Origin of the sequence: Metabacillus niabensis, assembly GCF_020524345.1 — a bacterium.
GTDB lineage: Bacteria > Bacillota > Bacilli > Bacillales > Bacillaceae > Metabacillus > Metabacillus niabensis_B.
This window is the reverse complement of sequence record NZ_JAIVLH010000023.1, coordinates 1-90,744: the sequence shown is the minus strand read 5'-3', so window position 1 is coordinate 90,744 and position 90,744 is coordinate 1. Positions and strand designations below refer to the sequence as shown.

Sequence of the window (90,744 nt, the reverse complement as noted above, 5' to 3'; positions counted from 1 at the left end):
TAGGTGTGTGAGAAGCTTTTTCTTTGGTTATCTTAGGAAATTTATTAATCTTTATAAGAACATTTTAAGAAAATAAAAAAGCTTGTAGAGAAAAACACCCACTTTCTCTACAAGCTGAGGACCTGATTTCTCAGGTCCTTTTTTGTGCTTTAATGTTTAAGATGTTTTTTTCTCGTCTTCTTGTATTGCGATTAGTGATTTTCGATTAATCCAGTAATGGAAACTGTCTTTTGGGAAAACACCTCTTCTTTTTGAGTTATTCATTTGGATAACAATACTTTTATCAGAGATTTCCACTATTTTCAGCTTATCGGAATTACTGATATTCGGTAGGAAGTTTCCGCTTAGTTTAAATTCCATATTATGATGTAAGTCCATGACAATATCTCCTTTTACATTAAATCAAAACTATTTATAATGTTTCCCTTAACTAGAAAAATTATCCGGTACAGTAATTTCATGTGGGAAAAGGGAAATCGCAAGAAGGAATATAATCATGACAATTGAATAATTTGTTTCTTTACCAATCTGCGTTACAATATAATTCAACATGATGAAAAAGGAGGAGATATGTTCATGAAAGAAACACTTCAATTAATAAAGAAATTAGTGGAAATTCCAAGTCCTTCAGGAAATACTGAAAAAGTAATTTCATTTGTGGAATCGTATCTTAGAGATTTACAGGTGAAAATGAAAAGAAATCATAAAGGTGGGCTAATTGTTACAATACCGGGAAAAATTGATAGTCAACACCGGATGCTCACTGCTCATGTCGATACATTAGGTGCAATCGTAAAAGATATTAAATCCAATGGACGATTAATGCTTGATCTTATCGGAGGTTTTAATTATAACTCAATTGAAGGTGAATATTGTCAGATAGAAACATCAAATGGTCAAGTTTATACTGGAACGATCTTAATGCATCAAACATCTGTCCATGTTTATAAGGAAGCAGGGAAGTTGGAGAGAAATCAGAAAAATATGGAAGTTAGGATTGATGAATGCGTACATAATGCTCAAGATGTCCGTGAACTAGGTATAGAAGTTGGAGACTTTATTTCATTTGACCCACGAGTCGAAATCACAACAAGTGGTTTTATTAAATCCCGTCACTTGGATGATAAAGCCAGTGTAGCTTTATTATTAGACTTAATTAAGAAAATATCGGTTGAATCGATCGAACTTCCATATACGACCCATTTTCTTATTTCAAATAATGAGGAAATTGGTTATGGAGGTAACTCAAACATACCGACTGAAACAATAGAATATTTAGCAGTAGATATGGGAGCGATAGGTGACGGGCAAGCAACAGATGAGTATACGGTATCGATTTGTGCAAAGGACTCAAGCGGGCCGTACCATTATGGGTTAAGAAAAAAATTAGTAGAACTTGCGAATCAGCATAATATTGAATACAAAGTTGATATCTACCCATACTATGGTTCAGATGCTTCAGCAGCTATCCGCTCAGGTCATGACCTTGTACACGGATTAATTGGACCAGGAATTGATGCTTCACATGCTTTTGAAAGAACTCACACTTCTTCATTAAAACATACAGCCAAACTACTTTACTGCTATGTTCTATCAGAAATGAATGATTAACACATTTATATCTTTGAGGTTAATTTATAGGTAAGAAATGTGGCTCCTATAAGTAAAGCTGATAGTAATATAACAAAGCCTATTCCGATTTCTTCTATTAAAGTAAAAAGATAGATTATTAAAACAATATCTGTAATTATTGAACCGATAAGAAGTCCTTTCGGGGATCTCATATATCATTAGCTCCTTTGATAAAAGTTAGACTATTACAGTATAGCAGATTTAACAGGAAAAAATAAAAACAGAGTCTGACTCTGTTTTTATTTTATATAGGCTATAATTCCTTCATTATCATCTAAAAGCAGTTCAATTGCAGCTGAAAATGGATCAATATTCAATTCATTTTCGAGCCAGAATCTTAAAGCTTCAATTAAATTTGCTGTAATCAATACCTGCTTGCGGTCATTCACATAAGCTTCAGCAGAAAAACCATAATCATCATCATACATTAATTCGATTTCAACCTCTTGTGGGCTAATTTGTCTTTTATGGGCAATGTGTAAACATAATGCATTTACAATATCTTGCTCCGAAACTTTTATTTGCCCCATGCTTCTTCTTCCTTAGCTTTTCGTTTTTTCATAAAATAAGTGAAGATCTTACGAATAATCATGATAACTGCTAAAATGGCTAACACATTGATAAATAGGCCAATGATGGAACCTAAAACTCCAAGATTCGATAATAATCCGCCAAGTAATAGACCTGCTAGTCCACCTAAAAATAAGCCTTTCATGATACCGCCAGTTTTAGGCTTTGTTGTTGTGCTTTTTGTTGTTGAAGATTTTTGTTGAGAATCTTCCTTTTTAAATAATGAAGGACTGTTTGAATTTGTGTTTGAATTAAAAGACTTTTTTCCTGATTTGTAGCCTTTTGCTTGGACAGTTGTCATTTGGTCTCCTAACATAAAGCCGCCAACAGGGGTAAGAAGTAAAGTAAGTGCTAACATTGCTGAAAATAATTTTTTAAACATGTTGTTGATTTCCTCCTAGTAGGTTATAGCATCACTATTGAATGTGATACATGTATGTAATACGATTATAATATAAGAAGGTTTCATTTTTGAAAATGTTTTTATAAGAAATAACGTAAAGATTCATTGAATTTAATTTTTATGTATACAAAAATAGATCATTTTAATTCAGGTGAAGACGTAAACTGATTCAAAATGATCCATTCCTATTATTATAGATTTGATATCCACATGATTTCGCCTGACTTGTCTTTGTCATTTACTTTTACGTAAAAATCATTTTTTTCATAAAAATGAACAAGTCGATCCACATGGTCCCAGTCTCTTTCAGCGATATCGCCGGTAATTTTTGGTATGTTTTGTTCAATTGCCAGCTCTTTTAAATACTCCATACAGATTGTACCGTAGCCTTTATTTGCAGGCCCTTTTATGTCACCGATATGAATTGTACTTTCATCAACATATGTTGCCTGAATTGAAAAATCCCAATTTCCTTTATAAGATGTTTCACAATCACATAACATAATTTTACATGATTGATCGTCTTCTGGTGTGTAAACAATCACAAGCTTTTCATCATTTGCTTGGTCAACACCTAAAACTTTACTTTTTTTCGCAATCTCTTTTAAATTATCTTGCATGCGAAATACCTGAAACTCCAGATCCTCTAATTCTTCCTTTAATACATCAGGATTTTTAGAATGATGATCGGCTTCAAGTAGTTTATACATCTCCTCCACTCCTCTCATTTATCTGATTTCACGATTTTATTAGACTAGATAATAAGTGCTAATAACAAACAGTGTAATATTATAAAATGAAAGTCTGGGAAAGTCAAGATGTATAGCGAAGAAAAGAGGCGGTATAACCGTCTCTTTATACTTCAATAATAATTGGAAGAATCATTGGCTTCCTTTTCGTATGTTTATAAAGATATTGTCCAAGTGTTTTCTTGATGTTTTGTTTCATGATATTCCATTGATGTACTCGTTCTTTTTGCAGATCTTTTACAATCCTTTCAACATGACGATTGACATCCTTTAATAGTGCTTCAGAATCTCTGGCGTATACAAATCCCCTTGATATTGTGTCTGGACCAGAAATGATACTACGATCTGTTTTACTTAGTGTAACAACGATGACAAGCATTCCATCCTCTGAAAGTTGTTTGCGATCCCGTAAAATAATGTCACCTACATCTCCGACACCTATACCGTCGACATATGTATTACCCGCTGGAACTTTTCTTGTCTGATAAGCCTGTTGACCGACAATGTCAACAACATCACCTAAGTTGACAATGAATGTATGATCTTTTTCTACTCCCACCGATTCAGCTAACAGTTGATGTTGATGAAGCATTCTGTACTCGCCGTGGATTGGAATGAAGTATTTCGGCATCATTAAGGTAAGCATTAGCTTTAGGTCCTCTTGATACCCATGACCTGACACATGCATACCTGTTGAGCTACCAGATCCATAGATAACTTTTGCCCCCAATGAAAATAAGTTGTCAATAATCCGTGATACATTTCGTTCGTTACCTGGAATAGGAGATGCTGCTAAAATAACCGTATCACCAGCAAGTATTTCTGCATCGCGGTAATTTGCGGTCGAAAGGCGGGCGAGTGCGGCCATCGGCTCCCCTTGGCTTCCTGTACAAAGAATGGCTACATTTTCAGGTTCAAGTTCATGAATTTGCTGTGGTTGTATCAACATTCCTTCAGGGATATTTACATACCCACGCTCCATAGCAACGTCGATGACATTTACCATACTTCTACCTAATAAGGCAAGTTTTCGGTTTGTTTTCCTTGCAGCATCGACCACTTGCTGAACTCTGTTTACATTGGAAGCAAATGTAGAAACGATTACCTTTCGGTTTGCCTTCATAAACGCTTCATCCATGTGCTCGCCAACCATTCTTTCAGAAGGAGTTAAGCCTGAACGCTCTGCATTAGTACTCTCAGATAAGAGTACTAAAACGCCTTGCCTCCCAATTTCAGCCATTTTGTGAATATCTGAATGTTGGTTATTCACAGGAGTTAAATCAAATTTAAAATCACCTGTGTGAACAACATTTCCTTCAGGTGTATGAAATACAATTCCTAAGCAATCTGGGATACTGTGATTTGTTTTAAAAAAACTCACATTTACTTTCTCAAATGGAATTTGGGATGTAGAGTCAATTTGTATCAGTTCAGTATCTCTTAAAAGGTTATGCTCTATCAATTTTAATTCAATCAAGCCTAATGTAAAACGAGTTCCATAAATAGGAACATTCAATTTTTTTAGGAAATAGGGGATACCACCAATATGATCTTCATGACCATGTGTAACAATAAGCGCTTTAATTTTATCTTGGTTTGCCTCTAAATAAGAGAGATCAGGAATAATTAAATCTATTCCTAATAAACTTTCATCAGGAAATTTTCCTCCACAATCAATGATGAAAATTTCGTTCGAGTATTGAACAACATACATGTTTTTTCCAATTTCGTTCACACCGCCTAATGCAAAAATAGATAGTTGTTCCTTTTGTGTCATTCTTTGTATCCTCCTAAGCTACTTTGATGTGTATGATAAATTTATAAATGTTCGATATGAAGTTTACTAAGAAAAAAGCTATTGTCAGTTCTTATCTACACTATTGTTCGATCTTTGGCTTTGTAAGTAGTTGTGCTTCAATAATATATCGTTGAGGTGCAGGGCCGATAAAAGTGAAAGGATAACAAGTTGTAAGTGTTAATGTGCTTCTTGGCTTTGGAACGATAACGGTTTGGTCATTCTTATCCACAATTCGTATTTTCTTAATTTTAAAAAGATATGTTTTATTATTACTTGTTACAAGGAGGGAATCTCCTGTTTTTAAACGATCAAGCCCACGAAAGAATGTATCTCGGTGACCAGATAATACTGCATTACTTTGTTGACCGGGTAGGGGTGTAGAAGGAATATGACCAATTCCTTTCTTTAGTATGTCTTCACCTACTCCTTCATAAATAGGTAGAGTCTTCTCAAGTTTTGGAATGGAGAGGATACCGATTTTTTCACCTTCTTCTACAGGAAGTGAAGTCACTGTCTGAAATGCTTTCCCTATACCAGGCTTTGAATAAGGTGCATGAACATCCTGTTCAACCGATAGAAACATATTTAATAGCCAATAGGATTGATAGATAATGAAACTGCATCCAACAATTATGAACCCAAAGGAAAGAAATGAAACAAAACGAGTGATCATTTTACCCCACCTGTCTTCCCCTTCTTATAAACAAGATACCGTTAACACCAACACCTACTAGAATGAAACCGATTATCAAACTTAACCATATAGTTGAGGCTGTATCAGGTAGACGATCATGGAGTATATTCGTTAATTCTCCTGCTAAATCTCCTAGCTTTGCAAATTCAATTCCTGATTCAATAAAAAATTCTGAGCTAAGCATATCTTCGGATAATCGCATATCTAAAATAAGTTCTCCTTGAAGACTATAGAGAGTAATAAGTAGGTCATTATTATACAATTCCTCCATATTCATTAATTGCTTGAATGTGACGTTGGTTTCGACATCATTGTTATCTACCAACGTAAATTGGGCTTTTAGATTTAATGCATTCATAATCTCTTGAAAGAGACCGATCATTTCATCCTGCTGTGCTTCTGATAATACAGTCATATCGTCCATCGTTAAGTAAGGATCTAATCGGGATATAATAGTTTCCATCTGTTGTTCAAGTCTTTTTTCATCTAACTCCATAAAGTGAGAAAAAAGGGCATCTACTTCTTCCTCAGTTAGCCCGATTAAAGATAAAAATTCTTCGATTTCAGCCATTTCACCATCATGATCTAAGTAAAAATTCAAGGCAACATCAAGATCCTCAATAAAATAATAATCCTCAATTCTTTCACCGAATTCAGCCAGAACAATATCTAATTCTTGTCTGTTCATTTTATATTGTTGTAAAAGTTCCGCTAAGTTTTCTGGTGTAATTGCTGTGCCTAAAATCATACGCAGGTCATCACCAGTTTCAAAATCTTCCAAGGTTAATTCATAATACTCGAGATAATTAGTTAATTGTTGTTGTGTCCAATTTACTTCTGAAAGGATTTTGTTTACTTCATCTTGCGGTGGTGCTGCTTGAGTTGTTTGACATAAGAAACAAAGGAAAAAAAGATTTACTACAAAAAACTTTTTCATTAGCCTTCCCTCCAGCATATATAGATGATGATAGTATGTGTTTTTAATGTTTCGATCTATTCATTTAAAAGGAAGGAATGTGAATAATTTGGTTTTAATGCATGATTTTCCATTTATAGCAAACGATAAATCTAAAGTAAGAGCAGGTGGGGAGCTTAAGCTATGTTCAAATCTAAGCAAGAAATGATAAATGAAATAAAAAAAGAATTAACAGGCTCTCCTGATTTGGTGAACCAAATATTTGAAACCGATGGGAAGGTATGTGAGTTATGGTATATAAGCAGCATTTGTGATGTAGAGAAAATTCACAAAGATCTTTATGTACCTTTTTATAAGGAAATAGAGAATGGGGGATATGCGGACTATTTATTATCATTATCGGGAATTCGAAAGATTGTGGAAAATGACAACCCCGTTGAGCTATTGCTAAAAGGTTCAGTGCTTATTTTTTTAAATCATCTTCATTTCATTCTTGATGTTAAAAAAATACTTAATAAGGCGATACCTGATACAACAATCGAAACGACTATTCAAGGTCCACAAACAGGATTAAGTGAAGACCTGGAAACAAATATGAATATTATTCGCCACAGGTATCATCAATCATCACTTGCATTTGATGATTATAGAGTTGGAAAGAAATCACAGATGGGGTTAAAGGTTCTCTATGATTCGAAAGAAGTAGATAAAGAAGTATTACAAGAGCTTTATCAAAGATTGAATGAAATTGATAAAGATGTTGTACAATCCGTTTCACAGTTATCAAGAATGATAACTAGGTATAAGTCGTTTCTGTTTCCGACAATTGTTATAACAGAACGACCCGACAGGATCGCTTATAATCTTTCAAAAGGTAAGGTTATTGTCATTATGGAAGGGACGAGATTTGCGTTAATTTTACCTTCAGTTTTCTATGATTTTATGAGTTCTATGGATGATCTTTATTTACCTTCCTGGGTTGCAAGATTTTTAGTCTTATTACGATATCTGGGGTTGGGGACAGCCCTTTTACTGCCGGCAATGTATGTTGGTATAACAGCTTATAATCCTGAGCTATTTCGTGTTCAGTTGGCATTGTCTATTGCTGGCAGCAGAATGTCTGTGCCATATCCTGCTTATATTGAAGTGTTTTTTATGCTTATTATGATGGAATTGTTAACAGAAGCCAGTATCAGATTACCTAAAGCGATTGGTCCAACGGCTACAACTGTTGGTGGGCTTATTTTAGGACAAGCTGCAACTGAGGCAGGTCTGGTAAGTAATATTATGATTATTATTGTTTCCGCAGTAGCCATTTCTAATTTTGTGATTCCGATTAATGAAATGGGATTCGCAATGCGGGTCACAAAGTATTTGCTGTTAATAGTTTCCACTTTTACTGGATTAATCGGAGTGATTGTTGGTTTAATCGGGATCATTTATTATTTGGTAAGTTTAAATAGCTTTGGCAAACCTTATTTGGCATTTTTTAATGGAGAACAATTCAGAAAATAAAAATGCATATGAAGTTTAAGAATAGATTAGGAAGTTGATGATGTCGAAACGATACTTTTATATTATGCTCATTTTAAATATGCTTACAAATATTGTTGCATATGTTCCAACTGTTTTAATTGAAAACAGGAGTAAGGGTGCTTTACTTGGCATGTTTATCAGTCTACCGATTGGAACGTTACTTATATTCTTTTTTGTAAAATATATAAGTGAATTTCCGGAACAGGGTATACCTGAGATTCTCGAAAAGTATACCCATAAATGGTTTCGTTTTTTTTATCTATTTTTTCAGGGGTTATTATGGTTTATTGCTGGCTTTGTAACGTTAACCATATTTACACATATTTCAAAACAATATATTAATCCGGAATTAGATGAACTGGTTATGATGATTTCCTTTTTGGTTATTATCTTCTTTGGAGCATTAATGCATTCTAAACACGTTCTTTATGCTATAGAAATCATTTTATTATTAAACCTCCCTTTTATTGCATTCATCATATTTAAGTCTTATACAAACGATGAAATTATTTGGGATTCAGCCCGTGTTGCACTGACATATTATCAGGAAATCCCGAATATTGAAACGATATCAACAGCATCGTTTGTTTATACTGGTTATGCAAATCTTGTTATTTTTAATCGATACTTTAAAAAGGTGAAAGTTGGTTTCTCAATTTTTATTTTAAGTTTTCTTGGTTTAATTACTTTAGTTACTACTTTTTTTATACCTATAGGTGTGCATGGATTTGACGGAGTAGGAATATACACGTTTCCTTGGATTGCCACAACTGAAGCTTTAAGAATAGAGCTTGGTTTTATTGAACGGGTAAGTTTTTTATTCTTAGGTTTGTATATTAATATTTCACTTGCGAGTGTAACATTGCATTGGCATGTGGGGATGGAGCAGTTAAAATCGATTTTTCCAAGTATTAAGAGAAAGAAAAAGGATTTTACACCAATGATTATATTGGTTGTTTTTTCTTTTTTGGGACTAATAAGCCAATACTTTCTTGATATTGAGATGGTTGGTAGGATAGCAAAGGTTTGGATGATGATTTTATTACCTGCACAAGTATTGGGCATCGTTTTATTAAAAGTCATTTTAAAAAGAAGGGACAAGCCGGCAAAATGAAAAAAGTACTAGTAATGTTTGTGTCATGTTCAATCTTCTTTTTATCGGGTTGCGGTTACAAAGATATCGACAAGAGATATTTTGTCGTTTCAATAGGTGTAGATAAAGGTCAAAACGATATGTATGAAATTTCCTTAAAACTAGCAGTTCCAAGCAGTGATGTGAAAACAGGAAGCAATGAAGCTGAGATTTTGACTGAATCAGCACAAACGGTATCCGAAGCTGTTAGAATGATAAAATCCAAAGTTGATAAGGAACTTGATTTTGGTCATGCCAAGATGATTATATTCGGAAGTTCGTTAGTGAAAGAAGATTTATCAAATATTGTAGATTGGTTTAGCCGAAGAAGAGATATACAAGAAATTGCATGGACGGCTATCGGGAGCCCCAGTGCAAAAAAAATCCTTGAAGCAAAACCTATGGGGGAAAGGCTTCCTTCAAATTCTTTGTTTTTAACATTTGGAAATGAAGGTACAGAAACACCATATATTAGTTCGGTTTATTTATATAAATTAATAAGACTTCGTAATGAACGGGGAATTGATCCGATATTACCAATTATTGATGCGGAAGACCAAAGTTTTTCAACAAACCGGTTAGCTGTATTTTCTGATGGAAAACAAGTTCTATTTTTGGAAGGGGAGCAAACAAAGTACTATAATATGATCACCAATAATACATCAAAAACAGAAATAAAAGTGGAAAAAGAAAATCAAGCACCGTATTTTGTTTTCTCAACAGATCAGGTTCGAACTACATATGAAATAAAATCTGAAAATAAGAAAACAAACATAGATCTCAATATTGAAATAAGTGGAGTCGTAGAAGAATCATTTGATGTATTAAATGATCAGAAAAAAATGGAGTATGAAAAAAATATCGAAAAAGAAGTGACAAGTCAAATGGAAGAGATAGTGCGTTTGTTTCAGAAGCAAAAAGTTGATCCGGTCGGGTTTGGTTTGAGGTACCGTGCTTCACATATAGGAAAGGAATCCGCAAAGATAGAGGAATGGGAACGTATTTATCCATTAGCCGATATTAATGTGGATACACAAGTGAAAATGAAAAATGTTGGAATCATTCAGGACCAAGAAGGATATCCGGAATAAAGTATAATTTATTTGAAATGAATAGTATGGACAACTTACTTATTTTGTTATTACTTCATATGAAGAAATGAACACAAAATAAGGAGTGGATTCATTTGTTGCAAATAGGTACAGTAAAGCCACATCACGCACATCGGTTTGAAACGAAAACTTCGGTATCGAAAGAGCATCATCATTTATTAAAGGGATTTACTTTAACTGTAAATGGAAATAGCTTTGACCGTCATCGGCATTACTTTAGAGGTGTGACGATGAGTACGAATAACCATTATCACCGTTTTTATGGAGAAACGGGTCCTGCAATACCTTTAGAAAATGGTGGCCACTATCATGTGTTTGAGAGCCGTACATATTATAACTATGATGAGGCTGTTTTATCACAGTATGGTGGTGTAATGTATGGGGATAGTGGACGTCCGAAACATGATCACATGTTTTCAGGTCGAACGCTTGATATAGTTGGAGTGGATCCATTTTTCAGGCGGTTCTTAGAAAACTGCTAAAAAGATGAAGAAGGACGGGATTTATCCAAGCGAATAAATCCCTAACATGTTATCTGTATATTTGTGAACCCCAGTCAGCAAATTCCTTTGCTTTTTCTTCCATACCCTTTTGACGTATTTCTTCATCTGAATCTAGATTATTGACTTTGTTTTTAATATCATGAGAAATTCTCATTGAACAAAACTTTGGTCCACACATTGAACAAAAGTGGGCTGTTTTTGCCCCCTCAGCTGGTAATGTTTCATCATGATATTCCATTGCTCTTTCAGGATCAAGAGAAAGATTGAATTGATCACGCCATCTAAATTCAAACCGTGCTTTCGAAAGCGCATCATCTCGTTGTTGCGCACCCGGATGCCCTTTGGCTAAATCGGCGGCATGTGCAGCGATTTTATAAGCAATAACTCCTTCCCGAACATCATCTTTATTTGGTAAACCGAGATGTTCCTTCGGTGTCACATAGCATAACATCGCAGTTCCAAACCAACCGATCATGGCTGCCCCTATCGCTGAAGTAATATGGTCATAGCCTGGGGCGATATCAGTTGTTAGCGGTCCTAAAGTATAAAAGGGAGCTTCTTGGCAAATAGTTTGTTGCTTCTCGACATTTTCTTTAATTAAGTGCATAGGAACATGTCCAGGTCCTTCAATCATGACTTGAACGTCATACTCCCAAGCAATTTTCGTTAGCTCTCCTAGTGTTTCGAGTTCTGCAAACTGTGCTTCATCATTTGCATCAGCAATTGAGCCAGGGCGTAACCCATCACCTAATGAAATAGCAATATCATATGCTGATAAAATTTCGCATATTTCACGAAAGTGAGTATATAAGAAATTTTCTTTATGATGAGCTAAACACCATTGGGCCAAAATGGAACCTCCTCGAGACACGATTCCTGTTGTCCGGGTGGCAGTAAGAGGGATATAGTGCAAAAGCACACCTGCATGAATAGTGAAATAGTCGACACCTTGCTCTGCTTGTTCAATAAGTGTGTCACGATATACTTCCCATGTTAAATCCTCGGCAATTCCATTTACCTTTTCTAATGCCTGGTAAATTGGTACGGTACCAACTGGAACAGGAGAATTACGTATGATCCATTCTCTTGTTGTGTGAATGTTTTTTCCAGTTGATAAATCCATAATCGTATCTGCACCCCAGCGAATTGCCCATGTCATTTTTTCAACTTCCTCATCAATTGAAGAGGAAACTGCAGAATTTCCGATATTTGCATTAATTTTGACATGAAAGTTTTTTCCGATAATCATCGGTTCACTTTCAGGATGATTAATATTTGATGGTATAATTGCACGGCCACAAGCAACCTCATTCCGAACAAATTCAGGATCCATTTGTTCACGAATCGCGATAAACTCCATTTCTGGTGTAATAATTCCTTGTCGTGCATAATGAAGCTGGGTAACTCTTTTGCCTTTTTTAGCTACAAGTGGTGTTATAGCTTCTGATGGGAATACATCGATTGTTTCGGGAAGTGCCGATTTATACCCGTTATCTTCTGGTTTTGTTTTCCGACCTACATAATGTTCAACATCTTGTCGACTTTTAATCCAATTTTGTCTTATTCTACGTAGCCCCTCCGTAATATTAATTTCAGCATTTTCATCTGTATAGGGTCCACTAGTATCATATACCTGTATAGGTAGATTCTCTTTTTTCTCAAAAGTATTAAGCGTTTCTCCTTGTGAAATTTCCCTCATAGGTACTTGAATGTCAGAATGACTACCTTGTACATAAATTTTCTTACTGCCCGGAAAAGGTTGCTTTACCGTAATCTTCATCTAAATCTCCTCCTAGAAATTCATCTACTTGATTGAAACGGAAGAATAGAAAAACGGGTTCTGAAATTCAGAACCCGTTCGGTAGATGTAGGAAAAATAATAAAAAAGGGGTGCATGCAAAAACCCTTTTTATAGTCTCTTCCCACTTCCCTACGCTGGTATCATCCAGATCAGGTTCAAAGGGTCAAAGAACTTCAAGCGCGTTCTTCTCTCAGTCCAGGCTAATGGACTCCCCTAGTAGATAATGGTAATTTAATTTTAAACAAGGATAATCATATCACAGTAAAGAGATAAGTCAACAGAATCTTTTGTACTATCTGAATGTTTTAAAATACGTGAAGGTGTTCTCTCGTAAATAAGTGAAAGCCAGATATTTTTTGAAAATTAGTTAGTAAGTTTGAACGATAATCAGCATGTTGATTCTACTTTATAAGTTAAAGGGACTTTCTACTAACGATTTATGTAATTTCTTCATTCTAACCATCCATTCTTCAGAAAGAACATCTAATGATAAGATTGATTCAATTTTTTTAATATTATTTTTTTCATGAAAATAAGTATGATGGATGGTGCTAATGGATATTTCCTCTGAATGTTTTTCCAGTAATTTAATAGAGGAGTTAGAATAAATGACTCCTTCTTCCAACACACGAAAAAAATAACCAGTGTAACCGTGTTCAATAATTTTATTTAAAAGGGTATGAATGTTTGTGTATTTATTTATAGTAGAGCATGGGAATCTCCCCTGAGAAACCTGAACAATTGCATCACCGATTTGAAAAATATCACCAACACATACATCTTTTTCTGTCATTCCAGTTAATGTTAGATTTTCACCAAATGCTGCTTTGGGAAGTACAGTTTGATAAAGCTTTTCCCAAAATCCATAATGTTCATATGCATATACGCAAATTACCCGTTCAGAACCGCCATGAAAATCATGATTTTCAACATCATCACCGATAATTCCATTTGACATGACCTTTAGTTCAGTTACTTGCTTTTTTGCGATACCTGACTTGAATTCCTTTCCTTTATAAGTGAGAGTAGAGGGTGTTCCCATACTTAACCAAACAATTTCACGATCCAATGATATCACTTCCTTTATTCAATTCTAAAATTAGTGTGTAAAGATAGGGGGCATTTACTCCTGATTTCTAATAGGATAAAAAATACATCAAGGTTTCCCATTGATGTATTTCTGCTTAATTCATCTGATTTCTAATGTTTTTCTATTTGCTTACTTGTAGTTTTGCATTCAGTCATTTTTATATTCAATAATTCATCTAGGTATTGACTTACTATTAATGTTCGATGTGAATTTAAACCATTTTCTCTGGCAATCAAAAACATTTTGTTTCGATATTCTTCTATTAGGGTATCTAGTGTTTTCACAATGAACACCTCACAGTAAACATCTAGGTAAAATGATCCTAGTACCTTTATTATCTGATAATATTTAAAAAAGTAAATAGATTACTGTGTTTTTTTTCCTATTTACGCAAAAAAAAGTCGAAATACTATATGTAGTAACCTAAAAGTAAGTGGGATACAGATCTTGTGTTGGGGAGTAGAAGATGGGGGGGTGTAATGTGTATATGAGAAATGTTCTGAAAAGAGGGGGTGAATATGTAAAAACGCTACAGGAGGTATGATGATTTACTGTAGCGTCTATTTTACTATTCCTAATTAATTTCATCACCTTTTTAAGGATGTTCATATAAGAAAAATCAGGGATTTCACCTGCATATCTATGTGGGAAGCCTAATGTAATCAATGTCCTCCACGTCCATATCTGAATTGTGCATTTAACTGACCTTGAAGCATCTTTTTCCGAACATCTGCTTCACTTTCCCTTTTCCTTTCTTTTAAACGCATTTCTTTTAAGATCTCTGTTGTTTGTACACCATCCTCTCGTTTATCAGCAATGTCCATTAATGTTTCAATATCGGAAAACGAATATTTACGCGTACCACGATCATTTCGATACGGAGCAATTAGTTTTCTTTCTTCATAATAACGAATTTGTCTCAAAGTTAATCCGGTTAGTTCGCTTACTGTTCCTATTGAAATCACCTTTTTATCCTTATAAGAGCGGTCTTGATGATTCAATATCTCCACCCCTTAAACATTTCTTTTTACAAGTATATCCTGTTTTTTCATTAATGACTTCTCTTATGTAAGAAATTCTAACATGGAAATATATTTTTGTAAAAGATGTGAGGTTTTTTTACAACGGAAGTAAATGGGACATAGTGAGAGGTGAAAGGGCATATATTTAGTTGAGGATTATAACATTAGAGGATAGATTTTCTATGTGGGTCTTCTTTATCATTATAGGACTTACTATTTATTTGAAAATTGATATGTTCTGAAAGGTTTTGAAGGAAGGATTTCGGGAATAAAGAAGTAACCTCTTCGTATTGATCTTTCCGTGTATTGTAGGAGGTTAAAGTCAATAATTCTCCTTTTTCAAAAATCATCATATACAGTTGTTGGTTTTTTGGTTCTGCTAAATTAAGATAATAAACCTTTGTTTGAGAAAGATGTTGTTTCAAAGCAATCACTTTAATTGTCATACGTTTCAACTCCATGTGGTATTGAAACTATTCTCGACAAAGTTTTGAAAATTTAATCATATTAATACAATCTTAATAACTTTAAAGAAAATCTTAACATTGCGTTAACTGTCACATAACAATTTTGAGGTAAATTTAAATATGTAAAAAATAAAATGGAGTTGAGTGCTATGAGCAAAATGTTACAAACTGCACTTGAGGAGCAAAGAAACTATTACTCACAAAAACTACTGGCTATTGGCGTTTATAATAGCCAGGTAATGAATAAAATGACATTAACTGAATTAAAAAATGAGTATAATTATTTTTATCACAATATCCCAAAAGTAAAGAGAAAAGCTTCTACAACTTGAGGACTCCTTATTTGGGTGGAGTCCTTTCCTTAATTGATCATCTTAATAAAAAAATCAGTTAATTCCTTTGATATATTTGAATCATTTTTTCGACTTTCTTTTGCAAATTCTCCTAGTGTCTTTATGCTTGATTCTATATAATGCAGCAGGGTTTTTGAGGAGAAGTTTTGTCCCGATTGTTTCTGAAGAATAACTTCTTTTATTTCCTCTTCAATGTCTTGGGTGACGTGACTTGTATAAAAAATGTGTAAGCCGATAGGTGGAAAATCATCTTTTTCAATAATCCAATAACAAATTTGCAAAGGTTTTATGATGGACAAATACATTTTAGCTGTACAATTGTCAGCTTGTTTTAAACGTATGTAATTTTTTTTAGCCATACCAAGATAATGATGAAGTACAGAATAAGGTGAAAACGATTGACTGGCTAAGCTTTTTAATTCTTCGGTAAACATTAAATTATTTCGATAAATGATAGGTGAATAAAGCCATTCCATAAGAGTAGGGTTTGACTTATTCAGTAATCGCAAGGCCTTCTTGAGATCCCATCCAACAACCTCAAAACATTTAAACGAACTTTCTATAACATCTCGACCTTCATATAATTGCAAATACCACTCTTTTTCATGCTTATAAATGCATCTAATATCATAATCGCTTTTCTTTTCATGTAAATTCCATGCTCGACTTCCAGATTCACAGGCGAATAAAATGTGTATTTTTTCTTGTTTCTCTATTTCATATAAGATATTTTGTATCTCCTTGTACATGCTTTAACCTCATTTCTGTCTGACTATTATTATAATTACATACTTTTCTTATTTAAAACCTTCAAATTTAGGTTAAATAATAGTAAAATGAAAAGGGAGTGCTATTTTTTTATACTATTAGGCTTTTTTATTAGGACTTGGCTCCACCCAAAATTCCTAATAATCATGTTACTTTGGCTAATTTTAAACAAGAGGGCGATGGGATGAGATCATTTACTGAAGAAGAATTACAGAATGCATTAGATTTGTTTCGAGTTTTTGCAAGGGCTTTCAAAAGTGTATCTGAGCATTCTATCCGTGATAGTAAGGAACATGGGTTTAATCCAACCGAATTTGCTGTTTTGGAATTATTGTTCACGAGAGGCCCGCAAAAGCTTCAACAAATTGGTTCAAGACTGCTGTTAGTTAGTGGAAATGTTACGTATGTGATTGATAAGCTTGAAAAAAACGGCTACATTTATCGTGAACAGGATCCAAAGGATAAACGTTCGATCTATGCAAAATTAACGGATAAAGGTCAATCATACTTAGATGAAATCTATCCAATTCATGCAATTCGGATGGCTCGTGCATTTTCTGGTTTAAGTGCTGAAGAACAGGCAGAATTGAAAGCGTTATTAAAGAAAGCTGGAGTACATAGCCAGCATTTACTATTTAGGTAGATTGCTATATAGCTTGATTGTAAACGTTTACCTATAAAAGAGTGATCATTTAATGGTCACTCTTTTTTGTGTGTCCTTAATACAAAGATAGGCGTCGAAATTAAACTCCATTCATGTCTGCTTAATGCTTGGATGTTAATAGAAGAATGGATTGATTTAATTTTGTTAAAACTAGAAATTATTACCTAAATGCTGAATAGACCATAGGGTTGTACATAAAGCAGTTGGAATGTGAGGGAACGGGATGAAGATTAGCCATTTTTCAATTAATAGACCTGTGTTTACCATTGTTACAATGCTTTTAGTAATAATATTAGGTACTGTATCAGTGATAAATATACCGTTAAAGTTGATACCGGAAATAAACCCGCCGATCGGAGTGGTTGTTACCAACTATGAGGGTGCTGATCCAAAAGAAGTGGTAGAAAAAGTTTCTAAACCGTTAGAAGAGGTACTATCAACTGTTCAAGGTATTGACACAATAACTTCCACATCACAGGAAAGTGCAAGTCTTGTTATCATGAAATTCACTTGGACAACTCATATTGATGATATTCAAGATGAAATTCTTACAAGAATGGAGGATGCACCATTACCGGATGATGCAGGGGAGCCGAGATTTTTAAAATTTGATCCTTCTCAATTTCCGATCATACAACTTTCTCTATCGTCTTCACAAGATACAGAGCAACTTCAGAATTTAGCGGGGGAGTTAGAACAAGAATTAAGTAAAACGGAAGGTATAGCAAGTGTTAACCTTTCAGGGTTACAAACGGATGAAATAAGTGTAAATCTTGATCAACATAAGCTGGAACAATACTCACTTAGTCAATCAGAAATTGTTAATACTATTAGAGCTAACTCTGTCACAACACCTGGAGATCCAGTCGTGTCGGATGGAAAACAGTTAACAACAAGAGTTATCAGTACGATCGATTCTATTGACGTATTAAAAAGTTTAATTGTGAAGAAAGATCCTGCAACTGGTGACAATGTTACGGTTGGAGATATAGCGGATGTTGTAATGGCTAAAGAGGAGTCTAATACCATAACACGTGCCAATCAAAATCCCTCTTTGCTAGTTAGTATCTTACAACAATCTGATGCAAATACAGCTTCAGTTTCTGACGCCTTTCAGGAGAAATTGACAACTATCCTTTCTGAGGAGAAATATGAATCCATAAATGCGGATATCATTTTTGATCAAGGAAACTATGTTGATCAAGCGATTGGAAATATGCTCAATACTCTAATAATAGGTGGAATTTTGGCCATGCTTATTCTTTTTGTTTTTTTGAAAAGCATGAAAAGTCCTCTTATTATTGGAGTGGCAATTCCATATTCTGTTATTGTGACATTTGTTCTCATGTATTTTGCGAATTTTACGTTAAACATAATGACTCTAGGTGGATTAGCTCTTGGGATCGGGATGCTTGTCGACAATGCCATCGTGGTTATCGAAAATATTTATCGTCATCTCTTAATGGGGAAAAAACCAAAAGAGGCAGCGTTTCAAGGAGCAAAAGAAATTGGTCCTGCTATTATTGCTTCTACCTTAACAACTGTTGCGGTATTTATACCTGTCGTCTTTATTACAGGTATTATCGGTGATCTTTTTGCAGAGTTTGCCTTGACAATTGCTTTTAGTTTGTTTGCATCTTTATTTGTTGCCTTGACAATCGTGCCTATGCTTGCAAGTCAACTATTAAAAAACCCTGCCAAAAACATAGAAAAGGTCCGTAGAGAGTCTACATTTATGTATTCTCTAGACAATGCTATTAAATGGTCTTTGCGTAATCGTACAGTTGTGTTAAGTATAACGTTGTTCGTTTTTGCAGGAAGTGTATATGGGTTAACTAGAGTTGGCTCAGTATTTTTACCAAATACTGATGAAGGGTTTTTTACAATTGATGTTGAACTAGAAAATGGATCATCCTTATCAGAAACGTCTAAAGTAGTAACAGCGATTGAAGAAGAGCTAGAGGAAGAGGACGGTGTTGATTTATATGTTAGTCTAATTGGCACAACACAGGAGGAATCCTTTAGAGGAACCGGACGAACAAATATTGCTGAAATTTACGTGAAACTAAAAGATCTGGAGTCTCGCAATGTCACGACATTTGAGTTGATCGATAATGTTCAAAAAACATTGGGAAATGTAGCAAGAGGAGAAAATAAAACCGCTAAGCTCTCATTTCATACTCAATCTTCAACAGGATCTACCCCTAACACGTTAACATTTTATGTAAAAGATACGAATGAAACTCGATTAAGAGAATCTATTGCACAAATTGATAAAGCGCTTGTTAAGTTGACAGATTCTGAAGAAATATCAAATGATCTTACAGAAACTGTTGAAGAAATTCAGATTACAGTTAAACGAGATAAAGCACTCGATAACGGCTTAACACCTGTCCAAATCGGGATGGTCGTAAATGATGTAACAAGAGGGACAGATGCCATACAGATAACAAATGAACGTGATCAAGAAATTTATATGGTAAATGTCCGGTATGATGAGACTGTCCGTGAGGATGTTGATGCTCTAAAAGGTTTACTAATTAAAAAACCAGATAATAGCTTTGTAGAGCTTGGGGATGTATCCACAATTCAAGTTGGCGAAGGACCGGTATCCATTCAAAGAATAGATAAGCAGCCTGCCGTACAATACACAGTAAGATATAGTAACTCAACAAACTTAGGTGATTTTTCAGAATTAGTTGATAAAGAAATTAAAGAGCTGGATTTACCTGAAGAAACGGACATTAGTTTTAGTGGTGATCGAGAGTTGCTCGAGTCAACAAAGGATGATATGTTACTTGCCTTTATCCTGGCAATTATTTTTATTTACATTGTAATGGCGGCACAGTTCGAGTCCTTTAAATATCCATTTGTCATTATGTTTACTGTCCCATTAATGCTAATTGGAGTAGCTGTAGCTTTAACTGTCACAAAATCTCCAATCAGTTTAACAGTCGTTATAGGTCTTATTGTGTTAGCTGGCATCGTTGTAAATAATGCAATAGTGATTGTTGACTTCATTAATCAGAAAAAGGCACAAGGTTTTAAAACATATGATGCACTAGTTGAATCAGTAAGAGTAAGGCTTCGTCCAATTCTAATGACTGCATTGACGACTATATTGGGGTTGGTACCTTTAGCACTTGGCTTAGGTGAGGGAACAGAAATCAATCGACCCATGGGGATCACGGTCATTGGAGGTTTAATCTCAAGCACATTTCTTTCACTATTCATCATCCCGATTGTCTATAGCTTTGTTGATCGTGAAACAAGAAGAATGAATAAAAAATACGTTACACCAGAGGGCCGTCTTGTATCAGCCGATCGAATAGAAAATCCAATCTTTCATCAAAATGTCCAACAGGATTCAATGAAAGAAGACTTGCCTGGATCCTCTAAATTTGACAAGGATGATATGGTCAACATGCTTGAACAAATGATAGATATTATGAAAGATAAAAAGAAGTAAAACAAAGTGGGGAGTCAATGTAGACTGTCCACTTTGCTTTACTTTTTTTAATCTTATTATGTGAATTGTTGAAGGACAAAATGTAAAAGAATTTGAGTCCATTCTGTCTTTCATAGACCGGTTGAAAGACAGAATGGAAAAGAAACTAACTCAGAATGTCTCTTATAGAGCGAATGAAAGACAAAATGGAAATGATACCGAAACAGAATGTCTTTCATCATAAAGCAAATGAAGATTTAGGACATAAAACGACCTCCAACTAAGATAAGAGCAAACGAATAATAGCTCTCCTTATTGTACATTGTTGATTTGGTCAATTAATGTCCGTAGCGTTTTATCCTGAGGTGTTTCAAAATAATGTTGAAAAGGACAACCAATTGTTTTTGATCGACGAAGCACCTCATCAATTGTAAATTGTTCTACTGACAAATGTTCATTTATTTCATCCCAAAAAAGGGGAGATGCGATAAATGCTCCTTCTTTTTTCCCTCTGAGAGAGTAGGGGGCGATAATGGTCTTGCCTTCAGCATGTTGAATATAGTCTAAATAAAGTCGGTTACCACGATTTTTTTTCATCCGTTCAACTGTAAAATCGTCAGGAAAACTTGTAACGAGAAAATGAGCGATAAATTCTGTGAATACACGAGTTTCATCATAAGTAAGTGAATTTTTGGTAAGAGGTATATGAATTTGCAAACCTTTATTTCCAGACAATTTAGGAAATGTTTTAAGTTGAAATTGGTCAAAAATTTTTTTCATTTCTAATGCAGCTTTTATCGCTAAAGAGAAATATTCTCTGGAAGGTGGGTCCAAGTCAAAAACAATTTCGGTAGGTTGTGTTGTATCAATTGTTTGGAAAGGAATATGGAACTCAAATGCTAGTTGATTTCCTAACCACATCAATGTTGAAAGATCTTCACAAATAATATATTCAATTCCTTCGTGGTTACTCGTTTTTATAAATGAAGGAGCGTAATCAGGACAGTGTTTTTGATAAAAAGCTTCACCAAACATTCCATGAGGAAAACGGATAACTGTAAGTAAGCGCTTTTGTAAAAAAGGCAGCATCAATGGTGAAATTTGATAAAGGTAACTTAAAAAATTCTCTTTCTTAACATCAACCGTTTCCCACAATGGTTTATCGGGATGTGTAATGGAAATCTCGTCACGAATAGGCGCAGTTTTAATCAATAATTGATCCCATGTGCAATCACTAATATGGACATCAAATCGAAACGATGAAAAAGAAGGTTCACGCAATTGATTTTTATACAGAGATAAAAATTGAATTTCTACAACAATAGCTGGTTCTATCTCAATAAAAGAAGTTGTTTCAGCTGTTTTATTTTCACGTATTATTGTAAGAAGTGCTTCGCGTTCGGTACTTGATATTCCATGTGAGAACACCCCTAATGGAACAATTTTTTCATTTTGAAAAACACCAACATGAAAATATCCATTCTCTTTGTCATAACCCGTAATAAAAAACGCTGCATACTTATAGTTTTTAATTTTTAACCATTGTTGTGTACGTACCCCGGCATCCCATTTACTATTTAATTGCTTGGCAATAATTCCTTCTCCATTTTCAAGACGTATTTCTTCCCACAACTTGGAATAGTTCGTTGTATAAGGAACATACTGTAAAAGATTGGATGAAGTTTGATCTACATACTCAGATTTAATCGTTTTGAATAATTTAAAAAGCAGTTCTTTTCGTTCATTAAGTGACTTTGCGAATAGAGATTCTCCACTTATCTCCAAAAGGTCAAAGGCTAGAAACCGGCAAGGGTGTTTTTTGGCTTCATTTTCAATTTTGTCTTGATTTTTTAATCTTCCTCTAATTTGGAGTTGTTCAAAATCCGAGAAATGTTTTGAGGTAAGGTAGACAATTTCTCCATCCAAAATAATGGGCAAATGTGGTTTGAAAATGTCTTTAATTCTCTCAAGTTCAGAAATGATTTCCGGGAATTGGCTATTTAATGACTTTTCATTTCGGCTCATAAATTCAATTGTTGAATCTGTTACATATAAGATTGAACGAAATCCATCATACTTTGTTTCATAAATCCAATCTGAACCTTTAGGAATATCAGTATGTAATGTTGGTAGCATCGGTTTCAAAGAGCATCATCCTTCAAAATTTATACTATTTTCTATATCATTAATATGATCAAATTCTTGACGATTCATGAAAGGAGAATTCTAATTGTGAAAAAAGCTGTGTTCCTTGATCGAGACGGTGTCATTAATGAGGTGTTAAGTCACCGTGTAAAATTCGTTAACAAGCCGGAGCAAATGCATTTATTAGAAGGAGTTGCTGAAGGAATAAAACTCTTAAACAACGCAGATTATCTTGTCTTTGTGGTGACAAATCAAGGTGGTGTTGGTTTAGGGTATATGAAGGAAGGTATGCTAAGAAAGGTTCATGAAAAAATGAAGCAGGATATTGCAAAAAATGGTGGAAAAATTGATGATATTATCTATTGTCCCCACAAACCGAACTCTGGTTGTGCATGTCGAAAGCCAGAGCCAGAAATGCTTTATTCATTAGCAGAAAAACATGAGGTGAATTTGAAGGAAAGTTATATGGTAGGAGATCGAGATGTTGATATATTGGCTGGCAAACAGGCGGGCACTAAAACTATTCTAATTGGTGATAAAGAAGGATTAGCAGATGCTCAATTTCCTTCATTATTAATGGCAGCTCAATGGATTTTAACTCAATGAGAGCAATCTACACCAATTTGATAGCTTTAATTAGGTGATAAAATGAGGATGATTCATAATTTGTATTGCAACAATATTCTGAAGATGATATTCTAAATTGTGTAGAAAGCGTTTGCATAAGGGGTTATATAGAGAGAATATGTTTTGTATTTCTTTTTTTATATTGCGCAAACGTTTCCGCTAAAACCGATTGATTTAAAGGGGAGGCAAAGGAACTTGAAGAGGTCAAAATTGAGAGCGTTATCTTTGTTGGTTGTATTTTCTTTCGTTTTACAACTTTTTTCGGGATTTCTTTCATATGAAAGCGTTAGCGCAGAAGTGACGAGTCCACTAATCAATGATGATGGGACTGTTACGTTTTTATATGAGGGGGAAGCAACATCTGTTAAGATTGCAGGCAGCTTTACAGATTGGCAAAATGAGGCTATTGATATGACGGAAGAGTCAGATGGAATATGGACTCTAACGAAAGAGCTAACAAAGGGAACATATGAGTATAAGTTTATTGTTGATGAAGAATGGATAATGGACCCGTCTAATTCTAAACAAGCAAACGGGAATTCTATATTTACGATTGGTGATCCGCCCGGATTACCAGCTATGAATAGCCCTGTTCTAAATGAGGATGGCACGGTTACATTCAATTACGAAAGTAATGGGGAAACCGCAGTATACGTAATTGGAAGCTTTAATAACTGGGATTTAACAACTGCTGTCCAATTGACAGAGAAAGATGGTATATTCTCTACCACTATTTTAGATCTTGAACCAGGTGAGCATCAGTATAAATTTATTTTTAACAATCGTAATTGGAATGAAAACAGTACAGATCCGTTGAATCCAAATACAATCGATGGAAATTCAACTTTCACAATCGAATCATTGGAGCCGGTTAAGGTGCAATCTGCATTAATGGATTCACTAAATGAAATTTTGGTTACAACAAATAAAGAAATTGGGAAACAAGAATTTGTGTTAACGGACAAGAAAACTAACAAGGTCATTGATACGACAACAACAACTATAGGAAATAAAAAAGCAAAAATTATGATTGCCGATGGTGAAAGTATCGATGTAAGGAACGTGTATGAAGTTTCATTGGGGCAATCAGAAGGCAAAAAAGTAACGATGCGTAATGTCTTGAATGATGATCGTTTCTATTATGATGGAGATGATTTGGGTTACACCTACTCCTCCAGTCAAACAACCTTCAAGTTATGGGCACCTACAGCAACTAAGGTGAATCTGGCAATCTATGAAGATGAAGGTACATATGAAGGTGCTTTTGTTAAAGACCACTCAGGTGGTTCTGAAACAGACATGAAAAGAGCAAATAATGGTGTATGGTCTATTACAGTCAATGGTAATTTGAAAAATAAATATTATATGTACAAGCTTGAATTCGCTGATGGAACGTCTCATTATGCGGTTGATCCATATGCGCGTGCAACGTCCGCAAACGGCCAAAGAGCAGCTGTTGTTGATTTGAATAGCACTAACCCTAATGGATTTGACCCGGCAGACAAACCGGCTATTGTATCACCAGCTGATGCAATCATCTATGAACTCCATGTAAGAGATTTTTCAATTGATAAGCAATCTGGAATGGACAATAAAGGAAAATATTTAGCATTTACAGAAACGGGAACAACAGGACCAAATGGTGTGAAAACAGGCATAGATTCCTTAAATGAATTAGGTGTGAACTATGTGCACTTATTACCAACCTATGACTTCGGTTCTGTAAACGAACTAACGGTTAATGACCCTAACTCCACAGATGCAAAGTTTAACTGGGGCTATGATCCAATACATTTTAATGTGCCGGAAGGATCTTATTCTACTGACCCTGCTGATCCGACTAGTAGAATAATAGAATACAAGCAAATGGTTCAATCTTTACATGATCATGGAATACGTGTCATTTCAGACGTTGTGTATAATCACACGTATATGAACGAATCAACACAATTAGAAGGCACTTCTCCATTTGATTTGGTTGTTCCAGGTTATTATTATCGTACAGATGATACAGGGGAAATTACAAACGGCTCAGGTACAGGAAATGAAGTAGCTTCAGAACGACCGATGGTTCGTAAATATATTAAAGATTCTGTTCATTATTGGGCTACAGAATTTGGTATTGATGGCTTCCGTTTTGACTTAATGGGCTTAATTGATCAAAAAACAATGCAGGAATTAACAAAAGAATTGAAGAACAATGTAGATCCGAATATGTTGATTTATGGTGAACCTTGGACTGGTGGTACAACTAGCCTGCCAAATTCAATGCAGCATGTAAAAGGATCGCAAAAAGATCAAGGCTATGCTGTTTTTAACGATAATATCAGAGGTGCTATCAAAGGAGATAGTGATGGAGCTGGGACTGGTTTTGCAACAGGTGCTTCGGGTAAAGAAGGAGATATCGTTGCCGGCTTAAAAGGTGCTATCGATCAATTTACAAGTAAGCCTCAAGAAAGTATTACGTATGTTACAGCACATGATAATTTAAACCTTTGGGACAAATTAATGAGAGCTGCCGGAACTGATGGTAATCATGAGTCAGAGCAGTATGATCCCCATGCAGTCATCACAGAAGAAAATGCATTGAACAATGAATGGGTTAAACGCAGTTTATTGGCCAATGGAATTGTCTTAACTTCACAAGGAATCCCGTTTCTTCATGCGGGTGAAGAAATGTTAAGAAGTAAATATGGTGTACACAATAGCTATAAGAGTCCTGATACAATTAACCAAATCCGTTGGGAACTAAAAGATGAATATCACTCAGTTTTTAACTACTACAAAGGCTTAATAGAATTACGAAAAAAACATGCCGCTTTTAAAATGGAATCAAAGGAAAAAATTGAAGAACATCTTCAAGTTTTTAATCAGAATGATAACATTGTCGCATACCAATTAAAAGACAATGCAAACAATGATACATGGAAAAATATTGTTGTGATTTATAATGCAAATAAAACAACAAAAGAAGTAGCTCTACCAACAGTCGGAAACTGGAATGTTGTCGTTGATCATACTTCAGCTGGAACAGAAACAATACGTACAGTCAACTCAGACAAAGTATCTGTTGAGGGTCTTTCAATGATGGTACTATATGATCAATCTGAAGCAGAATATACACCTGTACCAACCAGCATTGAGATAAATCCTGATACATTTGCTATTAACCCTGGCGACACAAAAGGTGTAACTGCATATGTAAAGGATCAAAGCGGTCGTGTGATGCTCGGAGAAGAGCTTGTCTGGTCAACTTCTGATAACGAAGTAGCAAATGTAAACAATGGACGTGTTGTCGGAGTAGCTGAAGGTATTGCTATAATAAAGGTTAAAGCTGGTGACATTGAGGCTTCAATTGAAGTAACGGTTGAAAAACTAGTTGCTGATACAATTTCTATTGTAGGCAATAATTCTGTTTTTGAGACATACTCTACTCAGCTTTCAGCTCATGTAAAAGACCAATTTAACCAAGATATGCTTCATGCAAAAGTAGTATGGTCATCGTCTGATACATCTATTGCAACCGTTGATAATACGGGGAAAGTTACTGGAATTAAACCAGGTAACGTTGCAATCACTGCCACCTCAGGTGATGCAGATGCAACATTTGATATTGAAGTAAAGAAAAATGTAAAGCGTTATGTTCGCATTAAATATGTTCGTCCTGATGGAGAGTTTACAGGTGACTTTGGTGCTTGGAACCTCTGGGTATGGAACACAGGTGTGAAAAACGATCAAATCGATTTTGAAACAATTGATGGTGATACAGCAGTAGCAAACGTTGAAATTGCTCCTGAAACAGAAGCAATTGGTTTCTTAATACGAAAGGGTACTGATTGGAATACAGCAAAAATTTCTCCAGACAGTGATGACCATAACGTTCAAATTAACCGGGATGATATCCTTACAAAAGTGACCGTTGTCACTGGTGTCCCAGGACAAACAGTTGTACCATCTGTCAACGGACCTGTTTTAGAAGATGGGAATGTTACGTTCTATTATCGAGACGAAGAATTGTTTCAAAGTGATGAAATGCATTCAATCGAAGAAGTAAAAGTGAAAATCGATGGAAAAGAATATCCATTAGAATACAATAAGCAAAATGAGTATTTTTCATACAAACTTGAAGGCCTAGAGGAAGGAACCCATGAGTATACATTCCTAGTTACAAAAGAAGGTGAAACGGTCGAAGTAAATGATCCAAAAAATATAAAAAATGGCAAGTCAACGATTACGTATACACGTCCAAATCTTACTATTAAGACAAACGTTTCTCCTTCTGAAATTTCTTTTGATGAAAATGCTGTTTTAAAAGTAGATGTAACCTCTGAAGATAAGGTAAACATTAGAGAAATATATGCCGACTTTAGAGCACTTGGCGGCAAGGAAAAGGTTGATATTGATCCAAATGTAGGCGCTGTTTCAATAGCTGCTAATCAATCTGTTACGGCTGGTGAAAAAGAGATTAAAATCGTCGTTATCGATGAATTTGGTAACACGCATAAGCAATCAGTAAAAGTAACCGTTAAACCAGAGCAATCTGTTGGTGGAAAACTAAGCTTTGATTGGGATGAAGCACGTATTTACTTTATGCTAACAGACCGTTTTAAAGATGGTGATCCATCTAATAATGGTAAGGGAGAATATGATCCAGCTCACTCAGAAGCATATCATGGTGGAGATATCCAAGGGATTATTGATGAATTAGATTATATTGATGACTTAGGAATCAATACTATCTGGATTTCGCCAATTGTCGATAATATTGAATTCAACAAAGGTTCAGATTTTAAAACCGCTGCAGGTCTTGAACCAAAGCAGTATGGTTATCATGGTTACTGGGCAAAGGATTTTACTAGTTTAGATGAACATTTAGGTGATATGGAAACATTCCAGGAGCTTATTGAAAAAGCTCATGATCGTGGAATTAAAATCATGCTTGATGTAGTAGTAAATCATGCTGGATATGGAATGGATGGAGACATTTGGGATACATGGAAAGCTGATGCAGAAAATCTTCCTACAGAGGATGAATTAGCAACGTTTAAAGGAATGTTAAGAACTGTGGATGAGGACACAACGGTAAGGGGTGAACTTGATAATCTTCCAGACTTTAAAACAGAAGATCCAGCAGTACGACAAAAAATCATTAATTGGCAAACAGAATGGCTTGAAAAGGCAAGAACAGATCGGGGAGATACAATCGACTATTTCCGTATTGATACAGTAAAACATGTTGAAGATGCAACATGGCAAGCACTAAAAAATGAGCTAACAGCCATTGATCCGTCTTTCAAAATGATCGGAGAATATTGGGGTGCAAGTATTGCAAATGACGGAGGCTACTTAGGTACAGGTCAAATGGATTCTCTGTTAGATTTTGATTTTAAAGAAAAAGCAAAATCATTTGTAGACGGAAATATTGATAGTGTGGAATCTTATTTACAAGATCGAAACAATAGACTAACAAATTCAGCAACACTTGGCCAATTCCTAAGCAGTCACGATCAAAACGGCTTCTTAACAGAATATGTCCATGGTGATGTAGGGAAATTGAAAGTTGCATCTGCACTACAAATCACATCAAAAGGTCAGCCAGTTATTTACTATGGTGAAGAATTAGGTAGATCTGGTAAGTCTGATTGGGAAAAAGATGCTGATGGAAATGTATTGGCATTTGGTCAAAATCGTGATGATATGCCTTGGGACCTTTATGAAAATGAGGATCCGGAAGCTATGGCTCTCCACAAACACTATTCTACTCTCTTAAATATCAGAGAAGATTACTCAAAAGTCTTTTCAAAAGGAACTAGGGAAAAGATAGCAGGTGGAGATGCAGAGAAATACATTGTTTTTAAGCGACAATATGATGATGAAAATATTTTGGTAGGTCTAAATACAGCAACCGAAGAAAAACAAGCAACCTTTCCGGTTGATTATGCTGCGAATACAATACTCACAGACCTATATAACAACAAAGAATACGTTGTAAACGACAAGCAAGAAGTAACGATTATACTTCCCTCGAAAGATAACGGCGGATCAGCAGTATTAACGTATGTTACCGAAAAACCAGGAGAAAATCCGGGAGATAATCAGGATGAAGAATCGGAAGGAGATACTGGAGATAAAAATTCAGAAAATCCAGGTAATAAACCAGAGGATAAATCTGATGAAAAGTCTGGTAACAATACTAGCGATAAATCGAATGACAGCAACAATGGTAACAAACCAGATTCTTCGTCAAAAGAAAGAAACTATTTACCATTAACTGCATCAACTCATTACAATTGGTTAATAGTTGGAGGAATTATGATAGTAATTGGATGTGCATATGTATATGTTCAAAGAAGAAGAGTCGAAAGGTAATTGAAAAGGCGAAATAAAACTTGGTGATGAGCACAATCACCAAGTTTTTACGTTTTTGATATAGGGTGAGGTCCAAGTGAAACCTGATAAAGTTTAATAACTAGGCTTTTTTTCGAACGGTTTTTGTTTTCTTTTCTGTAGTCCCACCAGTATGAGCTGTTTTTGTTTGTGGGTTATCATCACCAACTGCTTTTGCGGACTTTGCCTTTGGTTTTGCTGGTTTTGCTTTTGTTTGCGGTTTTTTTGTTTTTTCAATACTTGCTTGAAGAGCACTCATTAAATCAACTACATTTTGACGAGGCGCTGCTTCTGTTGGTGTTTTTCCTTCATCCTGGTTTACTTTTCTCTCAATCAATTCTTGTAAAGCTAAACGATAATCATCCTTATATTTTTCAGGTTCAAAGGTGGTGGTTAACTGATCAATAAGCATGATAGCTGTATCCAGTTCTTTTTCACCGACTTCTACATTTTCAGGAACACTAGGCACTTCTTTTACGTTTCTGACTTCGTCCGGATAATGAACAGTTTCCATGACAATGCAATTCTGATAAACACGTACCATTGCGAGCTGTTGCTTAGAACGGATCGTAATTTCTGCAATTCCAATTTTCTCTGATTTCGTTAGCGCTTCTCTAAGTAAACCATACGCTTTTCCACCATTCTCTCCCGGACCAATAAAATAAGAACGGTTAAAATAGATAGGATCAATATCATCCATTTTGACAAAATCAATTATTTCTACAGTTTTATCTTCGTGTTCATCCTTTAGTTCCTTAAGTTCATCATCTGTTAGTACAACATATTTTCCTTTTACATACTCATAGCCCTTCACAATTTCATCTTGCTTTACTTCTTCATCACAATTCGGACATGTTTTATCATATTGAATGGGACTATGACATTTCTTATGAAGGGTTCTCAGTTTTATATCCTTATCTTCTGTTGCTGCATAAAGTTTAATCGGAATGTTAACTAAACCGAAACTAATGGAGCCTTTCCACATTGTATGCATATAATCCCCTGCCTTATGTTGTAAGTTTCCTGCTTTTATTTTTTACTTAAAACAAGGGTTTCATTAGTAGCAATAGCTGCCAATTATGTTTAAAAAATAGATAATTGCTGAAGAACAATAATGATAATACCTAAAATCCACACATAAACTGCAAAGATTTTTAAAGATCTGTACTTAACAAATGCAATCATAAATCTAACTGCAATATAGCCGAAAATCGCAGAAGATAATGTGGCTATAAACATAGATGAAAGGCTGATTTGAGGTACTGATCCTGAAATCATATCTTTTAATTGATAGATAATTCCTCCGCATATAGCTGGGATAGATAGGAGAAACGAGAAATAGGCTGCAGCTTCTTTATCCATTTTTCTTAAGAGAGCACCTACAATCGTCATACCGGATCTAGAAATTGCAGGGAAAATAGCAAGTGCTTGAAAGCTGCCAATAAAAAATGAATCAAATAAAGAAAGGTTTTCAACTTTTTTTGATCCGTTTTTAATTGAATCTGCAAACCACAGGAAAAGCCCTGTAATTAAAAATTCCCATCCAATGGAAACACCGGATTTTGATAGTTCATCAAAATAATCGCTAAAAAGTACACCAGTCATAACAGCTGGAATGGTTCCAACAACTAATAGTGCTGTTATCCGGCTAAATGGTCTTTTTATTAATTTGATTAGTATTTCTTTATAAAAGACAATAAGAGCAATAAGTGTACCTAAATGAAGCATTGTATCTAAAAATAAACCTGCTTCTTCTAATCCAAAAAAGTTACGGCCTAAGTAAAGATGCCCTGTACTACTAATCGGAATAAACTCTGTTAAACCTTGAATAATTCCCAAAATAACTGCCTGTATCCAGTCCATGTTCATCCCCCTCAAAACAAAGCTTGTCTGTATTTATGAATATGTAGGATAGTTCCTTGTGTAGAACAATTTATTAAAGAATGTAATAAGGGAACAAAGAAAAAACATTTGACAAGAAAACATGCTAGCACGTATGATAAAGGTAACATAATAATCTTCTTTCAAAGGGGAGTAGCGTTCAGGGAAACCTGAAAACAAAGTCGTCATTTCATGGATATTTTCCATCGGCTTTGTTGGCATGATCGGATCGGTTTAACATGCTCAGCAAGACCTTTGCCTTTAGCGGCAAAGGTCTTTTTTTGTTGTCCTATGCTAATAAAGGGTTTAAGAAGATAAATACCTTAAGCATAGGAGGAGAAATAATGGATGTAACTTTATTATTAGAGTACGGTTGGGTACTATTAGTGTTAGTGGCCTTGGAAGGGATCTTAGCAGCTGATAATGCGTTAGTAATGGCTGTTATGGTTAAGCATCTTCCAGAGGATCAAAGAAAAAAAGCTTTATTTTACGGGTTGGCAGGTGCATTTGTTTTACGATTTGGTGCACTATTCCTCATCTCATTTCTTGTCAATGTCTGGCAAGTTCAGGCAATAGGTGCCATTTACCTTCTTTATATTTCAATTAACCATATCGTGAAGAAGTTTATTTTAAAGAAAAGTGAGCAGCACAGGGTTGTAAAGAAGGAATCTGGTTTTTGGGGCACAGTCCTAAAGGTAGAACTTGCAGACTTGGCTTTTGCAGTAGATTCCATTTTGGCTGCAGTAGCACTTGCCGTTACACTACCAGCAACAAATTTACCTACTATAGGTGGACTTGATGGCGGCCAATTCCTTGTTATCTTAGCAGGTGGTATTATTGGAATTGTGATCATGAGATTTGCCGCAACGTATTTTGTGAAATTGTTAAAGAAAAAACCGAATTTAGAAACGGCTGCGTTTTTAATTGTTGGTTGGGTAGGTGTGAAGCTTTCCTTATATACACTTGCACATCCACAAATTGATGTCATTTCAAAACATTTTATAGAATCTGCCACTTGGAAAATCATTTTCTGGATTATCCTTGCTGCTATTGCGGTAGGTGGATGGTTCTTATCTAAAGATGTCAATGAAGAAGAGGTCATTGAAGAGAAGACCATTGATAAAGCAAAAGCAAGTAACGATTATTAAATACAAAATATAATAAAATAATAAAAAGGAATCCGATTCGGATTCCTTTTTATACTATTAGAAAGCACAAATTTTTAAGGATGATAGTTAAGAAAACTAAGGCTTTCGCCATTAGGAATTGGCAATAAGCCAGGTTTTTCTAATAGAAATAAAGAAAATATACACATAAATATATCAAATGTGTAACATTTTGTAGGTCTAAAAGCATATTTAAGCTTTTTTTTTACAAAATAGTCTTTTAACACCCTTAAGATAAATTAAAGTGACGTAACTATGTAGAGAATTAATTAAATCATGAGAGGGGGTATGTGACAATAGTGAACTTTTCTAATATTTTTCTGTTTTTTCATTGTTTTGCTAATGTGATGTATTGTTTGATAAGACCTGTCATTTGATTAGTCTTTGCTTTTTTGTTAGTTTAAAATAGGTTGAAATCAATAGGTCTAAAGTTGTTTGTTTTGTAATAATTGACTTTCTTTTGTTTAAAATTAGAAAGATAGTTTCATATATCTTCCTTTGCGATCCCCTATTAAATTAGCTATGATATACAAAGTAATATAGGGGAAACAGAGGTGAACATCCAAATGCTTAGCCTTTTGTTTAAATTAGGTAAAAAGAAGCGAACATTAGAAGAAACAGTTCTCCAAATACAAAAGGGAGATCTACATTTACAAAATGAACTAATCGAACAATATAAACCATTTGTTGCTAAAACAGTCTCATCTGTTTGTAAACGATATATTAGCGAAACTGATGATGAGTTTAGTATAGGTCTTATCGCATTTAATGATGCCATTGAGAAATATTCAACCGATAAGGGGAGCTCATTATTAGCTTTTGCTGAGCTTGTCATTAAAAGAAAAGTGATTGACTATATTCGAAAGGAAGCACGTCATCCTTATACGGTCCACCTTGAGCTGCAAGAGCATGAAGAGGGAGAATTTTCCCAGAGCAAGATTGAATCAGACCTATCAATTGAAGAATATACAAAAGCAATTGAACAAGAACACCGTAGAGAAGAAATTATTTATTTTCAGCACTGTCTAAGCGATTTTCAATTAACTTTTGCTGAAATCGTGGAACAATCTCCAAAACACTTTGATGCCAGACAAAATGCGATGTTAGTGGCAACTGAGTTGGTAAATGATGAGAAGCTGCGAACTATTCTTTTTACTAAACGACAGCTGCCAGTAAAACAGCTTGAGGCAAAAGTTTCAGTAAGTCGTAAAACCATAGAGAGAAATAGAAAATACATCATAGCTATGGCTATCATTCTTTCGGGAAACTTCGTCTATTTAAAAGATTATATAAAAGGGGTGCTAGATTCATGAAAAAAGGGGTCGTCGTAGAGCTCGATGATGACTTTGTTACATTGCTTACCCCAGATGGGCAATTTCTAAAGGCTTCAAATAAAGAGGGTAATTATGAACTAGGTGAAGAGATTTCTTTTTTTCCTTTAGCGGATAAACGTGAAGAAGTTGCAACAAGAACAAAAAGGGCAAGCGATCATACCTTTCTTAAATCTATACGTACTCGTACAGCTAGGGTAGGTGCTTTATCAGCAGTAGCCATCATATTTTTTATGATTAGTTTTCTACCTTTATTTAACAATGATAAAGTTTATGCATACATGTCAATTGACATAAACCCTAGCTTTGAAGTAAGTCTTGATGATCATTTAAAGGTAATTTCATTAGTACCGCTTAATGACGAGGCTAATAACATTATGAAAAGCCTTAATGATTGGGAGAAAAAGCCACTAAATGAAATCGTGCAAATAATTATTAGTGAATGTAAGTCAGATGGATACGTTTATCCTGGTAAAGAAATTGTCATCACTACGGTAATGAATGATACTGACAAGAAAATTGAAAAAAAGCTGCATGAAGGCTTGACAGAAATAAGCTCAGTGATTGAAGAAGAGGAAATGGTCGTAAAAACGATTAATTCAGATATAGATACAAGAGATAAAGCACAAAAACAAGGGGTTTCGACCGGTAAATATATTGAACTTGTTGAGCAAAAAGAAGAATCTAAAGAAACAGAAGCGCCTGAAGAAGCAGATGAATCAACACAGAGTGAAGTTACACCAGCTCCAATTGTTCCGGAAAAAAAGGGCCCGAGCATAACGAGCCAAGTAAAAGAACAGCAGAACACGAAACCTGCTGATACTGCCACTTCTGTGCAAAAAGATAACTCTGAAGCAAAAGAAAAGTTAACTAATGCTAAGGAAAAGCTACAAGAGAATGCTCATCAAATTCAACAAAAGAGAAATGAGAATAAACAACAGAATAAACAACAGAATAAACAACAGAATAATAAACGTGCTAAGTTTAACCAAGAGGAACAGAATAAAGAGCATACCGAAAGTAATAGAAGATGGCCAGAGAAAAAAGACAGGTATGATGACAACGACGATTACGATGATGATCGAAAGGTTGATCGCAAAGAAAACAATAGAGGTAAAAATAACAACGGTCGCCAAGATAGAGATGATAACAAACGAGGAAAGAAAGACCGTGACGACGATTAAATAATGTACAGTTATATATACCTAAAGGCTGATCAAATCGGATCAGCCTTTTTACCATGCATTATTCAGTTTTTTGTCCGTTTAACTGGGATTGCGCTTGTGCCACAAGACGTTTGGTGATTTCTCCACCTACTGACCCATTGGATCGAGATACAGTATCTGATCCTAAATGTACGCCGAATTCTTGAGCGATTTCATATTTAATTTGATCCAGAGCTTGTTCAATCCCCGGTACAAGTAATTTATTACTGCTTCTTGCCATTTGTTAGCACCCCTTTTATATTAATTGCTTTAGTCTATAAAGAGTTTACTTTATAGCCTTACTTATAAGATTTCATTGCGCATATATTTCTATACTGGAAATGTTTAGAGGTGTTTGAAAATTATATATCATTTAAATAAGTTTGTGCCCTTGTTTGGATATGTGAGGCTAATACTGCCAAAACTGTTGTCACCAAGATTCTACGAATTTTATAACATTGATCATTTGTCAAGTTTGAAATAATTTGTGAGGGGAACTTTATTTTGCTATTAATACGTTTTTCCAATGTTAAATCATTCCCCGAGCTCGTATCTATGCTTTCCAACACAGATCCGTATATTTCATAAAAAGTAATCGGGCTCATTAAATCATCACTTCGGTCTGAAAGTGTGTTAAATACCTCTGTCAAGATATTTCGGATTCGCTCAAAATCGAAAATTGCTTTTAAATCTCTCACAATTAATAGCATAGCTGCTTGTTCGATTGAATATTTTTTGCCAAGCTCCGGTTGCCCAATTAATTCCTTTACATCACGTTTTATCCAATTTTGAATGGAGGTAGATTTTAAAGACGTTAGTTCGCATAGATTGGCTAATGATACAATTTCATTTGTTGATAAGCCATATTCAAGTTGGGTTTTTCGGTTGCTAGCCTTTATTAAGAAGTTTGGAATCACTTCTTCAGTGAAGGTCGATGTTTTTAAGGCTTCCTGTATAATATGTAAAGGAGTCTCTACTGACTCACCTTTTAACGCATATAAAAGTTTTGTCATTTGTACTCGAGTTAGTTGAAAAGACATCTTAACACCTCATTTTATGAATCTAAAAGACGGTTTAATCTTTATTGTAAAGGATTTAACAAAATCGTGAACGATTTATTAAATGTAAGTATTCTATCTTGCTTTTTATGAAAAATGTTTCTATAATTTTTATTATAATATAAGTTCATGTGAACTTGAAAGATGGAGGTCTGTATGGCAAAAAGAATTTTTCTTTTTCTACTATCAAATATTTTAGTTATCACCACAATTGGCATTGTTTTATCCCTATTGAATATATCACCTTATCAAACAGCAGGTGGTGGTCTCGATTTAGTTAGTCTCCTCATCTTTAGTGCAGTTGTAGGATTTACAGGGTCATTTGTATCATTGGCTATGTCTCGTTGGATGGCCAAAATGATGATGGGTGTGAAGGTATTAAATCCTGATAGCTCGCTCTCTCCGGCAGAAAGAGAATTAGTAGAACGAGTTCATCGCCTATCAAGAGCAGCAGGACTTATGAAAATGCCTCAGGTAGGAATATATCAGTCTCCTGAAGTGAATGCTTTTGCTACAGGTCCTTCCAAACGTCGTTCTTTAGTAGCTGTATCAACAGGACTGTTACATGAAATGGACGATGATGCTATTGAAGGTGTTGTTGCACATGAAGTAGCTCATATCGCAAACGGTGATATGGTGACGATGACATTATTACAAGGAATTGTTAATACATTTGTTGTCTTCCTAGCGCGAATAGCAGCATGGCTTGTTTCACGATTTGTTCGGGAGGACTTGGCTCCGATTGTTCATTTTGTGGCTGTGATTATTTTCCAGTTAGTCTTTTCAATACTCGGAAGCTTAGTTGTATTTGCGTTTTCTAGATACCGTGAATTTCACGCAGACAGAGGTGGAGCCGATTTAGCCGGTAAAGATAAGATGGTTCATGCGCTGCGTTCACTTAAACAATATACTCAACGAGTAAGAGATGATCAAGCGTCTTTATCCACATTAAAAATTAATAGCAAAAAAGGGATTTCATTATTTTCAACACACCCTGACTTAGATGATCGTATTAATAGATTGGAAGCGAAATAAAAGAAAAGGATGGCATAATTGTCATCCTTTTCACTTTTTTACCGTGTATCTAAAGTAAAGTATTAAGAAAAGACATTGACTTTCGCCATTCTTGGTAGTAAGTCGTGTTTTCAAATATTTGAAAATACATAGTTGTTACTTGATTGATACAAATTAGAAGGGAATTAACCTTTTCATTTCCATGAATAATCGTTATGATAGAAAACATGAGTGCATCAAAGCACCTTATTTCATAGTATTTGAACTGTAAGATAGGAATGAATGGATATGAAACAATTTAAGCTTAGATTACAATCATTAACACCGGTACAACTAATCGTTGCCTATTATTTTTTAGCTGTAAGTGTTTCTGTTTTATTGTTAAGTTTACCTGTGGCCCATAAGCCAGGTGTTGAATTTGCCTTTATCGACAGACTTTTTACTGCAGTAAGTGCTGTTAGTGTTACAGGTTTAACAACTGTGTCTACTGCTGAAACATTTAGTGTTCCAGGTATATTTATCTTGGCCTTTGTATTGCAATTCGGTGGAATTGGAATAATGACACTCGGAACATTTGTATGGCTTATTATGGGGAAAAAGATTGGCTTAAAAGAACGGCAACTTATTATGGCAGATCAAAATCAAGTTAACTTATCAGGAATAGTGAATCTGATTCGTCAAATTATTGTGCTCATTCTTTTAATCGAATTTCTTGGTGGGTTAATACTAGGGACCTATTTCCTTAAATATTACCCAACTTGGCAAGAAGCCTATTTACATGGTTTCTTCACCTCAATCAGTGCAACAACCAATGGTGGTTTTGATATAACAGGTCAATCAATGATCCCGTTTGCCCATGATTATTTTATTCAGTTTATCACCATGATTCTTATCGTATTGGGAGCTATTGGTTTTCCTGTTTTGATTGAAGTAAAGGATTTTTTATTCAACAAAAATAAAAGACATCGGTTTACCTTATTTACTAAGCTGACAACTATTACGTTCTTTGCGCTTATTTTGTTCGGAACAATTGCAATTGCTATTTTAGAATATTCACACTTCTTTAAGGGGAAAGAATGGCATGAAACCTTCTTTTATTCATTGTTTCAATCAACTGCTACTAGAAGTGGTGGGTTAGCAACAATGGATGTAAGCTTATTCACTGAGACAACCATTTTAATATTATGTGCTTTAATGTTCATTGGAGCTTCTCCCAGTTCAGTTGGAGGAGGAATTCGTACTACAACATTTGCGCTAAATTTATTATTCCTATTTCATTTCGCAAGAGGACATAAATCGATCAAAATATTTAAACGGGAGCTACATGAAGCAGACCTTAATAAATCTGTTGTCGTCACAATGATGGCCTTCCTAATATGTTTTACCTCAGTCGTCATTTTATCAATAACAGAACCTTTCCCGTTTGTTTCTATTTTATTTGAAGTATGCTCTGCATTTGGAACAACCGGACTATCAATAGGAATTACAGCAGAACTTAGTATATTAGGCAAAATCATCATTATGATCTTAATGTTTATCGGTCGTATTGGGATATTAACATTCTTATATCTGTTAGGAACAAAAGAGAAAAAAGATAATTTTCATTATCCAAAGGAAAGAGTCATTATTGGATAGGAAAGGAAAAGAGTTGGAGTTAATCCAGCTCTTTTTTCATTTAACAAAAAATCAGTCGATATTAATTGATGGCATCTTAATCTTTGGTACAATATGTAAGGAGGAGGGAGCGATATGAGAAAAAGTTTAATGGCATTTGTTTTTTTTGTATTATTAATCGTATTAAGTGCATGCTCAGAAGCACCAACTGCTGCAGACCGTTTTTCTGAATACATAAAATTATGGAATGATCAAAAGTTTTCAGAAATGTACGATAAACTATCGTCAAATGCAAAAGAGGAGATTACAAAAGAAGATTTTGTTAGTCGCTATAAAGGTATATACGAGGGTGTGTCAGTTAATGAGTTGAAGGTTGAGTTTGATAAACCGGAAGAAGAAAAGATAGATGATAAGGCAACAGAGGTTAGCTATCCTTTTTCATTAACAATGGACACCCTGGCTGGCCCAATATCATTTGATCAAGATGTGAAGATTATCCAGGAAGAAACAGAAGATGGAGAGGATTGGTTTATTTCCTGGTCACCTTCTATGATCTTTCCGCAATTAGAAGCCAATGAAGAAGTAAGAGTGAGTAGTACATCACCTGAGCGTGGACAAATTTTTGATGAAAAAAATAAAGGGCTTGCAGTGAATGGTTTAGCCTATGAAATTGGAATTGTACCAGGCAATCTTCCGGAAAATCGAGATGAAACGATCGAAAAGATTGCTAAAATACTTTCAATGGATGTGAAAGAAATAGAAGATAAGCTTTCACAAAGCTGGGTTCAACCTGAATTATTTGTTCCTATTAAAAAAATTGATCCACAACAACAGGAATTACTTGCTGAATTAATTTCAATTCCATCTATTCAAAAGAAAGATGTTCCAGCAAGGTTTTATCCTTACGGAGAAGCTGCCGCCCATCTAACAGGATATATTGGAAGTATTACAGCAGAACAGCTTGAGGAATTAAATGATGAAGGATATTCCAGTCAATCCTTAGTTGGAAAAGCTGGATTGGAACAAGTATTTGAATCAAGATTAAAAGGAGAAACAGGTTATACCATTTACGTCGAAGGTACAGATAAAATTATTGCTGAAAAGCCTCCTGAAAATGGTGAGGATATACAAGTAACTATTGATGGTGAGCTGCAAAAACAACTGTTTAATCAGCTCAAGGGTGAAGCAGGTACAGCTGTTGCAATGGATCCTTTAACAGGAGAAACATTAGCTTTAGTGAGCAGTCCTTCTTATAATCCTAATGAATTTATATATGGACTATCTTCATCACAATATGCAACCTTATCCGATAATCCACAAAAGCCCTTAATGGCTCGATTTAATAAAACCTTTTCTCCAGGATCTTCTTTGAAACCGATTATTGCATCGATTGGATTGAATGCAGGAAAGTTAGATCCTGATGCTGAAAAACAAATAACAGGACTAACGTGGAAAAAAGATGCTAGTTGGGGAAATTATAGCATAACAAGAGTTTCAGATTCAGATTCAAATGTTAACTTAAAGGATGCCCTTATCTATTCTGACAATATCTATTTTGCTCAATTAGCATTGGATATAGGGGCAGAGGAAATGGTAAACGGTTTAAAACAGTTTGGATTTGAAGAAGACATTGATTTTCCTTTTCCAATCACAACATCTTCTATTTCGAATCAAAATCTATCAAATGAACAGCTTCTGGCCGATTCTGGTTATGGACAAGGAGAAATATTGATGAGTCCTTTTCATTTGACAGCAGCATATACCACCTATGTAAATAATGGCAGTATGATAAAACCGTATCTCGAGGTCACAGAAGAAGCAAAAACAAGTTTTTGGAAAGAAAATATTACAAAGAAGGAAAATAACGATATTCTACTATCAAACTTAAAAGAAGTTGTAAATAATCCAAATGGTACTGCTTATGAGCCTAAAGTAGATAGCCTACAGATAGCAGGAAAAACTGGAACAGCTGAATTAAAACAGTCAAAAGAAGATAAGACAGGTAAAGAAAATGGATGGTTTGTAGCTGTTAATACAGATAATCCTGAACTCTTGGTTACAATGATGATTGAAGATGTAAAAGACAAGGGAGGGAGCCATTACGTAGTTCCTAAGGTAAAAGAGGTCATGAAGCAATATCTCTCGAATGAATAAAAAATGGATGACTCAAATGGATTTTATTTTGAGTCATCTATTTTATTCGTTTTGGAAATTATAAAATTCTTGAACTGTGGATAAGCGCTTCGACATCCAGCACCGAACAGGACGTCGCGTTATTGACTGTCTCTAGGGTCTAGTCACAAATGAATTGAAGACAAAGAACCATCTTCTGTTCATTTGCGTCTTTTTTGTCCAAGCCTAGGCTGACCAAGATGCTTGCGCTTTTCTTACTAATTTAGTCACTGTTATAACTTACATCTTTATCAGGATGTGTAAAGGGAACACCATTTGGTTTTCTCTTTTCTTCAAGTAATTCTCTATTTTCAGGAGTATTCCAGCCAATATCATTTGTCTGGTGAACCCACTGTTCACCAGACATAATTGCCGGATCAATCTCATCACTCCAATTGTTTAGTGGAGAATGCTCGGAGTTATAGTTGCTATCGCCAATTACAACCCCATAGTCATTTAAAAACGGTTCCTTCATTTTCACTCCTGTTCCTTTCCAAGAGGGAGCATGTGTTTGATGTGGTAATGATTCATCAAGTGAAAACTTGTCTTCCTTTTCCTTTTTCACATTTTTCACCTCAACTTTATTTATGTTTAGAATGTCCAATTAGTAACTGATCTTTTTTCCGATTTCTACCTATGATAGAAAACAGTAAAATGGAGAAAGTAAAGAAGTAACATCTTGAATAAGTCGAAACTTATCATTGAGGTGAGAAGATTGAAGAGAAAAGCATTTCGAAATCAAGCTGTAAAACATAATAATACACCAACAGAAAGTCTGCCGGATGTAGAATTTGCTGAAATTAATGATGATGAAAACCCGATGAAGGGTGCAAATCGAAACTCTAAACATGGAAAGCAAGGGAAATCATCATGACACGTAAAAAAATGAAAAGTAAAGATATGCAAAACCATAAAATTCCTACTGAAAAGGATTTACTACAAGAAGAATTTGGTCATGAAATGGGAGATGTTAATGCATCTCAACTATATAGCGCACTAGCAGGTAATAAAAAGGAAAAAAAGAAAAGTGAGAGATAATCCTCTCACTTTTTCCTTCAGCCTACTTTAGATTCGAATTCACGTGATAAAGCTGTATATACTGTTGTTTTTGAATGGATGGCATCATAGTGAACAAGAATGAAAGAGCCTTCTTCTACCATTATTCCTGTTTTAAGGTAGTGATTTAAATTAAATGGTAAGGTTTCAAGCACTGTATGTTTGAATAGATCCTTCTCTGTTAGTTGTTTTCTTGCAAATTCCTCACCCAAAAGAAGAGGGTTTTCTAAGATGGAGTGGTAAATTTTGCTGCGTTCCTGTTTTGATAGTGCATCATCCCACCAAGGTTTACGTGGTTTAAATTTTTGATTACGTAAATAATCATATTTCATAAATCCACTAACAATGTCTACAACGTCATGATTGTAGCTAGCAAGGAATTCAAATAGATGTTTATAAAGGTCTTCTAACTGATGGCCAATTCGACTCCAGCCTTTTTCATCCCAAAAGGTTCCAAAATCCTGAAAAAAGTCAAAAGGAGTGGCAAAAACGTTTGAAACTAAGTATTCAATAGTTTCATCCATGCGATGATCATTCCAATATTTTTCTAATACATCTTCCACATGTTTAATTTTTGTAATATCTTCAAATGATAGGATGTTGTTTTTCAGAATTTCATAAGGGGAATGATCCATATATACATAACCATGATCTTCGGCCCGAAGTCTAAGACCAGTTCCTCGTAACATTTTCAAAAATCCTAGCTGAAGCTCTTCTGGACGTAGCTCAAAAACATCATTAAAGGTTTTCTTAAATGAATAATAATCTTCTTCAGGTAAACCGGCAATTAAATCAAGATGCTGATCAATTTTCTGTCCATCTTTTACCATTGTGACAGTACGTGTTAACTTACTAAAGTTTTGTTTCCTCATCACAAGTTCATTTGTTGCATCGTTTGTTGATTGAACACCAATTTCGAATCTGAACAAACCTTTAGGGGCACTGTCGTTTAAAAATTGAATTACTTCAGGTCTCATAATGTCTGCTGTTATTTCAAATTGAAATACAGTACCAGGCTTGTGCTCATCAATGAGAAATTGAAACATTTCCATGGCATAGCTACGGCTAATATTAAATGTACGATCAACAAATTTAATTGTCTTTGCACCATTTTCCATTAGAAAGCGAATATCTTCTTTAACTTTTTCACGATCAAAGTAACGTACACCTACTTCTATCGATGATAGGCAAAATTGGCAGCTAAAAGGGCAACCGCGACTTGTTTCAATATACGTAACACGCTTTGAAAGCTGTGACAAATCTTCTTTAAAACGAAATGGAGAAGGTAATGTTTTTAAATCAATTTTGTTCCGCTGCGGCTTAATTTGTAATGTTTCGTCTTTGCGGTAAGCCATTCCACTAACATTTTCAAAGTTATGTTCACCATGTAATTCATCTAATAATTGCTTAAATGAATGTTCTCCTTCTCCAATAATAATAAAGTCAACTTCCGGAATCTTCTCCATCCATTCCCTAGTGTCATATGTTACCTCTGGTCCTCCTAATACAATCAGTAAAGAGGGGTTAATCTTCTTCAACATTTTTATTACTTTTATGGTTTCTTCAATATTCCAAATATAGCAGCTAAATCCGATAATCTCAGGTTTTTTTGCATGAAGGTCTGTAACGATATTCATTGCAGGATCTTTAATTGTATATTCTGCTAACTCTATATCATAATCAGGTTCTGCGTATGCTTTTAAATAACGAATTGATAAACTTGTATGAATATATTTTGCATTTAATGTTGATAAAACAGTTTTCATTTCTACACCACTTTTATTTGATTTTATAAAAACAAATTGCGTAAGCTTTTAATCAATTATTTATTTTAACATAATGCTTCGATTGGGTATATAACCACAGTATGGAAGGAATACCAGGCATTTAAACAAAAATGAGACATTATCCTTTAAAGGAAAATGTCTCATGTCATTACTTATTCAATGAAAAAGGCTTAAGATATAAATGAGATGGCTTTAACTCAATAAAAGGGCTCGCAATTTCTTTTACTGTTTTTGTTGATAATACCGTTGTTAGTAAAATTGCTAACAACGTAAGAGTAGCAATACTTTGATAATCGCCCAACCACTCAATCGTATCGCCTTTTCTCATATATTGTATGATGAACCCATGCAGAAGATATACATAGAACGTCCTAGTTCCCCACTCGGTGAAGAATGCATGTCTTGTAGGAATGAGAGCCAAAAAACTAAGAGACGTGATCAATGTTAAAGTGTAAAAGCCCATTCTAATAATTGCATTAAAAATAGATACATCACCAAACTGTGAATAAGGCTTTGAACCAAATAGCCATTCATAATCAAAGTCAATATAGAAATACGATACAAATGTTATGGTTAACAATAACACGGCAATAACTCTGATATTTGGTTTAGTAATGAACGTAAAATGCTCTTTCTTTAAATAAAAACCGATTAAAAATAATGGAAAAAACACAAATGTTCTTGATAAGCTTAAATAATTACTTACTATGTCAAAATATCCAACTGCAATTCCGAGCGCAAAAGCCCAAGTTAATGACCATTTTGGAGAAAGCTTTGTTGCTCCAAATAAGAAAACATTCCAGAAGAATAAACTGACTAGAAACCATAATGACCAGTGGGGATCTAATGGATCCAGAACACTTGCACCTTGTTTTTCAATCGCAAAATAATAGACAGAGTAAATTCCTTGGAAAATTAAATAAGGCAAAATAAGCTTTTTGGCGATTTTACTTACATAGCCCTTCTTATTAAATCCCTTGGCAAAATAACCGGATACTAAAATGAATGCTGGCATATGAAACGTATAAACAAATTTATAAATGGTCAACATAACATCACTTTCATCGATAAATGGCCTAATAATATGACCAAAAACAACTAAAAAAATTAAAAAGAATTTTGCATTATCAAAATAACTCAAACGATTAGTCATTATTTTATCATTCCCTTTGAAGTAATAAATCGTAAAATTATCTTTTTTATTCCCGAATAGAGGTGGAAATAAACGTTGTATGAACTTAAATCAAGATGAGCTTATTACATTACTTTCGATAGAAATTGATTATTTATTAGGGACGTAACAAAGCTGTCATCTATTTGTAAAACGATGACAGCTTTTATGTGGTAATTTCAACAATTCGCTTTTTCTTAAACAAAATACTTTAATATATTACACCGTTCACAGTAAAAAAGAAACATTTTCTATCATTTTGTAGATAGGTGAAGGACAATGAAAGAACTTGTAGAATAGAACTTATAGAAGAAAGTGAGTCAGGTAGGGGTGAATGAATTGAAACAAACGATGGAGGATTTCGAAATCGTTACCTTAAAAACACAATTAGCTAAACTAGAAAAAGAAAATGAGATGTTAAAATTTAAGTTACTGCAGCACGAAAATATATTGGAAGGTGCATTAGATGCGGTAGCTATTTTTGATGAAAATATGAAATTTATTGATGTAAACTCGGCTGCATGTCATATGTTTCAACTACAAAAAAAGGAATTATGTCAAAAAAGCCTTTATGATTTTCTGTCACTAATTCCGAAAAATCAATTGAGTGAAGTCATGGAAGCTATCTATCAAGATGACCCTGGCAGAAATGAATTAATCGTAAAATTAGAAAATGGACAAGTGAAGTTTTTAGAAATTTCTGTACGTAAGCAGGCAATAAATGGGTATGATCTAGCGATGATCAAAGATGTCTCATTTAAGAAAATGCTTGAACGGGAAAGAACAATTAATGAACAACTTTTTAAAGACCTATTTCACCGGGCTGTTGATGGAATTGTTATATTTGATCAAGAGGGAGCATTTATAGATGCAAATGGCTCCTTTTGTTCAAGTTTTGAAATTAACAAAAATCAGTTAAACTCATTTGTTTTAGGCGATTTTATTGATGAGCCGGATCTTTATAAATTAGATCGTTTATGGAAGATGCTGAAAGAAAATGGAAGTGCAAAAGGTGAACTTCCCGTGCTGCTTAGAAATGGCAGTAAAAAGGTGTTTGAGTTTACAACCACTTCAAATATTATAAATGGTTTTTATATGGCGATTATGCGGGATATAACTGAAAAACGATCGATGGAAATGAAGCTATACAAAAGTGAGGAGCGCTTTAGAGAGATATTTGAAAATGCCATTGATGCCATCATGATCTGGGGGAAAAATGGGCAAATTCAAAAGGTGAATCAAGCTGCAAGCAGAACATTTGAATTAAGTGAGACAGAGCTTGTACAAAGAAATATTTTAGACTTTATGGATCAGAATTCCGTAAGCTTTCAACGTGTGAAAAAAGAATATTTTCAAACAGGTGCCATAAGAGAAGAATTGCTTTTTCACATGCCGAACGGTCAAAATAAAGAACTTGAGTTCACCTCAAAAATGGACATATTAGATGGTCATCATTTAACAATCTTTAGGAATGTTAGTGAAAGAAAAAGAATGGAAAAAGTCTTAAGAGAAAGTGAGCATAAATTCAGGAATATATTTAATGCATCTATGGACGGTATCATTCTTTTTAATAATAATTATGAAATCATTGAAGCAAATCCTGCTGCAAGGAAAATTTTGAATCTATCATCAAGTGATATAAAATCGTATAAAATATGTGATATTCTTTTTTCAAAGATGGATGATCTTTATCAGGAGGAAGAATTAGATTTTTACGAGGCCAAAACACAGGAGACCATTTACACTCTTTCTAATGGTGCAGAGAAAATTTTAGAGATTTCTTTAAAACATCATATAAATGAAGATATGAATCTGGCGGTTTTTCGAGATGTAACAGAAAAGAGAGAATTAGAAGAACAATTGCGGAAGTCGGATACACTAAATGTTGTTGGAGAACTTGCAGCTGGAATAGCCCATGAGATCCGAAATCCGATGACAGCATTAAAAGGTTTTATTCAGCTCTTAGAGGGAAGTGTGAAAGATGATTTTTCTATGTATTTTAATGTCATCACATCAGAGTTGAGTAGAATTGAATCGATTATTACTGAGTTTCTTATTTTAGCTAGGCCGCAAGCAATTAAATTCTCTGAGAAAGATCTCAGTATTATCATGAAAGAAACGACTGAATTATTGAACGCTCAAGCCATTTTAGTCAATGTTCAGATGATTCTTGATATCGAAGACAATCTTCCGTTAATTTATTGTGAACCGAATCAATTAAAACAAGTTTTTATCAATGTGTTGAAAAATGCAATTGAAGTTATGCCGAATGGTGGTCAAATTGACGTGAAAATAAAACAAAAAGATGAAGATAATCTTCTAGTATCTATTACAGACAGAGGTTCAGGTATTTCAGAAGATAAAATCAAACGGTTAGGGCAGCCTTTTTATACAACGAAGGAGAGAGGCACAGGACTTGGTCTAATGGTTAGTTATAAAATTATTGAAGAGCATCAGGGACAAGTGGTCGTAGAAAGTGAAGAAGGAAAAGGCACAACTTTTCATATTATGTTACCTATTAGACAATAGAATAATAGGTTATTTTTTGGTAATTGAAAAAGCTTGAGAAAATGAGGGTTTTTATTTATGTATTATTATCAATTATATGAATCACCATTAGGAACATTAAGGCTTGTCTCACAAAAAGACAAGCTAACAAACTTGTTTTTAACAATAGAACTATTTGATTCGTTTCGAGTGGGAAAAGAGATAGTTCATGATCAGGAACAAAAATCTGATGTTCTGCGGAGCGCCATTCAACAATTACATGAGTATTTTCACGGAGATAGAAAAGAATTTGACATACCTATGGAACTAAATGGAACAGACTTTCAAAAAAAGATTTGGGCAAAATTAAGAGACATCCCTTTTGGCAAGGTATACAGCTATCAGGATATAGCAGTAGCTATTGGACAAAAAAATGCTGTGAGAGCGATTGGTCAGGCTAATAAAGCAAATAAACTTCCCATCTTTATTCCATGTCACAGAGTAATTGGTAAGAACAAAAAACTTACTGGTTATGCGGGAACAAAAATTGAGTTAAAAGCAACCCTTTTAACTCATGAAAAAATCACATTTAAAGAGTAATTCATAACTTGTCACACTTTTGACTTTGCAACATATTATTTCATTAAGAGAAAAAAGTTGCGTAAGGTAAAGAAAGGGGCAAAGTATATGTGGGTACAAAAGAAACGCTCTAAAAAGGTGTATTTTTATTCTGTTTTGTTATCGAAATTACACATATTATCAGAACAGGAAAAAAACACACTTCTGCAAAAAAAGAAGAATTAGTTACTAAAAAGAACAAAGTGATCACGGGGAGTGAAAACTTTGTTCTTTTGTTTACTTACTAAATAAAGATGAAATAACTTCCTTTAAATCACCAGATAAAATACCTTTTTCCGTAATAATCCCTGCGATTAATTCATTCGGTGTTACGTCAAATGCAGGATTAAACACTTTTACACCTTCAGGGGCTACTTGAACGCCATGAATATGTGTAATTTCTTCTGCATGACGTTCTTCGATCGGTATTTGATTTCCATCTGTAATGGCAGGATCAAATGTAGATAATGGTGCTGCAACATAAAATGGAATGTTGAAGGCACTAGCTAAAAGCGCTAAATTGAAAGTTCCAATCTTATTTGCAGTATCACCATTTGCTGCGATTCGATCAGCACCAACAATAATTGCGGTAATGTTTTTTGACTTAATGGTATGTGCTGCCATATTATCCGTAATTAATGTTACATCAACATCTGCTTGCATCAGTTCCCATGTTGTAAGACGTGCTCCTTGTAGAACTGGTCTTGTTTCACAGGCATAGACACTTAAGTTGATGTTTTTTTCTTTGGCAAGATAGAAGGGTGCAAGTGCTGTTCCATATTTAGCTGTAGCAATAGATCCGGCATTGCAGATTGTCATAATCCGGTCACCGTCTTTAAAAACAGAAAGAGCATGTTCTCCAATTGATTGGCACACTTTTTCATCTTCCGCTTCAATAGCTTTTGCTTCATTTAAGATTGTCGTCTTTGCTTCATCTATGTTTGTCACTTCTTTTATACTGTTCATTAATCGATCTAATGCCCAGAATAAGTTAACAGCTGTTGGTCTTGAACTTGCCAGATAATCACGATGTTTTTTCAGATTGTTTAGAAAGGTTTCATAAGCATGTGAAGGTTCCTGGTTAGCCGCTAACGCTAAACCGTAAGCGGCAGTTATACCAATTGCAGGAGCTCCTCTCACTTTTAATGACTGAATAGCTTCCCAAACATCTTCCACTGTTCTCAGTTCGAGATACTCAGTGACTTGAGGGATCTTTTGTTGATTTAATAAAGAAATATACTCTTCCTTCCAGATGACAGAACGAGGTATAACGAAATTTTGTGTTGTCATTTTGTATAACTCCTTTTGCAATTCTTTAGTTGACTGATACAGCAGTTTGCTTTACATATTCTTTGAATTGTTGTGGTGATGTAATTGATTTTCTGTTTTTGATTAACTCGCTTCCTAATGATAATGCAATTTGCTTTGTTGCAATTTTTCTTTCAAAGGGTTCAATTGTATCTAAGTCTGCAACATGCGCCAATCCGATTGTGCGACGAATGATTTCACAGCCGGCAAATCCGACAGCTTCTTCAAAGATTTGAGTTAAAACATGCTCCAGATAGCCATCGACTTTTGCGAAAATCTCGAGAGCATCTTTGTTCCATGCATTGGAAAATTCCGTTACAAACACATCCCATGTAGTTTCTATATGGTTATAGATGACATCTTGATGTTCGGGATTACGAGCCAAAACATTAAAGAGAAGGTTTGCAAATACTTGCCCAACATCGAAACCAATAGGTCCAAAATAGGCAAACTCAGGATCGATGACTTTAGTTTCGTTTTCATCCGCAAACATACTGCCTGTATGTAGGTCACCATGAACGAGTGCTTCGGCCTTTGTAAGGAACAGTTGTTTTAACTTTGCCGTTTCTAGTTTTAACTCTTGATCTTCCCAAATTTTTTCTACATCTTGTTGCAGTTCCTGCTCATATTCATTTGTGTCGTGATTAAAGAAAGGATCTGTAAAGACAAGATCTTCTGTAATTTTACAAAGATCAGGGTTAATAAATTGTTTAACTAATGTTTTTTTATAATGCTGGTTTAGTCCGTAATCAGATGTATAAAATAATGTTTTAGCTAAAAACTCTCCGATATGTTGCGATAAAAGTGGTAAATCGTTACCTTCAATTAAAGCTGCTCTGACGATTTGTAAATGTGAAAGATCTTCCATGATCGTAATCGCGAGGGCTTCATCTGAATAAAACACTTTAGGAACATATTGAGGAACAAATTCCGCTTGCTTTAAAAGAGCGTTTGTTTCAATTCTTGAACGATCTAAAGTTAATGGCCAACTTTCTCCAACGACTTTTGCATAGGGCAAAGCCTGTTTAATAATGATGCTCTCACCAGATTCAATGTTTTTCACTTTAAATACAAGGTTTAAATTCCCGTCACCAATTTCATTACAAGTTAATTGACTGCTCTCTTCAAAAAGCTGCAGCTTTTTTGCTAAAGCGATTGCTCCGTTTTCATTTAATGGTTCATATGCAGATGATTTTTTGTTTGCACACATTTGAATGACCTCCAAGTATTAATAGTGTTGAAGGCTTTTCTGAAAAATAAGAAAAGCCTCTTTCGAGATTGAAAGAGGCTTGAAGTCGTGGCTTCGCACCTCTCATCTTTCAGAAAGTTTCCCTTCTGATGGAATTAGCACCGTGCCCTACTGGTAGTTGCCCAGATTTATTTCATCAAAATGAAATATGGTCGGTTGCTGCGGCGTCATTGGGCCAAGTCCCTCTGCCAACTCTTGATAAGAGATTATTATAATCATAATAGATTCATTTAATTGTTTTTTGTTTTTAGGTAGTAATGTTTTTAGCAAAATATAACGCTTGATTAGCATATTATCAATGTTCATAAGATTTTGTCAACAGTAAATCTAAAGAATTGCCTAAATATTTGTGAATTTAGCGATAATAATTTGGTAGACGGTCATCAAAAATAGGGATTTGACTGCGAACTTGTTTCACCATGTCGATGTCCAATTCAGCTGAGATCAAACCTGGCTTTTCATCTGCTTCAGCTAAGATATTTCCCCACGGGTCAATAATAAGTGAATGTCCTGCAAATTCATTATCCGGGTCACTTCCTGCCCGATTGCATGCTACTACATAGCATTGATTTTCTATTGCTCTGCTGAGCAGCAACGTTTTCCAATGGTGAAGGCGTGGCATTGGCCACTCTGCTACAACGAATAATACCTCTGCTCCCTTTGTGGTATGTGCACGAATCCATTCTGGAAAACGAATATCATAACAAATGACTCCAGCACTTTTCATGCCACCAAGGTCGAATAGTCCTTTTTCCTTTCCTGCAGTAAGGTAGTGATGCTCGTTCATAAGCTTAAATAAATGAAGTTTGCTATATTCATGGATAAGCTGCCCGTTATTATCCACAATGAACATCGTATTTGTAACATGTTTGTCACTCTTTTTTGCGATGGACCCACCGATGATGTGTATGTTATATTTTTTTGCAAGCTTTTGCAAAAATGATAATGTTTTTTGACCATCTTCATCAGAGATTTCATCTAAGCGAGTTAGATCATATCCAGTTGTCCATAGCTCTGGAAGAACGACGGTTGTTGAATCTTCTTGTTGAACAGCTTGTGCAATCTTTTCTTCTACTTGTTGATAATTAAAGTCTGGATCACCGAATTTAATATCTAATTGAATACAGGTAATGATAGATTTCATTTCGTTCACACTTTCATTTATAAAATTTTTACTTTACAAGTTGTTTCTAACAATATATGATTTGTGACTAGAATTTCAAGAATTTTTTGAGTAGGTGCTAAAAATGAAAATATATAAGCAATCAGAATTAATAACTTCATTACCAAAGCAGTTTTTTGCAAGTCTTGTCGAAAAAGTAAATAATATTATGGAACAAGGATATGATGTGATTAATTTAGGGCAGGGTAACCCTGATCAGCCAACACCGGCACATATTGTAGAAGCGATGGAAAAGGCAGTACAAAATCCAAATTATCATAAGTATTCTCCGTTTCGCGGTCAGACCTTCTTAAAGGAAGCCGTCTCTCTTTTTTACAAGAGAGAGTATGGAGTGGATGTTGATCCGCAATCAGAAGTTGCCATTCTTTTTGGTGGGAAAGCTGGGTTAGTTGAGGTTCCTCAATGTCTTTTGAATCCGGGGGATGTAGTGCTTGTACCAGATCCAGGGTATCCTGATTACTGGTCAGGTGTGGAATTAGCCCGTGCAAAAATGGAAGTTATGCCTTTGCTAGAGGAGAATAAGTTTTTACCGAATTATGAAAGTTTACCAAAAGAAGTCGTAAATCAAGCAAAATTAATGTTCATTAACTATCCGAATAATCCCACTGGAGCAACAGCATCAGAGGAATTTTTCGAAGAGACTGTTCAGTTTGCAGATGAACATAATATTTGTGTTGTTCATGATTTTGCATATGGTGCGATTGGATTTGATGGGGAAAAACCGAAGAGTTTCCTGCAAACAAAGAGTGCAAAAGAGGTTGGAATTGAAATATATACATTTTCTAAAACATTCAATATGGCCGGTTGGAGGGTTGGATTTGCAGTAGGTAACCCATCAGTTATAGAGGCAATAAACTTGCTACAAGATCATATGTATGTAAGTGTATTTAGTGCAATCCAAGAAGCAGCTGCACATGCTTTATTAAGTCCACAAACATGTGTAGAAGAATTAAATGAATTATATGAGTCTAGACGAAATGCATTAATAGAAGCATGCCTTGATATCGGGTGGAAAGTAGCTGCACCAGCTGGAAGTTTCTTTGCGTGGCTGCCTGTACCGAAACAATTTGATTCTTCACAAGCATTTTCGGATTTTTTGCTTGAGAATGCCCATGTTGTTGTAGCACCAGGTATTGGATTTGGAGAGTATGGTGAAGGGTATGTGAGGGTTGGTTTACTTACATCCGAAGAAAGATTAAAAGAAGCAGTTGAAAGAATAAAGAAATTAAATATTTTCTAATCTTGACAGATTATATTTTGTTCTGTCATAATTCTATTAATTTAATATATTGAACGTTCGTTCTTATCAAGAGCAGGTGGAGGGACTGGCCCGATGAAGCCCGGCAACCGACTTAAACATTACATGTTAAGCACGGTGCTAATTCTTGCAGCATAAGCTGATAGATAAGGGAAATTGCTTTATACATTTGTACGTACAAAAAGCCCCTTTGATCTATATCAAAGGGGCTTTTTAATACTTCCGGTTAAATCCATATATGAAACGAAATATTCAAGATTTACAGAAGGAATCAAATGGCATAGATTAATAAAAGATGTTAAAATTAGTATGATTAATAGAAAGATTCAGAAAATGTCAGATGTATTGAGAAAGTAGGGTTATCAGTGAGTGAAGTTATTGCTACATACCTTGTACACGATGCAAAAGGGAATTTAAACAAAAAAGCCGAAGGCATTGCATTGGGCTTAACAGTTGGTTCTTGGACCGATCTGCCATTGCTTGAGCAAGAACAATTAAAAGCCCATAAAGGTCGTGTATTAGAAGTCAGTCAGCTTGAAAGTTGTGAAAAAACAAATCTATTTTTAGGAAAAATTGTTACAAAGGGAATCATCAAAATTGCTTATCCAAGCGTAAACTATAGCCATGATATACCAGCCATCTTAACAACCGTTTTCGGAAAATTATCTCTTGATGGGGAAGTAAAGCTCCTTGATTTAGAGTTATCTGAAGAGGTGAAGAAAGCTTTTCCAGGACCAAAATTCGGTATACCCGGGATCCGTGACATGGTAGGAGTCTATGATCGACCACTACTAATGAGTATCTTCAAGGGTGTCATTGGTAGAGATCTTGTTTACTTAAAAGATCAATTGAAGCAGCAATTATTGGGTGGAGTTGATTTAGTAAAGGATGACGAAATCCTCTTTGATAATCCTTTAACCCCTTTTGAAGATAGAATTGCAGCTGGTAGAGAAGTATTACAACAAGTATTTGACGAAACGGGACGTAAAGCATTATACGCGGTAAACTTAACAGGAAAAACATTTGAGCTTAAGGACAAGGCGAAAAGGGCTACTGAGCTCGGAGCCAGCGTATTGCTTTTTAATGTGTTTGCATATGGTTTGGATGTGATGCAGAGTTTAGTGGAAGATCCTGAAATTAATATACCGATTATGGCACATCCGGCTGTTAGTGGTGCTTCAACGGCATCAAGTTTGTATGGGTTTTCCAGCTCTTTACTATTAGGAAAACTAGCTAGAATGTCAGGTGCTGATTTCTCTTTATTTCCATCTCCGTATGGAAGTGTTGCTTTAGATCGAAATGAAGCACTAGGAATTGCGGAATACTGTTTGAAAGAAGAAGGGCTAAAGCAAGCTTTCCCGGTTCCGTCTGCAGGTATTCACCCGGGATTAGTCCCTTTATTAGTAAACGATTTTGGAATCGATTCTGTGATTAATGCCGGTGGCGGTGTACACGGACATCCCAATGGAGCAATTGGTGGAGGACAAGCATTCCGTGCAGCGATCGATGCAACCCTTTCAGGTATTTCCTTAAAACAAGCTACTGAAACAAATGAGGACCTTAAGCTTGCCATTGATCTTTGGGGTGCCAAAGAGGTGGGCAAATGAGTAACACAGTGCTTATTTGTGACTTTGATGGGACAATCACTGAGACAGACAACATTATAGCTATCATGAAAAAGTTCGCACCACCTGAATGGAATGCTCTAAAAGAAGGAGTTCTATCTCAGGAGATTTCCATTAAAGAGGGAGTCGGCAAGATGTTTCAATTACTGCCTTCTTCATCAAAGGCACAAATTGTGGACTATATTCTCAATCATGCTGAAATCCGATCAGGATTTAGAGAGTTCGTTCAATATACAGTCGACAAAAAGATTCCACTTTATATTGTCAGTGGAGGAATAGACTTTTTTGTTTATCCTCTTCTTCACGGATTAGTTCAAGAAGATCAGATCTTTTGTAATGTGGCTAATTTCTCAGACGATCATATAGTAATTGAATGGCCAAACAGTTGTGATGAATTTTGTGCAAATGAATGTGGATGCTGTAAGCCTTCACTTATCCGTCAGCTTACACAAGAAGAACAAAAGAAAATCGTCATAGGTGACTCGATAACCGATTTACAGGCTGCAAAATTGGCAGATTTGGTGATTGCTAGAGATTTGTTATTAAATAAATGTAAAGAATTAGAATTACCACATGAGTCTTTTACTACGTTTTATGATGTTGTGAATATCCTTGATCAATTAGAGGAGGTGAGTGTGTGAGTTTACTAGAACAGCGCTGGGCGGAATTAGCTGATATAAAAAGAGTACTGGCTAAGAGAGAGTGGTTCCCGGGAACAAGTGGTAACTTGGCTATAAAAGTGAATAGTGATCCAATTTCATTTCTTGTTACGGCAAGTGGAAAAGATAAAACAAAGGAAACGAGCGAAGACTTTTTGCTTGTAGATAGCACCGGTCAGCCGGTTCTTGACACTCATTTAAAGCCATCAGCTGAAACGCTATTACATGTTGAAATATTTAATAAAACCGATGCAGGTTGCAGCCTTCATGTCCATACCGTTGATAACAATGTAATTTCCGAGTTGTTCGGAGATGAAGGTAAGATCACGTTTAAAGGTCAGGAAATCATTAAAGCATATGGTTTGTGGGAAGAAGATGCAGTGTTTACAATTCCAATTATCTATAATCACGCTCATATTCCTACATTGGCAAAGGACTTTAGTGAATTTGTTAAAGGTGATGCAGGAGCAGTCCTTATACGTAATCATGGTATTACTGTATGGGGAAGGGATGCATTAGAAGCGAAGAAATTCTTAGAAGCTAGTGAATTCTTATTTTCCTATCACCTGAAATTGATGGCTTTGAAAGCTGTTCGCTAGAGAAAGAATGTCATATTACAATTTGAAAACTGGAGGAAAAAATAATGGCAGTTATTAAAGTAAGAAACACAAAAGAAGTAATAGAAGGTCAAGAGCAGGTTTCTTCATTTTTAGAAAAACAAGGTGTTTTATATGAGCACTGGGATATGAGCAAACTTCCGTCACATTTAGTTGAAAAATTCGTTCTAAATGATGAAGAAAAATCAGAAATATTAACAACTTATAAAGCGGAAATTGAAGATTTAGCTGAAAGAAGAGGATACAAGACTTGGGATATCGTGGCATTATCAGATGCAACACCAAACCTTGAAGAGTTGCTAAAGAAGTTTGAAAATGTTCATACACATACTGAGGATGAGGTTCGGGCCATTACTGCTGGACATGGGATTTTCATTATCAAAGGTGACGAGCAAACAGGATATTTTGATGTAGAATTGGAAGCGGGAGATGTTATATCTGTACCAGAGGGAAATCCTCATTTCTTTACATTAATGGAAGATCGTCAAGTTGTGGCTGTTCGTTTATTTATCGAAACTGAGGGATGGGTGGCACATCCTTTTAAGGAAGAACAAGAATTAACTAAATAAGAAACAAAAAAAGCGGAGAAATTTTTACTTCTCCGCTTTTTTTAATAAGCAATGTTTTTTCTTTGTTAATTTTAGAAATTCCTGATCTAATATAGTATATTTTTCAGCATCCGGAGTTAATAAACTAAGCTCACCAAGTACAGCAGAAATTTCTGTATTCACTCTTAATAATTCTTCTTCTATTTCTTTTTGGCTAGAAGAAATAAATTTTTGAGGTGTATTTCGTTTCTTTTCATACTCTTCAATCGACATTTCTACACGTTTAATTTTTTGGTCTTCGAAAACTAATAGTTTATCACAAACATGTTGTAAAAAATAGATATCATGAGAAACGATAAGAATGGTACCGGAAAAATCTTTTAATGTTTTTTCTAATTGATTGCGGCTTGCTAAATCTAAATGATTTGTCGGTTCATCCAGGATTAAGAGGTCGTATTCATTAACGAGCATGTTTGTTAATTTAATTCTTGTCCGCTCTCCCAGACTTAAAGTTCCAACCCGTTGACTCAGTTTTTCTGCGTCCATTCCCATATTTGCCAGAGTTGTTCTGGCTTTAAGCAATTGTGTCCGGTCAGAGATCTGTAATGCTTCTAAACCTGTTTGTGAGATATCCATATCTGCAACATCTTGACTTAAACTTGCGATGTTAAGTGAGGAGCTAATATTTAAATAACCTGATGTGATTGTTTCTTTTCCACTTAACATATTTAGTAATGTTGTTTTCCCTGAACCATTTGGTCCATATATACCGATTTTTTCTCCATGCTTAATATAAAAATGACTTTGCTGAAACAGCAATCTTGTTTGAAACTTTTTCATTAGGTCTTTTGCCTCAATGATACGGTTGCCTCTTTTTTCATTTGCCTTAAATTGAAATGCAATGTTTTTCTCTTCAGAAGGTTTTTCAACCTTGTTTTTTTCTAATTCACTTTTTAGTCTTTTCATTTTTGACTTCATTGCACGATCTATTTTCTTTGCTTTTACACCATGGAATTCTTTCATTCCTTCTTGATCACGCATTGTTCTGTGAGCTTTTCCTGCCCAATGCTGTAATTGCTCCATTTGAGCTTCAACTTTTGCGATATCCTTTTGCTGGCTATGATAGTGGTGTAATTGAACTTCTCTGCGTTTCTTTTTCTCATTAAAGTAAGAAGTGTAGTTTCCTTCATAAGATGTAAGATGTCCGTTCTCCAGATCAAAAATTTGACCAACAGTTTGATCTAAAAAGTACCGATCATGAGAAATGACAACGATAGCTCCTTTGAAGGTTTTAAGTTGTTCAATTAACCAATTAATTCCTTGAAAATCCAGATGGTTCGTAGGTTCGTCAAGTAAAAGGATATGTGGATGACTCGACCAAACTTCAGCTAAAGCAATTTTAAGTTTTTCACCTCCACTTAAATGTGAGAGGCGATTATGATCCCACGATTGGTATTTTGAAAGTCCTAATTCACTTGTCTTTTCAAGAAATTCACTAGAAGGATGTGGGATTTCTGCTGGTTGAAAATCAACGGATTGCTTTAAATAACCAACTTTAAGTGAAGGGGCTTTTACAATTGTGCCGCTATCAGGGTCTATTCTCCCATAAATCAAGTTGGCAAGTGTTGATTTTCCTGCACCATTTATACCAACTAACCCAATTCGATCTTGGTCTTTTATTTCAAAGGAAACATCGTTTAAAATCTGTTGATCACCAAAATGTTTGTGAATATTTCGTACTATAAGCATAAAAAAACCTCCCTAGCCCTAGAGAGATCATTCTTTAAAAAATACATATGCATATGAAAAAAGGCTTCTGATATGGAAGAATATATCAAAAAGTTTCATAAGGGATGTATTATGTTGAAGAATGCAGACTAATCCAATTTCTCTAGGTAATATTAAGATTCAATAAATAAATGAATAATAATAGCCTGAAAAAAAAGATTAGAACTTCATTGTCTCAACATTCACCCTTTCCATCTTTATTACTATTATTATATGTAACAGGGAAAGAAAATGCAACAACATATCATAGACATGGAAGGCGGATATTTTCAAATGCCCTTTACTATTAATTAGGGCTATGATAAATTTTTATCAATTACACTTCAAGGGGGCTGTGTTATGAAAGTTCGTTATCATTATGTGAACAAAGCTGAAGTTAAATATTGTGAAAGTCAATGGACTGTCAAGGAAGCATATGAATATTTAAAGGAAACAGGGTATAGGTCAATACCCGTTTTAAAGGATGATGGGAAAACTTTTGTTGGTTTCATCTATAAAGTTCACTTATTGGAGCATTTTGTTGAACATAATGGAAAGGAAACAGATCAAATTGAGCCATTCATTAAAAATCAAGATGCGTACATATCTGAAGACGATTCTTTCTTTAAAACATTTTTATCCATTCGCCGGTTACCTTTCCTAGCTGTAATCAATGCACAAAATGAATTTTCCGGTATAATAACTCATTCAAATATTATGGATGTATTAGAAGATTCTTTCGGAATGAAAACCGGGGGAGTTCTTTTAACAGTAGGTACGAAGGAACATAAAGGTGCAATAAAGGATTTAGTAACAGCTGTAAAAGATATTAATATCGAAGGTTTGTTAACATTAGATAATGGTGATGAATATATTAGAAGGATCATTTTAAATTTATCTGGAGATTTATCTGATCAAAAACTTCAAAAAGTCGTGAAGAAATTAGAGGACAAAGACTTTCGTGTAACTGCAATTGACCGTATTGCCAAAACAAATTAATGACCATGGGGATTGTTCGAATATAGAACAGCCCCTATGGTTTTCTATTATTGAAAGTTTGTCACGTCCTCTGGATGAAGAAATAACTCTGATAGTGTAACAGCTTTTGCTTTCTCTTTGACCTTTGGTACATATTGTCTTAGGACTGCTGCAGTTTTATCTCCGGCAATTCCAACATGACCGATTGCTATAATTTCAGTATCATCCTCAATCCTGTTTAATAATAAATTTGCTTGTCTAACAATATGACTTGTTGTATATTGTTCATCAAAAAATAATTCATTTTCAAGGTAAGGGACACCTAACTCACTTGCCAATTCTTCTACAACACTTTTTCCAGTTGTTTTACTATCTAAGTAATATAAACCTTTCTCCTGACATATCTCCAATATGATTCTCATAATGCGTGAATCAGCTGTAATTTTTGACCCCATATGATTATTCATTCCAACAGCATGGGGAACATCTTCGATAGCTTTTATCACTCTATCTCGTACTTCCTCATCTGATAAATCACTTGTGATTGCACCTGGCCCTAGCCAGCTTTTTTTTCCATGTAATGGTTCCATTGGAAGGTGAAGAATTACTTCATGACCTTTTCGATGTGCAAGCTCTGCATCTTTTTTGGTGGTTGACAAAAAAGGCATCACTGCTACTGTAAGAGGAATAGGTAAAGAAAGGATTTCCTTCGTTCCTTTCATGTCATTTCCAAAATCATCAATAACAATGGCGACATGTTTTGGACCTGTAGGTTGAGAAGATTCAGAAAGCATAGGACTTGCAATATTCAAAAAAAGAAAACCAAAGATCATTAAAATTCTCATTATTGATACTCCTTTTGTTTAAATTTCATCTTTCGGTTACCCTTATAAAAACTTTTCAATGTTTTCACAGATATTGTTGCTTTGAAAATATAGTAACTCTTTAGTGGATCGCGATGAAACGAACGTAATTTCATTAAATCAAACAACAAGTATGCGGAAAAACAGCCTAACTTTTTTATAGTCTATCCAATCAAGAAAAATCGATGTGTATATAAGATTAAAATCAATATTAATGGGAAGTTTAAAGAATACAGAATGTGGGAATAAAGAAAATATTAGTCAGTAAAAATGAAGATGTTTACAAAATTGACATATTTAATTATGCGAAAATTGTCTAAATATGCTTTAGTCTTTACAGATTTGAGAAATTCTGTAATAATTTTTGTCATAATAAAATGGATTTTGATAATGCATAACTATTTGAAGTCCTAGATTCTCGTATAAATGAATAACTAGGAGGCTATGTAATGAATACTGAACGCATGAAGAAGAGTTTACTTGAATTAATAAACAATAAAAGAGAAGAAATGATTGAAACAGCAAATAGAGAAGGTTATACAAGTGTATTAGCGATTCAATGCAGTCAAGATTTGGACAAGTTATTAAATGAATATCAACGGTTATTATTAAATGAAAAAAAACCGAAAAGAGGAACTTTTCAGCATTTTGTTCCAAATATGAAATTGTTTTCGTTTCAAGATACTTTTTCATATTAAAAAAATACAGTGCACATCACTGTATTTTTTCTTTGATTCAATTATTAAAAGCTATTGATTAAGATGACCATACAGAGGATCCCTGTAATAAAGGAATAGGTGGCAAACTGTTCGTTTCCGTCACCATGGGATTCGGGTATAAGTTCTTTGTAAATAATAAATAGCATAGCTCCAGCTGCAAATGCTAATCCATATGGAACAAGAAAGCTTACATAGTTAGTTAAATAAAATCCTAATAATGACGCAACAATCTCTACTGCACCAGTGGCGGTTGCAATTAAAAATGCTTTCCCTCTTTTAATGCTTTGATTAATTAAAAACAGTGCCACTAAAAATCCCTCAGGAGCATTTTGTAACCCGATTGCAAACGCAATGAGATTTCCGGTTTCATTGGCACTGCTGCCTGATGAAGCATAACTAACCCCAACCGAAAGTCCCTCTGGTATATTATGCAATGTTATAGCAGCAATAATAAGGAGTGCTTTTTCATCAAATTTTATCCCTCTTTTGGTATGTTCTAAATCAATATGGGGAATGGCTCTTTCAAGTGAGGTAAGAACTAATACACCTAAAAACAGCCCAATTGAGACTTCTATTATGCCTCCATATTTCAACGATTCAGGTATTAATCCTAACATTGCAGCAGTCATCATGATTCCAGCTGTAAAAGCTAATAAAATGTCTCTCCAGCGATGTGTAATGGTTTTTTGTAAAAAAAGGATTGGAATAGCACCTAATCCTGTTGATAGGGCTGATAAAATACTACCTAATAATACTTCAGACATTTGAGTTTTCTCCTTTTAATATGGATACCCTTTGTTCATTAATTGTCATTTAGAACTATTATAGCCGAATCTCTTACTACGAGGAAACAAATTCCTTTTAAAATTATACTACTTATGTTGTTACTCTTTTGATTGGAACAAAGAATTCATAAATGGTGTGACATTCTGTAATACTGGAGTAAACACGACTCTATGTAAGTATATGTTAAAGTGGGCTCAGTGTTCCTTCTGTATATGATAAGGGGAGCTTTGAAGTGTTGATACAATTGAAAAACTTGTGTAAGATATTTTTAAACGAGGAACCAATGCCAAGCAGAGGAGCTATGTAGTTCTGTTTGACATTCTGATTAACATAGTCTATTATTATGCTTAATCAATATTTTGAATTCAAGATAATTTTAAAGGGTTGAGAAAAATGGCTAATACAAAGAATATTGAAGAATCATTAAAATTTTTTATCGTTCTTTCACGTGCACATCGAGCTTTTAATGATGTCGTGAATAAACATATATCCACATTTAATTTAAATCCAACTGAATTTGCTGTACTTGAGTTGCTTTATCATAAGGGACCACAACCTTTGCAGCAAATTGGCGGGAAAATTCTGCTTGCAAGTGGAAGCATCACATATGTAGTTGATAAATTAGAGCAAAAAGGTTTACTGGAAAGACGAGCTTGTCCAAATGACCGCCGTGTTACACATGCCCAAATTACTGAAAAAGGACAGCAATTAATCGAAGAGATTTTCCCAACTCATCAAGAGAAAATAGATGAAATAGTCAGCGTCTTAACAGACGAAGAGAAAAATCTTGTTACAGAGCTACTTAAAAAGGTCGGTTTTCATGCTAATGATATCATGAAAAGTGAGTAATTATCTTAAAAAGGATCATCCTGATTTATAGGATGATCCTTTTTAGTTTACTCTTTCTGTTCATAAGGTAATACTAGAACTTCAACTCTTCGGTTTTTCTGTCTGCCTTCTTTCGTATCGTTGCTGGCAACCGGTTTGTATTCACCAAACCCTTTAGCGCTAAATGCTTTAGCATCCAGCTTATCATTTTCAATTAGTATCTTCATAAAATTAACGGCGCGCATTACACTTAAATGCCAGTTAGAATCAAAATCCGAGTTATTAATAGGAACATTATCTGTATGTCCACTCACAATAATATTCCGGGGTGGATTCATAACAAGTAGTTCGGATATTCCTTTTGCCAGCTGGACATCTTTTGATCGTATATCCGCACTTCCTGAATCAAAAAAAATGTCATTTAATATTGTAATCATTAATCCTTCGTCAGTTAAAGTTGTTTGTAATTTCGTTTCAAGATTATTATCTTTTATATACGTATTTATTTTTTTTTGTATTTTTTGTAAGTTTTGTTGTTCCATACGTTTTTGTGCTTCTTCTATATTTTCTTCAGATTGCTCTTTTTCTACATTTAGTTGCTCCATTTGTGCCTCAGGTGTTGGACTCGGATATTCCAATACACCAGTACCGCCGGTAAAAGCGGCATTTAAAGATCTAGCGATTTGTTGGAACTTTTGTGCATCAACTGAACTCATGGCAAATAACACAATGAAAAGTGCAAGAAGTAAAGTTAATAAGTCGGCATAGGGGACTAACCAAGACTCATCTACATGTTCATCATGGTGTTTATGTTTTTTCTTTTTAGCCATCTATGCTCTCTCCTCCGGCGATAGCAGCATTTAGTTTATTTCTTTCTGCAACAGGTAAATATGTGGATAATTTTTGTTCAATTGCTTTAGGTGCTTGTCCTTCTAATACAGAAAGAACACCTTCAATGATTACCTCTTTTACTTTTGCTTCTTGTCTTGATTTGCGTTTTAATTTGTTTGCAAATGGATGCCATAGAACATATCCTGTAAAAATTCCTAATAGAGTTGCAACAAAAGCGGCACTGATAGCATGTCCTAGTGCGTCAGTATTGCTCATATCAGAAAGTGCCGCAATCAATCCAACTACGGCGCCAAGTACGCCAAGGGTTGGAGCGTAAGTCCCCGCTTGAGTAAAAATGGAAGCATTGGTTTGATGTCGATCTTCCATTGCTTCTATTTCTTCTGTCATCACATCGCGAATAAATTCAGCATTTTGACCATCAACTGCCATTAATAAACCACTTTTTAGAAATGGGTCATCAACTTCTGTAATTTTGGCTTCAAGTGCAAGTAAACCTTCTTTACGGGCAACTTGAGCCCACTCAGAAAATAATGGTATTAATTCTTGAATAGTAAATGTTTTTTGTTCTTTGAAAATAACTCCAAATAATTTAGGCACCTTTTTAATTTCACTTGTAGGAAATGCGATAACAACCGCTGCAGCTGTACCTAATATAATAATTAATAATGCAGCCGGATTAATTAGTACTACGGGACTAACACCTTTCATAAACATACCGACTCCAACTGCAATCGCTGCTAAAACCAAACCTAGTAATGACGTTTTATCCATTGTAAATCACCAAATTCCTCTTATTTTTCTTATGTATTATATCGGAGGAAAAAGGAAAAACTTTAGAGTTTCTTCAAAAAGTTGTGAAAAGAATATGACAAAGGGAAGTCCTTTATCATATTTTGCATATATTTATTTTTTTTGGGTTGATGTTTCTAACACTCCCTCATCTTCATATAGGTGGTCATTCAGTTTATTTTGTTCTACTTGAAGTTCGTAAAGAAAAAAATCGTATAACACCTTATGGGTAAATTCATTAAAAAACATCATTTTTCATCTCCTATCAATGAATTTGTTAAGTTCATCATAGAAGAGAAATGAAAAAATGACGTCGGGAGATTGAAGGAAATAATGATCATCAAAGAGATGGAGATTATTCAGACTATTGACTGAAGAGGCACTAACTTAACATAAGTGAAAAACCATAGTAATAGAATGGGAGGAATGTAATGACCAGGTTGCTGTAGAAAAATAAACGGGAGTAGTAACTGGATTTTTTTTCATATGCGATAGATGCTAAAAGTGCACCAAATAAACTTGTACCACAAAATAATGCAATCCCAAATCCATCACCTAATCTTGCTTGGAAAAAGATAAAGCCAATGGCAGAGCCATTAAAGAAGAGGAAAAAAAAAGAAATGAACAAAAATAAAGTTGAAATTTTCATCATGGACAACACCTCATTGCATGTATATGAACAATGAAGAAAGGCGATGACAAGATATGCGAAAATATGGGAAAAAGAATGGATAAAGTGATAAAAACAAGTGAGAATATAGAAAAGCTCTTACTAAGATCCTCACTTGTTTCCTGAATTTTAAACTATATCCAAATAATTATTATCATTACAAATAATAAATAAATTCGCATCTTCAGGGATTGTTTCTTGTAATCGGTTAATGATTGAAAAGTCATTTCCATTAGAAATAAGAAGTGCACCTTTTTTAGAAAGTGCCTTCCTTGCATCTTCATACGTTTTCCATTCGGGTTTTTTAGGAACGGAGTATAAGTCATAGCCTTCATTACTCGTAAGCTGTCGAATAACTTCACTTGATCCATTAAAAAGGATTGATCGTGCAGCAAGATGTGCAGCTGTGTCGTTAGCCGTTATATATTCATTAACATTTACATGTGCAAATGCCTTAATATGTGCAGAATTTGTTACTTCACAAAGAGTATAAATAGATTTATTTTTCTCCTTTTCAATTCCTTTAACCATCGAACCAATCAATAATGTGTGACCATCAGCTTGAGATGCAGTTTGTAAATCATCTGGTGAAAAGATCATAACTGATTTGGAGTGAAGAATGTTAGCTTGTTCAAGGGTAGAAGTATTCGCAGGATTGCCTTTTACAAATTCTACTCTGTCGTGCTGAATCGGTATTTTAGGCAAATGCTCATCAATGATAACGACCTGGATATGTTCAAATGCTTTTAAGAGTTCATCAAGTGTAATAGCGGCCTTTTTTGTCCAATTGATTAATAGAATGTGATTTTTTGTTGAAATAGTCAATTTTCCTTCCTCCTTTAATCGCTTTCGAATGCTAAAAAAGTCAATCACTTTTCCAATAAAAATACTCATAAGTCCAATTCCTATAATGTATAAAAACATAGCAAATATTTTCCCGCTAACTGTCGTAGGTGAAACATCTCCATATCCCACAGTAGCTACGGTTGTCATTGTCCACCAAAGGCCTTCAAAAGGATTAGCAAACGTTTCAGGTTCAATAAAATAAATAATATAACTACTTGATAATATAAGGGTTAATGTGGCCAAAATTAGTATCCAACCGTTTAATTGGATGGCCTTTAAAAAAAATCGTATCAAAATCATGTTTTATCCCTCCCGGTGTTGAAGTGTCTAAATAATACAACATTATGAAAATATTAACATAAAATAGATCGCTTTTTTAGTTGATAAAGAAGAAGTTTCTAAGTAGTAACAATACAAAAAAGGATTGCCGCGTTTAGACAATCCTTCAGTAAACAAATTATTTAATAACAATGTTATCTTTTTCTACATCAACGATAATTTGATTGAATTTTTGTTGTTCCAATAAAAGGTCTGTAATTTTATCTTCTACATGCTCTTGAATTACCCTACGTAGTGGACGGGCTCCAAATGCCGGATGATAACCAAGTCCAGCTAGCTTTTCTTTTGCTTTATCAGAAACGGTCATGGTAATACCTTGTTCTACTAAAGTCACAGCCAAATCATCAAGCATGATCGTAACAATTTTTAAGAGATCTTCTTCTCCCAGTGAAGAAAATTCAATAATGTTATCAAATCGATTGAGAAATTCCGGCTTAAAGAATGAACCTAATGATTCCAATAGTTTGCTTTCTTCAACAGCAGTATTCGATGAAGTTTCAAAGCCAACTGTCACACGTTTTTCGGCAACACCTGCGTTGCTTGTCATAATAATAACTGTATCTTTGAAGCTTACAGTCCGTCCCTGACTATCTGTTAGACGGCCATCCTCTAATATTTGAAGGAACATATGCTGAACATCAGGATGAGCTTTTTCTATTTCATCTAACAAGATAATACTATATGGGTTGCGACGAACCTTTTCTGTTAATTGTCCTGCTTCATCATGACCAACATAACCTGGAGGTGAACCAATAATTTTGGAGACTGCATGTTTCTCCATATATTCGCTCATATCCAAGCGAATCATTGCATCTTCTGATCCGAACAATTCTTTTGCCAATGATTTTGTGAGCTCAGTTTTACCAACGCCTGTAGGACCAACAAAAAGGAAGGAGCCGATTGGTCTGGTTTTTGATTTAAGACCAGCTCTGCTTCGTCTAATAGCTTTTGCCACCTTTTTAACAGCATCTTCTTGACCTATCACTTTATTGGAAAGGTTCTGTTCTAAAAACTTCATTTGTGTTTGTTCATGTTGTTGAAGTTGGCCTATAGGAATACCTGTTTTCTTTTCGATTATTGCCTGGATATCTTCAATAGTAACCGTAAGCTTATCGGTTTTTTCTTCAATATGATTTAATTGTTCTGTTAATTTATTTTCTTCATCGCGTAATTTTGCTGCTACTTCATAGTTTTCAGTATTTGTTGCTTCCTGTTTTTCTTTTTTAAGTTGAAATAATCGTTTTTCAATTTCAGCAACTGAAGGAGTGACTTGCATTAAGTTCTTTTTTGAGCCAGCCTCATCAAGTAAATCAATGGCTTTATCTGGTAAATATCTATCCTGAATATAGCGGTGTGAGAGATTTACGCAGGCTTGGATTGCTTCTTCCGAATATTTGACTTGATGAAAGTCTTCATATTTATCCTGAATACCTTTAAGGATCTCGATCGCTTTTTCAAGAGATGGTTCATGAATAATAACAGGTTGAAAACGTCTTTCTAATGCTGCATCTTTTTCAATTTGACGATATTCCTTTAAGGTAGTAGCTCCAACTAATTGTAATTCACCTCTTGCTAAAGCGGGTTTTAAAATGTTTCCCGCATCCATAGATCCTTCTGCAGATCCGGCACCGACTACTTGATGAATTTCATCAATAAATAGAATGATATTTTTACGATTTTGTAAATCGTCAATTAACTTTTTCATTCTTTCTTCAAATTGCCCTCTTATACCAGTGCTTGCGACAAGTGATGCAACGTCTAATAAATAGACCTCTTTGTTAGCGAGCTTTGCAGGTACAGTTCCATTAGCAATATTTAAGGCAAGTCCTTCCGCGACAGCTGTTTTTCCGACACCTGGCTCACCAATTAGTACAGGATTGTTTTTATTTCGTCGATTTAAAATCTCGATCACTCTGTCTACTTCTTCATCACGCCCAATGACAGGGTCAATGAGACCTGCACGAGCAGCAGAAGTTAAGTTCCGGCCTAATTGATCAAGGATGCCGCCGCCACCTTGCTTGTTTTGTGGTTGCTCCATTTCAGTTGGATTGGGCTGAAACCCATTGAAAAATTGCTCAAAAGGAATAGAAGAAAATCCTCCAGAACCAGTAGGAATCTCTTGTTTATATGATGCATAGCATTCATGACATAACGTTAGTTGTTTTTGTTGTTTATTGATTTGAATATTTAAATGAATAGTAGCATTGTTTGTTTTGCATTTTTCACATTGCATTTTAAAAACTCCTTTTTCAAAAAGTTTTGATGATGGAAGTTTTGATCAACTTTGACCAATAGGATAAAAACAATCAATTGTTTGCCCTTATTTGACTATAGTATACTTTGACCAAATTTGACATTCAACTATTTTGATTCAAGAAATTTTTTCCAAATAGTACTTAAAAGGAAATAGAATCTTCCTGCTTTTCTTTCATATAATGATACAAGCCTGTTTAACTATAGTGAGGTGTGCTGGATGAGAAGATCGTGGATTGCTCCTTTCCAAATTGCTGCTGTGTATATAGGGACTGTGGTGGGAGCTGGCTTTGCGACAGGAAGAGAGATTGTTGAATTTTTTACAAAATACGGGATATTTGGACTTGCTGGTATCCTGTTAGCTGGAATGCTTTTTATGTTTGTCGGAACAAAACTGCTCATCTTATCAAAAAGAATACGAGCTACTTCGTACCAAGATGTAATGATTTATTTATTTGGGGTTAGATTTGGAAGATTTGTAAATATATTTATGCTTATCGTGTTATTAGGTTTAACCTCCATCATGTTATCAGGAGCAGGAGCTATTTTTAGAGAACAGCTTGGCTTATCAGTTCGACTTGGTGTGATCATTACTATATTGTTGACGATTGCAGTCATGACTTACGGAGTAAAGGGGCTTTTTAGTGTTAATCTTATTGTAGTGCCAATGTTAGTTGTTTTTAGTTTATTGTTAGCTGTACAAGCATTTTCAATTGAATCATTTGAATTCAGACCAAACAAATCATCTGATACATATAAATGGATTATATCAAGTTTTTCTTATGCAGCCTTTAATTTAACGATGGCTTCAGCAGTGCTTGTCCCTTTAGCTAATGAAGTAAATGATGAAAAAATATTAAAAAGAGGGGGCATGTTGGGAGGGTTTTTATTAACAGTTATTTTAGTAAGCAGTCATATTGCTCTCTCTACATTACCAAATGTAGTTGAATTTGATATACCGATGGCAGAGGTGATGAAATCAACAATATATGCCGTCTACTATATATACATTGCCGTTATATATGGAGAGGTCTTTACATCAGTTATTGGAAATCTGTATGGCCTTGAAAGACAAATTGTTTCAATTATAAATGTACCGAGAATGATTATTGTATGTGGAATCTTGTGTTTGGCAGCATTTATCAGTAAGATCGGATATAGTTCTTTAATTTCATCTTTGTATCCTATATTTGGATACGTTTGCTTAGGAATGCTTGTTTTATTAATTATTAAAAAAGTGCCGGAATAATCATCGGTTTGTGCTACACTAAAGAAACCAATATACTGAAGTCGTCTTGCAATTAATGTTGCATTCCACTTCAGGAAAATAAAAGGACAAGCTTCTAAAGACGTGATAAGGAGGCATTAAATTATATGGAACGAATTGCCTTAGTTTCTGATATACATGGAAACATGCCAGCGTTGACATCTGTATTGAAGGACATTGAAAGAAGAGGAATTAAAAGGATTTTTTGTCTTGGAGATTTAGTAGGTAAAGGTCCAGACTCTTATGAATCAATTGAAAAAATCAAACAAACATGTGAGCATGTATTGAAGGGGAATTGGGATGATTTTATTACCAAGGATACTGAATTTGAGACATTAAAGTGGCATCAAAAGCAATTATCAGACGAACAGAATGGTTATTTGGAATCATTACCCTTTTCGATTGATTTTTATATGAGTGGGAAAACGATCCGATTATTCCATGCCTCACCGTTCAGTTTATATACTCGTATACAACCTTGGGATTCGATAGAAAAGCGTCTTAGTATGTTTGAAAACACAGAATATACAGGACACTCAATAGGTAATCCTGATGTTGTGGGCTATGGTGATGTTCATAATGCTTTTATTCAGCATCTTAACGGAAAAACTCTTTTTAATACGGGAAGTGTTGGCAATCCTCTTGACCATACTTCTGCAGCATATGTTATTTTAGAAGGGGAATACCAGTCAAAAGATGAAGCTCCGTTTTCTATTCAGTTTGTCAGAGTACCGTATGATATTCAATATGCAATAAAATTGGCGAAAGATGTAAATATGCCGGATCTGGAACCTTACATGAAAGAATTGACTACCGGCACATACCGCGGATTGAAAAATTAAATATTAACAGGTGAGTAAAATGAACATCTTATGGGATTTTGATGGAACTTTATTTGATACATATCCTGCGTTTACTCTTGTTATGCAAGACCTTTTGCGTGATAGAGCAGAGAAAAAAGACATTCTTAAACAGCTTAAAGTATCTTTTCGCCATGCGGCAAATCACTTTAATTTGTCAGAAGAACAGATTAAAACGTTTAAAGAGAAAGAAAAATCTCTTTCTCCAAAAATGAAAGAGCCATTCCCTTATGTTGAAAACATTCTTATGAAAGCAAATGTTAATGTGATTATGACACATAAGCCGAGAGATGAAGTAAAGTTAATTTTAGACTACTATCATTGGAATGATTATTTTCAGGAAATTGTAGCAGGCGACGATGGTTTTCCGAGAAAACCTGATTCAGCATCATATCGATATTTACATGAGAAATATCAATTAGATATAGCAATAGGGGATCGTTTGTTGGATATACTACCTGCAAAGGAAATTGGTATATTGACATGCCTTTTTCAAAATCATTCACAAGGAGCGGACTTTTACTTAGAATCATATAGGGACTTCGATAAAGTTGTGAAATTATTGTAATCTAATCTTACTCGCCAATTGGCGGGTTTTTTGTTTCAGTATATAATTAAAAAAGGTTTTAATAGTAAAGGAAAAGGTTGCTTTATTAATAACTGGGTAAAAGTGTTTTTTTTTAAATCTAACAATCATTCCTTGAAATGTGGTAAATATGTTCATTTCGGGTCGTATTGAGTGGTTTTTCATTAGAAAAGGTATTATTAAACGAATTATCACATATTTATTTAAGAAATCGGCAAAGTGTTACGTTTGACTGAAGAGTTTCATTCATATTATGATAATTCTAACTAAAACTGTGGGGTGATAATATGGGGCAGTGTTAAAAATAAATACAATTATCGCATCCCTTATTGTACTCCAAGCGGACGCAGATAATGATCATGTGAATTAATATAAAACATTTTTTGTATGATTTAACTCTCAGGAGGTGACTCCTTTTCCGTTGATAACGGAGAAAGGAAGCTTATTTGGACATAGTGAATTTGTTGCTTGTTGCAATTTTAATCGCTCTTACGGGTTTTTTCGTTGCTTCTGAATTTGCAATTATTAGAATTAGGAGCTCTCGTATTGACCAATTAATTGCAGAAGGAAACAAAAAGGCAGGCGCTGCAAAGAAAGTCATTAGTAATCTTGACGAATATTTGTCTGCCTGTCAGTTAGGGATAACCATAACAGCTTTAGGTTTGGGGTGGCTAGGAGAACCTACGATTGAACATATGCTAAAACCTTTGTTTCAGCAATATGAACTGCCTACAACTGTAGCTACTGTGTTATCATTTGTAATCGCCTTTACATCAATTACGTTTTTACATGTAGTTGTCGGAGAATTGGCACCTAAAACAGTTGCTATTCAAAAGGCTGAAGCTGTTAGTTTATGGTTCGCAAAACCTTTAATGGCTTTTTATTTTATAATGTACCCATTTATCTGGATATTAAACGGATCAGCCCGATTTATTACAGGCCTTTTCGGATTTAAACCTGTTTCTGAGCATGAGTTGGCACATAGTGAAGAGGAATTAAGAATTATTCTTTCTGAAAGCTATGAAAGTGGGGAGATTAATCAATCTGAATTTAAGTATGTTAATAAAATCTTTGAGTTTGATAATCGAATTGCCAAAGAAATTATGGTGCCGCGTACCGAAATCGTATCTTTATCAATTAATGCACATATTCATGAGCAACTGGAAATTATCAAAGATGAGAAATATACAAGATATCCAATCGTAGATGGAGATAAAGACCACATTGTAGGTATCGTCAATATTAAAGAAATTTTTACAGATCTTATACAAGTTGAAAACCAAAAAGCCTTTTCAATTGAAAAATATGTTCGACCAATTATACAGGTGATTGAGTCAATTCCAATTCATGAGCTCTTGTTGAAAATGCAACGAGAACGAATTCATATGGCCATCTTAATTGATGAGTATGGAGGGACAGCTGGCCTAGTGACTGTTGAGGATATCTTGGAGGAAATCGTAGGGGAAATTCGTGATGAATTTGATGCGGATGAAGTACCTTTAATTCAGAAGATATCTGATACCAGATATATTATTGATGGAAAAGTTCTAGTTAGTGAAGTGAATGGATTATTGGGAGTAGAAATCGATGATTCTGACGTTGATACTATTGGTGGCTGGGTATTAACAGAACGATACGATATTAAGAAGGGTGATTTTATCGAATTTGGTTCCCATATTTTTAAAGTTCATGAAATGGAAAACCATCACATTCGTTCCCTTGAAATCACGACAGTTCCACAGGTTGTATCGACAACAAGTCTACTCGATAAAAAAATAGCCACATCATAAAGGTGAAAAGAACTTACATCATGTAGGTTCTTTTTTCTTTGATTTGAAACTTTTCCCATCTTTATACGTAACATAGAAGTAGTATGTATACAAAAAAATGAGAGGAGGGAACTTATGAAGAATGGTAAAGTTTTTTATGGTGTCTGTTTAATCGGGTTAGGTCTATTCTTTTCATTACAATCATTTGGACTAATAGGTAATTTGTGGAGTGTCACATGGCCAATTATCTTGTTGTTTCTTTCAGTAGGTTTTCATTTAGGATTCTTTTTGAGCGGAGGCAAAAAGCAGCAAGCGGGATTATTGGTTCCTGGAGGTATATTATTTGTATTAAGTTTGCTCTTTATGTTTGAAGAGATGACAAATTGGTCATTTTCCGGTTTTACATGGCCTTTTTATCTCTTCGCCGTTGCATTTGGTTTGTTTGAATTATGGTTATTTGGTGGGAAAGAGGTGGGGTTGCTTATCCCCATTTTTATATTAGCTGGATTAGGTTTTGTCTTTCTAATACAGAATCTTTTCACCTTTAATATTCTTACCTTTTGGCCAGCTATCTTAATTATAATCGGGTTATTTCTAGTTTTCGGCAGAGGGAGACATCGCTCGAAAGATTTATGAGTGAGAATTGAATGTCCCTTTTGAGGTTATCATAAAAAAGCTTCATAATAGAGGCTAAAATGTAACCTGGGGGAGTAATTATGACACAATCAAAGTCCCAAAAAGAACGTCAGTGGACTGTACGTAAGCAATCACAAAATCCTCATGGCAAAGTAAAATCATTTGATCAGCTTGCACAGGATGCAGGTAAAAAAGAAGATCATTAAGAAAAAAGGTGAGATTCTCACCTTTTTTCTATCAATATCAATTCATCCGATTTGTTAAACTTTTGACAAGCCTTGGCAATGTCTTTTAGATGATTATTTAAGTATGCTTGATCCCTCGATAACCATTTCGTTTCTTTTAAACCCTCAACGATATAATATGAAAAATCCCAGACAGCTTGTTTAATAAAAGGAGAATTTTCTTGTGCAATGTATGTCAATGCCTTTAAGATGGCGGTCATAACGGAAACATCTTCTTTTGCGTAATGTCGTATTTGATAAAAACTTTCATATAAATAGTCATCAAAGCCTGGCCTTTCATAGATGACTCTTAATTGACGATGCTGATCATAATAAAATGGTGTTGCTAAATGTTTTTTACCCAGTAATGATAAAATTTTAGCCAAATGGTTAATGCTGTTTATTGCGGTATATGGATCATTTATGGATGGTGATATTGCTCTTAGGGCGATTTCAACAAGTTTTTGAAAACCAAAATGAACGTCTTGGAAAGGCTCTTGATCAGATGAAATCGTTATATATGATAAATAAATTTCTGCTTGTTTTTTATCCTTAAGCCTCCAAATCGAGAACAGTGGGGTATATTCATCAACATATTTCCCTAAATCCTGTTCTATTTTAATGATGAGATTATCATTCGTTGAGTGTGTCATTACTTTATCAAATTCAATATATTCAATATAGCCCGAGCGTTTGCTATATACTAAATAAGGTTCAAGCGATTGAATTTCATCAAACTCCCAATTTTCCCAAGGTGGATATTCTTTATAGTTTTCTTCATCAATAAATTGTTTATGAATCGATTGAATCGTTTTTTGAGTAATGTGAAAAATTAAGTTACTTACTTTAATCCATGTTGTGACATGATGAATGAAAAAAACGAACATTCCTAAGCAAATAATGGAGACGATGATAGCGAATGTTGGAACAATATAAAATGAAGGATCTTCATTATTTCTAACGAGCAGTAATAAAATGATTGTATAGATAAATCCACCTATAAAAATACCCAGTACACGCTGTGTATGATGATCAGTGATAAAATTTTGTAGAGTTCTGGGTGAAAATTGAGAAAGATATGTAGTTAAAACGACTAGAATTGATGAAAACGTTATGGTGGTCATCGTTAATAGTGAAGTGGATAAAGAGCTAAGAATGGTTTGTGCAAGATTCACATCTGATAAAAAGACATTTGGTAATAGTGTAGAAAAATCATGTGACAGAATAAACCTATCAATAACCATACTGATAATTGCTAAAATAAAGGCAATAATACTATAAACAGTCGGTAAGTACCAGAAACTGCTTCGAACACGAATGAGGATTTGCTTTAGTGACATATGAACTCCTCCATAGATAAATTCATTGCAAAAAAAATATATTCGTGATATATTTTCTTAGTTGAAAATTTAACAAAAATCCGATTTTGATAAATCGGGAGAGGTTCTAGCTAAACCCTCTATAAAAAACTATGATATCTCTTACTTGAGATATTAGTTTTATTATAGATGAACTATAGCAAACACCTCGAAAATGAATTCGAAGGTGTTTTTTTATTTTGTAAATATTTTTTTAAAATTTCTAATATGTAAAGTTTATGTTAAATACTCACTGTTATACACGTAAGATCATGTAGAAGGGAACGGTTTAGATGAAGAATGAAAAAGCAGTTGTTGTTTTTAGTGGTGGACAGGATAGCACAACTTGTTTGTTTTGGGCGTTAAAGCAGTTTAAGGAAGTTGTGGCTGTTACGTTCAATTATAATCAACGACATAGCTTAGAAATTGAGGTTGCCAAGTCTATTGCGAAAGAATTGGGGATACAACATCATATTTTAGATATGTCCTTATTAAATCAATTAGCCCCGAATGCATTAACAAGATCGGATATTGAGATTGAACAAAAGGAAGGAGAACTTCCATCAACTTTTGTTCCTGGCCGTAATCTTCTGTTTTTATCGTTTGCTACTATTTTAGCAAATCAAATTGGGGCAAAACATATTGTAACAGGTGTTTGTGAGACTGATTTTAGTGGCTATCCAGATTGTCGTGATGCATTTGTGAAATCATGTAATGTGACGTTAAATCTAGCTTTAGATCGCTCATTTGTCATCCATACACCACTTATGTGGATTAATAAAGCTGAGACATGGCAAATGGCAGATGAGCTTGGTGTTCTCGATTTTGTCCGCAATAAGACACTTACATGCTATAACGGAATCATTGCCGAGGGATGTGGGGAATGCCCGGCATGTGAATTACGTCAAAAAGGACTTGATGAGTACTTGACTGATCGTGAGGTGAAAGAGCTATGATGCAACAAATATATCCTCAAGTTCAGCATCCTTTCCAATTTGAGTTAAATAAAGATATGCATATTGCTGCAGCACACTACATTCCACATGAGGACGCAGGGAAATGTCAAAAAGTCCATGGACATACCTACTTTGTTAACATTACCATTGCTGGCGATGAGCTTGATGAGTCTGGATTTTTAGTGAATTTTGCTTCATTAAAAAAATTAATCCACAACCGATTTGATCACTCACTATTAAATGAACATACAGATCTTTTTTCAGATAAAGATTCAAATTACTTTCCAACAACTGAAGGTGTAGCACGAGCAATATATGAAGTGATACAAAAAGACTTGGATACAAAAGAAAATAAACCTAAATGTGTTCAAGTCTTCGTAAGAGAAACACCGACTAGCTATGTAGTGTTCCGCCCGAAAAATAAGGAGGAACAAGCGTGAAAAAAGTACCGGTATTAGAAATATTCGGACCAACTATTCAAGGTGAAGGAATGGTTATTGGCCAAAAAACAATGTTTGTTCGTACAGCGGGATGTGATTATTCTTGCAGCTGGTGTGATTCAGCCTTTACTTGGGATGGATCAGCGAAAGATGATATAAGACAAATGACAGCAGAAGAGATTTGGTCAGAGTTAGTTGAATTAGGTGGAGATCGCTTTTCACATGTCACCATTTCAGGAGGAAATCCAGCTCTTCTAGGAAACCTTCAAGAGTTCGTTACCTTGCTAAAAGATAACGGAAAGCAGATAGCAATTGAGACACAGGGCAGCCGTTACCAAGAGTGGTTAAAGCAAATCGATGATTTAACCATTTCACCTAAGCCGCCTAGCTCTGGTATGAAGACTGATTTTGAAAAACTCGATCACATTATTTATAAGTTAACGAGAGAAGACACCTCTCAGTCTATTAGTTTGAAGGTTGTTGTGTTTGATGAACAAGATCTTTTTTATGCAAAGAATGTTCATAAACGTTATCGAGACATTCCATTTTACCTGCAGGTAGGAAATGAAGATGTTCATGATTCTGATACAGAGCAGCTTGTTCAACAACTCCTTAAAAAATATGAGTGGCTTATTGACCAGGTGATACTAGATTCAGAATTAAATGCAGTGCGTGTTTTACCACAGCTTCATACGTTAGTATGGGGAAATAAACGTGGTGTGTAATCAAGAATGTAAGGAGGCCAAATCATGGCAGGAAGAAAAAACGAAGAATTAAAAGATGTAACTTTATTAGGGAATCAAGGAGTCAATTATTTATTTGAATATTCACCTGATATTCTGGAATCATTCGATAACAAGCATCCTAATCGTGATTATTTTGTTAAATTTAATTGCCCGGAATTTACATCATTATGTCCAATAACAAATCAACCCGATTTTGCCACTATATATATTAGCTATATTCCTGACAAAAAAATGGTTGAAAGTAAGTCACTAAAGTTATATCTATTCAGTTTTAGAAACCATGGAGATTTCCATGAAGATTGCATGAATATTATTATGAATGATCTGATTGAACTAATGGATCCTCGCTATATAGAAGTATGGGGGAAATTTACTCCACGCGGTGGCATTTCTATTGATCCATACACAAACTACGGAAAGCCTGGAACAAAATATGAGGAAATGGCACAATACCGTTTAATGAATCATGATTTGTATCCTGAAACAGTAGATAATAGATAAGCAGAAAAAGATAAGTTGAGTATACAAGTCACTCAACTTATCTTTTTTATATATAGTATAATTTCAATTCTTCATCAAAAGGTTTATTGTTTGAAAGCATAGTTTTTCCACAGAATTCCTATGGAAAACTTACTCATCACCATTTCCATTAAGAGGAATTTGTTGGAATTGTAGTACTTTTAAAGTTAGATCCATAACAATTTTTTCACGTAATGTGCTAAAGCATTTAGCTGGTGAATGAGATTTATGCGGAGAAAAATCTAATTCAAAGAAATCAGCACCAATTAGTTCACAGAAAGGCTGTTCATTGTATAGTACGCTATTTTCAAAGAAATACTTATCTAATCGAGGAGATTCTAAACCTACAGGATCGATAAATTGTGCTCTTCTTTGCTCACCAAATCCAAAGATTGGATCATTTAACAATTCTGCAGAAATATCAGCAAAACCAGAGAATGAAACATTTGCTGTAGTTGTGCGGATTGAACCATTGCAGTCTTTTGTAGCATATTCAATATTTTTGCGAATATACCCTTCTACAAATAATTTAGCTCCTGCAGTAGTAAAGAATCCAGTATCATCGATTTCTGTAAATGGACCAACAGGAACAAGTTTACATTGAGTTAAGAATACATCTTTTAATACACGTTTAATTTCAGCTGCCGGCGGATTTAGTGGAATATCTGCTTCTACAACTACTTGAATAGTTGGTTCCGCTAAAACAAGTGGAACCTTGATTAGTGGGCTAACTAGATTTGGATTAACAACAGCAGGGCCAGTTGAAACCGGAAGTTGTGTTTCTGTACGAGACTTCACTTCACAATTCTTTTTAGCCCCTAAACAATTTGCTTTTGCTTTACCAGTTGAATTCTTTGGATAAAAACCCATTTAAATTCCTCCTAAAGATAATGTTTATACTTTACACAATACAATATTCAAGTTTTTCTATTATGATTGGATGAATATTACTAGTTTAATAGTGGAATTTTTTGATGGGGTCTACTGTTTTTGGTTTTAACTAGACGAACTACTAGAATTAAAAACCTGTTGTTGGAGCAAAAGAAGTTGCAGCTCAATAATAAGCACCTGATCAATTTGGTAACAGATATTTTTAATCCACTCTCTTGGCGGTTTTTTGTCTGAATTTAACGCGGGAATAAATTCTATTGATTCATCAATTAATCCTTCAATAAATAATGTTCCTTTTGAAACATGTCTTTTCATTTTATTTGAATCAAGAGAATAATCCGTGGGCAGAAATTTACAGTTTGTTAGTACTACTTCTTTTGTAACATCAACAATGTTTGCAATCCCTTTTTTAAACGGAATGGTTGTATGAATAACTATTTCTGTTTGGTACTCACCAAGAACAATCGGTAATAGTGCTTTGGGATAAACTTGGGTATCTTCGAGTTCAAAGTCAATAACGGTTTCTGTTGAGGGGGACTGTCCAGTGTGAATCGGTGCATAGTTATTTGGTAAAGTCTCGATTAACTGATTCTGTTTTGTCCCTTTTTTGTTTAAATCAGTCATTAACCGGATATCGGAACGGACAAGTTTGCAAAATGGTTGATCCTGATAATACGTAGTCGTAGTAAATTGCTGTTGATCAACGTGGTGATCATCTTTATTTTCCTCAAATAGTTGTATATTCTGTTTTATTTTATTTCCATAAATAGGATTGTGAAGAAAAGAATCAATGTGAATATAACTGGAAAACGGAATAGTTGTCATTTTTATTTTGTGAGAATTACTTTTTCCATTCATGTAGTTTGTTGAGCCAGCCAATTTATTCGTCTCTATTATTGCTTGATTTTTAAGGGGAGAGGGGCCGGTTTTATTATTTGTAACCTGTAACATCTTTTCACTCCTGACACAAGTATTTCTTAATATTGTGTATGCAACTATCTTTTATTTGCCCCCCCTTATGAAGTGATCCATTCCTTGCAAATAATGATGAACTAAATTCATTTTGCAGTAATGTTTTTATCGTGAATTTTCTTCTTCAATCTGATTGATAGCATAGCATCTAATAAAAAACTATAAAATAAGAATATGAAATGTAAAAAGGGGTTTATTTTGGAGGTGTATATAATGGAGTTCCATAAAGCTGCTGAATTGCGAAAGGTATGGGAGGAAAAGGGAAACAGAGAGTGTGAACATCTTCAGATTGAACAGCGTTTTTTGGGAGAATATGCTGGTGACTATGCGTGTAAAGTATGCGGGCAAACTTTTTTGTCTCCAATTTCAAATAGTAAAGGTGAAAAATAAAACGAGAAGGATCAATGATCCTTCTCGCCACTTTTTTATTAAGAAAATGAATCTTTAATAACTTTATAGTTTTTATGATTAACAACCGTACGTCTATCAAGGTCTAAATCATGGAAATTCTCCATATACGTGAGATCAACAATTACGGAATTTTCATTTACTTTCTCAACAACACCTGTTAAACCGTCTTTAAATTCAATGATACTGCCAACTTTAGCGATTTTCATTGCCTCGCTCCTTTACATATTCTTATACGATTAAAATTTTTTATCTCTTTTTAATTCTAATCATCTGTATACGCTTAACGCCGTGAGCCAAGGGCGCTAATGAATAAATAGAAAATCTCTATTAGAATTATTTAACACTATTTTTTTTCGTAAGTAAAGCGTTTTTACTTATCTTTTCAAAAATATGACAAATGCCTTTTTAGCTCATACATAAAAGCAAAGAGTTGATGATTAGTAGATCTCAATAACTGATCAAAAAAGTTATTTATGTTATATTAAAAAAAGAGTTTAAGGTGAAGGAGCGTTCAACATGGATGACACTGGTTTAGTATTAGAAGGCGGAGGGATGAGAGGGGTTTATACAGCTGGTGTTTTAGAGGCTTTTATGGAGCAGGATTTGTACGTTCCATATGTTATTGGTGTATCAGCTGGTGCATGCTTTGGGGCTTCTTATTTATCGAGACAACGAGGGAGAAATCGTAAGGTAAATATAGATTATGTTACACATCCAAAATATCTTTCTCTTCAAAACTTTATAAAGCATCGTCAATTATTTGGCATGGATTTTATATTTGATGAAATTCCTAACTTACTTGTTCCATTCGACTATGATACCTTTTATAAGGGTACAGAAGAATTTGTCATAACGGCAACTGATTGTCAATCAGGTCAACCTGTTTATTTTAATAAAAAGGACTATGGAAAAGATATGTTAACGGTTATCCGTGCATCAAGTTCATTACCTTTTATAGCTCCTGTTGTTGAATATAAAGGAAAACAATTATTGGATGGAGGGATTACTGATTCGGTTCCAATAAAAAAAGCGGAAAAAGACGGAAACAAACGTAATATTATTGTGTTAACAAGAGAAGAATCCTACTTCAAGAAAAAATCAAACATTAGGTGGTTAATTAATAAATCATATCGCCAATATCCTAAATTAATTGAAGCCATCTTAGCAAGATATAAAATGTACAATGATACACTTGAACATATTAAGGAACAGAAAAAAGAAGGTAAAGTATTTGTGATTAGGCCAAGCTCAAAATTGAAAGTAAGCAGAATTGAGAGAAATCAAACCAAACTTGAAAATCTATACATGATGGGAATGGAAGATGCAAGGAGGGAGTTTAAGAGATTGGAAACTTGGTTAAAAACATCTAATTAAGATCCTTGCAAAAAAATACCCTTTTTTCTATAATGAAGCATTGAATGCTTATAAAGTGAGGAAAGATGATGGACAAGCAAACAATTAATGACATTCTTAATAAATTAAAAGATGGAGAATTAAACGAATATTATGTTGCAAAAGAACAATTCTTGCCATTTCGTGATATTCTCGTAGCGCGTGAGGATTTTAAACATTTTCGCGGTATTGCGAAACAAGGTGGACATGTTGTCTATCATTATTTAAAAGAGCCGAGAAGTTAGTACCACTTCTTCTAGGCTCTATTTTTTTGTCCGTTAATCTATTATTAAGTTATGGTAAGTCTACCAGATTTTGAGGAGTGCTATTGTAGAACGATCCTGTTAGGCTTGTGTATGTGGCAAAGGACAACGAGATTGAAATTATTAATTTATGATTTATTAGGAGGTAGCAAACCTATGAAAAAAATGGTCTTAAAACTTGTTGCTGTTTCAACATTAGCTTTATCGCTTGTAGCGATTACTGCACCACAATCAAAAGCTAATGCTGCAACAACACATCAAGTAAAAACAGGTGATACATTTTGGAAAATTGGTAAAAAATATGGAGTGCCTGTAAAATCGTTAATGTCAACAAACAAAAAAACATCACATTTATTATTAGTAGGTGAGAAATTAGTTATACCCCAGAATATAACAAATCCTGAGATGGATTTATTAGCAAGACTTGTACATGCTGAAGCAAAGGGTGAGCCTTATGCAGGGAAAGTTGCGGTTGCGTCTGTTGTATTAAACCGAGTTGATAGTTCATTATTTCCGAATGATATAAAAAGTGTTGTATATCAAAAAGATCAAGGCTATTATGCTTTTACTCCCGTTCAAAACGGAGCCATTAATTTACCAGCGGATGCATCTGCAAAAGAAGCTGTAAAAGAAGCATTAGCATTTCGTGGAATGGGGAACGGTTCTCTCTATTTTTATAATCCCAAAACAGCGAAAAGCACTTGGATTACTTCAAGAAAGGTAACTATTACAATCGGAAATCATCGTTTTGCAAAATAATATAAGGATAAAAGGAGTACCTAATGAGGTGCTCCTTTTGTGTTTTCTATACTATCAAAAGACCTAATCGGTATAATTCTAACAAAAGTTGGAAACCTAAAAAAAAACGATGTTATGGAGCGTGCAAAGTGGATAAATGGATAAAAAAATGCCGAATAACAACATAGTGCAGGAACCAATTGTTCAAGTAGTCAATAAAATGAGAACCTCTTCAGATTTTATTCAATACAGTGATAAGAATGACCATTTTCAATATTGGTTCTCGTATTTTCGTACATTAGTTGATACGGAGACTCTCCAAAAGAAGGTAATGCCGGCACTAAAAAGTAATGATTGGAAATCACTTTTGGAATTGAAGAATGCTATTCCTATCGAAGAGATCCTTCTAACGACAGATACAAACACAATAAAAGATAAGCTGCTGGATGGGTATATTATGGTCACGTTAACAGAATATGGTGTTCATTGTTTACTCATAAAGGCAACCCTCAATAAAGCACGTGATGTTTCACTTCCAGAGGTCGAATTTAGTGTTGTAGGGCCAAAAGAAGCATTTGTAGAATCGATTGAATCTAATATAAATTTAATACGCAAGAGAATACCTGATGAGAAATTAAGGATTCGTGAGCTTCAGATAGGAGATCTTTCCAAAACGAAAGTCGCCATTTTATGTGTTGAAGAAATTGTAGATGAAGAAAACTTCCGAACTGTTTTGCAGCGGATAAATGAAATTGAATTTGATCAAATAAGTGATAGTTCGTTTATTACCCAAATGATATCAGATAATCATAATTCACCATTTCCTCAGTTATTAGATACAGAAAGACCTGATCGGGTTGCATCAATTCTTGCTGAAGGAAAAGTAGGTGTTATGGTAGATGGTTCACCGCATGTATTAATCGGACCTACCACATTAGTTGAATTCTTTTCAGCATTTGATGATTATTTCTACAATTGGGTGAATGCGTCATTTATCAGGCTTGTTCGATTGTTTGCCGTTGCATTTTCGATATTAATTACACCCATTTACGTTGCTGCCTTAACCTATCACTATGAGTTAATACCTAATGATTTATTAAATACACTTATTTCATCTCGCCGAGAGGTTCCATTACCTCCTTTATTAGAAGCGTTATTTTTAGAACTAACGATTGAACTTTTACGGGAAGCAGGAGCACGACTCCCAACAAAGGTTGGTCAGACAATCGGTATCGTTGGAGGGATTGTTATCGGAACTGCTTCTGTTGAAGCAGGATTAACAAGTAATATTTTGCTTATTATTGTGGCATTATCCGCACTAGCTTCATTTACTACTCCCATTTATGCAATGGGCAATACGATTCGAATGCTTAGATTCCCATTTTTACTTTTTGCTGAGTGGCTAGGATTATTAGGGATTGTGCTTTGTTTTTGTTTTTTAACGACCCATTTGTTGAAGTTAACATCGCTGGGACGACCATTTTTAGAGCCGATCTATCCACCTAGAACAGCTGATATGAAAGATTCATTAATTCGTTTGCCATTTTCCTTAATGGCAAAGCGTCCTCAACAATTGCGACCAGGAAAGCCAATTCGCTTTTCAAAGAAAAAAGCCAAGCAAAACAAGGATATTGATGAATAAGTGAGGTGATACCATGATTAAAATAGCTGAACGTTTTCAAGTATCTCATTTTTTAGTCTTTTATTTAATCCATTCCCTTCAATTTGGAGTTGGAGTTTTAGGGTTTCAAAGAATTGTGGCTGAAAAAACAGGAAGAGATGCTTGGATTAGTGTTATTTTAGCTGGTATCCTAGTCCATATTTCCGTTTGGATGCTTTATAAGATTCTAAAGGAATCAGGTGGAAACGTAATCACAGTTCATCGAAATCTTTTTGGTAAATGGATTGGAGGATTGTTGAGTGTTGGACTAGCTCTTTACTTTTGTTTATTAGCCATAACAGTTCTCAGAACTTATATTGAAATTGTTCAAGTGTGGATGTTTCAAGATTTGAATGTATGGGCGTTTACACTTGTCTTATTACTACTTGTCTACTATATCATTTCTGGTGGGTTTCGGGTTGTCACAGGAATCAGCTTCTTTGGAGTTATTCTTCCTGGCTATGTATTGTTAACCTTTCTGTTTCCGCTTGAATTTTCAGATTTAAGTAATCTTGCTCCACCCTTAAATCACTCAATTAAGGATTTTGCACAGTCCACAAAAAGTATGTCGTTAACGATCGTCGGATTTGAGGCACTACTTGTTTTTTATCCGTTTATTAACAACCCTGATAAATCAAAAAAGTGGGCTCATATAGGTGTTGCGTTTAGTACCGTCATCTACACATTAATTATGCTGGTTTCGCTTGCTTATTTTAGTGAAGAGCAGCTACAAAAAAATGTATGGGCTACATTGACAATCTGGAAAATTGTTGAAATGCCTTTCGTTGAACGCTTCGAATATATAGGAATTGCAAATTGGTGTTTAATTATTTTGCCTAATATATGTGTAACTTTATGGTGTGCTAGCAGATGTTTAAAAGATACATTTAAGGTGAATCAAAAATATGTTCTATGGATTGTGCTGCTAGGAGCATTTTTAGTCATTTCCTTTTCCAAAACAAGAGAACATATCACTTTTTTAAATGATCTAGTAGGTCAACTAGGTTTTTATATGATGTTTGCTTATATCCCGTTTATCTATATTTTTAATATGATTATGAGAAAAGTAAAGGGGAGAAAAAGATGAGGAAGAAGTTATTATTAACAATGGTTATGATCCTTCTCCTATCTGGTTGTGTGGAAAAGGAAGTTATTGATGATGTGAATTTAGTCGTGGCAGTCGGATTTGATTTAACAGAAGATGGGAAAATACGTGGCTCTGCAAATGTTAATACATACATGAAAGATCAACCTGTTGCAGATTATCTAATGGTATCCGAGTCAAAGCTTAGTAGAGATGTGTTATCAGAAATGCAGAAGCAATCTCCAGATCCATTGGTTATTGGGAAGTTGCAAATTGCCCTGTTCGGCGAAAAATTAGCAAAACAAGGATTATCTGAGATAGTTGATACCTTGCAGCGCGACGCATCCATTGGAGAAAGATTATTGTTAGCTGTAACAAGAAATGATGCTAATAACATATTGGAAGCAGAATTTGCCACTGTTGGTGCGGCTAAATATTTAACAAACTTAATTTTACATAATAAATTAAGCAGGGACTTACCTAGAACCAATCTCCATTTGTTTTTGTATCAACATTATTCTGAAGGACAGGACCCTTTCCTTCCAATCTTAAAGAAAAATGAACAAACAGGAAGCGTTGAAATTGATGGAATTGTCTTAATGGATGATAAAAAGGTGGTAGGAGAACTACCGAATAACAAATTGTTGTTTTTTAAAGTTCTTACAGATCAATATACAAAGGGTTCACACATCGTAGAAGTTCCTGATTCAGAAGATTCAGCTGTAGTTAAAAGTATATCTTCTTCAAGAAAACTTAAGGTGATTTCAACCAATCCGCTAAAGGTAAAAATTGATGTGAAGATTGAGGGATTTATTAATGAATATACCGGAAAAAGGATTACGCCAAAAATAAAGGAACAGCTTGCAAAGGCATTTGAGGATCAAGTGGAAAAAGAATCAAATGCGTTAATTCAAAAGTTTAAGGAACTGAAGATCGATCCAATTGGAATTGGGGATGAACTTCGGTCAAAAATACGTACTTTTAATATTAAAAATTGGAGGGAAAGAATACCTGAGCTAGCGGTAGATGTTCATGCTGATGTTGTTATTTCCGAAACGGGTGTTATTGATTAGCATATGATGAATAGGATAGACAAATGAAAAAGTTAATAAAAAGTACGAAAGCTTGTTTTATTTAAGAACCTTGTCTCATATTCTTTACAAACGGATTGTAAAAAGATAAGGGGACAAAGACACCATGAATAATTTTGTAAAAGGGACATTATTGCTAGTTATCGCCGCCTTTTTTGGAGAATGCTTGGAGTTTGTCATTAATATGATTTTAGCGAGGGAGCTTGGTGAAGAAGGTATGGGGATGTACATGTCCATTCTACCTATCATCTTCTTCATTGTCATAATTGCTAGTCTAGAGCTCCCTGTTTCGATTTCAAAGTTTATTGCTGAGAAACATCGTGAAACACATTATCATATGTTAAAGCACACATTAACTCTAACCATTATTTTTACTTGTTTGTTTACGCTCTTTGCTGCAATCGTATTGCCGTTTTTACCGATCTTTCAAGGATACCATCCATATGTAAAATGGCTTTTTATTTTGCTTATACCTGTTATTGCGTTTTCATCGATCGCAAGAGGTTATTTTATGGGTGTTCAGCATATGGGCAAAATAGCAATTTCTAACTTTCTTAAAAAAGTTGTTCAATTGGCTATTTTGTATTGGGTTTATCAATCTTTTCATTTTAACTTAGAAGTAGCACTGTTAATAGCCTTAGCCACCTTAATAGGAAGTGAACTGCTTGTATGTACCTATTTAGTTGCTATGTATTTTATAGAAGTTCAAATTCTTAGTAAGGAAAAAAAGAAATTTATTAGAGGCAGCAAGGTTCGTCGCGCCTTGTTTGCTGTTTCATTTCCTACAACTGGTTTAAGGCTATTTCATTCTTTAACACATGCAATACAGCCCTTTTTAGTCAAGGGAGCATTAATTGCAGCAGGCTTTTCTACTGTTATGGCAAATGAACATTATGGGATGCTCGCAGGTGTGGCAATGTCAATTGGGTTCTTTCCGGCTTTTATTGGTCATTCCTTAATGGTCATGCTAATTCCAAATGTATCTGAAGCTTACGCGAATAATGAGACCAATAAACTAATACGGCTTCTTCAGCAATCCATGATGATTACGATGATATATGGAACAGTTTCAATGGTAGTCATGTATGTTTATGCTGAACCATTGACACATTTGTTCTTTGATTCTACTGCAGCATCAATTTATTTAAGGCTGCTATGGCCTTACTTTCTATTTCATTTCTTTATTATTCCGATGCAGGCTTATTTAATTGGACTAGGACTCGTTAAGGAGGCTCTTTTCCATACTGTATGGTCACATGTGATCTCATTTGGGATGATGTATGTACTTGGATCAATGGAAACACTTCAAATGAAGGGTATTATTCTTGGAATGAATATGGGGGCAGTACTTCTTATGCTCATGCATTATGTAACGATTTGTAATAAGTTGGGTGTGAGCGTATATTTTTTAAGGAAAAAATTAACCATTTAAAGGCATGTATGCTGATATGTATACATACCTTTTTTTTTGTTGGTAAAAGTAATAACAAGTATATCAACGGATGGTGATTCTATTGAATAAAAAAAGATGTTATCAGCTTGTTTTTTCTCTTTTCCTGATCATTGGATTTGCAATAAGTAATGTCTCAAAGGTGAGTGCCTTAAATGAAGGTGAAAAAGCAAGTGATTTTACGTTGGAAACTAATTCAAATAGTAGTATTCGATTAGAGGATTTAAAAGGGAAAATAATTGTGCTGAACTTCTGGACAACATGGTGTACATACTGTCAGGAAGAAATTTCAGAGTTACAAACATTCTATAATGAAAAAGGTGGTAATGTTGAATTAATCGCTGTTAACTTAACTGCATCAGAGCAAAGTAAACAAGGAGTCCTTCAATTTATTAATCAGTCAAACATTCCATTTACTGTACCAATGGATGTGAATGGTGAGGTTGCGAAAAAATATAATATTATTGGTATACCAACTACTTTTATCATTGATAAAAAAGGAATAATTACAAAAAAGATATTAGGTCCAGTTACAGCTGATATGCTGCAACAATTAATTGGTCAACTTTAAGAAACAGGACATATGAGACTGTTTCTTTATTTTATTAGCTTAAATTATTATACATATGGGTAATGAGGAATAGTGAGAGTGAGAAGAATTATCGTTATCAATAATTATTATAAAGTAATAATTATAATAATTATTACTTGAAAAAGAACTGGTATTTGTTATAATCATATTATATTCTAATTAATAAATGTTTTAAGAGGTTTAATAAGAAAAGTTGCGAAATTATTGAGGGGATGATGATGAATCTTATTCTCAATTAGAGGGAGTGGAGAACATGGAAATAAACAATGTTACACAAATTGAACATCATATTGAATCAAATAAAAATCAGTTTTATACAAAATGGGTAGAACATATTGAATTAATTAATGCTATTATTTCCGGAATTCTAATTGGGATTGGCTGGTACTTAAACTCGCAAGGAAATGAGAAAGTAGCAATTCCTTTATTTATCTTAGCCTTTGTTATAGGGGGATTTGCAAAGGCTAAGGAAGGGATAGAGGAAACCATAGCAGAGCGAACATTAAATGTAGAACTACTGATGATATTTGCTGCAATTGGTTCTGCAATTATTGGGTATTGGGCTGAAGGAGCAATCCTAATTTTCATTTTTGCATTAAGTGGTGCGTTAGAAACTTATACAATGAACAAAAGTCAGCGTGAAATCTCAGCACTTATGAGCTTGCAGCCGGAAGAAGCGTTACTTATAACAAATGGAAAAGAACGTCGCGTACATGTGTCTACGTTAACTATTGGTGATACAATCTTAGTCAAACCAGGTGAACGAATTGCAACGGACGGATATATTTTGTCAGGTAAAACGTCAATTGATCAATCTCCGATAACTGGAGAGTCAATGCCTGTTGAAAAAGAGTTGAATGATGAAGTGTATGCTGGAACAGTAAATGGCAATGGTTCCATTACTGTTTCTGTGACGAAAAAAAGCACAGAAACGATGTTTCAAAAAATACTTGACCTTGTTCAATCAGCACAATCAGAAAAATCGCCATCCCAGCAATTCATTGAAAAATTCGAAGGAACGTATGTTAAAGCTGTTTTGATGATGGTTGCTTTAATGATGGTATTGCCTCATTACTTACTGGGCTGGAGTTGGAATGAAACAATTTACCGTGCGTTAGTGCTTATGGTTGTTGCCTCTCCATGTGCACTCGTTGCATCAATTATGCCCGCAACACTATCCGCAATTTCAAATGGTGCAAGAAAAGGTCTCTTATTTAAAGGTGGTATGCATTTAGAAAGATTAAGTAAAACAAATGTTGTTGTTTTTGACAAAACAGGTACATTAACAAAGGGTGAACCGGAAGTAACGGACATTCTGACATTAGATGATGTAGATCTTCAAGAATTTTATGAAGCGGTACTGTCTATTGAAAATCAATCAAACCATCCACTTGCAAAAGCAATTGTTGCAAAAATTAATCAGGATTTCCCTACTGAAGTAGCAAAAATGACGTCGGTAGATGAAAAATCAGGTTTTGGTGTAAAGGCAAATATTCATGGTGTACAGTGGAAAATTGGGAAAGCGGATTTTGTTGGAAGGGATGCAGCAGATACCTTTCATATAGGTATAAATGCAACTCTCTCGAAAGATGGAAAAACAATTGTATATGTTCAACGTGAGGATGAAATCATCGGAATCATTGCTTTAAAGGATGTTGTAAGGTATGAAGCTAAAGCTACTATTAGAAAGTTGCAAAACAATGGAATTAAAGCTGTAATGTTAACCGGAGATAGTGTAGAAACAGCAGAGGCTATTTCGAAGGAGTTAAATATCGACATATTTAAAGGAGAATGCTTACCAGAAGATAAGGTTACAGAAATTAAGTTATTGAAAGAAAAATATGGCAATGTAACGATGATCGGTGACGGAATAAATGATGCGCCGGCACTAGCAACAGCAGATGTAGGTATTGCAATGGGAGAAGGAACAGATGTTGCTCTTGAAACTGCTGATATCGTCTTAATGAAAAATGAACTTTCCAAATTAACCTCGGCATTTACTTTATCTAAACAGATGAATCGGATTGTTAAACAAAATATTGTGTTTTCAATGTCTATCATTGCTTTGTTAATTTGTTCGAATTTCTTTCAAGTACTGGACTTACCTTTAGGTGTTATTGGACATGAAGGAAGCACAATCTTAGTCATCTTAAATGGATTACGTTTATTACGAGGTGAATAAATAAGAGAGATATCTGAGATATCTCTCAGGCTGTCGAGAAACCTCGGCAGCCTATTATTTTTATCTGAATACTTTAACTTTTCACCGCGTTAATTTGGTATAATATAGATAACTAATTGGGAGGGTGATATTTATGTTCAATA

At 34.6% G+C, this 90,744-nt stretch carries 86 protein-coding genes and 4 riboswitches; of the genes, 48 read left to right on the top strand and 38 right to left on the bottom strand.

The window, feature by feature from the left end; all coding sequences use genetic code 11:
* Positions 1-156 precede the first annotated feature (156 nt).
* Complete coding sequence (locus tag LC095_RS21630) at positions 157-378, bottom strand: hypothetical protein (protein WP_026559995.1); 222 nt, start codon at positions 376-378, stop codon at positions 157-159.
* A 198-nt stretch (positions 379-576) separates the two neighbouring features.
* On the opposite strand from LC095_RS21630, the gene LC095_RS21625 reads away from it, so the two are divergent.
* A complete protein-coding gene (locus LC095_RS21625; RefSeq protein WP_413467527.1) occupies positions 577-1,611 on the top strand; it encodes a M42 family metallopeptidase in 1,035 nt (344 codons plus the stop codon).
* A 5-nt stretch (positions 1,612-1,616) separates the two neighbouring features.
* On the opposite strand, the gene LC095_RS21620 is transcribed toward LC095_RS21625, so the two are convergent.
* The 7 genes from LC095_RS21620 to LC095_RS21590 form a co-directional block, all read right to left on the bottom strand.
* Complete coding sequence (locus tag LC095_RS21620) at positions 1,617-1,784, bottom strand: hypothetical protein (RefSeq protein WP_226530140.1); 168 nt, start codon at positions 1,782-1,784, stop codon at positions 1,617-1,619.
* 87 nt (positions 1,785-1,871) lie between these two features.
* Complete coding sequence (locus tag LC095_RS21615) at positions 1,872-2,162, bottom strand: YxcD family protein (RefSeq protein WP_226530139.1); 291 nt, start codon at positions 2,160-2,162, stop codon at positions 1,872-1,874.
* Positions 2,150-2,584, bottom strand: coding sequence for a hypothetical protein (locus LC095_RS21610; protein ID WP_226530138.1), 435 nt, complete (start codon positions 2,582-2,584; stop codon positions 2,150-2,152). Before LC095_RS21610 ends, LC095_RS21615 begins: the two co-directional genes overlap by 13 nt.
* 212 nt (positions 2,585-2,796) lie before the next feature.
* On the bottom strand, positions 2,797-3,315 hold the full coding sequence (locus LC095_RS21605; protein WP_226530137.1) for a hypothetical protein: 519 nt from the start codon (positions 3,313-3,315) through the stop codon (positions 2,797-2,799).
* Positions 3,316-3,460: 145 nt separating this feature from the next.
* Positions 3,461-5,131 carry a ribonuclease J gene (locus LC095_RS21600; RefSeq protein ID WP_226530136.1) on the bottom strand — a complete coding sequence of 557 codons (1,671 nt, stop codon included), beginning with the start codon at positions 5,129-5,131 and terminating at the stop codon, positions 3,461-3,463.
* Positions 5,132-5,231: 100 nt separating this feature from the next.
* A complete protein-coding gene (locus LC095_RS21595; protein WP_226530135.1) occupies positions 5,232-5,825 on the bottom strand; it encodes a class D sortase in 594 nt (197 codons plus the stop codon).
* A gap of 1 nt (position 5,826) precedes the next feature.
* Positions 5,827-6,783 (bottom strand): processed acidic surface protein, encoded by a 957-nt coding sequence (locus tag LC095_RS21590; protein ID WP_226530134.1) that lies wholly within the window; start codon positions 6,781-6,783, stop codon positions 5,827-5,829.
* A 162-nt stretch (positions 6,784-6,945) separates the two neighbouring features.
* On the opposite strand from LC095_RS21590, the gene LC095_RS21585 reads away from it, so the two are divergent.
* The 4 genes from LC095_RS21585 (at position 6,946) to LC095_RS21570 (ending at position 11,024) form a co-directional block, all read left to right on the top strand.
* Positions 6,946-8,277, top strand: coding sequence for a spore germination protein (locus LC095_RS21585; protein WP_226530133.1), 1,332 nt, complete (start codon positions 6,946-6,948; stop codon positions 8,275-8,277).
* A 40-nt stretch (positions 8,278-8,317) separates the two neighbouring features.
* Positions 8,318-9,412 (top strand): GerAB/ArcD/ProY family transporter, encoded by a 1,095-nt coding sequence (locus LC095_RS21580; protein WP_226530132.1) that lies wholly within the window; start codon positions 8,318-8,320, stop codon positions 9,410-9,412.
* Entirely contained in the window at positions 9,409-10,521 is a 1,113-nt protein-coding gene (locus LC095_RS21575) for a Ger(x)C family spore germination protein (protein WP_226530131.1), read from the top strand. The genes LC095_RS21580 and LC095_RS21575 overlap by 4 nt, the downstream gene beginning before the upstream one ends.
* 95 nt (positions 10,522-10,616) lie before the next feature.
* Positions 10,617-11,024 carry a YmaF family protein gene (locus tag LC095_RS21570; protein ID WP_226530130.1) on the top strand — a complete coding sequence of 136 codons (408 nt, stop codon included), beginning with the start codon at positions 10,617-10,619 and terminating at the stop codon, positions 11,022-11,024.
* A gap of 49 nt (positions 11,025-11,073) precedes the next feature.
* Here LC095_RS21570 and thiC read toward each other — a convergent pair whose 3' ends face one another.
* The 5 genes from thiC to LC095_RS21545 all read right to left on the bottom strand — a co-directional run bounded on the left by thiC (position 11,074) and on the right by LC095_RS21545 (position 15,404).
* Positions 11,074-12,825, bottom strand: coding sequence for a phosphomethylpyrimidine synthase ThiC (thiC, locus tag LC095_RS21565; protein ID WP_226530129.1), 1,752 nt, complete (start codon positions 12,823-12,825; stop codon positions 11,074-11,076).
* 130 nt (positions 12,826-12,955) lie between these two features.
* Positions 12,956-13,071, bottom strand: a riboswitch (TPP riboswitch).
* A gap of 181 nt (positions 13,072-13,252) precedes the next feature.
* Entirely contained in the window at positions 13,253-13,915 is a 663-nt protein-coding gene (locus tag LC095_RS21560; protein WP_226530128.1) for an MOSC domain-containing protein, read from the bottom strand.
* Between the two features lie 131 nt (positions 13,916-14,046).
* Positions 14,047-14,220, bottom strand: coding sequence for an aspartyl-phosphate phosphatase Spo0E family protein (locus LC095_RS21555; RefSeq protein WP_226530127.1), 174 nt, complete (start codon positions 14,218-14,220; stop codon positions 14,047-14,049).
* A gap of 378 nt (positions 14,221-14,598) precedes the next feature.
* Entirely contained in the window at positions 14,599-14,937 is a 339-nt protein-coding gene (locus tag LC095_RS21550; RefSeq protein WP_034332213.1) for a MerR family transcriptional regulator, read from the bottom strand.
* Between the two features lie 185 nt (positions 14,938-15,122).
* On the bottom strand, positions 15,123-15,404 hold the full coding sequence (locus LC095_RS21545) for a hypothetical protein (protein WP_226530126.1): 282 nt from the start codon (positions 15,402-15,404) through the stop codon (positions 15,123-15,125).
* 170 nt (positions 15,405-15,574) lie between these two features.
* Between LC095_RS21545 and fbpA the strand changes: the two genes are divergently transcribed.
* Positions 15,575-15,757, top strand: a complete 183-nt coding sequence (fbpA, locus tag LC095_RS21540) for a Fur-regulated basic protein FbpA (protein WP_226530125.1) — start codon at positions 15,575-15,577, stop codon at positions 15,755-15,757.
* 29 nt (positions 15,758-15,786) lie between these two features.
* Here the strand turns inward: fbpA and LC095_RS21535 are convergent, their stop codons facing one another.
* The gene (locus LC095_RS21535; protein ID WP_226530124.1) at positions 15,787-16,527 is read right to left on the bottom strand and encodes a DNA polymerase beta superfamily protein; all 741 of its coding nucleotides are present in this window, start codon (positions 16,525-16,527) and stop codon (positions 15,787-15,789) included.
* A gap of 203 nt (positions 16,528-16,730) precedes the next feature.
* On the opposite strand from LC095_RS21535, the gene LC095_RS21530 reads away from it, so the two are divergent.
* The gene (locus LC095_RS21530) at positions 16,731-17,189 is read left to right on the top strand and encodes a MarR family winged helix-turn-helix transcriptional regulator (RefSeq protein ID WP_078434615.1); all 459 of its coding nucleotides are present in this window, start codon (positions 16,731-16,733) and stop codon (positions 17,187-17,189) included.
* Positions 17,190-17,433: 244 nt separating this feature from the next.
* Positions 17,434-20,679: an efflux RND transporter permease subunit gene (locus LC095_RS21525; protein WP_226530123.1), complete on the top strand. Its 3,246-nt coding sequence runs from the start codon at positions 17,434-17,436 to the stop codon at positions 20,677-20,679.
* Positions 20,680-20,970: 291 nt separating this feature from the next.
* Here LC095_RS21525 and LC095_RS21520 read toward each other — a convergent pair whose 3' ends face one another.
* The gene (locus LC095_RS21520; RefSeq protein WP_226530146.1) at positions 20,971-22,794 is read right to left on the bottom strand and encodes a DNA ligase D; all 1,824 of its coding nucleotides are present in this window, start codon (positions 22,792-22,794) and stop codon (positions 20,971-20,973) included.
* A 96-nt stretch (positions 22,795-22,890) separates the two neighbouring features.
* Between LC095_RS21520 and LC095_RS21515 the strand changes: the two genes are divergently transcribed.
* Both LC095_RS21515 and pulA read left to right on the top strand, forming a co-directional pair.
* Positions 22,891-23,409, top strand: coding sequence for a D-glycero-alpha-D-manno-heptose-1,7-bisphosphate 7-phosphatase (locus tag LC095_RS21515; RefSeq protein ID WP_226530122.1), 519 nt, complete (start codon positions 22,891-22,893; stop codon positions 23,407-23,409).
* A 216-nt stretch (positions 23,410-23,625) separates the two neighbouring features.
* Positions 23,626-29,799, top strand: coding sequence for a type I pullulanase (gene pulA / locus LC095_RS21510; RefSeq protein ID WP_226530121.1), 6,174 nt, complete (start codon positions 23,626-23,628; stop codon positions 29,797-29,799).
* A 100-nt stretch (positions 29,800-29,899) separates the two neighbouring features.
* Here pulA and LC095_RS21505 read toward each other — a convergent pair whose 3' ends face one another.
* Together LC095_RS21505 and LC095_RS21500 are read right to left on the bottom strand one after the other, a co-directional pair.
* Complete coding sequence (locus tag LC095_RS21505) at positions 29,900-30,811, bottom strand: Ku protein (protein WP_226530120.1); 912 nt, start codon at positions 30,809-30,811, stop codon at positions 29,900-29,902.
* Between the two features lie 89 nt (positions 30,812-30,900).
* Positions 30,901-31,680 carry an undecaprenyl-diphosphate phosphatase gene (locus tag LC095_RS21500; RefSeq protein ID WP_226530119.1) on the bottom strand — a complete coding sequence of 260 codons (780 nt, stop codon included), beginning with the start codon at positions 31,678-31,680 and terminating at the stop codon, positions 30,901-30,903.
* Positions 31,681-31,834: 154 nt separating this feature from the next.
* A riboswitch (yybP-ykoY riboswitch) is annotated at positions 31,835-31,942 on the top strand.
* Between the two features lie 100 nt (positions 31,943-32,042).
* Here LC095_RS21500 and LC095_RS21495 point away from each other — a divergent pair.
* The 3 genes from LC095_RS21495 to LC095_RS21485 all read left to right on the top strand — a co-directional run bounded on the left by LC095_RS21495 (position 32,043) and on the right by LC095_RS21485 (position 35,379).
* The gene (locus LC095_RS21495) at positions 32,043-32,846 is read left to right on the top strand and encodes a TerC family protein (RefSeq protein WP_226530118.1); all 804 of its coding nucleotides are present in this window, start codon (positions 32,043-32,045) and stop codon (positions 32,844-32,846) included.
* Between the two features lie 584 nt (positions 32,847-33,430).
* The gene (gene sigI, locus LC095_RS21490) at positions 33,431-34,177 is read left to right on the top strand and encodes an RNA polymerase sigma factor SigI (protein WP_226530145.1); all 747 of its coding nucleotides are present in this window, start codon (positions 33,431-33,433) and stop codon (positions 34,175-34,177) included.
* Positions 34,174-35,379 (top strand): anti-sigma factor domain-containing protein, encoded by a 1,206-nt coding sequence (locus LC095_RS21485; protein WP_226530117.1) that lies wholly within the window; start codon positions 34,174-34,176, stop codon positions 35,377-35,379. The genes sigI and LC095_RS21485 overlap by 4 nt, the downstream gene beginning before the upstream one ends.
* A 61-nt stretch (positions 35,380-35,440) precedes the next feature.
* On the opposite strand, the gene LC095_RS21480 is transcribed toward LC095_RS21485, so the two are convergent.
* On the bottom strand, positions 35,441-35,641 hold the full coding sequence (locus LC095_RS21480) for an alpha/beta-type small acid-soluble spore protein (RefSeq protein WP_026559969.1): 201 nt from the start codon (positions 35,639-35,641) through the stop codon (positions 35,441-35,443).
* Positions 35,642-35,762: 121 nt separating this feature from the next.
* Positions 35,763-36,440, bottom strand: coding sequence for a DUF1836 domain-containing protein (locus LC095_RS21475; protein ID WP_226530116.1), 678 nt, complete (start codon positions 36,438-36,440; stop codon positions 35,763-35,765).
* Positions 36,441-36,614: 174 nt separating this feature from the next.
* Here LC095_RS21475 and htpX point away from each other — a divergent pair, with 174 nt between their 5' ends.
* The 3 genes from htpX to LC095_RS21460 all read left to right on the top strand — a co-directional run bounded on the left by htpX (position 36,615) and on the right by LC095_RS21460 (position 41,240).
* Positions 36,615-37,493: a protease HtpX gene (gene htpX, locus LC095_RS21470; RefSeq protein ID WP_226530115.1), complete on the top strand. Its 879-nt coding sequence runs from the start codon at positions 36,615-36,617 to the stop codon at positions 37,491-37,493.
* Between the two features lie 267 nt (positions 37,494-37,760).
* Positions 37,761-39,107, top strand: coding sequence for a TrkH family potassium uptake protein (locus LC095_RS21465; protein ID WP_319005830.1), 1,347 nt, complete (start codon positions 37,761-37,763; stop codon positions 39,105-39,107).
* A 114-nt stretch (positions 39,108-39,221) separates the two neighbouring features.
* The gene (locus tag LC095_RS21460; protein WP_226530113.1) at positions 39,222-41,240 is read left to right on the top strand and encodes a penicillin-binding transpeptidase domain-containing protein; all 2,019 of its coding nucleotides are present in this window, start codon (positions 39,222-39,224) and stop codon (positions 41,238-41,240) included.
* A 241-nt stretch (positions 41,241-41,481) separates the two neighbouring features.
* Here LC095_RS21460 and LC095_RS21455 read toward each other — a convergent pair whose 3' ends face one another.
* Entirely contained in the window at positions 41,482-41,862 is a 381-nt protein-coding gene (locus tag LC095_RS21455; RefSeq protein WP_264196152.1) for a DUF3905 domain-containing protein, read from the bottom strand.
* A 75-nt stretch (positions 41,863-41,937) separates the two neighbouring features.
* Here LC095_RS21455 and LC095_RS21450 point away from each other — a divergent pair, with 75 nt between their 5' ends.
* Entirely contained in the window at positions 41,938-42,132 is a 195-nt protein-coding gene (locus tag LC095_RS21450) for a hypothetical protein (RefSeq protein ID WP_226530148.1), read from the top strand.
* Positions 42,133-42,143: 11 nt separating this feature from the next.
* Positions 42,144-42,296 (top strand): hypothetical protein, encoded by a 153-nt coding sequence (locus LC095_RS21445; protein WP_226530147.1) that lies wholly within the window; start codon positions 42,144-42,146, stop codon positions 42,294-42,296.
* Positions 42,297-42,313: 17 nt separating this feature from the next.
* Here LC095_RS21445 and LC095_RS21440 read toward each other — a convergent pair whose 3' ends face one another.
* Complete coding sequence (locus LC095_RS21440; RefSeq protein ID WP_226530111.1) at positions 42,314-44,080, bottom strand: B12-binding domain-containing radical SAM protein; 1,767 nt, start codon at positions 44,078-44,080, stop codon at positions 42,314-42,316.
* Positions 44,081-44,249: 169 nt separating this feature from the next.
* Positions 44,250-45,257: an acyltransferase family protein gene (locus LC095_RS21435; protein WP_226530144.1), complete on the bottom strand. Its 1,008-nt coding sequence runs from the start codon at positions 45,255-45,257 to the stop codon at positions 44,250-44,252.
* A gap of 354 nt (positions 45,258-45,611) precedes the next feature.
* On the opposite strand from LC095_RS21435, the gene LC095_RS21430 reads away from it, so the two are divergent.
* Together LC095_RS21430 and LC095_RS21425 are read left to right on the top strand one after the other, a co-directional pair.
* Complete coding sequence (locus tag LC095_RS21430) at positions 45,612-47,801, top strand: PAS domain S-box protein (protein ID WP_413467526.1); 2,190 nt, start codon at positions 45,612-45,614, stop codon at positions 47,799-47,801.
* A 57-nt stretch (positions 47,802-47,858) separates the two neighbouring features.
* The gene (locus tag LC095_RS21425) at positions 47,859-48,359 is read left to right on the top strand and encodes a methylated-DNA--[protein]-cysteine S-methyltransferase (protein ID WP_226530110.1); all 501 of its coding nucleotides are present in this window, start codon (positions 47,859-47,861) and stop codon (positions 48,357-48,359) included.
* Positions 48,360-48,614: 255 nt separating this feature from the next.
* Here LC095_RS21425 and mtnA read toward each other — a convergent pair whose 3' ends face one another.
* The 3 genes from mtnA to LC095_RS21410 all read right to left on the bottom strand — a co-directional run bounded on the left by mtnA (position 48,615) and on the right by LC095_RS21410 (position 52,078).
* Positions 48,615-49,667: an S-methyl-5-thioribose-1-phosphate isomerase gene (mtnA, locus tag LC095_RS21420; protein WP_226530109.1), complete on the bottom strand. Its 1,053-nt coding sequence runs from the start codon at positions 49,665-49,667 to the stop codon at positions 48,615-48,617.
* A 25-nt stretch (positions 49,668-49,692) separates the two neighbouring features.
* Positions 49,693-50,895, bottom strand: a complete 1,203-nt coding sequence (gene mtnK, locus LC095_RS21415; RefSeq protein ID WP_226530108.1) for an S-methyl-5-thioribose kinase — start codon at positions 50,893-50,895, stop codon at positions 49,693-49,695.
* Positions 50,896-50,994: 99 nt separating this feature from the next.
* Positions 50,995-51,139: riboswitch (SAM riboswitch) on the bottom strand.
* A 150-nt stretch (positions 51,140-51,289) separates the two neighbouring features.
* A complete protein-coding gene (locus tag LC095_RS21410; protein WP_226530107.1) occupies positions 51,290-52,078 on the bottom strand; it encodes a carbon-nitrogen family hydrolase in 789 nt (262 codons plus the stop codon).
* A 103-nt stretch (positions 52,079-52,181) separates the two neighbouring features.
* Between LC095_RS21410 and LC095_RS21405 the strand changes: the two genes are divergently transcribed.
* From LC095_RS21405 to LC095_RS21385, 5 genes are all read left to right on the top strand, one after another.
* Positions 52,182-53,357, top strand: coding sequence for a pyridoxal phosphate-dependent aminotransferase (locus tag LC095_RS21405; protein ID WP_226530106.1), 1,176 nt, complete (start codon positions 52,182-52,184; stop codon positions 53,355-53,357).
* Positions 53,358-53,417: 60 nt separating this feature from the next.
* Positions 53,418-53,528, top strand: a riboswitch (SAM riboswitch).
* A 212-nt stretch (positions 53,529-53,740) separates the two neighbouring features.
* A complete protein-coding gene (mtnW, locus tag LC095_RS21400; protein WP_226530105.1) occupies positions 53,741-54,982 on the top strand; it encodes a 2,3-diketo-5-methylthiopentyl-1-phosphate enolase in 1,242 nt (413 codons plus the stop codon).
* On the top strand, positions 54,979-55,641 hold the full coding sequence (locus tag LC095_RS21395; protein WP_226530104.1) for a 2-hydroxy-3-keto-5-methylthiopentenyl-1-phosphate phosphatase: 663 nt from the start codon (positions 54,979-54,981) through the stop codon (positions 55,639-55,641). The genes mtnW and LC095_RS21395 overlap by 4 nt, the downstream gene beginning before the upstream one ends.
* Positions 55,638-56,258, top strand: a complete 621-nt coding sequence (locus LC095_RS21390) for a methylthioribulose 1-phosphate dehydratase (protein ID WP_226530103.1) — start codon at positions 55,638-55,640, stop codon at positions 56,256-56,258. Before LC095_RS21395 ends, LC095_RS21390 begins: the two co-directional genes overlap by 4 nt.
* Before the next feature lie 44 nt (positions 56,259-56,302).
* Positions 56,303-56,845 (top strand): 1,2-dihydroxy-3-keto-5-methylthiopentene dioxygenase, encoded by a 543-nt coding sequence (locus LC095_RS21385; protein ID WP_226530102.1) that lies wholly within the window; start codon positions 56,303-56,305, stop codon positions 56,843-56,845.
* 24 nt (positions 56,846-56,869) lie between these two features.
* On the opposite strand, the gene abc-f is transcribed toward LC095_RS21385, so the two are convergent.
* Entirely contained in the window at positions 56,870-58,573 is a 1,704-nt protein-coding gene (abc-f, locus tag LC095_RS21380) for a ribosomal protection-like ABC-F family protein (RefSeq protein ID WP_226530101.1), read from the bottom strand.
* A gap of 378 nt (positions 58,574-58,951) precedes the next feature.
* Between abc-f and cbpA the strand changes: the two genes are divergently transcribed.
* Entirely contained in the window at positions 58,952-59,590 is a 639-nt protein-coding gene (gene cbpA / locus LC095_RS21375) for a cyclic di-AMP binding protein CbpA (RefSeq protein ID WP_226530100.1), read from the top strand.
* A 47-nt stretch (positions 59,591-59,637) separates the two neighbouring features.
* Here the strand turns inward: cbpA and LC095_RS21370 are convergent, their stop codons facing one another.
* A complete protein-coding gene (locus LC095_RS21370; RefSeq protein WP_226530099.1) occupies positions 59,638-60,414 on the bottom strand; it encodes a divergent polysaccharide deacetylase family protein in 777 nt (258 codons plus the stop codon).
* Between the two features lie 467 nt (positions 60,415-60,881).
* Between LC095_RS21370 and LC095_RS26950 the strand changes: the two genes are divergently transcribed.
* Complete coding sequence (locus LC095_RS26950; RefSeq protein WP_264196150.1) at positions 60,882-61,130, top strand: aspartyl-phosphate phosphatase Spo0E family protein; 249 nt, start codon at positions 60,882-60,884, stop codon at positions 61,128-61,130.
* Between the two features lie 44 nt (positions 61,131-61,174).
* Here the strand turns inward: LC095_RS26950 and LC095_RS21360 are convergent, their stop codons facing one another.
* The gene (locus tag LC095_RS21360) at positions 61,175-61,915 is read right to left on the bottom strand and encodes a ZIP family metal transporter (RefSeq protein WP_226530098.1); all 741 of its coding nucleotides are present in this window, start codon (positions 61,913-61,915) and stop codon (positions 61,175-61,177) included.
* Between the two features lie 415 nt (positions 61,916-62,330).
* Between LC095_RS21360 and LC095_RS21355 the strand changes: the two genes are divergently transcribed.
* Positions 62,331-62,786 (top strand): MarR family winged helix-turn-helix transcriptional regulator, encoded by a 456-nt coding sequence (locus LC095_RS21355; protein WP_226530097.1) that lies wholly within the window; start codon positions 62,331-62,333, stop codon positions 62,784-62,786.
* Positions 62,787-62,833: 47 nt separating this feature from the next.
* Here the strand turns inward: LC095_RS21355 and motB are convergent, their stop codons facing one another.
* From motB to LC095_RS21330, 6 genes are all read right to left on the bottom strand, one after another.
* Positions 62,834-63,595, bottom strand: coding sequence for a flagellar motor protein MotB (gene motB / locus LC095_RS21350; protein WP_226530096.1), 762 nt, complete (start codon positions 63,593-63,595; stop codon positions 62,834-62,836).
* Positions 63,588-64,388, bottom strand: coding sequence for a flagellar motor stator protein MotA (gene motA, locus LC095_RS21345; RefSeq protein ID WP_226530095.1), 801 nt, complete (start codon positions 64,386-64,388; stop codon positions 63,588-63,590). The genes motB and motA overlap by 8 nt, the downstream gene beginning before the upstream one ends.
* A gap of 132 nt (positions 64,389-64,520) precedes the next feature.
* Entirely contained in the window at positions 64,521-64,655 is a 135-nt protein-coding gene (locus tag LC095_RS26945; RefSeq protein WP_264196149.1) for a hypothetical protein, read from the bottom strand.
* 133 nt (positions 64,656-64,788) lie between these two features.
* Positions 64,789-65,055, bottom strand: coding sequence for a hypothetical protein (locus LC095_RS21340; RefSeq protein ID WP_226530094.1), 267 nt, complete (start codon positions 65,053-65,055; stop codon positions 64,789-64,791).
* 150 nt (positions 65,056-65,205) lie between these two features.
* Positions 65,206-66,222 carry a potassium channel protein gene (locus tag LC095_RS21335; protein WP_226530093.1) on the bottom strand — a complete coding sequence of 339 codons (1,017 nt, stop codon included), beginning with the start codon at positions 66,220-66,222 and terminating at the stop codon, positions 65,206-65,208.
* A 157-nt stretch (positions 66,223-66,379) separates the two neighbouring features.
* On the bottom strand, positions 66,380-68,494 hold the full coding sequence (locus LC095_RS21330) for an ATP-dependent Clp protease ATP-binding subunit (protein WP_226530092.1): 2,115 nt from the start codon (positions 68,492-68,494) through the stop codon (positions 66,380-66,382).
* Positions 68,495-68,734: 240 nt separating this feature from the next.
* Here LC095_RS21330 and LC095_RS21325 point away from each other — a divergent pair, with 240 nt between their 5' ends.
* The 6 genes from LC095_RS21325 to LC095_RS21300 all read left to right on the top strand — a co-directional run bounded on the left by LC095_RS21325 (position 68,735) and on the right by LC095_RS21300 (position 73,838).
* Positions 68,735-69,763 (top strand): hypothetical protein, encoded by a 1,029-nt coding sequence (locus LC095_RS21325; RefSeq protein ID WP_226530091.1) that lies wholly within the window; start codon positions 68,735-68,737, stop codon positions 69,761-69,763.
* A 125-nt stretch (positions 69,764-69,888) separates the two neighbouring features.
* Positions 69,889-70,623: a metallophosphoesterase family protein gene (locus tag LC095_RS21320; RefSeq protein WP_226530090.1), complete on the top strand. Its 735-nt coding sequence runs from the start codon at positions 69,889-69,891 to the stop codon at positions 70,621-70,623.
* Positions 70,624-70,642: 19 nt separating this feature from the next.
* A complete protein-coding gene (locus LC095_RS21315) occupies positions 70,643-71,209 on the top strand; it encodes an HAD-IA family hydrolase (RefSeq protein ID WP_226530089.1) in 567 nt (188 codons plus the stop codon).
* Between the two features lie 464 nt (positions 71,210-71,673).
* A complete protein-coding gene (locus tag LC095_RS21310) occupies positions 71,674-73,017 on the top strand; it encodes a hemolysin family protein (protein WP_226530088.1) in 1,344 nt (447 codons plus the stop codon).
* 114 nt (positions 73,018-73,131) lie between these two features.
* A complete protein-coding gene (locus LC095_RS21305) occupies positions 73,132-73,632 on the top strand; it encodes a hypothetical protein (RefSeq protein ID WP_226530087.1) in 501 nt (166 codons plus the stop codon).
* An 80-nt stretch (positions 73,633-73,712) separates the two neighbouring features.
* Positions 73,713-73,838, top strand: a complete 126-nt coding sequence (locus LC095_RS21300; RefSeq protein ID WP_226530086.1) for a DUF6254 family protein — start codon at positions 73,713-73,715, stop codon at positions 73,836-73,838.
* Positions 73,839-73,855: 17 nt separating this feature from the next.
* Here LC095_RS21300 and LC095_RS21295 read toward each other — a convergent pair whose 3' ends face one another.
* On the bottom strand, positions 73,856-75,196 hold the full coding sequence (locus LC095_RS21295; RefSeq protein WP_226530085.1) for a DUF2254 domain-containing protein: 1,341 nt from the start codon (positions 75,194-75,196) through the stop codon (positions 73,856-73,858).
* A 311-nt stretch (positions 75,197-75,507) separates the two neighbouring features.
* Between LC095_RS21295 and queC the strand changes: the two genes are divergently transcribed.
* The 4 genes from queC to queF are packed head-to-tail and all read left to right on the top strand — an operon-like array spanning position 75,508 to position 77,857.
* On the top strand, positions 75,508-76,170 hold the full coding sequence (gene queC / locus LC095_RS21290; RefSeq protein ID WP_226530084.1) for a 7-cyano-7-deazaguanine synthase QueC: 663 nt from the start codon (positions 75,508-75,510) through the stop codon (positions 76,168-76,170).
* A complete protein-coding gene (queD, locus tag LC095_RS21285; RefSeq protein WP_226530083.1) occupies positions 76,167-76,610 on the top strand; it encodes a 6-carboxytetrahydropterin synthase QueD in 444 nt (147 codons plus the stop codon). The genes queC and queD overlap by 4 nt, the downstream gene beginning before the upstream one ends.
* A complete protein-coding gene (gene queE, locus LC095_RS21280; RefSeq protein WP_226530082.1) occupies positions 76,607-77,335 on the top strand; it encodes a 7-carboxy-7-deazaguanine synthase QueE in 729 nt (242 codons plus the stop codon). The genes queD and queE overlap by 4 nt, the downstream gene beginning before the upstream one ends.
* A 24-nt stretch (positions 77,336-77,359) precedes the next feature.
* On the top strand, positions 77,360-77,857 hold the full coding sequence (queF, locus tag LC095_RS21275; RefSeq protein ID WP_226530081.1) for a preQ(1) synthase: 498 nt from the start codon (positions 77,360-77,362) through the stop codon (positions 77,855-77,857).
* A gap of 129 nt (positions 77,858-77,986) precedes the next feature.
* Here queF and LC095_RS21270 read toward each other — a convergent pair whose 3' ends face one another.
* Positions 77,987-78,745 carry a CsxC family protein gene (locus LC095_RS21270; protein WP_226530080.1) on the bottom strand — a complete coding sequence of 253 codons (759 nt, stop codon included), beginning with the start codon at positions 78,743-78,745 and terminating at the stop codon, positions 77,987-77,989.
* Between the two features lie 126 nt (positions 78,746-78,871).
* Positions 78,872-79,717 (bottom strand): BC_2427 family protein, encoded by an 846-nt coding sequence (locus tag LC095_RS21265; RefSeq protein ID WP_226530079.1) that lies wholly within the window; start codon positions 79,715-79,717, stop codon positions 78,872-78,874.
* A 234-nt stretch (positions 79,718-79,951) separates the two neighbouring features.
* On the opposite strand from LC095_RS21265, the gene LC095_RS21260 reads away from it, so the two are divergent.
* Entirely contained in the window at positions 79,952-80,128 is a 177-nt protein-coding gene (locus tag LC095_RS21260) for a hypothetical protein (RefSeq protein WP_226530078.1), read from the top strand.
* A gap of 38 nt (positions 80,129-80,166) precedes the next feature.
* Here the strand turns inward: LC095_RS21260 and LC095_RS21255 are convergent, their stop codons facing one another.
* Positions 80,167-80,355, bottom strand: a complete 189-nt coding sequence (locus tag LC095_RS21255; RefSeq protein WP_216772947.1) for a YkvS family protein — start codon at positions 80,353-80,355, stop codon at positions 80,167-80,169.
* Between the two features lie 310 nt (positions 80,356-80,665).
* Between LC095_RS21255 and LC095_RS21250 the strand changes: the two genes are divergently transcribed.
* From LC095_RS21250 to LC095_RS21210, 9 genes are all read left to right on the top strand, one after another.
* Entirely contained in the window at positions 80,666-81,523 is an 858-nt protein-coding gene (locus tag LC095_RS21250) for a patatin family protein (RefSeq protein ID WP_226530077.1), read from the top strand.
* Between the two features lie 68 nt (positions 81,524-81,591).
* Positions 81,592-81,786: a hypothetical protein gene (locus LC095_RS21245; RefSeq protein ID WP_226530076.1), complete on the top strand. Its 195-nt coding sequence runs from the start codon at positions 81,592-81,594 to the stop codon at positions 81,784-81,786.
* Positions 81,787-81,960: 174 nt separating this feature from the next.
* Positions 81,961-82,563, top strand: coding sequence for a cell wall hydrolase (locus LC095_RS21240; protein ID WP_226530075.1), 603 nt, complete (start codon positions 81,961-81,963; stop codon positions 82,561-82,563).
* A gap of 148 nt (positions 82,564-82,711) precedes the next feature.
* Positions 82,712-84,184, top strand: a complete 1,473-nt coding sequence (locus LC095_RS21235; RefSeq protein ID WP_413467528.1) for a spore germination protein — start codon at positions 82,712-82,714, stop codon at positions 84,182-84,184.
* A gap of 13 nt (positions 84,185-84,197) precedes the next feature.
* Positions 84,198-85,289: a GerAB/ArcD/ProY family transporter gene (locus tag LC095_RS21230; RefSeq protein ID WP_226530074.1), complete on the top strand. Its 1,092-nt coding sequence runs from the start codon at positions 84,198-84,200 to the stop codon at positions 85,287-85,289.
* Positions 85,286-86,359, top strand: coding sequence for a Ger(x)C family spore germination protein (locus tag LC095_RS21225; RefSeq protein ID WP_226530073.1), 1,074 nt, complete (start codon positions 85,286-85,288; stop codon positions 86,357-86,359). Before LC095_RS21230 ends, LC095_RS21225 begins: the two co-directional genes overlap by 4 nt.
* Before the next feature lie 124 nt (positions 86,360-86,483).
* The gene (locus tag LC095_RS21220) at positions 86,484-87,809 is read left to right on the top strand and encodes a polysaccharide biosynthesis protein (RefSeq protein WP_226530072.1); all 1,326 of its coding nucleotides are present in this window, start codon (positions 86,484-86,486) and stop codon (positions 87,807-87,809) included.
* A gap of 82 nt (positions 87,810-87,891) precedes the next feature.
* On the top strand, positions 87,892-88,398 hold the full coding sequence (locus LC095_RS21215) for a TlpA family protein disulfide reductase (RefSeq protein ID WP_226530071.1): 507 nt from the start codon (positions 87,892-87,894) through the stop codon (positions 88,396-88,398).
* 274 nt (positions 88,399-88,672) lie between these two features.
* Positions 88,673-90,601 (top strand): heavy metal translocating P-type ATPase, encoded by a 1,929-nt coding sequence (locus LC095_RS21210; RefSeq protein ID WP_226530070.1) that lies wholly within the window; start codon positions 88,673-88,675, stop codon positions 90,599-90,601.
* Positions 90,602-90,744 lie beyond the last annotated feature (143 nt).

Bases quoted from the DNA above. Each gene is read 5' to 3' on its own strand.
- LC095_RS21440 (WP_226530111.1), bottom strand. From the start codon at position 44,080: ATGAAAACTGTTTTATCAACATTAAATGCAAAATATATTCATACAAGT.
- LC095_RS21405 (WP_226530106.1), top strand. From the start codon at position 52,182: ATGAAAATATATAAGCAATCAGAATTAATAACTTCATTACCAAAGCAG.
- queC (WP_226530084.1), top strand. From the start codon at position 75,508: ATGAAGAATGAAAAAGCAGTTGTTGTTTTTAGTGGTGGACAGGATAGC.
- LC095_RS21425 (WP_226530110.1), top strand. From the start codon at position 47,859: ATGTATTATTATCAATTATATGAATCACCATTAGGAACATTAAGGCTT.
- LC095_RS21460 (WP_226530113.1), top strand. From the start codon at position 39,222: ATGAGAAAAAGTTTAATGGCATTTGTTTTTTTTGTATTATTAATCGTA.
- LC095_RS21485 (WP_226530117.1), top strand. From the start codon at position 34,174: ATGAAAAAAGGGGTCGTCGTAGAGCTCGATGATGACTTTGTTACATTG.
- LC095_RS21500 (WP_226530119.1), bottom strand. From the start codon at position 31,680: ATGGACTGGATACAGGCAGTTATTTTGGGAATTATTCAAGGTTTAACA.
- abc-f (WP_226530101.1), bottom strand. From the start codon at position 58,573: ATGCTTATAGTACGAAATATTCACAAACATTTTGGTGATCAACAGATT.
- LC095_RS21575 (WP_226530131.1), top strand. From the start codon at position 9,409: ATGAAAAAAGTACTAGTAATGTTTGTGTCATGTTCAATCTTCTTTTTA.
- LC095_RS21545 (WP_226530126.1), bottom strand. From the start codon at position 15,404: ATGACAATTAAAGTGATTGCTTTGAAACAACATCTTTCTCAAACAAAG.
- LC095_RS21300 (WP_226530086.1), top strand. From the start codon at position 73,713: ATGACACAATCAAAGTCCCAAAAAGAACGTCAGTGGACTGTACGTAAG.
- mtnA (WP_226530109.1), bottom strand. From the start codon at position 49,667: ATGACAACACAAAATTTCGTTATACCTCGTTCTGTCATCTGGAAGGAA.
- LC095_RS21590 (WP_226530134.1), bottom strand. From the start codon at position 6,783: ATGAAAAAGTTTTTTGTAGTAAATCTTTTTTTCCTTTGTTTCTTATGT.
- LC095_RS21240 (WP_226530075.1), top strand. From the start codon at position 81,961: ATGAAAAAAATGGTCTTAAAACTTGTTGCTGTTTCAACATTAGCTTTA.
- LC095_RS21360 (WP_226530098.1), bottom strand. From the start codon at position 61,915: ATGTCTGAAGTATTATTAGGTAGTATTTTATCAGCCCTATCAACAGGA.
- LC095_RS21225 (WP_226530073.1), top strand. From the start codon at position 85,286: ATGAGGAAGAAGTTATTATTAACAATGGTTATGATCCTTCTCCTATCT.
- LC095_RS21250 (WP_226530077.1), top strand. From the start codon at position 80,666: ATGGATGACACTGGTTTAGTATTAGAAGGCGGAGGGATGAGAGGGGTT.
- LC095_RS26950 (WP_264196150.1), top strand. From the start codon at position 60,882: ATGAATACTGAACGCATGAAGAAGAGTTTACTTGAATTAATAAACAAT.
- LC095_RS21530 (WP_078434615.1), top strand. From the start codon at position 16,731: ATGAGATCATTTACTGAAGAAGAATTACAGAATGCATTAGATTTGTTT.
- LC095_RS21340 (WP_226530094.1), bottom strand. From the start codon at position 65,055: ATGAAAATTTCAACTTTATTTTTGTTCATTTCTTTTTTTTTCCTCTTC.
- LC095_RS21260 (WP_226530078.1), top strand. From the start codon at position 79,952: ATGGAGTTCCATAAAGCTGCTGAATTGCGAAAGGTATGGGAGGAAAAG.
- LC095_RS21445 (WP_226530147.1), top strand. From the start codon at position 42,144: ATGAAAAGTAAAGATATGCAAAACCATAAAATTCCTACTGAAAAGGAT.
- LC095_RS21465 (WP_319005830.1), top strand. From the start codon at position 37,761: ATGAAACAATTTAAGCTTAGATTACAATCATTAACACCGGTACAACTA.
- thiC (WP_226530129.1), bottom strand. From the start codon at position 12,825: ATGAAGATTACGGTAAAGCAACCTTTTCCGGGCAGTAAGAAAATTTAT.
- LC095_RS21615 (WP_226530139.1), bottom strand. From the start codon at position 2,162: ATGGGGCAAATAAAAGTTTCGGAGCAAGATATTGTAAATGCATTATGT.
- LC095_RS21395 (WP_226530104.1), top strand. From the start codon at position 54,979: ATGAGTAACACAGTGCTTATTTGTGACTTTGATGGGACAATCACTGAG.
- LC095_RS21315 (WP_226530089.1), top strand. From the start codon at position 70,643: ATGAACATCTTATGGGATTTTGATGGAACTTTATTTGATACATATCCT.
- LC095_RS21305 (WP_226530087.1), top strand. From the start codon at position 73,132: ATGAAGAATGGTAAAGTTTTTTATGGTGTCTGTTTAATCGGGTTAGGT.
- fbpA (WP_226530125.1), top strand. From the start codon at position 15,575: ATGAGCAAAATGTTACAAACTGCACTTGAGGAGCAAAGAAACTATTAC.
- LC095_RS21410 (WP_226530107.1), bottom strand. From the start codon at position 52,078: ATGAAATCTATCATTACCTGTATTCAATTAGATATTAAATTCGGTGAT.
- queF (WP_226530081.1), top strand. From the start codon at position 77,360: ATGGCAGGAAGAAAAAACGAAGAATTAAAAGATGTAACTTTATTAGGG.
- LC095_RS21505 (WP_226530120.1), bottom strand. From the start codon at position 30,811: ATGCATACAATGTGGAAAGGCTCCATTAGTTTCGGTTTAGTTAACATT.
- LC095_RS21535 (WP_226530124.1), bottom strand. From the start codon at position 16,527: ATGTACAAGGAGATACAAAATATCTTATATGAAATAGAGAAACAAGAA.
- LC095_RS21475 (WP_226530116.1), bottom strand. From the start codon at position 36,440: ATGTCTTTTCAACTAACTCGAGTACAAATGACAAAACTTTTATATGCG.
- LC095_RS21605 (WP_226530137.1), bottom strand. From the start codon at position 3,315: ATGTATAAACTACTTGAAGCCGATCATCATTCTAAAAATCCTGATGTA.
- LC095_RS21525 (WP_226530123.1), top strand. From the start codon at position 17,434: ATGAAGATTAGCCATTTTTCAATTAATAGACCTGTGTTTACCATTGTT.
- LC095_RS21620 (WP_226530140.1), bottom strand. From the start codon at position 1,784: ATGAGATCCCCGAAAGGACTTCTTATCGGTTCAATAATTACAGATATT.
- LC095_RS21355 (WP_226530097.1), top strand. From the start codon at position 62,331: ATGGCTAATACAAAGAATATTGAAGAATCATTAAAATTTTTTATCGTT.
- LC095_RS21520 (WP_226530146.1), bottom strand. From the start codon at position 22,794: ATGCTACCAACATTACATACTGATATTCCTAAAGGTTCAGATTGGATT.
- LC095_RS21600 (WP_226530136.1), bottom strand. From the start codon at position 5,131: ATGACACAAAAGGAACAACTATCTATTTTTGCATTAGGCGGTGTGAAC.
- queD (WP_226530083.1), top strand. From the start codon at position 76,167: ATGATGCAACAAATATATCCTCAAGTTCAGCATCCTTTCCAATTTGAG.
- LC095_RS21335 (WP_226530093.1), bottom strand. From the start codon at position 66,222: ATGATTTTGATACGATTTTTTTTAAAGGCCATCCAATTAAACGGTTGG.
- LC095_RS21495 (WP_226530118.1), top strand. From the start codon at position 32,043: ATGGATGTAACTTTATTATTAGAGTACGGTTGGGTACTATTAGTGTTA.
- LC095_RS21295 (WP_226530085.1), bottom strand. From the start codon at position 75,196: ATGTCACTAAAGCAAATCCTCATTCGTGTTCGAAGCAGTTTCTGGTAC.
- LC095_RS21265 (WP_226530079.1), bottom strand. From the start codon at position 79,717: ATGTTACAGGTTACAAATAATAAAACCGGCCCCTCTCCCCTTAAAAAT.
- LC095_RS21245 (WP_226530076.1), top strand. From the start codon at position 81,592: ATGGACAAGCAAACAATTAATGACATTCTTAATAAATTAAAAGATGGA.
- LC095_RS21595 (WP_226530135.1), bottom strand. From the start codon at position 5,825: ATGATCACTCGTTTTGTTTCATTTCTTTCCTTTGGGTTCATAATTGTT.
- cbpA (WP_226530100.1), top strand. From the start codon at position 58,952: ATGAAAGTTCGTTATCATTATGTGAACAAAGCTGAAGTTAAATATTGT.
- LC095_RS21580 (WP_226530132.1), top strand. From the start codon at position 8,318: ATGTCGAAACGATACTTTTATATTATGCTCATTTTAAATATGCTTACA.
- LC095_RS21210 (WP_226530070.1), top strand. From the start codon at position 88,673: ATGGAAATAAACAATGTTACACAAATTGAACATCATATTGAATCAAAT.
- LC095_RS26945 (WP_264196149.1), bottom strand. From the start codon at position 64,655: ATGTTTTTTAATGAATTTACCCATAAGGTGTTATACGATTTTTTTCTT.
- LC095_RS21630 (WP_026559995.1), bottom strand. From the start codon at position 378: ATGGACTTACATCATAATATGGAATTTAAACTAAGCGGAAACTTCCTA.
- LC095_RS21235 (WP_413467528.1), top strand. From the start codon at position 82,712: ATGCCGAATAACAACATAGTGCAGGAACCAATTGTTCAAGTAGTCAAT.
- LC095_RS21320 (WP_226530090.1), top strand. From the start codon at position 69,889: ATGGAACGAATTGCCTTAGTTTCTGATATACATGGAAACATGCCAGCG.
- LC095_RS21255 (WP_216772947.1), bottom strand. From the start codon at position 80,355: ATGAAAATCGCTAAAGTTGGCAGTATCATTGAATTTAAAGACGGTTTA.
- mtnK (WP_226530108.1), bottom strand. From the start codon at position 50,895: ATGTGTGCAAACAAAAAATCATCTGCATATGAACCATTAAATGAAAAC.
- motA (WP_226530095.1), bottom strand. From the start codon at position 64,388: ATGGATAAAACGTCATTACTAGGTTTGGTTTTAGCAGCGATTGCAGTT.
- LC095_RS21385 (WP_226530102.1), top strand. From the start codon at position 56,303: ATGGCAGTTATTAAAGTAAGAAACACAAAAGAAGTAATAGAAGGTCAA.
- LC095_RS21480 (WP_026559969.1), bottom strand. From the start codon at position 35,641: ATGGCAAGAAGCAGTAATAAATTACTTGTACCGGGGATTGAACAAGCT.
- sigI (WP_226530145.1), top strand. From the start codon at position 33,431: ATGCTTAGCCTTTTGTTTAAATTAGGTAAAAAGAAGCGAACATTAGAA.
- LC095_RS21270 (WP_226530080.1), bottom strand. From the start codon at position 78,745: ATGGGTTTTTATCCAAAGAATTCAACTGGTAAAGCAAAAGCAAATTGT.
- LC095_RS21370 (WP_226530099.1), bottom strand. From the start codon at position 60,414: ATGAGAATTTTAATGATCTTTGGTTTTCTTTTTTTGAATATTGCAAGT.
- htpX (WP_226530115.1), top strand. From the start codon at position 36,615: ATGGCAAAAAGAATTTTTCTTTTTCTACTATCAAATATTTTAGTTATC.
- LC095_RS21220 (WP_226530072.1), top strand. From the start codon at position 86,484: ATGAATAATTTTGTAAAAGGGACATTATTGCTAGTTATCGCCGCCTTT.
- LC095_RS21625 (WP_413467527.1), top strand. From the start codon at position 577: ATGAAAGAAACACTTCAATTAATAAAGAAATTAGTGGAAATTCCAAGT.
- LC095_RS21325 (WP_226530091.1), top strand. From the start codon at position 68,735: ATGAGAAGATCGTGGATTGCTCCTTTCCAAATTGCTGCTGTGTATATA.
- LC095_RS21585 (WP_226530133.1), top strand. From the start codon at position 6,946: ATGTTCAAATCTAAGCAAGAAATGATAAATGAAATAAAAAAAGAATTA.
- LC095_RS21610 (WP_226530138.1), bottom strand. From the start codon at position 2,584: ATGTTTAAAAAATTATTTTCAGCAATGTTAGCACTTACTTTACTTCTT.
- LC095_RS21330 (WP_226530092.1), bottom strand. From the start codon at position 68,494: ATGCAATGTGAAAAATGCAAAACAAACAATGCTACTATTCATTTAAAT.
- LC095_RS21230 (WP_226530074.1), top strand. From the start codon at position 84,198: ATGATTAAAATAGCTGAACGTTTTCAAGTATCTCATTTTTTAGTCTTT.
- motB (WP_226530096.1), bottom strand. From the start codon at position 63,595: ATGGCTAAAAAGAAAAAACATAAACACCATGATGAACATGTAGATGAG.